Origin of the sequence: Microbacterium gorillae, assembly GCF_000826185.2 — a bacterium.
Taxonomy (GTDB): Bacteria; Actinomycetota; Actinomycetes; order Actinomycetales; family Microbacteriaceae; genus Microbacterium; species Microbacterium gorillae.
On sequence record NZ_LN648874.1, the window covers coordinates 505,309 to 620,651 of the forward strand.

At 69.7% G+C, this 115,343-nt stretch carries 99 protein-coding genes (2 of these 99 only partly in view); 41 read left to right on the top strand and 58 right to left on the bottom strand.

The window, feature by feature from the left end; translation table 11 throughout:
- The 3 genes in view from BN1193_RS08390 to mtrA are tightly spaced (at most 55 nt apart) and all read right to left on the bottom strand, a layout consistent with a single transcriptional unit that may run on beyond the window.
- Positions 1–1,230: the 5' portion of an LpqB family beta-propeller domain-containing protein gene (locus BN1193_RS08390; protein WP_040165415.1), read on the bottom strand. It extends 435 nt beyond the left edge of the window; only the first 1,230 of its 1,665 coding nucleotides appear in the window; the start codon lies at positions 1,228–1,230; its stop codon lies beyond the left edge, outside the window.
- Positions 1,227–2,831 carry an MtrAB system histidine kinase MtrB gene (gene mtrB, locus BN1193_RS08395; RefSeq protein ID WP_094770390.1) on the bottom strand — a complete coding sequence of 535 codons (1,605 nt, stop codon included), beginning with the start codon at positions 2,829–2,831 and terminating at the stop codon, positions 1,227–1,229. The genes BN1193_RS08390 and mtrB overlap by 4 nt, the downstream gene beginning before the upstream one ends.
- Before the next feature lie 55 nt (positions 2,832–2,886).
- On the bottom strand, positions 2,887–3,567 hold the full coding sequence (mtrA, locus tag BN1193_RS08400; RefSeq protein ID WP_040165416.1) for an MtrAB system response regulator MtrA: 681 nt from the start codon (positions 3,565–3,567) through the stop codon (positions 2,887–2,889).
- Positions 3,568–3,696: 129 nt separating this feature from the next.
- Between mtrA and BN1193_RS08405 the strand changes: the two genes are divergently transcribed.
- The 8 genes from BN1193_RS08405 (at position 3,697) to BN1193_RS08440 (ending at position 12,385) form a co-directional block, all read left to right on the top strand.
- Positions 3,697–5,238, top strand: coding sequence for a glycerophosphoryl diester phosphodiesterase membrane domain-containing protein (locus BN1193_RS08405; protein ID WP_052460565.1), 1,542 nt, complete (start codon positions 3,697–3,699; stop codon positions 5,236–5,238).
- 3 nt (positions 5,239–5,241) lie between these two features.
- Complete coding sequence (locus tag BN1193_RS08410; protein WP_052460566.1) at positions 5,242–5,898, top strand: DUF4129 domain-containing protein; 657 nt, start codon at positions 5,242–5,244, stop codon at positions 5,896–5,898.
- Positions 5,895–7,067: a DUF4350 domain-containing protein gene (locus tag BN1193_RS08415; protein ID WP_040165417.1), complete on the top strand. Its 1,173-nt coding sequence runs from the start codon at positions 5,895–5,897 to the stop codon at positions 7,065–7,067. The genes BN1193_RS08410 and BN1193_RS08415 overlap by 4 nt, the downstream gene beginning before the upstream one ends.
- A complete protein-coding gene (locus BN1193_RS08420) occupies positions 7,064–8,035 on the top strand; it encodes an AAA family ATPase (protein ID WP_040165418.1) in 972 nt (323 codons plus the stop codon). Before BN1193_RS08415 ends, BN1193_RS08420 begins: the two co-directional genes overlap by 4 nt.
- A gap of 1 nt (position 8,036) precedes the next feature.
- The gene (locus tag BN1193_RS08425) at positions 8,037–9,344 is read left to right on the top strand and encodes a DUF58 domain-containing protein (protein ID WP_040165419.1); all 1,308 of its coding nucleotides are present in this window, start codon (positions 8,037–8,039) and stop codon (positions 9,342–9,344) included.
- A 123-nt stretch (positions 9,345–9,467) separates the two neighbouring features.
- Positions 9,468–9,923 carry a Fur family transcriptional regulator gene (locus BN1193_RS08430; RefSeq protein ID WP_052460567.1) on the top strand — a complete coding sequence of 152 codons (456 nt, stop codon included), beginning with the start codon at positions 9,468–9,470 and terminating at the stop codon, positions 9,921–9,923.
- Positions 9,916–11,436 carry a catalase gene (locus BN1193_RS08435; RefSeq protein ID WP_052460568.1) on the top strand — a complete coding sequence of 507 codons (1,521 nt, stop codon included), beginning with the start codon at positions 9,916–9,918 and terminating at the stop codon, positions 11,434–11,436. The genes BN1193_RS08430 and BN1193_RS08435 overlap by 8 nt, the downstream gene beginning before the upstream one ends.
- A 139-nt stretch (positions 11,437–11,575) precedes the next feature.
- Entirely contained in the window at positions 11,576–12,385 is an 810-nt protein-coding gene (locus BN1193_RS08440) for an aquaporin (RefSeq protein ID WP_094770356.1), read from the top strand.
- Between the two features lie 58 nt (positions 12,386–12,443).
- On the opposite strand, the gene BN1193_RS08445 is transcribed toward BN1193_RS08440, so the two are convergent.
- On the bottom strand, positions 12,444–13,433 hold the full coding sequence (locus BN1193_RS08445) for a stage II sporulation protein M (RefSeq protein WP_040165420.1): 990 nt from the start codon (positions 13,431–13,433) through the stop codon (positions 12,444–12,446).
- A gap of 16 nt (positions 13,434–13,449) precedes the next feature.
- Here BN1193_RS08445 and BN1193_RS08450 point away from each other — a divergent pair, with 16 nt between their 5' ends.
- Complete coding sequence (locus BN1193_RS08450; RefSeq protein ID WP_040165421.1) at positions 13,450–14,259, top strand: RDD family protein; 810 nt, start codon at positions 13,450–13,452, stop codon at positions 14,257–14,259.
- A gap of 80 nt (positions 14,260–14,339) precedes the next feature.
- On the opposite strand, the gene BN1193_RS08455 is transcribed toward BN1193_RS08450, so the two are convergent.
- Complete coding sequence (locus BN1193_RS08455) at positions 14,340–14,546, bottom strand: DUF3499 family protein (protein ID WP_040165423.1); 207 nt, start codon at positions 14,544–14,546, stop codon at positions 14,340–14,342.
- 68 nt (positions 14,547–14,614) lie between these two features.
- Here BN1193_RS08455 and BN1193_RS08460 point away from each other — a divergent pair, with 68 nt between their 5' ends.
- On the top strand, positions 14,615–15,043 hold the full coding sequence (locus tag BN1193_RS08460; RefSeq protein ID WP_230206453.1) for a hypothetical protein: 429 nt from the start codon (positions 14,615–14,617) through the stop codon (positions 15,041–15,043).
- 9 nt (positions 15,044–15,052) lie between these two features.
- Here the strand turns inward: BN1193_RS08460 and BN1193_RS08465 are convergent, their stop codons facing one another.
- From BN1193_RS08465 to BN1193_RS08475, 3 genes are all read right to left on the bottom strand, one after another.
- A complete protein-coding gene (locus BN1193_RS08465; protein ID WP_040165424.1) occupies positions 15,053–16,864 on the bottom strand; it encodes a DUF5719 family protein in 1,812 nt (603 codons plus the stop codon).
- Complete coding sequence (locus tag BN1193_RS08470; protein ID WP_040165425.1) at positions 16,861–19,710, bottom strand: glycosyltransferase; 2,850 nt, start codon at positions 19,708–19,710, stop codon at positions 16,861–16,863. Before BN1193_RS08470 ends, BN1193_RS08465 begins: the two co-directional genes overlap by 4 nt.
- A gap of 65 nt (positions 19,711–19,775) precedes the next feature.
- The gene (locus tag BN1193_RS08475; protein WP_094770392.1) at positions 19,776–20,102 is read right to left on the bottom strand and encodes a WhiB family transcriptional regulator; all 327 of its coding nucleotides are present in this window, start codon (positions 20,100–20,102) and stop codon (positions 19,776–19,778) included.
- 308 nt (positions 20,103–20,410) lie between these two features.
- On the opposite strand from BN1193_RS08475, the gene BN1193_RS08480 reads away from it, so the two are divergent.
- The gene (locus BN1193_RS08480) at positions 20,411–21,001 is read left to right on the top strand and encodes an HAD-IA family hydrolase (RefSeq protein ID WP_040165760.1); all 591 of its coding nucleotides are present in this window, start codon (positions 20,411–20,413) and stop codon (positions 20,999–21,001) included.
- Positions 21,002–21,034: 33 nt separating this feature from the next.
- Here the strand turns inward: BN1193_RS08480 and manA are convergent, their stop codons facing one another.
- Complete coding sequence (manA, locus tag BN1193_RS08485) at positions 21,035–22,207, bottom strand: mannose-6-phosphate isomerase, class I (protein WP_040165427.1); 1,173 nt, start codon at positions 22,205–22,207, stop codon at positions 21,035–21,037.
- A gap of 37 nt (positions 22,208–22,244) precedes the next feature.
- Between manA and BN1193_RS08490 the strand changes: the two genes are divergently transcribed.
- Genes BN1193_RS08490 through BN1193_RS08505 form a run of 4 tightly spaced genes read left to right on the top strand, consistent with a single transcriptional unit; the run spans position 22,245 to position 26,619 of the window.
- Complete coding sequence (locus tag BN1193_RS08490) at positions 22,245–23,660, top strand: O-antigen ligase family protein (protein ID WP_040165429.1); 1,416 nt, start codon at positions 22,245–22,247, stop codon at positions 23,658–23,660.
- Positions 23,657–24,955, top strand: a complete 1,299-nt coding sequence (locus BN1193_RS08495; RefSeq protein WP_040165430.1) for an O-antigen ligase family protein — start codon at positions 23,657–23,659, stop codon at positions 24,953–24,955. The genes BN1193_RS08490 and BN1193_RS08495 overlap by 4 nt, the downstream gene beginning before the upstream one ends.
- Before the next feature lie 57 nt (positions 24,956–25,012).
- The gene (locus tag BN1193_RS08500) at positions 25,013–25,966 is read left to right on the top strand and encodes a glycosyltransferase family 2 protein (protein WP_040165431.1); all 954 of its coding nucleotides are present in this window, start codon (positions 25,013–25,015) and stop codon (positions 25,964–25,966) included.
- The gene (locus BN1193_RS08505; protein ID WP_040165432.1) at positions 25,966–26,619 is read left to right on the top strand and encodes a hypothetical protein; all 654 of its coding nucleotides are present in this window, start codon (positions 25,966–25,968) and stop codon (positions 26,617–26,619) included. Before BN1193_RS08500 ends, BN1193_RS08505 begins: the two co-directional genes overlap by 1 nt.
- 7 nt (positions 26,620–26,626) lie before the next feature.
- Here BN1193_RS08505 and BN1193_RS08510 read toward each other — a convergent pair whose 3' ends face one another.
- Together BN1193_RS08510 and BN1193_RS08515 are read right to left on the bottom strand one after the other, a co-directional pair.
- The gene (locus BN1193_RS08510) at positions 26,627–27,367 is read right to left on the bottom strand and encodes an ABC transporter ATP-binding protein (protein WP_040165434.1); all 741 of its coding nucleotides are present in this window, start codon (positions 27,365–27,367) and stop codon (positions 26,627–26,629) included.
- The gene (locus tag BN1193_RS08515) at positions 27,367–28,173 is read right to left on the bottom strand and encodes an ABC transporter permease (protein ID WP_040165436.1); all 807 of its coding nucleotides are present in this window, start codon (positions 28,171–28,173) and stop codon (positions 27,367–27,369) included. The genes BN1193_RS08510 and BN1193_RS08515 overlap by 1 nt, the downstream gene beginning before the upstream one ends.
- Positions 28,174–28,473: 300 nt before the next feature.
- On the opposite strand from BN1193_RS08515, the gene BN1193_RS08520 reads away from it, so the two are divergent.
- Complete coding sequence (locus tag BN1193_RS08520; protein ID WP_040165437.1) at positions 28,474–30,384, top strand: glycosyltransferase; 1,911 nt, start codon at positions 28,474–28,476, stop codon at positions 30,382–30,384.
- A 75-nt stretch (positions 30,385–30,459) separates the two neighbouring features.
- On the opposite strand, the gene glf is transcribed toward BN1193_RS08520, so the two are convergent.
- The gene (gene glf / locus BN1193_RS08525; protein WP_040165438.1) at positions 30,460–31,596 is read right to left on the bottom strand and encodes a UDP-galactopyranose mutase; all 1,137 of its coding nucleotides are present in this window, start codon (positions 31,594–31,596) and stop codon (positions 30,460–30,462) included.
- A gap of 129 nt (positions 31,597–31,725) precedes the next feature.
- On the opposite strand from glf, the gene BN1193_RS08530 reads away from it, so the two are divergent.
- Positions 31,726–32,628 (top strand): glycosyltransferase family 2 protein, encoded by a 903-nt coding sequence (locus tag BN1193_RS08530; RefSeq protein WP_230206454.1) that lies wholly within the window; start codon positions 31,726–31,728, stop codon positions 32,626–32,628.
- Here the strand turns inward: BN1193_RS08530 and BN1193_RS08535 are convergent.
- The 3 genes from BN1193_RS08535 to BN1193_RS08545 are packed head-to-tail and all read right to left on the bottom strand — an operon-like array spanning position 32,576 to position 35,223.
- Entirely contained in the window at positions 32,576–34,096 is a 1,521-nt protein-coding gene (locus tag BN1193_RS08535) for a hypothetical protein (protein WP_040165439.1), read from the bottom strand. The genes BN1193_RS08530 and BN1193_RS08535 overlap by 53 nt on opposite strands.
- Before the next feature lie 3 nt (positions 34,097–34,099).
- Positions 34,100–34,495: a DUF2304 family protein gene (locus BN1193_RS08540; protein WP_040165441.1), complete on the bottom strand. Its 396-nt coding sequence runs from the start codon at positions 34,493–34,495 to the stop codon at positions 34,100–34,102.
- Positions 34,492–35,223 carry a glycosyltransferase family 2 protein gene (locus BN1193_RS08545; protein WP_040165443.1) on the bottom strand — a complete coding sequence of 244 codons (732 nt, stop codon included), beginning with the start codon at positions 35,221–35,223 and terminating at the stop codon, positions 34,492–34,494. The genes BN1193_RS08540 and BN1193_RS08545 overlap by 4 nt, the downstream gene beginning before the upstream one ends.
- Positions 35,224–35,327: 104 nt before the next feature.
- On the opposite strand from BN1193_RS08545, the gene BN1193_RS08550 reads away from it, so the two are divergent.
- On the top strand, positions 35,328–37,277 hold the full coding sequence (locus BN1193_RS08550; RefSeq protein WP_052460569.1) for a DUF6541 family protein: 1,950 nt from the start codon (positions 35,328–35,330) through the stop codon (positions 37,275–37,277).
- A gap of 62 nt (positions 37,278–37,339) precedes the next feature.
- Here the strand turns inward: BN1193_RS08550 and BN1193_RS08555 are convergent, their stop codons facing one another.
- Together BN1193_RS08555 and BN1193_RS08560 are read right to left on the bottom strand one after the other, a co-directional pair.
- The gene (locus BN1193_RS08555; RefSeq protein ID WP_052460570.1) at positions 37,340–38,719 is read right to left on the bottom strand and encodes a cell wall-binding repeat-containing protein; all 1,380 of its coding nucleotides are present in this window, start codon (positions 38,717–38,719) and stop codon (positions 37,340–37,342) included.
- 172 nt (positions 38,720–38,891) lie between these two features.
- Positions 38,892–40,187, bottom strand: a complete 1,296-nt coding sequence (locus BN1193_RS08560; protein WP_040165447.1) for a nucleotide sugar dehydrogenase — start codon at positions 40,185–40,187, stop codon at positions 38,892–38,894.
- A gap of 139 nt (positions 40,188–40,326) precedes the next feature.
- Here BN1193_RS08560 and BN1193_RS08565 point away from each other — a divergent pair, with 139 nt between their 5' ends.
- Positions 40,327–42,318, top strand: a complete 1,992-nt coding sequence (locus BN1193_RS08565) for a cell wall-binding repeat-containing protein (RefSeq protein ID WP_040165448.1) — start codon at positions 40,327–40,329, stop codon at positions 42,316–42,318.
- Between the two features lie 2 nt (positions 42,319–42,320).
- Here BN1193_RS08565 and BN1193_RS08570 read toward each other — a convergent pair whose 3' ends face one another.
- Complete coding sequence (locus tag BN1193_RS08570; RefSeq protein WP_040165450.1) at positions 42,321–43,388, bottom strand: acyltransferase; 1,068 nt, start codon at positions 43,386–43,388, stop codon at positions 42,321–42,323.
- A 62-nt stretch (positions 43,389–43,450) separates the two neighbouring features.
- On the opposite strand from BN1193_RS08570, the gene BN1193_RS08575 reads away from it, so the two are divergent.
- Positions 43,451–44,548, top strand: a complete 1,098-nt coding sequence (locus tag BN1193_RS08575; protein WP_040165452.1) for a glycosyltransferase family 4 protein — start codon at positions 43,451–43,453, stop codon at positions 44,546–44,548.
- Entirely contained in the window at positions 44,545–45,615 is a 1,071-nt protein-coding gene (locus tag BN1193_RS08580) for a glycosyltransferase family 2 protein (RefSeq protein ID WP_040165453.1), read from the top strand. The genes BN1193_RS08575 and BN1193_RS08580 overlap by 4 nt, the downstream gene beginning before the upstream one ends.
- 48 nt (positions 45,616–45,663) lie before the next feature.
- Here BN1193_RS08580 and wecB read toward each other — a convergent pair whose 3' ends face one another.
- The 21 genes from wecB to BN1193_RS08690 all read right to left on the bottom strand — a co-directional run bounded on the left by wecB (position 45,664) and on the right by BN1193_RS08690 (position 70,409).
- Positions 45,664–46,725, bottom strand: coding sequence for a non-hydrolyzing UDP-N-acetylglucosamine 2-epimerase (gene wecB / locus BN1193_RS08585; protein WP_040165454.1), 1,062 nt, complete (start codon positions 46,723–46,725; stop codon positions 45,664–45,666).
- A gap of 41 nt (positions 46,726–46,766) precedes the next feature.
- Entirely contained in the window at positions 46,767–47,903 is a 1,137-nt protein-coding gene (locus tag BN1193_RS08590; protein WP_052460571.1) for a glycosyltransferase family protein, read from the bottom strand.
- Entirely contained in the window at positions 47,900–49,141 is a 1,242-nt protein-coding gene (locus BN1193_RS08595; RefSeq protein ID WP_040165455.1) for a glycosyltransferase, read from the bottom strand. Before BN1193_RS08595 ends, BN1193_RS08590 begins: the two co-directional genes overlap by 4 nt.
- Positions 49,142–49,153: 12 nt before the next feature.
- A complete protein-coding gene (locus tag BN1193_RS08600) occupies positions 49,154–50,293 on the bottom strand; it encodes a glycosyltransferase family protein (RefSeq protein WP_052460572.1) in 1,140 nt (379 codons plus the stop codon).
- Positions 50,290–51,384, bottom strand: coding sequence for a glycosyltransferase (locus tag BN1193_RS08605; RefSeq protein WP_040165457.1), 1,095 nt, complete (start codon positions 51,382–51,384; stop codon positions 50,290–50,292). The genes BN1193_RS08600 and BN1193_RS08605 overlap by 4 nt, the downstream gene beginning before the upstream one ends.
- A complete protein-coding gene (locus BN1193_RS08610; RefSeq protein WP_040165459.1) occupies positions 51,381–53,165 on the bottom strand; it encodes an ABC transporter ATP-binding protein in 1,785 nt (594 codons plus the stop codon). The genes BN1193_RS08605 and BN1193_RS08610 overlap by 4 nt, the downstream gene beginning before the upstream one ends.
- A 47-nt stretch (positions 53,166–53,212) precedes the next feature.
- Positions 53,213–54,406: a glycosyltransferase family protein gene (locus tag BN1193_RS08615; protein WP_052460573.1), complete on the bottom strand. Its 1,194-nt coding sequence runs from the start codon at positions 54,404–54,406 to the stop codon at positions 53,213–53,215.
- Positions 54,407–54,410: 4 nt separating this feature from the next.
- Positions 54,411–55,397, bottom strand: a complete 987-nt coding sequence (locus tag BN1193_RS08620; RefSeq protein ID WP_040165461.1) for a Gfo/Idh/MocA family protein — start codon at positions 55,395–55,397, stop codon at positions 54,411–54,413.
- Positions 55,397–56,494: a DegT/DnrJ/EryC1/StrS family aminotransferase gene (locus tag BN1193_RS08625; RefSeq protein ID WP_040165462.1), complete on the bottom strand. Its 1,098-nt coding sequence runs from the start codon at positions 56,492–56,494 to the stop codon at positions 55,397–55,399. Before BN1193_RS08625 ends, BN1193_RS08620 begins: the two co-directional genes overlap by 1 nt.
- Positions 56,491–57,102, bottom strand: coding sequence for an acyltransferase (locus BN1193_RS08630; protein ID WP_040165464.1), 612 nt, complete (start codon positions 57,100–57,102; stop codon positions 56,491–56,493). The genes BN1193_RS08625 and BN1193_RS08630 overlap by 4 nt, the downstream gene beginning before the upstream one ends.
- A gap of 33 nt (positions 57,103–57,135) precedes the next feature.
- Positions 57,136–58,347 carry a glycosyltransferase family 4 protein gene (locus tag BN1193_RS08635; protein ID WP_195907836.1) on the bottom strand — a complete coding sequence of 404 codons (1,212 nt, stop codon included), beginning with the start codon at positions 58,345–58,347 and terminating at the stop codon, positions 57,136–57,138.
- A 126-nt stretch (positions 58,348–58,473) separates the two neighbouring features.
- Complete coding sequence (locus BN1193_RS08640; protein WP_040165465.1) at positions 58,474–60,423, bottom strand: DUF6541 family protein; 1,950 nt, start codon at positions 60,421–60,423, stop codon at positions 58,474–58,476.
- Positions 60,420–61,157 carry an ABC transporter ATP-binding protein gene (locus BN1193_RS08645; protein WP_040165466.1) on the bottom strand — a complete coding sequence of 246 codons (738 nt, stop codon included), beginning with the start codon at positions 61,155–61,157 and terminating at the stop codon, positions 60,420–60,422. The genes BN1193_RS08640 and BN1193_RS08645 overlap by 4 nt, the downstream gene beginning before the upstream one ends.
- Positions 61,154–62,068: an ABC transporter permease gene (locus BN1193_RS08650; protein ID WP_230206455.1), complete on the bottom strand. Its 915-nt coding sequence runs from the start codon at positions 62,066–62,068 to the stop codon at positions 61,154–61,156. Before BN1193_RS08650 ends, BN1193_RS08645 begins: the two co-directional genes overlap by 4 nt.
- A gap of 123 nt (positions 62,069–62,191) precedes the next feature.
- Positions 62,192–64,549, bottom strand: a complete 2,358-nt coding sequence (locus tag BN1193_RS08655) for a cell wall-binding repeat-containing protein (RefSeq protein WP_052460575.1) — start codon at positions 64,547–64,549, stop codon at positions 62,192–62,194.
- Between the two features lie 81 nt (positions 64,550–64,630).
- A complete protein-coding gene (locus BN1193_RS08665; RefSeq protein WP_040165468.1) occupies positions 64,631–65,725 on the bottom strand; it encodes a glycosyltransferase in 1,095 nt (364 codons plus the stop codon).
- A 35-nt stretch (positions 65,726–65,760) separates the two neighbouring features.
- A complete protein-coding gene (locus BN1193_RS08670) occupies positions 65,761–67,236 on the bottom strand; it encodes an LCP family protein (RefSeq protein ID WP_040165470.1) in 1,476 nt (491 codons plus the stop codon).
- A complete protein-coding gene (gene purE, locus BN1193_RS08675; RefSeq protein WP_040165472.1) occupies positions 67,233–67,700 on the bottom strand; it encodes a 5-(carboxyamino)imidazole ribonucleotide mutase in 468 nt (155 codons plus the stop codon). The genes BN1193_RS08670 and purE overlap by 4 nt, the downstream gene beginning before the upstream one ends.
- 128 nt (positions 67,701–67,828) lie before the next feature.
- Complete coding sequence (locus BN1193_RS08680) at positions 67,829–68,953, bottom strand: 5-(carboxyamino)imidazole ribonucleotide synthase (RefSeq protein WP_040165474.1); 1,125 nt, start codon at positions 68,951–68,953, stop codon at positions 67,829–67,831.
- A 50-nt stretch (positions 68,954–69,003) separates the two neighbouring features.
- Positions 69,004–69,558 carry a PH domain-containing protein gene (locus BN1193_RS08685; RefSeq protein WP_040165476.1) on the bottom strand — a complete coding sequence of 185 codons (555 nt, stop codon included), beginning with the start codon at positions 69,556–69,558 and terminating at the stop codon, positions 69,004–69,006.
- Positions 69,559–69,620: 62 nt separating this feature from the next.
- The gene (locus tag BN1193_RS08690; RefSeq protein ID WP_040165478.1) at positions 69,621–70,409 is read right to left on the bottom strand and encodes a biotin--[acetyl-CoA-carboxylase] ligase; all 789 of its coding nucleotides are present in this window, start codon (positions 70,407–70,409) and stop codon (positions 69,621–69,623) included.
- A 266-nt stretch (positions 70,410–70,675) separates the two neighbouring features.
- Between BN1193_RS08690 and BN1193_RS08695 the strand changes: the two genes are divergently transcribed.
- Together BN1193_RS08695 and BN1193_RS08700 are read left to right on the top strand one after the other, a co-directional pair.
- On the top strand, positions 70,676–72,265 hold the full coding sequence (locus tag BN1193_RS08695) for an acyl-CoA carboxylase subunit beta (RefSeq protein ID WP_040165479.1): 1,590 nt from the start codon (positions 70,676–70,678) through the stop codon (positions 72,263–72,265).
- Entirely contained in the window at positions 72,262–72,486 is a 225-nt protein-coding gene (locus tag BN1193_RS08700; RefSeq protein ID WP_040165481.1) for an acyl-CoA carboxylase subunit epsilon, read from the top strand. Before BN1193_RS08695 ends, BN1193_RS08700 begins: the two co-directional genes overlap by 4 nt.
- A gap of 275 nt (positions 72,487–72,761) precedes the next feature.
- Here the strand turns inward: BN1193_RS08700 and BN1193_RS08705 are convergent, their stop codons facing one another.
- From BN1193_RS08705 to BN1193_RS08720, 4 genes are read right to left on the bottom strand one after another with little or no spacing between them, the layout of a single operon-like run.
- Positions 72,762–73,808: a hypothetical protein gene (locus tag BN1193_RS08705; protein ID WP_040165774.1), complete on the bottom strand. Its 1,047-nt coding sequence runs from the start codon at positions 73,806–73,808 to the stop codon at positions 72,762–72,764.
- Entirely contained in the window at positions 73,805–74,998 is a 1,194-nt protein-coding gene (locus BN1193_RS08710) for an ATP-binding protein (protein ID WP_040165483.1), read from the bottom strand. The genes BN1193_RS08705 and BN1193_RS08710 overlap by 4 nt, the downstream gene beginning before the upstream one ends.
- Positions 74,988–75,653 carry a response regulator transcription factor gene (locus BN1193_RS08715; RefSeq protein ID WP_040165484.1) on the bottom strand — a complete coding sequence of 222 codons (666 nt, stop codon included), beginning with the start codon at positions 75,651–75,653 and terminating at the stop codon, positions 74,988–74,990. The genes BN1193_RS08710 and BN1193_RS08715 overlap by 11 nt, the downstream gene beginning before the upstream one ends.
- A gap of 31 nt (positions 75,654–75,684) precedes the next feature.
- Positions 75,685–76,920 carry a class I SAM-dependent RNA methyltransferase gene (locus BN1193_RS08720; protein ID WP_040165485.1) on the bottom strand — a complete coding sequence of 412 codons (1,236 nt, stop codon included), beginning with the start codon at positions 76,918–76,920 and terminating at the stop codon, positions 75,685–75,687.
- Positions 76,921–77,301: 381 nt separating this feature from the next.
- Between BN1193_RS08720 and BN1193_RS08725 the strand changes: the two genes are divergently transcribed.
- Positions 77,302–78,621 carry an HNH endonuclease signature motif containing protein gene (locus tag BN1193_RS08725; RefSeq protein ID WP_195907837.1) on the top strand — a complete coding sequence of 440 codons (1,320 nt, stop codon included), beginning with the start codon at positions 77,302–77,304 and terminating at the stop codon, positions 78,619–78,621.
- Positions 78,622–78,642: 21 nt separating this feature from the next.
- A complete protein-coding gene (locus tag BN1193_RS08730; protein WP_040165486.1) occupies positions 78,643–79,287 on the top strand; it encodes a Maf family protein in 645 nt (214 codons plus the stop codon).
- A 1-nt stretch (position 79,288) separates the two neighbouring features.
- Here the strand turns inward: BN1193_RS08730 and BN1193_RS08735 are convergent, their stop codons facing one another.
- Positions 79,289–79,696 (bottom strand): RidA family protein, encoded by a 408-nt coding sequence (locus BN1193_RS08735; RefSeq protein ID WP_040165779.1) that lies wholly within the window; start codon positions 79,694–79,696, stop codon positions 79,289–79,291.
- A gap of 146 nt (positions 79,697–79,842) precedes the next feature.
- On the opposite strand from BN1193_RS08735, the gene BN1193_RS08740 reads away from it, so the two are divergent.
- Positions 79,843–81,606: an acetyl/propionyl/methylcrotonyl-CoA carboxylase subunit alpha gene (locus tag BN1193_RS08740; protein ID WP_040165487.1), complete on the top strand. Its 1,764-nt coding sequence runs from the start codon at positions 79,843–79,845 to the stop codon at positions 81,604–81,606.
- Positions 81,607–81,709: 103 nt separating this feature from the next.
- Here BN1193_RS08740 and BN1193_RS08745 read toward each other — a convergent pair whose 3' ends face one another.
- The gene (locus BN1193_RS08745; RefSeq protein WP_040165488.1) at positions 81,710–83,161 is read right to left on the bottom strand and encodes an NAD(P)H-quinone dehydrogenase; all 1,452 of its coding nucleotides are present in this window, start codon (positions 83,159–83,161) and stop codon (positions 81,710–81,712) included.
- Positions 83,162–83,270: 109 nt separating this feature from the next.
- Here BN1193_RS08745 and BN1193_RS08750 point away from each other — a divergent pair, with 109 nt between their 5' ends.
- The 4 genes from BN1193_RS08750 (at position 83,271) to BN1193_RS08765 (ending at position 86,834) form a co-directional block, all read left to right on the top strand.
- Positions 83,271–84,104 (top strand): purine-nucleoside phosphorylase, encoded by an 834-nt coding sequence (locus BN1193_RS08750; protein WP_040165489.1) that lies wholly within the window; start codon positions 83,271–83,273, stop codon positions 84,102–84,104.
- On the top strand, positions 84,104–85,777 hold the full coding sequence (locus BN1193_RS08755; protein WP_040165490.1) for a phospho-sugar mutase: 1,674 nt from the start codon (positions 84,104–84,106) through the stop codon (positions 85,775–85,777). Before BN1193_RS08750 ends, BN1193_RS08755 begins: the two co-directional genes overlap by 1 nt.
- 233 nt (positions 85,778–86,010) lie before the next feature.
- Complete coding sequence (locus tag BN1193_RS08760) at positions 86,011–86,595, top strand: GNAT family N-acetyltransferase (RefSeq protein WP_052460578.1); 585 nt, start codon at positions 86,011–86,013, stop codon at positions 86,593–86,595.
- Positions 86,592–86,834 carry an HPr family phosphocarrier protein gene (locus BN1193_RS08765; RefSeq protein WP_040165491.1) on the top strand — a complete coding sequence of 81 codons (243 nt, stop codon included), beginning with the start codon at positions 86,592–86,594 and terminating at the stop codon, positions 86,832–86,834. Before BN1193_RS08760 ends, BN1193_RS08765 begins: the two co-directional genes overlap by 4 nt.
- Before the next feature lie 69 nt (positions 86,835–86,903).
- Here BN1193_RS08765 and BN1193_RS08770 read toward each other — a convergent pair whose 3' ends face one another.
- The 5 genes from BN1193_RS08770 to BN1193_RS08790 all read right to left on the bottom strand — a co-directional run bounded on the left by BN1193_RS08770 (position 86,904) and on the right by BN1193_RS08790 (position 93,861).
- The gene (locus tag BN1193_RS08770) at positions 86,904–88,799 is read right to left on the bottom strand and encodes a BglG family transcription antiterminator (protein WP_230206457.1); all 1,896 of its coding nucleotides are present in this window, start codon (positions 88,797–88,799) and stop codon (positions 86,904–86,906) included.
- Positions 88,800–88,892: 93 nt separating this feature from the next.
- Positions 88,893–90,299: a DHA2 family efflux MFS transporter permease subunit gene (locus BN1193_RS08775; RefSeq protein ID WP_040165493.1), complete on the bottom strand. Its 1,407-nt coding sequence runs from the start codon at positions 90,297–90,299 to the stop codon at positions 88,893–88,895.
- A gap of 42 nt (positions 90,300–90,341) precedes the next feature.
- Entirely contained in the window at positions 90,342–91,304 is a 963-nt protein-coding gene (locus BN1193_RS08780) for a carbohydrate ABC transporter permease (RefSeq protein WP_040165494.1), read from the bottom strand.
- Positions 91,301–92,446: a carbohydrate ABC transporter permease gene (locus BN1193_RS08785; protein ID WP_040165495.1), complete on the bottom strand. Its 1,146-nt coding sequence runs from the start codon at positions 92,444–92,446 to the stop codon at positions 91,301–91,303. Before BN1193_RS08785 ends, BN1193_RS08780 begins: the two co-directional genes overlap by 4 nt.
- 74 nt (positions 92,447–92,520) lie before the next feature.
- Positions 92,521–93,861, bottom strand: a complete 1,341-nt coding sequence (locus BN1193_RS08790) for an ABC transporter substrate-binding protein (RefSeq protein WP_040165496.1) — start codon at positions 93,859–93,861, stop codon at positions 92,521–92,523.
- Positions 93,862–94,111: 250 nt separating this feature from the next.
- Here BN1193_RS08790 and BN1193_RS08795 point away from each other — a divergent pair, with 250 nt between their 5' ends.
- From BN1193_RS08795 to BN1193_RS08840, 10 genes are all read left to right on the top strand, one after another.
- Positions 94,112–94,441 carry a PTS sugar transporter subunit IIB gene (locus BN1193_RS08795; protein WP_040165497.1) on the top strand — a complete coding sequence of 110 codons (330 nt, stop codon included), beginning with the start codon at positions 94,112–94,114 and terminating at the stop codon, positions 94,439–94,441.
- A complete protein-coding gene (locus BN1193_RS08800) occupies positions 94,438–94,719 on the top strand; it encodes an HPr family phosphocarrier protein (protein WP_040165498.1) in 282 nt (93 codons plus the stop codon). Before BN1193_RS08795 ends, BN1193_RS08800 begins: the two co-directional genes overlap by 4 nt.
- A gap of 4 nt (positions 94,720–94,723) precedes the next feature.
- On the top strand, positions 94,724–96,394 hold the full coding sequence (ptsP, locus tag BN1193_RS08805; protein WP_040165499.1) for a phosphoenolpyruvate--protein phosphotransferase: 1,671 nt from the start codon (positions 94,724–94,726) through the stop codon (positions 96,392–96,394).
- Positions 96,391–98,010, top strand: coding sequence for a PTS mannitol transporter subunit IICB (locus BN1193_RS08810; RefSeq protein WP_040165501.1), 1,620 nt, complete (start codon positions 96,391–96,393; stop codon positions 98,008–98,010). Before ptsP ends, BN1193_RS08810 begins: the two co-directional genes overlap by 4 nt.
- Positions 98,011–98,080: 70 nt before the next feature.
- Entirely contained in the window at positions 98,081–98,521 is a 441-nt protein-coding gene (locus BN1193_RS08815; RefSeq protein ID WP_040165503.1) for a PTS sugar transporter subunit IIA, read from the top strand.
- Positions 98,518–99,672: a mannitol-1-phosphate 5-dehydrogenase gene (locus BN1193_RS08820; protein WP_040165505.1), complete on the top strand. Its 1,155-nt coding sequence runs from the start codon at positions 98,518–98,520 to the stop codon at positions 99,670–99,672. The genes BN1193_RS08815 and BN1193_RS08820 overlap by 4 nt, the downstream gene beginning before the upstream one ends.
- 103 nt (positions 99,673–99,775) lie before the next feature.
- Entirely contained in the window at positions 99,776–100,498 is a 723-nt protein-coding gene (locus BN1193_RS18145) for a sulfite exporter TauE/SafE family protein (protein WP_040165507.1), read from the top strand.
- Between the two features lie 61 nt (positions 100,499–100,559).
- Positions 100,560–101,870, top strand: a complete 1,311-nt coding sequence (locus tag BN1193_RS08830; protein ID WP_040165508.1) for a flavin-containing monooxygenase — start codon at positions 100,560–100,562, stop codon at positions 101,868–101,870.
- Positions 101,867–102,832: a bile acid:sodium symporter family protein gene (locus tag BN1193_RS08835; RefSeq protein WP_040165510.1), complete on the top strand. Its 966-nt coding sequence runs from the start codon at positions 101,867–101,869 to the stop codon at positions 102,830–102,832. The genes BN1193_RS08830 and BN1193_RS08835 overlap by 4 nt, the downstream gene beginning before the upstream one ends.
- Positions 102,829–103,782, top strand: coding sequence for an SDR family oxidoreductase (locus BN1193_RS08840; protein ID WP_040165512.1), 954 nt, complete (start codon positions 102,829–102,831; stop codon positions 103,780–103,782). Before BN1193_RS08835 ends, BN1193_RS08840 begins: the two co-directional genes overlap by 4 nt.
- A 261-nt stretch (positions 103,783–104,043) precedes the next feature.
- On the opposite strand, the gene BN1193_RS08845 is transcribed toward BN1193_RS08840, so the two are convergent.
- Complete coding sequence (locus BN1193_RS08845; RefSeq protein WP_094770363.1) at positions 104,044–105,669, bottom strand: DEAD/DEAH box helicase; 1,626 nt, start codon at positions 105,667–105,669, stop codon at positions 104,044–104,046.
- Between the two features lie 474 nt (positions 105,670–106,143).
- Here BN1193_RS08845 and BN1193_RS08850 point away from each other — a divergent pair, with 474 nt between their 5' ends.
- Positions 106,144–107,244, top strand: a complete 1,101-nt coding sequence (locus BN1193_RS08850) for an IS30 family transposase (protein WP_094770364.1) — start codon at positions 106,144–106,146, stop codon at positions 107,242–107,244.
- Between the two features lie 68 nt (positions 107,245–107,312).
- Here the strand turns inward: BN1193_RS08850 and BN1193_RS08855 are convergent, their stop codons facing one another.
- The 7 genes from BN1193_RS08855 to BN1193_RS08885 form a co-directional block, all read right to left on the bottom strand.
- On the bottom strand, positions 107,313–108,230 hold the full coding sequence (locus tag BN1193_RS08855; RefSeq protein ID WP_052460579.1) for an endonuclease domain-containing protein: 918 nt from the start codon (positions 108,228–108,230) through the stop codon (positions 107,313–107,315).
- Between the two features lie 233 nt (positions 108,231–108,463).
- Positions 108,464–109,579: an adenosine deaminase gene (locus BN1193_RS08860; RefSeq protein ID WP_040165513.1), complete on the bottom strand. Its 1,116-nt coding sequence runs from the start codon at positions 109,577–109,579 to the stop codon at positions 108,464–108,466.
- A gap of 41 nt (positions 109,580–109,620) precedes the next feature.
- Positions 109,621–110,913, bottom strand: a complete 1,293-nt coding sequence (locus tag BN1193_RS08865) for a thymidine phosphorylase (RefSeq protein ID WP_040165514.1) — start codon at positions 110,911–110,913, stop codon at positions 109,621–109,623.
- On the bottom strand, positions 110,910–111,308 hold the full coding sequence (locus BN1193_RS08870; protein ID WP_040165516.1) for a cytidine deaminase: 399 nt from the start codon (positions 111,306–111,308) through the stop codon (positions 110,910–110,912). The genes BN1193_RS08865 and BN1193_RS08870 overlap by 4 nt, the downstream gene beginning before the upstream one ends.
- Positions 111,309–111,348: 40 nt before the next feature.
- Positions 111,349–112,653 (bottom strand): ABC transporter permease, encoded by a 1,305-nt coding sequence (locus tag BN1193_RS08875; protein ID WP_040165517.1) that lies wholly within the window; start codon positions 112,651–112,653, stop codon positions 111,349–111,351.
- The gene (locus tag BN1193_RS08880; RefSeq protein WP_094770365.1) at positions 112,650–114,050 is read right to left on the bottom strand and encodes an ABC transporter permease; all 1,401 of its coding nucleotides are present in this window, start codon (positions 114,048–114,050) and stop codon (positions 112,650–112,652) included. Before BN1193_RS08880 ends, BN1193_RS08875 begins: the two co-directional genes overlap by 4 nt.
- A protein-coding gene (locus BN1193_RS08885) for an ABC transporter ATP-binding protein (RefSeq protein ID WP_040165518.1) crosses the window boundary here: on the bottom strand, positions 114,047–115,343 show its 3' portion. It continues 209 nt past the right edge of the window; 1,297 of the gene's 1,506 nt are visible here — the last part of the coding sequence; the start codon falls outside the window, past its right edge; the stop codon is at positions 114,047–114,049. Before BN1193_RS08885 ends, BN1193_RS08880 begins: the two co-directional genes overlap by 4 nt.

A 115,343-nucleotide genomic window follows, 5' to 3' on the forward strand; every position in this document is an offset into this window, starting at 1 on the left:
CGTCGGCGGGTTCTTCACCTCGACGTTCTTACCGTCCGTCCCGATCACGTGAAGCGCCCCGGGCTGGGCTCCGGGCAACGACCAGATGTAGCCCTCCGGGTCGATCGTGGGCGCGATGAGACCCGGCCGGTCATCGACCGTGACCGCATCCGCCCCGGTCGTCACGCTGCGCACGACACCGTCGGCCGAGCGGAACACCGCGAGTTGGCGACCGGACTCGTAGGCCAACGACTTCGGCGACATGGCCAGGATCGGCTTGCTCAACCCGGAAAGCGCCGTGACCTGCGATCCGACCAGTGTGCCGGCTTCATCAGCGGTCACCACCAGCGCGGACGTGGGCACGGCGGTGGACCGCGGACTGGCATCCGAGATCGTCAGGTCCGTCGAACCCAGCACCATGTCCACACTGCGCACCCCGGGGATGTAGAGGCTCCGCTGCAGCTGCTGGGAGATCCGGGACAGGGACGTGGCGTCGGTCTTCGGCAGTTCCGCGAACGTCACGACCGCCCGCGACGAATCCAGCCGCACCGCCGGCTCGCTCATGCGCGTGCCCGACGCGAACGCGTTGCGCACCGCTCCCTCCAACCCGGGGCTGGGCCCGGCGACGAGGGCGTTCACGATCCGCGACTCCGCCAGGGACGCCGGGAACCAGCGGATGTCCGGCACCAGGAAGGTCCACGTCGGATCGTAGAAGGCCACCTCGTACCAGTTGTAGACCTGGTTGAAGTTGAGGTCCTCGATCACGATGCCGGCGGGCGCGTCGACGATGCGCCACTCGCCGCTCTCCTGCACGAGGGTGTACTTCAGCGTGGTCGTCTCGCCCCGCGCGCTCTCCGAATACACACCGGAACCGTCCACCGTGCCCGTCAAGGTCGCCGTCAAGGTCACCGTGGCGGTTCCGTCACCGCCGGCCTTCATCGCGTAGTGCGCCGCGTCGTCGGTGTACACCGTGACCCCACCGTCAGGCGTCCACGGGGAGCCGGACGCCACGAACTCGTGCGCGATCTCATAGTTGTTCGCGGGGCTCGTGGACGCTTCCACGAAGTCCTGCACGATGCGCTCCGGATCGGAACCGGCCACCGGCGCCCCCGGCTTCAGCTCGATGGGCGGCTGGACGGCGTCCTCGGGCACATCCCCCGCGTACACCGACGACGAGGTCGGCATCGCCCCGCACCCGGCCAGGGCGAGCACCGCGACGAGGACGGCGGCGGCGAATCGGCGACGGATCACGAGGTGCCCTCCGCTCGCGGCAGACGAATGGGTTCGGTCATCCCGAGGGCGTCGAGCGCCGCCGTCGTCTCGGCGGGTTCCAGCGGCACCGGGGAATGCGTCGGCGACACCCCGGATCGCCGCGGCAGGGTCAGGACGAAGTTCGTCCCGACGCCCTGCTCGGACCACACCGTCAAGGTGCCGTGGTGCAGGCGCGCATCGCCGAGCGCGATGGACAGCCCGAGTCCGGTGCCGCCGATGGTCCGTTTCCGCGACGGATCGGCCCGCCAGAACCGGTCGAACACCCGCTGCGTGTCCTCGGCCCGCATGCCCAGGCCGAAATCGCGGACACCGATCGCGACCGCATCCTGGTCACTGTCCACGGTCACCACGATGGGACCGCCCTCACCGTGTTCGATGGCGTTGCCGACGAGGTTGCGCACCACGCGACGGACGCGACGCGGGTCCATGTCCACGGGCGAGTATCCGCCCGGCGCCACGAAGCGCAGATCGCTGTCGTGCTGCTGTGCGAGCGGGCGCATCTGCTCGACGACGTCCTCCGCCAGGTGTGCGAGGCTCGTCGCTTCCATGTCGAGCTGGACCGAGCCGGCGTCGTACCGACTGATCTCCAACAGGTCCGTCAGCAGCGTCTCGAACCGCTCGACCTGGTCGTGCAGCAGTTCCGCGGTGCGCGCCGTGGTGGGATCGAAGTCGTCGCGACTGTCGTTGAGCATGTCCGAGGCGAGCTTGATCGTGGTCAGCGGTGTGCGCAGCTCGTGCGAGACGTCGGAGACGAACCGCTGCTGCACCAGGGACAGTTCCGCGAGCTCCTTGATCTGTCCCTCCAGGCTGTCCGCCATGGCGTTGAAGGACCGACCCAGCGTCGCGATCTCACTTTCGCCGCGGACGTCCAACCGCACCCCGAGGTCGCCCTCGGCCAGGCGCTCACTGGTCTCGGCCGCCTGCTCGATCGGCACCGTCACCTGGCGCAGCACGAACCACGAGATCACGCCGATGATGCCGAGCAGCACGATGCCGGTCACCCACAGCGCGCCCTGCAGAAAGCTCAGCGTCGCCTGCGCCGCAGTCAGGTCGTACGTGATGTACAGCGCGAACTTGCCGGCCTCCGGCACCGTCAGCTGCTGGCCGATCAGCAGGCCGGGCGCGATCCCTCCGTCCGCGTCGGTCAACGCGACGGACTGCACCCACATCGTCCCGGGTTTGTCGCTGACGTTCTGCCGCATCGCGGGCGTGATGATGTCATCGGAGAAACCGGCGGTCTGGAACTCCTGCGCCGTGGTCGCGGTCGGTTGGTCCGTGCTGAGGCGGCGCAGGGCGAAACCGTCCGCGGCGGCGAGGCGGCTGATGCGAGATTGCACCTCGCTCATCAGGGCGAACATCTTCGACCGGTCCCCGCCGATGTCCGCGGCGTCCAGGGCGGCCTGCGCGTCCGAGGCCGCCGTGCGAGCGCTCACCAGCGCCTGGTCCTGCCGCGAGTTGAACAGGTTCGTCTGCACCAGGAAGGACATGGTCAAGAAGACCACCAGCAGCGACAGTGCCGTGAGGAAGACGGCGATGGCGGTCGTCCGGAAACGCAACGAGTGCCGCCAGGAGCGGGACATCGTGGCGGCCCAGGCACGGACGCCGCGGGCGGCGCCGACCGTTCGCACGGTCACCTCATTCCACGGCGCCGGCCCGGTACCCGACACCGCGCACCGTGGTGACGATCTTCGGGTTGTCCGGGTCCAGCTCCACCTTCGCCCGCAGCCGCTGCACATGCACGTTCACGAGCCGGGTGTCGGCCTTGTAATGATATCCCCACACCTGCTCCAGGAGCATCTCGCGGGAGAACACCTGCTGCGGCTTGGCGGCGAGGGCGACGAGCAGTTCGAACTCGAGCGGCGTCAGAGCGATCACATCATCGCCGCGGCGGACCTCGTGCGCGGCGACGTCGACGGTCAGGTCTCCGACGCGCAACGGCTCGTTGCCGCCGGACGATGTCGGACGCAGGCGCGTGCGGATGCGCGCGACCAGCTCCTTCGGGTTGAACGGCTTGACCATGTAGTCATCCGCGCCCGCCTCGAGCCCGGTGACGACATCCGCCGTGTCCGACCGCGCGGTCAGCATGATCACCGGAACACCGGATTCCAGCCGGATCCGCCGGCACACCTCGATGCCGTCCAAGCCCGGGAGCATGAGATCCAGGAGCACCAGGTCCGGTCGCCCGGTGCGGAACGCGTCGACGGCCTCGGCCCCGTCCGCGCAGAAGACGGTGTCGAAACCCTCTGTGCGCAGCACGATGCCGATCATCTCCGCGAGCGCGGTGTCGTCGTCGACGACGAGGATGCGTGACGTCATTGCGTCGTTCGTCCTTCGGTTCTGGCGGGCCGCACGGGCCCGGCGTGATTCCAGACTAATAGACCGCACCCACGATCCGGCAGAGCGGTATGACACGATGGGAACACCGCCGATCCAAAGGGGAAGACGTTGGCGCAGCAGACTTCGTGGACACCGGCCTCGCAGCCGGGCCTCATTCCGCTCTACCCGATGTCGTTCGGGCAGGTCTTCGGGCGGACCTTCGCCGCTCTCCGCCACAACCCCAAGGTGCTGCTCGCGTTCGCCGTGTGCGTGCAGGCGCTGGTCTCGGCGGCGTCCTCGCTGCTGATTCTCTACGTCGGCATGCCGCTGATGTTCCGCCTCGAGACGATCAACGTGAACACGGAGGACGGCCAGGCCGTCGCGGCCGGCACGACGGTGCTGTTCTTCCTGATGGCGATCGCGGCCGGCCTGGTCTCGCAGTGCCTCGCCGTCATCATCCAGGGCATCGTCGCCGTGGACGTCGCAGCCGGGGCGGTCGCGGAGAAGATCACCCTCGGCGAGGCGTTCCGGCGACTGAAGCCGTCGATCCTGCGCCTGATCGGGTACACCCTGCTGTTCAGCGCCGCGGTAACGGTCGCGGTCGCGATCGTGGTCGGCGTCGTGATCCTCCTGATGGCCACAGCCGGCAACACCGGCATCGTCCTCGGGGTGATCATCATCCTCCTCGGCGCGGCGGCGGCCGTCGCCGCCACCATCTGGCTGGGGACCAAGCTGCTGCTCGTGCCGAGCACCATCGTGCTCGAGCGCGTCGGCATCTTCGCCGCCATCCGTCGGTCCTGGACCCTCACGCGCGGCCGGTTCTGGCCGATCTTCGGCATCTCCGTCCTGATCTCCCTGGCCTTCTCCGCGATCGGCAGCGTGATCGGTTCGGTCTTCCAGCTCGCCGGCTCCTTCATCGCCAGCAGCGTCATGCCCAACGGTTCTGAGGCCTCCATCGAACAGGTCCTCACGCTGGTCACGGCGCAGGCGCCGGGCACGATCGTTCAGCTGGTCGTGTCCGCGGTCGGGTCCGTCGTGACCGCCACCGCGGCGACGATCCTCTACATCGACGCCCGCATGCGCAAGGAGGGCCTGGACATCGACCTGCTCACCTACGTCGAGCGCCGCGACGCCGGCGAGCCGACGGTCGCGGATCCGTACGCCTACGACCCCGCCACCGTCCACCGTCCGGCACCGGTCCCCGGCGCCTACGCCCCGCAGCAGGCGGGCTACCCGTACGCACAGGGATTCCCGCAGCAGCAGGGGTACCCGCAGCAGCGGCCCTACGCCGGCCAGCCCTATCCGCAGCAGCAGGCGTACCCACAGCAGCAGCCCTACCAGCAGCAGCCCTACCCGCAGCAGTCCTACCCGCAGCAGGGATATCCGCAGCAGCAGCAGTACCCCGGCCAGACGTACCCCGGACCGGCGTCGCCGCAGCAACCGCAGTCCTACCCGGGACAGGGGTACCCGCAGCAGCAACCGGCCTCTCCCCCGCCCGCTGCCCCGCAGCCGCCCGCGGGAACCGGCCCCGGACCGGCGTCGCCGCAGCAACCGCAGTCCTACCCGGGACAGGGGTACCCGCAGCAGCAACCGGCCTCTCCCCCGCCCGCTGCCCCGCAGCCGCCCGCGGGAACCGGCCCGTACACGCCCCCCTCCGGCGGAACAGCCTGACCCGTGCTCGTCGGCGAGATTCCGCTGCTTCCGGACCCCGATGACGCACGGCGGTTGCTGGAGTCGGAGCTGTCCGACCCCGCGTACGCCGAGGCCCGGCCCACCCTGCTCGATCGCATGGCGAAGGCCGTGTTCGATTTCATCGCCGACATCTTCAACGGGTCCGCCAACGGTGGCGGCAGCGCTCTGATCGTGATCATCGTGGCCGCGGTCGTGATCACCCTCGCCGTGCTCGCCGTGGTGTTCTGGGGCCGGCCGCGCCTGCGGGCGGCGTCGCGTGTCGATCCGGACGACCTGTTCGGCTCCGATGAGGGCCGCCCCGCCGCGGAGCTGCGCGCCGCTGCCGCCACGGCCGCCCGCGACGGGCGCTTCGACGACGCGATCGTGCTCGAGTTCCGCGCCCTCGCGCGGGGCCTCGCCGAGCGCGGCGCCGTCTCGCTCACCCCGGGTGCGACCGTGCACGCCTTCGCGAGCGAGGCGACCACGGCCTTCCCCACCGCCGCCACCGAGCTCGGCGCCGTCGCCGACGTGTTCGACGCCGTGCGCTACCTGCGCGCGCCGGGCACGCAGGAGGCGTATCAGCGGGTGTGCGCCCTGGATGCGACCCTGACTCGGACGCGACCGGCTGCGCTCGCCCCGCTGCCCGGAGGCGTGTCGTGACCGCGCCCGTCCTCGACGCGCAAGCGAGCACACCGGCCCGCCGCCGCCGGCCGCGCTGGCTGACCTGGGCCGGGCTCGTGGCCCTCATCATCATCCTCGGGCTCGTCAGCCTCGCCGTCACCGGAGCGCTGACCGGAACCGCGAAGGGGAAGTTCGACCCGGAGAGCCATGGCCCGGAGGGGTTCCGCGCACTCACCACCGTGCTCGCCGAGCAGGGGGTGGACGTCCAGATCATGCGCTCCCGCACGGACGCGGCGAACGCGCTGTCCGATGGCGGCACGCTGGTCACCACCGACCCGTCCCAACTGAGTGACGACGCTCTGAAGGCGCTCGCCGCGAACGCGGACACCGTCGTCCTGCTGCAGCCCCGCGGCCGCACCCTCGAACTCCTCATCGGCGCGACCGCGGCGGGATACGGTGGTGGCGCGGTCGCCGCCGACTGCGACCTGCCCTTCGCTCGTGATGTCGGCTCGATCGCTCCCGGCGCTCTCTACGCCGGTGCGGACGTGCACTGCTTCGGCGACGCCGATCATGCGGCCCTGGTGGGCCGAACCGACGGCGACCGCACGCTGTACGCCATCGACGGTGGAGCACTGTTCACGAACGACACCATCACCAAAGGCGGCAACGCGGCTCTCGGGCTCGGCCTGCTCGGCCAGCACCGGACGCTCGTCTGGTACGTGCCCACCGCAGCCGACTCGGACCTCGCCGCCGACGATGCGTCCCTCGCCGCCCTCACGCCCCGGTGGGTGACGCCCGTCCTCCTGCTGACCGCTCTGATCGCGGTCGCGGCCGGCATCTGGCGCGGGCGGCGGTTCGGGCCCCTGGTCGCCGAGCGGCTGCCGGTCACCGTCCGCGCGTCCGAGACGCTGGAGGGCCGCGCCCGTCTTTACGCCCGCTCCCGCGATGACGCTCACGTCGCCGGCATCCTCCGTCGCGGGACGACCAACCAGATCGCCCGTTCGCTCGGCCTCACTCGAGCAGCCGGAGCGGTCGGGATCGCCGATGCCGCGGCCGCGGTGATCGGAGCCCCGCGCGACCAGATCCGTGCGATCCTGGTCGGCCCGCCACCGGTCGGTGACGCCGCCCTGGTGGAACTCAGCGACCGCCTGACACAACTCGAGGCGGCGGTCCACGCCGCCGTCCGAACCGAAGGGACACCCTCGTGACCGACCCCGGATATCAGACTGACCCGCTGCGCGAGGCCGTCGGCCGCGTGCGGCACGAGGTGAGCAAGGCCGTGGTCGGCCAGGACGGTACGATCACGGGTCTGCTGATCGCCCTGCTCTCCCGCGGACATGTCCTGCTGGAGGGCGTCCCCGGCGTCGCCAAGACCCTGCTCGTGCGTTCCTTCGCGCGGGCGATCGGCTTGGACACGAAGCGCATCCAGTTCACGCCCGACCTGATGCCCGGCGACGTGTCCGGCTCTCTGATCTACGACGCGCGTTCCGGCGAGTTCGAGTTCCGCGAAGGTCCGGTTTTCACCAATATCCTCCTCGCGGATGAGATCAACCGCACTCCTCCGAAGACGCAGTCCGCGCTGCTGGAGGCGATGGAGGAACGCCAGGTCTCCAGCGACGGTGTCACCCGTCCCCTGCCGGAGCCGTTCCTGGTCGCCGCGACGCAGAACCCGATCGAGCAGGAGGGGACCTACACGCTGCCGGAGGCGCAACTGGACCGCTTCCTGCTCAAGCTCATCGTCGAGATCCCGGCGCGGGACGCGGAGATCGACGTGCTGCGCCGCCACGCCGCCGGGTTCACCCCGCGGTCGCTGGAGTCAGCCGGTGTCGAGGCCGTCATCACCGCGGAGGAGATCGCCGCGGCCCAGGACGCCGTCGCGCGCGTGGCCGTCACGGACGACGTGCTGGCCTACATCGTCGACCTCGCCCGCGCGACCCGCCAGAGCCCGTCCGTGCAGAACGGTGTGAGCCCGCGCGCCTCCGCCGCCCTGCTCGCCGCGGCGAAGGCCTGGGCCTGGCTCGGCGGATTCCCCGCCATCACGCCCGATCACGTGCAGACCATGGTCGTTCCGGTCTGGCGGCACCGGATCCAGCTGCGACCGGAGGCGCAGATCGAGGGCGTGTCGGCGGACGCGGTCCTCGTGAACGTCATGCAGCAGACCCGGGTTCCGATCTGACGTGTACCTGACCGGCCGCGCTCCCTTCCTCGTCGCCCTCGGCGTCGTGCCGCTCGTGCTGTCCGATGCCCTCGGATGGAACGCCTGGCTCGTCGGCGCGGTCTGGGTCGCGATCGTCCTGGTCGTGATCGGCGCGGACATCCTGGTGGCACCGGACCCGTCGGTCCTCGGCGTCGCACGATCGATCCCGGCGCGCACCCGCCTCGGCGAACCGGTGCAGACCGAGCTCTGGGTGACCAACCCGGGCACGCGGACCGTGCGTGGACGGGTGCGCGACGGCTGGCAGCCGACGGCGGGAGCGCCCGAGGCTCGCCTGCGCGTGAGCATTCCGGGCGGCGAGCGCCGCCGGCTCGTCGTCCCGCTGCGTCCGCGACGTCGCGGCGAGCTGCGCACCGCCTTCATCGCCGTCCGATCCGCGGGCCCGCTCGGATTCGCCGGGCGCCAGTCCGTCATCGCGGCCCCGGGCCGGATCCGAGTGCTCCCGCCGTTCACGGCCCGCAAGCACCTCGCTTCTCGCGTCGCCCGGCTGCGGGAGCTCGACGGCAACACCTCCGTGCAGGTGCGCGGGCAGGGCACCGAATTCGACTCCCTGCGCGAATACGTCCGCGGCGACGACGTGCGCTCCATCGATTGGCGCGCGACCGCCCGGGCCGGGCAGACGATGCTGCGCACGTGGCGTCCAGAGCGCGACCGGCACGTCGTGATCGTGATCGACACCGGACGCACCGCCGCCGCCCGCGTTGGCGACGGCACTCGCCTGGACGCGGCTATGGAGGCCGCGCTGCTCCTCGCCGCGCTCGCCCAGCGCGCCGGTGACCACGTGCACCTGCTGATGTTCGACCGGCTGGTCCGGGCGCAGGTCACCGGGGTGGACGGTCCGGGCCTCCTGCCGGCCCTCACCGACGCGATGGCTCCGGTCGATCCGCAGCTGATCGACACCGACTGGGACGCGGCGTTCGCGCAGGTGCGCACGTTCGGGGTCCGCCCCTCGCTGGTGGTGCTCCTGACCGCCCAGGATGAGCCGCAGTCCTCCCGCGCTTTCCTCGGCGCGCTGGGGCTGGTCAGCAAGGGCGCGCGCCTCGTGGTCGGGTCCGCGACGGACACCCTGCTCGGCGAGATCGCCGCGGACGGCGCCGACGCCGATGCCGTGTACCGCGCCGCCGCCGCCGAGCAGACCGCGCACGAGGCGTCCCTGGTCGCCGCGGCGGTTCAGCGGGCCGGGGGCGATGCGATCGCCGACACGCCCGAACTGCTGCCGCCGCGCATCGCCGACCGCTACCTCGAGCTCAAGGCCGCCGGCCGCCTCTGACCCGAGACACCCAAGCACGTCCGAGAAACCCCGCAACGCGGGGCGTCTCGGACGTGCATGGGTGTCTCGGGAATCGTGCGGATCGTTGTTGCTAGTGATTCAGAAGAAGGTAGAGTGGCGGACATGGGTCCGGGACATGTCGCGCCGACGGCGGAGCGCGTCGAAGCCGCGTTGCGCGGTGCCGGACTCCGCGTCACGGCGCAGCGCGCGGCGGTGTACTCCGCCCTCGCGACGCAACCGCACGCGCCTGTCGACGTGCTGCACGCCACCGTCCGCGAAAGCGTCCCGGGCATCGCCGTGCAGACCGTCCACGGTGTGGTGAACGACCTCACCACCGCCGCCCTGGTCCGTCGGATCAGCCTGCCCGGCAACGACCGTGCCCTCTACGAGCTGAACGACCCCGCCGACAACCACCACCACCTGCAGTGCATCCGCTGCGGACGGGTGGAGGATGTCGCGTGCGCGGTCGGTCAGGCCCCCTGCCTCACCCCCTCTGATGACCACGGAATGCGCGTTCTGGAAGCGACCGTCACATTCCGTGCCATCTGTTCCGACTGCGAAAGGAATGAACATGGCTGACGCCAACTTCACCACCACCGAGACCGGTACACCGGTCGCGAGCGACGAGTTCTCGCTGACCTCGGGAACCAACGGCACCACGGCGCTGCACGACCGCTACCTGGTCGAGAAGCTCGCCTCGTTCAACCGCGAGCGCGTGCCGGAGCGCAACCCGCACGCCAAGGGCGCCGGCGCGTTCGGTGAGCTCGTCATCACCGAGGACGTCTCGCAGTACACCCGCGCGGCCGTGTTCCAGAAGGGCGCCACGTCCGAGACGCTGATCCGCTTCTCGTCCGTCGCCGGTGAGCAGGGCTCGCCGGACACCTGGCGCGACGTGCGCGGCTTCTCGCTGCGCTTCTACACCACCGAGGGCAACCTCGACATCGTCGGCAACAACACCCCGACGTTCTTCATCCGCGACGGCATCAAGTTCCCGGACTTCATCCACTCGCAGAAGCGCCTCGGCCAGTCCGGCCTGCGTGATGCGGACATGCAGTGGGACTTCTGGACCCTCTCCCCCGAGTCGGCTCACCAGGTCACCTACCTCATGGGCGACCGCGGTCTGTCGAAGTCGTGGCGTCACCTGAACGGCTACGGCTCGCACACCTACCAGTGGGTCAACGCCGCCGGTGAGCGCTTCTGGGTGAAGTACCACTTCATCTCCCGTCAGGGCGTCGTGCCGATGTCCGGTGACGAGGCCGAGCGCATCGCCGGTGCGGACGCGGACTACTACCGTCGCGACCTGTTCGAGGCGATCGAGAACGGCGACTACCCGACGTGGGACGTCCAGGTTCAGGTCATGCCGTACGAGGACGCCAAGACCTACCGCTTCAACCCGTTCGACCTCACCAAGACCTGGTCGAAGAAGGACTACCCGCGCATCCCGGTCGGCCACTTCACGCTGAACCGCAACCCGGAGAACTTCTTCGCCGAGATCGAGCAGGCCGCCTTCTCGCCGGGCAACCAGGTTCCGGGTACCGGCATCTCGCCGGACAAGATGCTGATGGCCCGCGTGTTCTCCTACCCGGACGCGCAGCGCTACCGCATCGGTGCGAACTACAACCAGCTGCCGGTGAACCAGCCGCACGCCGCCGAGGTGCGCAACTACATGCACCAGGGCAACATGCAGTTCCTGTTCAACCCGGCCGACGCGCGCGTCTACGCGCCGAACTCCTACGGCGGACCGGCAGCGGACGCCGAGCGCGGTGTCGAGGCGACGTGGGAGGACGACGGCACCCTGGTGCGCTCGGCCTCCGCGCTGCACAGCGAGGACGATGACTTCGGTCAGGCCGGCACGCTCTACCGCGACGTCTTCGATGACGGCGAGAAGGCCCGTTTCCTGGACACCCTCGTCGGCCAGTTCGAATCGCTGACGGTGGACCGCATCAAGGACCGCTTCCTGCAGTACTGGGGCAACGTCGACGCCGACCTCGCGGACAAGATCCGCGCGCGGGTCTCGGCCGAGGCGTCCGTGTCCGATGACACGACCCCGGGCGCACCGTACTCGCCGAAGCCGGAGGCTGACGCGGAGTAAGACGCTCCTCGAACGGGGCGGGGCCGGATTCGTCCGGACCCGCCCCGTTCGCCGTTGCGGGAGCGCCTGACCCCCGCAGGTGTCGGCGGGCGCTACGCTCACGTCGTGGCCGGACCCGGCCACCGGAAACGGAGATGTCATGAGTACCAACGATCCCGACCCCGAAGCACCTGTTCCCGCAACCGAGCTCTCCCACACACCTCCCGCCGAACCGTCCACCGGTTCGAAGCTCGCCGCGGAAGGCATCGGCACGTTCCTGCTGGTGTTCGGACTGATCGGCACCGCGCTGTTCGCGTCACACCTGGCTCACGAGGCCGGTGCCTTCGCCCCCGGCGTCGTCTACGTCGCCGCCTCGTTCGCGGTCGGCCTCACGGTCGTGATGGGCGCGTACGCGTTCGGGCCGATCTCCGGCGGTCACTTCAACCCGGCGGTCACGCTGGGACTCGCCGCGGCCGGACGCTTTCCGTGGCGCGCGACGGTCGGCTACATCATCGCGCAGATCGTCGGTGGCGCCATCGCCACGACGTTCTTGGTGCTGATCGGCCTGTTCGGTCCGGATGGCTGGCTCAAGGCCGCGCAGGACAGCGGCTTCGCCAGCAACGGGTGGGACAAGCTCTCCCCCGGTGGCTTCGGCCTGCCGGCCGCGATCATCATCGAGATCGTGCTCACCGCTCTGTTCCTGTTCGTGATCCTCGGCACCACGCACCCGACGCGCGGAACGAAGTTCGCCGGACTGGTGATCGGTCTGTCCCTCACGCTGATCCACTTCGTGAGCATCCCGGTCGATAACACCTCGGTGAACCCGGCTCGTTCGATCGCCACCGCGATCTACGGCGGCGGGGACGCTCTGTCCATGCTGTGGGTGTTCATCGTGTTCCCCATCGTGGGCGCGCTGATCGCCGGTTTCAGCTACCGGGCACTGTTCGACAACGTGCGCCGCACGGTCTGACGGACACCGAAACGGGGGACGGAGCTTCGGCTCCGTCCCCCGTTTCGCGTCCCCGGGCTCAGCCGGCGAAAAGCGTCTGCGTGCCGGCCTCGTACTCCGTGAGGTCGCCGGTCTCGCCACGCTGCGTGGCGCGCCGACCCTGCCAGAGCATGTAGGTCAGGAACACGCCGAGCGCCACCACGCCGATGCCGATGCGCACCGCCCACGGCCAGGTTTCCTGGCCGGTGACGAAGCCCTCGACCAGGCCGCTGAGCCCCAGCGCGATGATCAGGCCGACCACGACGGTCGCGAGGGAACGGCCGGCGGCGGCGAGGGACTCCCCGCGGCTGCGGCGCCCGGGCGCAGCCCAGGACCAGAACACGTGCAGGCCGGCCGCCGCGGCGACGAACAGGCTGGTCAGCTCCAGCAGGCCGTGCGGGATGAGGTACACCAGCGCCTGCGGCGAGTCATAGGCGATCAGCACGCCGGCGGCCTGCCCGACCGAGATGGCGTTCATCATCATCGAGTAGATCGGGAAGATGCCGGTGATGCCGAACGCGACGTTCATCGCCGCGATGTAGGCGTTGTTCGTCCAGACCGTGCCGGCGAAGGACGCCGCCGGGTTGTAGTAGTCGGTGAAATCGTGCTCGACGTACGCGCGCAGGGCCGCATCGTCCCCGAGGACGGCGACGCGGGCCGGGTCGCCGGAGATCCAGAGCGCCTCCAACGTGCCGATCAGCAGGAACGCGACGGCGATCGCCAGGGTCGTCCAGCGGAGCCGATACAGCGCCGCCGGCAGTTGCCAGACGAAGAAGCGCGGGAGTTGCCGCAGCACGTTCTCGCCGGCACCGGTGAGCTTGCCGCGAGCGCGGGACAGGCTCGAGGACAGCGCGTCGCCGAGCGGCGTCCGGCCGGCGGAGGTCTTCACGTCGGCGAGGTCCGCCGACGCGCTCCGGTAGCGCACGACGAGTTCGTCGACCTCGGGTCCGGACAGCGACCGGGACCGCGTGAGCTCGTCGAGGCGATCCCACTCCCCCCGACGTGCGGCTCGCAACGCGTCCAGATCCATTTGATTTACTGTACCCATGTCAGTCGCCGTCGTCGCCGTGAAACAGGACGAGATCCTCACCGGCGAGGCGGTCGCGCTCGATGTCCAACCGCTCGGCCTGATCATGCGTTCGGTCGGCGCGGTGATCGACATGGTGATCGGCTACGTCCTGCTCCTGCTGCTCTCGCTCCTCGGCGCGTGGCTGGCCGGCGCGGGCATCCTCACCGAGGGTTCCTGGGGCATCTACCAGATCGCCGCGATCGTGTTCTGCTTCGTCGTCCTTCCCGTCGGGATGGAGACCGCGACGCGCGGACGCAGCCTCGGCAAGCTCGCGATGGGCGGCCGGATCGTGCGCGCGGACGGGGGTGCGACCGGTTTCCGGCACGCGTTCCTGCGGGGCCTGCTCGGCATCCTGGAGATCTACATGACCTTCGGCGGGCTCGCCTTCCTCGTCGGCGTGTTCACTCCGCGGGCGCAGCGGCTGGGCGATCTGGCCGCCGGGACGTACTGCGAGCGCACGCGCACCCCGGCGGTTCCGGAATCCACGCTCTTCCTCCCCCCGATGCTCGCCGAGTGGGCGAACACCGCCGACGTGGGGCGTCTGCCGGTGAGACTGGCGCGGCGCATGTCCCAGTTCGCCGCGGCCGCTGACGGACTCGCTCCGGGTGCGCGCCACCGCCTGGCGGGCGAGCTCGCCACCGAAGCCGCACCTTTCGTGTCCCCGGTCCCGCCGGTCGACCCGGAATCCTTCGTCCGCGGCGTCCTCGTCGTCCGCCGCGATCGGGAGTTCCGCGCCCTCGAGCTGCAGAACCGGCGCACCGCGACACTGCTGGCCGGCACGGACTGACCGGTCTCAGCGACGACGAGCGGCCGCGGCCATCCCCCCGTCGCGGTTGCCGGCGCCCTCAGGCACGGTCGCCATGGCGGCTAGGACTGGAGCGTCTCGTGGCGGATGATGACCCAGCCGCGCGGGACGGACAACCGCTCGGTGTGCTGGGCGCAGAGGTCGTGCGCGTGCGGGTCATTGACGCCCCCGAGGGGACCGATCGCCGCCATCTGGTCGGTGTAGTCATACGTGAGCGTCGCCACCGCCTCGCGGTTGCAGGCGACCTTGGAACAGATCCTCGTCAACATGTCCCCTCCACCCTATTCCTCACCGGGGACAGCGCAGTGCGTCCGCACCGCGCCCGTAGGATGGTGACATGATCTGGCGCCGTCCGACACCGCCGCGTCCCCGTCCGACGCGCCACGGTCGGCACGGGCGCCTCGGACGCAGCTCGGTGGTTCCCCCGCCGCTGCCGGCGCTGGAGAGTCGCGCGGATCGCTTCGACCTCATCGTCGGCGACACGGCGGAATATCTGCGCGATGCCTGGCCGGAGCTGCGGGAGGCGTCGTTCGAGATCGGGGCCATGCCGGCGTCCGCGGACGCCGAGGGCATCCCGCGGTGGAGCGTGGACCGCGAGGCCGGTCGGATCATCGTCTACCGTCTGCCGATCGAGCGGCTGGACCGGCAGCCGCGCAGCGACGACTTCCAGGACCGGTTCATCATCGAGGGCACCGTGTTCCGGGCCGCCGCGGAGTTCCTGGGGCGCGAGCCGTGGGACCTGGGTCCGGACCGCTGGCGCCGCTGACGGCTCCGCTCAGCGGGTGACGACGATCGGCGCCCGAGCGATGTCGGTGGGCCACACGGGCACCGCCGCGAGCCGCTTGGCCTGGGCGTAGGTGACCGATCCGTACACCTGCTCGGAGCCGTCGTCCGTGGTCAGACGCGCGCTGCCCGCGGACACCGGCACCGCGACCGCGCCGTGCGCGGGGACGGTCACGCTCTGCTCGCCGGCGGCGACGGCCACTTTCACCGCGGCATCGGTGTCGCCGACATTGGCGAGGTGAAGTGTCGCGGGAACGCCCGCGGCCACCTGGAACAGTGCGTCAGAACCCACCGCCGGAGCAGCCGGGAACCAGGCGCAATCGTCGCCCGAGGCGCGACCGGTCGCTTGCCACGTGGCCGCCACGAGGGGGGCGTCCGCCGTCACCGTGACGTCGTACGTTCCCGCGGCGAGATCGCTCAGTGGCAGCTCCCCGGGGATCCCGGCGACGAGTTCGATCGGCTGCTCGAGAACCGCTTGCGAGCCGCCCTCCGCACGCACCGAGACGGTGGCGGTCGTGGAGCGGTCCGGGGCGAGCAGACGAACCGACGTCGTCGGCACCCCACCCGCGGTCGCGGTCACGGGCACCCCGGGCATCACCTGCGTCGTCGCCGCCGCGCGCACCACGTCCTGCACGTCCACGCCGGTCGGGGCCAGGCCCTGCACCATCGTGGACTGCAGCTGAGCGGTGACGGGGGCACCCTCGGAGCGCACGTGGATCACGGGTGAGGTCTCCGAGCCCACGAGTCCCGCCAGGGACAGCGCCGTGCTGGTCCGAGCCGGCAGCGTCACGGAGGTCGTCCCCGGCTGCGGACCGGCCACGCCGTAGACGGTCAGGGTCACGGTGGCGGCCACGGCGGCGGGGTTGGCGAGGACGACGACACCGACCGATCCCGTACGGGTGTCCGCACCGACGAGCCAGGCCTCACTCAGGGCCGGTCGGCACGCGGCGGCGGCGAACCCGGTCATGTCCTCCTGCGTCGGGGAGGCGGTCGCGATCCCGGACAGGTCCGTCGTGCCCTCCGCCGTCGGCGCGGCCGCGACCGCGAGCACGTTCGCGTCCGGGACCGAGGAGATGGGCAGCTCGGTGCGTGCGGCATCGGCCGGCGAGACCGTGAGGGTCGTGGCGTCCGCGACCGTGATCTTGGACGCGTCGCGAATGTCGCGACCGAGCGCGAACAACGTGGGCGAGCAGGTCAGCGTCGTCTCCCCCACCGCGGGCGTCGCGGTGACGGCCGGAACCACCGCGACGACACCCGTCAGCGGGACCACGACGGCTGCACCGACGGCGAGCGCGGCGACGGCGGCGGCGGCGAGCACGCCGACCACGATGCGGCCTCCCATGCGGGCGGCACCCGAGGTGCGACCGGCGGTCGAGGCGCGGGGTGCCGGCTGAGAAGGTTCGGTCTTCGCGGGACGCTTCGTCTTCACCGGGCGTGCCGCCTTCGCCGGACGCTTCGTCTTCGCTGCGACGGCCGGGGCGGCGTCGACCGGCGTGGCCGACATCGGCGCTGACGCCTCGGTGGGCTCACCGCCCGACGCTTCAGCGTCCGGGGTGTCAGCGTCCGGGGTGTCAACGTCCGGGGTGTCAACGTCCGTGGTGTCAGCGTCCGTGGTGTCAACGTCCGGGGAGTCAACGTCCGGGGTGTCAACGTCCGTGGTCTCCGCGACCGCGGGCACCTCGTCCGAGGCCTCGGCCGGAGTGGAGTGGGGCGCGGCCGCCGGAACCGGAATCGCCGCGTCGGCGGCGTCGGCGGCGTCGGAGCGATCGCCCGGCCGGTTCACATCGTTCGTCTCGTCACTCATTCGTCGCCTCCTCGCACACCGATGCCTCGGGGCTTCGCACGCGACGCTCGAACGGATCCGCGGGTCGGGATGGCCAGCAGCACCGCGATGGCGAGAACCACCAGCAGCGCCAACGCGAGGCCGGTCGAGATCGTCCGGTCCGTGGCGCTCAGCTCGGCGCGTGGGGCGATCTTGCCCGAGACGGTCCACAGCGCGCCGCGGCCCGTCTCACCGATCGCCTGCAGGTCGCCGTTCTGATTCAGCGCGGAGATCGCCTGCGTGCGCAGCTCGGAGGCGGGTCCGGTCGCGGCTCCGACCGGTTCGAGCAGGATGAACCGCACGCCGGAGCGGGCGATCTGTGCGCCGGCCTGCGAGGACGGCGTCATCAGGTCCGCGATGACGGCGGCCAGCGCGGTGTCGTCCGCGGTCACGTCGGTGCGGGTGTTGAGCGCGGTGGATTGCGCGCCCTGGGTGTCCGAGGATCCCCAGACCACACGCTCGGCGACGGATCCGTCGGCCAGGATGGACAGCACCAGGGTGGACCCGGGCAGACCGTCGTTGAGTTCGGCCGCCACGTACGCGGGCAGCGTGGAACGCGGTCCGCTGGTCACCTTCGCCTCGCCGCGGGACACCGCGGTCAGCGATGGCACCGCAGCCGCGACGATCAGCAGGACGGACAGGCTCGCCGCCACCCCCACGACCGCGCGAGGCAGGCGCAGCCCGTCCAGGGCCAGCACGGCCGCGGCGATCAGAGCCAGCCAGCCCGCACCGGCGAGCGTGCCCGGCCACATCGTGACGGGAGAGCCCGCCACCACGGTGAGGCTGACGTGCGAGACGAGCAGAGCACCCACCAGAAGCGCCGCCCCGAGCAGCAGGAGCGAGGTCCCCACGCGCCAGCGCGGCGTGAACGGAGCGAGCAGAGCCAAGAGGGCGACCGGAGCGATGACGACCACGATCCACGGGGCGTACCCCGCGAACGCGTCCAGGCCCAGGCCGTGCAGGAAGGTCGGCCAGCCCCCGGCGGCGCCGTCGGAGAACCCGGTGACCGTCGCGAGCCGACCCATCAGGTCATCTCCGGCCCGCGCGCCCTGGTAGGGCAGCCCGGGGTCGGCGAACACCGTGAGCGGGCGGTGGTCGGCGACGGCTCGCCAGAGAATCGGCAGGAAGGCGACGGCGGTCGGCACGAGCATCCAGAGCAGGCGGCCGGCGGACGTGAAGCGGCGCCAACCCAACGCGAAGAGGATGCCGACCACGACCACGACGAACACGAGCGCACCGATCACCGGCGAGCAGGCGGCCACCGCGAGCAGCAGGATGGACGCGGCGCCGGAGGCGCCCCAGGAGCGGTGCGCGATCACGCCGGCGTAGAACAGCCACGGCAGCAGCAGGTGCGCGAGGACCGCGGCCGGCCGCGGGTCGATGAGCGCGGACAGGAACGACGGCGCAAGCGCGTACAGCGCGGCACCGACCAGGCGCAGCCCGCTGCGTTCGGTGACGCGCGCCACCGCGAACCAGCCCCCGAGGGCGGCCAGGGGCAGAGCGAGCACCCACGCGATCACGAGTGCGGTCGACGGCATCGCCGGCGTGACGCTGCCCAGCACGGCCAGCAGCGCCGCGAACGGATCGGCGGGCGCGATCTGATCAACGCCGTACCCACGGAGCCCGAACAGGGTGTCCCCCCACAGCTCACCGAGCCCGGAGCGCAGCGGCAGCGCCCCGCCGCCGCCCATCACGGGGGATGCGAGCAGCATCGGGAACGCCAGCGCACCCGCCACCGCGGCCACGAGAACGACCCAGAAACCGCCGCCGGAGAAGAATCTCATCTCGCCCCGGACGGCTCGCGTGGGTTCGCCGTCATCGGACTGCAGGATCTCGCGGCGCTGAGCTCTCGTCACGCGCAACGAGTCCACGCGCCACCATTCGCCGCGTTCGCCGCGCAGGTGCTTGCGGGACCGAGCGATCGCGCCCCAGCGGAAGGCCGCGAGGAACGTCGCGGCCCATTCCGGCAGGAGCTTGTCCGGGCGCTTGTTCAGGATGTCCACGAGCGCACGCCACAGCGCGATCGGGAGGAAGGAGAGGATGTGCAGCGGCACGACGACCGCGGGCGCGTACGTCAGGCGGCGGTGCAGCTGGGCCAGGCGCGTCGAGAAGGCGATCCGACGTCGGTCCGCGGCCCGTTCCGGGTCCGGCAGGCCGGCCACCCCGTCACCGCTGACCTGCACCCGAGCGTCCGGGGCCATCGCGACGCGGTGGCCGGCCAGACGGGCACGGACGCCCAGATCGAGTCCTTCATCGGCGCCACCGAGTGCGCGGTCCGGCAGCAGGTCGCCCCGCCGCTGCGCGCGCAGCAGGACGCCGCGGATGTCCGAGCCCAGGACGTCCTGATTGCGATCGTGCTGTCCCTGGTCGAACTGGCCGGCGGCGAGTTCGACGGCCTCACCGCCCCGGGACATGCTCACGCCGAGCGACGCGATCATCTCCGGAGCGTCACGGCGGACGAGCTTGGGCGCGACCAGCGCGACGGAGTCGGCCAGTTCCAGCACACCCGCGAGCCGGCCGAGGGCCTCCGGTTCGGGCAGCGTGTCCTGAGCGAGCAGCCAGAGGTCGCGGTCTCCGGCGACGCGCTTCGAGGCGAGTTCGATCGCCTCCGCGTAGCCGACAGACGCGTCGGCCTGGACGACGCCCTCGGCGCCGGAGGCGTTCGCGACCGCGGCGAACCGGGGATCACGGCCACACAGCACGATCGTGAGAGCGTCGACGGGATGACGCTGTGCCGCGATCGCGGCGAGCGTGGCTTGAAGGTGCGCAAGGCCGGCACCGCGCGTATCGGGGCGCGCGACAACGACGGCGTGGACAGGGGCTGGCATAGCGGAGTCAGCCTAGGCGTCGATCACGTCGGAACCGCGGCGCACGCGCCGTGTCGGTTCAGACGTCACACCGCGCGACGTTTGAGCTTGCGACGCTCGCGTTCGGACAATCCACCCCAGATGCCGAATCGCTCGTCGTTCTGCAACGCGTACTGCAGGCATTCGCCGCGCACATCGCACGTGCCGCAGATGCGCTTCGCGTCACGCGTCGATCCGCCCTTCTCCGGGAAGAAGGCCTCCGGATCAGTCTGTGCGCACAGCGCGTCGGCCTGCCAGGCCAGCGCATCGTCTTCCTCTTCCGAAATCGGCCGACGGACCCCCGGAACCCCGAGGTTCACCGGGTCGACGAACCAATTGTCGGGAACGCTGAAACGGTACTGTGATCCCGTCATGTGCTCTCCCATTGTGTGTGATCCCCTCGCGCCCTGACGGGCGCTCACCTAATTACAACGGTGTGATTCGCTCGGGTCAAGTCGGGGAGCATAATTCCTCAACCGCGGATCGAACGTTCACGACACACTTCGGGCGTGTCGCGGTTCCCTAACGGTCACTGTCGGACCCGAGTCAGGAGCTCGACGCGAACGGGCTGCCGCAGATGATCGTGGTCACCGCGAATCGGCGGGCGTCTGCGGCGGATGTCGAATTGATCGACAGGTCGGCACTGCCGGAGAACCTGCGCGATCAGTGGAAGAATCACCGCATGATCCGCGTCGTCCTGTTCGACCTCGACGGCGTCATCCGACACTTCGACCCGCAGTATGCGGCCGACGTGGAGAGCAGACACGGACTGCCCGGCGGGACGCTCGAAGGCATCGCCTTCGCAAGACCGTTGATCGATGCGGTGACGACCGGCCGGATTTCCCGAGCCGAGTGGATCCGCCAGGTCGGTGACCGTGCCGGTGATGTCCTCGCTGCCGAAGAGTGGGGATCCCAACCCGCATACCTCGACGTCGCCGTCCTGGAGCTGGCCGGCGAAGTGCGAAGCCTTGGCCTGCGGACGGCGGTGCTCACAAACGGTACGGACACCATCCCCGCGGAGGTCGCTGCGTTGGGCATCGCTGAGAGATTTGATGCGATCTTCAACTCCGCCGACATCGGCTTCGCAAAGCCTGATGTGCGTGCCTTCCGTCACGTCTGCGAAGCCCTTGATGCGGCACCGGATGAGGTCTTCTTCACCGATGACTCCGCGTCGAAACTCGTCGGTGCCGACAGCCTCTCGATGCACACCCATCTGTTCGAGGGAGTCGAGGGGCTTCGAGCTCGGCTCACCGCGACGGGTGTCAGGGTTTGAGCGACGCGGCGACCGCCCCAGCGGCGTGCAGGTTCACGCACTCCTCCCCCGCTGGGAACGGTCGCTGCCGGGAGTGGCGATGAAGACCTCGCCGGCACCGGCGATGCGGACCGCGCCGGGTTCGTCCAGAAGGATCGCCGCGCCCCCGGGGACGAGGTCCACGCGGTGATCGTCCGCGGCGATTGAAACCTTCCCCGCGGTCGCGAGGAAGATCGTCGGGCCGGCCCCGTCGAACGTGAGCGATCCGCCGTCCGGGCGGGCCACCGCGAGCGCGAAGTCCCCGACTCCCGGTCCGTAGGTGAGGACGCCGGGGGAAGTCGGATCGGGCACCGCCTCGCGGATCGCGACCGGTCCGGGCTCGCTGTCCAGGAGAGACAGCAGTTCGGCGACGTCGACGCGCTTCGGAGTCAGGCCGCCGCGCAGAACGTTGTCACTGGCGGCCATGATCTCGACGCCGAGGCCGGACAGGTACGCGTGCAGGAGGCCGGCTCGCAGATACACGGCCTGCCCGCGCGTGAGGACGACGTGGTTCATCAGCAGCGCCACGACGATGCCCGGATCCCCCGCGTACAGGGCCGCGATCCGCGCGCCGGCGGAGACCGTGCCGGCGTACTCCCCCTCCGCGTCGGCGGCCGCGAGGGCGGCGGAGACCTCCGCGACCGTGTCCGCGGCCGCTCCGGAGAGCAGCCACCCGATCGTCTGGGACAGGGCCTGCGCGTCATCGCTCCCGGACAGGTGCGCGCGCAGCTGCGCGAACGCGTCCGGTCCGCCGAGGACATCCAGCAGGCGCCGGGTGTCCGACACCGGACGCAGACCGCACAGGGCCTCGAAACGATCGCTCAGGGCGACGATCAGTTCCGGCTTGTGGTTCGCGTCGCGATAGTTGCGCTCCGGACTGTCGGCGGCGAGGTCCGCTTCCGCGGCGAACCCGACGCGAGCCTGCTCGAGCGTCGGGTGCACCTGGATCGACAGGGGCGTCTGCGCGGCCAGGAGCTTCAGCAGGTAGGGCAGGTGCGGCAGGCCGAGTCGGTCCTCCAGCTCGGGCAGCGTCTCACCGTCGGGGAGCACAGCGGGCGAGCCGGGGTGGTCGCCGAACCAGACCTCGGCCTCCGGCGCGTCGGATGCGGGTCGTCCCTCGAGCCCGGCCAGCAGCGTATGCGAGCCCCAGGCGTAGTCGCGCGGGGTGTTCGTGATCGTCTCCAGCACGGCCCACAGCCTAGTCCCGCGCTACCCTGAACTCACGATGGCCGAGTACACGCGACACCCGATCGCGGCGCCCCCACAGGCGCCCGCCCGCGAATCGTCGCGACGACTGCTGCTGCGCGCGCACGCCATCATCCTCACCTTCGCGTTCTTCTGCGCGCCGGCGCTCGATCACGCGCTGACCACCGCCGGCGCCGCGGTGGTCTTCATCCTGCTGACCCTGGGCACGCTGGGGTGGTGGATCCCGCGGATCGTCCGGCATCGCCTGGACGATCCGTTCCCGTGGCGGCGTCTGCCCTGGGCGGCGATCGGTTACGTCCTGCTGGCCGGACTCAGCCTGCTCTGGACCGCTTGGCCGGCGCTGACGCTGCTGACCTGGACGGGGCTGGTCGTCACCACCGTGAACGGCCTGTTCCTGGCCTCCATGCTGAGCTGGCGCGAGCTCGTCAAGACGATCGCCTCGGCACTGAAGTGGGCGCTGGGCCTGTCGCTGCTGTTCGAACTGTTCGTCAGCGTCGTGATCCGCACCCCGATCCTCCCGCCGTTCGTGACGGCTCCGTCCGGCAAGATCGACCCGCAGCTGTACTGGTCGCGCGACAACCTCCTGAGCGACGGCCGCATCCAGGGCATCGTCGGCAACGCCAACCTGCTGGCGATGATCTGCGTCATCGCGGTCCTCGTGTTCGCGGTCCGCCTCGCCGGAAAGACGAAGCGTCGCGGCTGGTTGGTCGCGTGGATCGTGCTGGCGCTGTTCCTGCTCTGGCGTTCCGGCTCGGCGACCGCGCTGCTCAGCCTCGCGGCGGCGGTGGTGGTTCTCCTCACGATCCTGATCATGCGCGCGACGCGGCGGCCCGGACAGCGCACGCTCGCCTATTCCTGCTTCACCCTGGTGGGCGTGGTGGCCGCACTGATCGCGGTGGTCTTCCGGGACGCCATCTTCGGCGCGCTCGGGCGCTCGGACAGCCTGACCGGGCGCGGACCGATCTGGGAACAGGTCCTCGCGCACGCGTGGCAGCGCCCCGTGCTCGGGTGGGGGTTCGCCAGCCCGTGGGTTCCCACGATGCCCGGGTTCGAGCCGCGGATCACCGATCACGATGAGCTCGTGATGCAGGCGCACGACATGTGGGTCGACGTGTTCTTCCAGCTCGGCTTCGTGGGCATCGTGGTGATCGCCGTGGTCTTCCTCGCCCTGCTCTGGCGCGCCTGGTTCTTCGCCGTGGACCGTCCCCGCTGGGACGCCGACGCGCACCGGCCCTACGCGCGGCTGAGCGTGCTGCCGACGCTGCTGCTGACCGTGCTGCTCGTCCAGGGCATCACCGAGTCCAATCCGGTGATGGTGTGGGGGTGGCTCCTGGTGGTGACCCTCTCCTTCAAGATCAAGCTCGCACCGATCATCGGCGTCGGCGCGGACGAGCAGACGATCGAGCGCGGCCTGGCGCCGCGTCCACCACGATGAGCGGCGTGCGTCACCGGCTGGTGACGCTGCTGGATTCCGCCGAGATGGCGCGTGCCTACGCGCTGGCGGCGTTCGGCGTGACGTTCGGCTCGTTCGCGATCGAGCACACCGCCGGACTGGTGACGCTCGCGACCATGGTGACCGCGCTCAGCCTGCTGGGCATCGCGATCCTCATCGTCCGGCGCGCCGAGCTCTCCCCCCTGCGCATCGTGCCGACGACCGTCGTGCTGCTGGTCGGCTGGGCCGGGGTGAGCCTGTTCTTCCCGACCGGCAACGGTCAGTCCCCGGCCAGTTGGCTGGCGCTGGTCGGCTACGGGCTCCTGGCGGTCGTGATCGCGCACGTACGCGACACGCTGCAGACGGTCCGTGCGCTCGGCGATGTGCTGCGCCTGCTGCTGGTCCTCTCGCTGGGCATGGAGATCCTCTCCGGCATCCTGCTGGACATGCCCTTCCCGTTCCTCGGCATCCAGGGCGACATCGCGTTCGGCGGTCCGATCCAGGGCCTGTTCGGCACCCGCAACCTGCTCGGCCTGGTGGCGGTGATCGCGCTGATCACGTTCGTGATCGAGTTGCGCACGCAGTCCATCGGGCGCGGGCTCGGTGTCGCGTCGCTGATCCTCGGGGGTGGGATGGCGGCCCTGTCCTCCTCTCCCACCGTGATCGTGCTCGCCGCCGCGGTGGCGCTGTCCACGGGCGCGCTCGCGCTCGTCCGACACGCCCCGGCCGCCCGCCGCGGCACGGTTCAGATCCTCCTCGGCACGACGGTCGTGATCGGCCTGGTCGCCCTCTGGGTGCTGCGCCGACCGATCACCGCGATCCTGGACGCCGGCAGCGACTTCGGCGTCCGGGCGGAACTGTGGCGCTCGATGCTGCCCTACATCGGCCCCCGCCTGTGGCAGGGGTGGGGCTGGCGCGGACCGTGGCGGCCGGAGGACCCCGCCTTCCCGTACAACGCCATCAACACCTCCGGCGAGAACCATGCGTCCGCGCTGAACGCCTACATGGACGTGCTGCTCCAGCTCGGCGCCGTGGGTCTGGCGCTGTTCCTCCTGATGTGCGGGGTGGCGCTGGTGCGCTCGTGGTTCGTCGCCACCGAGCGACGCTCGGTGCTGTACGCCTGGACGCCCCTGGTCCTGGTGACGCTTCTCGTGGACTCCCTGTTCGAGAGCTTCACCCTGGCCGGGCTCGGCTGGATGATGCTCGTCCTCGTCGCGGTGCGCGCGGGCCAGTCGCGGTCCTGGCGGGAGCGCGTGGACGCGGTGCGTACCCCGGGACCTCAGACCACGGCAGGGTAGGCTCTACCCTCGGCGGCGCACTCGCTCCGTCGTGTTCCACCCACAGGAGATCCGAGCATGCCCGACCCGTTCGATCCGGCATCAGCGACGATCGTGGTCGTCACCTACAACCGGTCCGGACTCCTGCGGCGGCTGCTCACCTCGATCGAGGCGATGGATCCGAAACCGGGCCACGTCGTCATCATCGACAACGCCTCCTCCGACGACACGGCGGAGGTGATCGACGCCTTCCGCGCGAGCATCGGCACCGAGATCGTCTATCGCCGCCTGGAGACCAACACCGGCGGCTCCGGTGGCTTCAGCGCCGGCATGGAAACCGCGTACGAACTGGGTTCGACCTGGCTGTGGGTCATGGACGACGACGTCGAGGTCGTTCCGGACGGCCTGGCGCGGATGGGCGCATGGAGCGGTCGATTCCGCAGCATCCAGGGGCGGCGCTACGACTTCGACGGCAGTGAGTTCTACTGGCAGTACCGGCAGTCCATCGCCCTGGGCATCCCGATCCCGTTCGCTCCGGCCGGCTTTGACGCGTCCGGCTTCAAGGAGATGAACTCGGGCTGCTTCGAGGGCATGTTCATCCACCGCGACATCGTGCGCCAGGTCGGACTGCCCGACCCGCGGTTCTTCATCTACTGGGACGACGCGGTCTACGGATGGCTCGCGTCCCGCAAGACCACCTCGGTGATCGTGAACGAGTTCGTCCTGCGCCGCACCCGCGAGATCAAGCAGTGGGACATGGGCGTGCGGCACCTCAATGCCTCCAGCGACATGTACCGGTACTACATCATGCGCAACCGGGCGATCATGCGGCACTACTTCGCTGCGCACGGCGCACTGAAGCCGGTGCGGTTCGCGCTCGGTTCCGCGCTGACGTTCGCCAAGGAGCTCATCCGCCTGACGTTCGTCGAGCGCACCGTCCGCGGCACGAGCAATCTGTTCCGTGGAATCCGTGACGGGCGCGCGATCGCCCGCGACAAGGCGTGGCAGCCGATGCCGCCGTTGGAGGACTGATGAGCCAGGACCCGCAGACGCCGCAGCAGGGGGCACCGCAGCCGCAGCCGCAGTGGGTCTTCCCGGAGAAGCGCAAGCCCAAGGTGGGGCGCGCGATCTTCGTCGTGGTGCTGATCCTCCTCGTCATCGGTGCCGTCGGGGGCGCCATCTGGTGGCTGTTCGTCCTCCCGAACCAGGACGCCGTCGATCCCACCCCGACGCCGACCACCTCGACGTCCTCCCCCGCCGCCACGGGGACCGCGTCCGCTTCGCCGTCCGCGACGCCGGGGGCCACCACTGACCCGACGCCGGCGCCCACCGCGACGACGGCGCCCACGACGGCGCCGACGCCGCCGGTCGACCTGCCGGATGTGGAGACCTTCCGTGCCACGGTAGGACCGTGGCTGGATGACGGTTCCCAGGGGTTGGACCTGATGACGGCGCAGCCGAGCGTGGCCGCGCAGATCGCCGAAGGCCTCATCATCGACGCCAACAATCTGCATGACGCGGCGTCCCCGGCTGATCTCACCGACCAGTGGCGGGCCGCGGCGAACGCCTACATCACTGCGCTGGAGCAGGTCAGTGCGACGGTGAAGGACGGCGGCGACACCACCGCGGCGATCGCGGACGCCCGCACGAAGCTGCTGGCCCTGCGCGACATCGCCGGGATCTGATCCGCGCTCAGGTGCCGTAGTCGGCGTTGTAGCGGTCCAGCACCTCGCCGATCGGCGCGTCCATCGCCAGCGCACCGCCGTCCAGGTACAGCCCGCGCGTGCAGAACCGTCGCAGGTGGCGCTCGTTGTGGCTGACGAAGAACAGCGTCCGCCCCTGTGCCAGCAGCTCATCGATCCGCGCGTAGCACTTGTCGCGGAACGCCTTGTCGCCGACGGCCAACACCTCGTCGACGATGAGGATCGGCTCGTCCAGCTGCGAGACGACGGAGAACGCCAGGCGCACCTTCATGCCCGTCGACAGGTGCTTGTACGGGGTCTCCCGGAACGCACCGATCTCGGCGAACGCGATGATGTCATCGAACCGCTCCGCGATCTGCTCGCGGCGCATCCCGTGCAGTCCGGCCATCAGGCGCACGTTCTCGGAGACGGTCAGATCAGCGGCGAAGCCCCCGGTGAGCTCGATCAGCGGAGCCACACCCTCATTGACATCGACCTGCCCCTCATCCGGCAGGAGCACACCGGCGACGAGCTTCAGAAGTGTCGACTTGCCCTGGCCGTTACGACCCACGACGCCGATGGCCTCACCCGGCTGCACGGTGAAGGACACCCCGCGCAAAGCCCAGAACTCCCCCGGCCGCGCGCGTCGCTTCGCGCCGCCGAAGAGGTCCTTGAGGCTGCGTCTGCCCCGTCGACTGCGGCGGAAGCGGATGCCGAGATCACGGACCTCGATGGCGGGAGTCGCGTCCATCACAGCTCCTTCCGCACGGTGCGCTCGAGCGCGCGGAAGACCCAGGCGCCGAAGACCAGCAGCACGAGAACTTCGATCACCGCGACGACGACGCTGAACGTGTTCCACTGGTCCGGGAACAGTGCCATCCGGTACAGGGTGAAGATCCCGGCCAGCGGATTGAACGCGGCGATGTGCCCGAACGCTCCGGGCAGGTCATTGACGCTGTAGATCACCGGCGTGGCGTAGAACGTGGCGCGCAGGATGAGTCGCGTCGTGCGCTGCAGGTCCGAATACAGCACGCACAGCGGTGCGATGAGCAGACCGAGGCCGACCAGCAGCAGCGCCTGCAGCACGATCGCGACCGGGAACAGCAGCGCGCCCCACCCGATGTGCACGCTGCCGGGCGAGACGACCGCGGCCACGATGATGAACGCGGCCAGCACCGGAAGGGAGAACAGGAATTCGACGCCCTTGCTCACGATCACCCGGTTCACCCAGATGGAGCGCGGAATGGCCGTGGACCGAACGAGCTTGGCGTCCTTCGTGAACGCGCGAGTGAAGTCCGTCACCGCGGTGTTGAACCACACCCACGGCAGCAGACCGATGATGAGGAAGACGATGTACGGGTCCTCGCCGACCCCGCGGCGGTGGAACACCTGGGTGAAGACGAACCAGTAGATCAGGGACATCACGAGCGGGTCGAGCACCGACCACACGTAACCGAGCGCACTCGTGGCGTACCGCACCCGCAGATCGCGGGCGGAGAGCAGCCACAGCGAGTGCAGGTACTCGCGGGGCGTCGTCCGGGCGGGGCCGAGCCGCATCAGGCGGCGGACCTTCGAGCGGCATCGCCCCGACTCGGACGCCGCAGAGGCGTCGGAGACGGCGTGCGAGACATGGCACCGAGTCTATGCGCTCGACACCGCGAACCCGCCTGCGTGAGCGCCCGTGTCCTCCCCGGCCTCGGGGACGGCGATCGCCCCGGCTTCGAGCCTCACCGGACGCGCTCAGCCGTCCCCCGGAGTGCGCCGGTAGGCTGGCCCTCGGCTCACGCGCTCCGGCGCCGCGCCCTGCCCGATCCGACCGGACCGGCGCTGACGCAACACCCCCACGGAGTCAGCAACGTGACGCACATCCTTCAGAACGTCGTGTTCCCGATCGACCGCGACCCGGACCTCCTCCCGCTCTACGCGGACGCCGAGACCTGGTCCTCGATCGACGAGGAATCCGTCCGGATGTCCGCCCGCGCGCACCTGGGCAACGTGCTCGGCCGCAACGCGGTTCGCGTGGTCGCCGGACGCCGCGTCTCGTTCGGGACCTACTTCAACGCGTTCCCGGCGTCGTACTGGCAGCACTGGACCGCCATTTCCGACGTGCGCCTGACGCTGCACACGGAGGGCGACGCCACCCTGCTGGTGTACCGCTCCAACGGCGCCGGCGTGCGCCAGCGGCTGCACACCGCGGAGGTCACGGGCACCGCGAGCACCACGTTCGATCTGAAGCTCGACCAGTACAGCGACGGCGGCTGGATCTGGTTCGACGTCGTCGCCGATCAGAGCGCGACCATCCTGCGCGGTGGCCAGTGGTCCACCGAGCAGGAGCCGGTGCGCTCCGGCAAGGCCTCGATCGGCACCACGACGTACAACAAGCCGGACTACTGCGTCGAGACGCTCACCGCTCTCGCGGACGCGCCCGAGGTGCTCGAGCTCATCGACCGCGTGTTCCTGATCGATCAGGGCACGCAGAAGGTCCGCGACGAAGACGGCTACGACGCCGTCGCCGCACGCCTCGGCGAGACCCTGCAGGTCATCGACCAGGGCAACCTGGGCGGCTCGGGCGGGTTCGCGCGTGCGATGACGGAGGCGCTGCAGCGGCCGGAGAGCGACTTCATCCAGCTGCTGGATGACGACGTCCGCATCGAACCGGAGTCCCTGCGCCGGTCCATCGTGTTCGGCCGGTACGCCACGAAGCCGACGATCGTCGGCGGTCACATGTTCGACCTGCTCGACCGGCCCAAGCTGCACGCCTGGGCCGAGGTGGTCGATGATTACCCCTTCATGTGGCGCAACCTCTTCCAGGAGGTCATGCCGCACGACTTCGGCACGCAGAACCTCCGTCAGACGCCCACCCTGCACATGCGCATGGACGCCGACTACAACGGCTGGTGGATGTGTCTGATCCCCCTCGAGATCATCCGTGAGGTCGGGTTGTCGCTGCCGCTGTTCCTGAAGTGGGATGACGCGGAGTTCTGCCTGCGGGCGGGCGACGCGGGGTACACCACGGTGTCCCTGCCCGGAGCCGCGCTGTGGCACGTGTCCTGGGTGGGCAAGGACGACTCGATCGACTGGCAGGCGTACTTCCACGCCCGCAACCGCTTCGTGGCGGCCCTGATGCACTCCCACGCACCCCACGGCGGCCACCTGATCCGGCACAGCCGTCGGGTGGACCTCAAGCACCTCATGATGATGCAGTACTACGCCGCGACGCTGCGCAACCGGGCGCTGCGGGACGTGCTGCGGGGCCCGGCTCACCTGTGGGAGACGCTGCCGACCGCGATGCCGGCCGCGCGCGCTCTCGCCGCCGAGTTCCCGGAGACCGTGACCCACCGCGACCGCAGCGTCGTGATGCGGTCCCGCTTCGGTCGGCAGGTGTTCAAGCGGAGCAAGCGCAACGAGTTCGACAGCCCCACCGGGATGCGCCTGCGCCTGTTCACCGCGACGACCCTGATCTCGCACTGGTTCCACCAGCCCAAGCCGGCCAACGTCGAGCAGGCCGAGGTCGAGTTCGGCAAGGGCGACGCGCAGTGGTGGCGCCTGCCACTGCATGACTCGGTCCTCGTCAGCGCCGCGGACGGGTCCGGGAAGAACGTCTTCACCCGCGACCGCGCGAAGTTCCGCTCGCTGCTGTGGGACAGCATCGTGCTGCACGCGAAGATCCGGCGCCGCTGGCCGAAGCTCGCCGCCGAGTACCGTCGCGCCATGCCGAACCTCACCGGCGCCGACGGCTGGCAGAAGATCTTCGACGCCAACTCCTGACGCCTCCGTCCGACGGCGGACGCGGGAACACGAAGGGGCGCATCCGATCGGATGCGCCCCTTCGTGTTCGCCGGATCAGGCCAGCTGGTTGTTCCACATCGACAGCGCCGAGCCGATGGCCATGTGCATGTCGAGGTACTGGTAGGTGCCCAGGCGCCCACCGAAGTGGACCTGCGGCTCGTCCTTGGTGAGGTCGCGGTAGGCCAGCACGCCGTCACGGTCGGCGGGCGTGTTCACCGGGTAGTAGGGCTCGTCCTCGCGGGTGGCGAAGCGGGAGTACTCACGGTGGATGACCGTGCGCTCCTGTTCGAAGATCTCCTTGCGCTCCGGGTGGAAGTGCTTGAACTCGTGGATGCGCGTGTACGGCGCGTCCGCGTCCGGGTAGTTCATCACCGAGGTGCCCTGGAAGTCCGCGATGTCCAGGACCTCCTCCTTGAGATCGATCGTGCGCCAGCTGAGCTCGCCGGCGGCGTAGTCGAAGTAGCGGTCCACCGGACCGGTGTAGACCACCGGCACCTGACCGACGACGGCCTTCTTGTTCAGCGGCTGCGACTCGTCGAAGAAGTCGGTGCTGAGCTTGACCTCGATGTTGTCGTGGTCGGCCATCCGCTCCAGCCACGCGGTGTAGCCGTCCACCGGCAGACCCTCGTGCGTGTCGTTGAAGTAGCGGTTGTCGTACGTGTACCGCACGGGCAGGCGGCTGATGATCGACGCCGGCAGGTCCTTCGCGTCGGTCTGCCACTGCTTGGCGGTGTAGTCGCGGATGAACGCTTCGAACAGCGGGCGACCGATCAGGCCGATGCCGCGCTCCTCGAGGTTCCGCGCCGAGTGGGCGTCGAACTCCCCCGCCTGCTCGGCGATGAGCGCGCGCGCCTCGTCCGGCGTGTAGGCGGCGTTGAAGAACTGGTTGATCGTGCCGAGGTTGATCGGCAGCGGGTAGACGACACCGCTGTGCGTCGAGTAGACGCGGTGGACGTAGTTCGTGAACTTCGTGAAGCGGTTGACGTACTCCCACACCGTCTCGTTCGATGTGTGGAACAGGTGCGCGCCGTACTGGTGCACCTCGATCCCGGTCGTCGGCTCCGCCTCGCTGTAGGCGTTGCCACCGACGTGGTGACGTCGATCGATGATGGTGACCTTGCGGCCGGCGGTCGCCGCGCGCTCCGCAATGGTGAGTCCGAACAGGCCGGAGCCTACGACGAGAAGATCCATGACCTCATCCTATCGAGGCGACGTTCGGACACCTGCGCAGGATGGCGAATCTTCGAGACGATCGGCACTTCGCTGACATAGGATCATGGGCGGCACTGTCGGTCGCCCCGGGAAGGAGCGGATGCCACTGTGGAAGAGCTCACCGAGCGCATCGATGTGATGCTCCCGTTCTACGGCGACGCCGCGCTGCTTCGAGCTTCAGTGGAGAGTGTCCTGCGACAGACCTACCCGCATTGGCGGCTGGTCTGCGTCGATGACGCTCATCCGTCCGACGAGGTCGGCGCATGGCTGGCCACCCTCGACGATCCACGTATCGAGTACCTGCGCAACCCCCACAACCTCGGGGTCGCCGGCAATTTCAACCGCTGCGTCGAGCTGGCCACGGCGTCACACTTCGTCATGATGGGCGGCGACGACCTCATGGCTCCCGGCTACTTGGCCGCCGTGGACCGCGTTCGCCGAGCCTACCCGGACGCCGCTGTGGTGCAGTGCGGCGTGGACGTGATCGACGCGGACGGGCGTCGCTACCTGCCGTTGCCCGACCGGGTGAAGGCGTGGTTGCGTCCACGCTCCCATGGGCAGGGTCAGGTGATCCTCACCGGCGAGCGGCTCGCGGAAAGCCTCGTGCGTGCCGACTGGGCCTACTTCCCCTCCCTGCTCTGGCGACGAGACGTCGTCGCGCCGCTCGGATTCGACCCTCGCTTCGCCGTCGCGCTCGATCTCGGGTTGCTGCTCGACATCGCTCTGCAGGACGGCTCGTTGGTGGTCTTCGACGACGTGGAGTTCAGCTATCGCCGCCACCGCCACTCGGTGTCACAGGTCACCATCCGCGACGGTGCCCGGTTCTTGCAGGAGCGAGACTTCTTCGACCACTACGCCGAGGTCCTCGCCGACGCCGGTTGGGCGCGCGCCGCGCGGATCTCGCGACGCCGGCTCTTCGCCCGCATGAACGCGGGAAGCGCCCTGCCGGGGGCCATCCTCAGTGGGAAGTGGCTCGCCGCATCACGACTCGCGCGGTTCGTCTTCGCCTGATCGGCGCAGTCCCAGCCCGTGAACGATGACGCCCGCGAGCGGACCCAGAACGAGCATGACGGCCACACGCGTCTCGAACGGCGACGGCACGAACGCCGCGACGACGACGACGACCGCCGTGACGATCCACCCCAGCGTGTATCGGCGGTGTTCGCCCCTCGCGCGCAGAGCGGCGCCGGGGGCGCCCCGCGCGGCGGCGAGCGCCGACGAGCCCGCCGCGACCCCCCGGAACAACCCCCCCCGCGCCCCCGAGGCGGGGACGGGCGCAGCCCCGCCCGTGAACGAGGCCGCCCGCGGGCGGCCCCAGAACGAGCAGGACGCCCACACGCGTCTCGAACGGCGACGGCACGAACGCCGCGACGACGACGACGACCGCCGTGACGATCCACCCCAGCGTGTATCGGCGGTGTTCGCCTCTCGCGAGCAGAGCGGCGCCGGTGACGCACTGCGCGGCGACGAGCGCTGACGAGCCGACGACGACCCCGATGAACATCGCCGACGGCACCCCGTAGTCGGGAACGAGCGCGGCCATCACGGGCGGTACGAGCCAGATCGCCAGAGCTGCCAGCACGACGCCGACGACGACGACGGCGAGCACGAGTCGTGGAACTCGGCCGCGCGATGCCGCGGTCCGCAGCGACACCGTGAGGTAGCTCTGCAGAGCGAGCGCCGGGCTCACCAGCGGCGCGCGTGCGAGCGTCACGACCAGCAGGGCGCCCGCGAGTGCGCTCGTCGAGATGTCCGAGGCCGCCAGGCGCACCAGCAGCGGGAGTCCGATCGACACCAGTCCCAGCGCGGCGGCCGCGACCACCGTGTGGGTGGTGTTGCGCCACAGCGTGCGAGGATCTGCCGTCAAAGAGAAGCCCGGCGCACGGACGGCGACCGCCCACAACGCCGCCGCGGCGATCACGAACGGCACCGCGGTCGCGGCGTAGAGCGCCGCCGTCGACGGAGCGAACGACCACACCCCGACGCCCACCGCGACCGCCGCGAAGATCACGGCGCGCACGAACGGGTCGGCGACCATCCCGGCGGCGGCACCGCGCCATCGCTCAGCGCCGAAGAGCGTTCCGACGGCCGTCGCCAGCACGACGTAAGCCGCGACCCCGACGATGACCCACACCGCGAAAGCGACGGCTGACTCCGGGAGTGCCACCAGGCACACCGTGACCGCCACCGCGGCCGCGACGACGACGGCCACCGCCGTCGTCCCGACGGCGAAGCGACCGAGCTCTCTGCGGGGCGTCACTCCGGAGCCGGAGCGGGCAGCGCGGCTGAGCTCCTGTTGCACCCCGGACCCGGCGGCGACGCAGAAGAAGAGCGTGCTCCAGAACAGGTTGAAATCGACGTAGTCCGCGGCGGGGCGCACGAGCGGCACGAGCACCTGGACCGCGAGACCGAGGATGCTCGCGAGGACGGTCGCCGGGAGCACCGACGACAGCGCGGAGCCGGGGCTCTGGCGGTTCACGTCTCAGCGAGCCGGTTCGTCGGGGGCGGCCGCGCTGCCGTCGTCGGCGGTCAGTCGTCGCTCGAGGGCATCCACCCGCGCACCGAGGATCGCGATCTGCTCCGCCGAACGGCGACCCTCCTCTTCGCTCTCGGAGAGCTCCCACGACAGGTGCAGCGCGATCCCCAACAGGGTGGCGATGGCGGCGGCGAAGAAGAGGTTGGCCGGAACCAGGACACCGAGGGCGCTGGTGAGACCGGGGAGGAGGCCGGGTACCAGGGCGAGGATGAGGAGCACGACGCCGAGCACCAGCCACAGCACGGCGTACTTCTCGCGCAGACGCCGCGTGAGCAGCATCATGGTGACGACCGCGATCACGACCACCGCGAGCACGACGCCCGCGATCATGTACGGACTCATGCCGATTCCTCCAGTCCACGTCGCGGCCGGATCAGGGCGAGCGAGAGCGCGAAGACGCTGCGCAGCAGGTAGACGGTCGCGCCCCAGGCCCCCTGGCTCGGCTGGCCGTGCTGACGTGGCCGCATCGCGACGGGAACCTGAGTCACGGTGAGTCCGGCGTGCAAGGCGGCGACGAGCGAGTCGACCGTGTCACCGAGGTATTCGGCCGGGTAGTAGTGCACGTACTGATCGATCGCGCGAGCGTTCGCCGCGCGGAATCCGCTGGTGACGTCGGTCAGGCGCGTGTGTGCGGTGCGGGAGACGACGGCGGCGAGGACGACCATCGCCCACCGTCGCGGGCCCTTGGCCTTGTAATCCCCGACGTCGGCGAATCGCGCACCGATGGCGATATCGGCGTTTTCGAGCCCGCCGATGACCGCGGCGATGTCCTCGGGGTTGTGCTGCCCGTCGGCATCGACCTGCACCGCGCGCCGGTAACCGAACCTCCTCGCGTAGGTGAACCCGGCCCGCATCGCGCCGCCCACGCCGAGGTTGAAGGGAAGAGCCAGCACGGTGGCCCCGGCCTCACGAGCGACGCGAGCGGTGGCGTCCGTGGATCCGTCATCGATCACGACGATGTCGTAGTCGGCGCTCGCCGCGCGCACTTCGCGCACGGTGTTGCCGACGTTGTGTTCCTCATTCCACGCCGGAACGAGGACGAGGATCTTCTGATCGGGTGCGCTGGCCATCGGAGCAAGTGTAATCGGCGGTCGGAGAGAATCCGGGCGAACCCACACCGGTTCGCGAGCGCGCGTTGATATGTTGACCGGGTACGTGCAACCGGAAGGATGCGATGGCTGGCTGGCTCACCGCGACCCCCGCCCTTATCGTCGCGACCATCGTGCTCTTCGTTCCCGGGCTCGCCATCCTGGCGTCGTCCGGGGTGCGGGGCCTGCGCCTGTGGGCACTCGCCGCCCCGGTCTCGGTGGCGCTGATCGGCGTGACCGCGATCGTTCTCGAGCCGCTGGGCATGAGGTTCACCCCGCTCTCCGCCGCGCTGGCCACCGCGATCGTCGCGGTCATCGCCTTCGGCGCACGGCGTCTGCTGGTGCGGCGGTGGCCGCGGCGGACCTTCGGCGAGGCCGCATCGGACCCCGCCCCCACCCGGTGGGGTCGTGTCGTCATGGTGCTCGGCCTCGTGCTGGGTGCCAGTGTGATGGCCGTCCGACTCATGCGGGCCTTCGGCTCACCCGAGGCCGTCGCGCAGCTCTTCGACAACATCTTCCATCTCAACGCCATCGCCATCATCGCCGCCACCGGTCACGGCTCTTCCCTGACGATCGGCAACCTCACTCCGGCTTCAGCCGGTTTCTACCCCGCCGGTTTCCACGATGCCGCGGCCCTCGTGCTCGCAAGCGGGCTGTCGGACACCCCCGCCGCACTCTCCGCCACCGCCCTGGTGCTCTGCTCGGTCGCTTGGCCGTTGGGCCTGGCCTACCTCGGTACCCGGCTCTTCGGAACGCGTCCGATGGTCTTCGTCGCCGTGGGTGTCCTGGCCCCGGGCCTGACGGCGTTCCCCTACCGGATGCTGTCCTTCGGGGTGCTGTACTCCTTCCTTGCGGCTCTGACGCTTCTCCCGGCCCTGTGGGCCGTGCTGCTGGAACTGTTCGGCACCACTCGGACGCCCCCGCTCCCGATCCTTTCGGCAGCCTCCCTCACCGCGGCCGTGGCCGTGGGCGTGGGCTTGTGCCACCCGAGCGTGATCGTCGCGACGTTGCTGCTCGCCGCGCCCTGGGCGATCGCCCGGTGGATTCGTGCCCTCCGCGACCGAACGGACGTCGGGATCATCACGGCGCTCGTGGCGGTGTATCTCGTCGGCACGGTGGTGGTGTTCCTCAAGGCTCGACCGCAGCTCACGGCCGCACCGTGGGATGCCTCCCAGTCGTGGAAACAGGCGGCGCGCTCCGTCGCTCTCCTGTCACCGACCACCATGACCACGTCCTGGGCGCTCGTGGGTCTGCTGGCCGTCGGCGCCGTCGCCGCCGTCGTGACGTGGCGACGCTCCTGGCCGATGCTCGCGGCGTACGTCGTGATGGCCGGGTTCTACGTTGCGGCGGCGACGGTCCCCGCCGGCCCCATCCGCGATTTCCTCGTCGGCGTCTGGTACCGCGACACCGAACGCCTCACCGCCCTGCTCATGATCGCCGCAGTGCCGCTGCTCATCGGAGGCGCCGTCGTCGTGGGGGACGGGGTGGCCGCTCTCGTTCGCAGACTCGGGCGAGAGCCGGTTCCCCTCATCGCGGCCGCGGTCGTCGTGACGCTGCTGGCGATTCCCGTGCAACTCTCCGGAGCGCGCGAGGGGGCGAGCTGGGTCGCGGTGGCCTTCGGTCAGACAGGTTCCACCGCGCTGCTGAGTCCGGATGAGCGCGTCGTCCTCGCGCGCGTGGCCGAAATCGTGCCGGCCGGGGACGTGGTGGTCGGCGATCCGATCACCGGCGCCTCCCTCACACCGGCCTTCTCGGGTCGCATGGCTCTCGCTCCCCACGTGTTCGGTACACGCACGCCGGACGAACAGTACCTGCTCGATCACTGGGACGAAGCGGGCACCAATCCCGAGGTCTGCCGCATCATTCGAGAGAAGAAGGCGTACTGGGCGCTGGAGTTCGGTCGCAAAGGCGTGCTCGGGGGCACGGCTGATCGCATCAGCGGCGCCGACGCGTTGACACCCAAGCCGCCGGTCGGCATCACCCTGGTCACACGCGTCGGTGAGGCCGCGCTCTTCGAGGCCACCGCCTGCCGCTGACTCGGACGCGAATGTGAACGGGCCGATCTCCCGGTGGGACGATCGGCCCGTTCTTTTCGCGATCAGCGCTTCGAGCGCGTGTAGCCCGCGGCGCGGGCCGCGGCCTCGGTGGCGAAGCATTCCTCGGGCTTGGTCCGGTCGTAGAACGCTCCCCCTGGCACGTGATAGAGCATCGAATCGGCGTTGCCCTTGATCGGAGCCCAGGACGGGCAGGACCAGTCCGGCAACGGCGACGTCCGGTCGGGGGTGCCGATCATCGCGGAGGGGCCGGAGGTGCGGGTCACGGAGACGTATCCGGGGTTCGAGCCACGCACGGTGACCGTCAGTCGCTTGCCGGCGGCCGAAGCGGGCACGGTCAGCGTCGCCCCCTTCGCACCCCCGATCGTCGCGCCGTCGGCGGCCCAGGAATACGTGAAGGTCGTGTCGGCCGTCCACCCGCGCGTGTTGGCGGTGACGGTCTCCCCGACGACGGGAGAGCCGCTGATGGACGGTGCTGCGGAGGTCAGGCAACGAAGACCGGAGGCTGCGGCATCACTCACCACGCCCGGGCCTCCGAGGACCGTCGTGGATGATCCGCCCAGGCGATGCATCGAGTCGCTGACCGACTCCGGCAGGCAGTCGGGGCGCGTGATGTACATCGCCGCCCCACGGGACCCCGCAAGTGCCGCACCCGCGAGGGCGTCCGGGAAGTTGGCGCCGGTGGCCAAGAACGTCGACGTCGCTCCCACGGCGCCGAAGAAGTGCTCGTTCAGCCGGACGGCCGTGTCGTAGCGATCGGGTCCGCCCTGGCGCGTGACGGCGAACGACGCGGAGAGCTGGTTCGCGATGGACGCCGACACCGCACCCTCGCCGCCGGCGATGGTGACGTCCCGAACACCGAGACTCTTCAGCGTCTGGATCACCCCGTTCGGCACCCGCGACTGCATTCCGTCCACCAGCACCACCGGCGCCTTCTGCAACGCCGCTCCGCCGGTCGCCGCGAGTGCGTCCGGGAAGGAACGGCCGGTGGCGATGACGGCCGAGGTCGGTGCGGAGTCGGCGAACGCGTTCTGCACGATCTTCAGCCCGGTCGCATAGCGATCCACGTCCCCCCAGCGGTCGGTGGGGGCGATGGCCTTCAGCTGGTTCACGGCCTTCGCGCTCACCGCTCCCGTGCCGCCGACGACGTGGATCCGCTGCGGCTGGAGGCGCCGCACTTCCGCCAGGACGTTGTCCGGGACGGCCGCCGTCGGGGTCAGCAGCAAGGGGCCACCGAGTGCGGACGCGGCCGCTGCCGCGCTCAACGCGTCCGGGAACTGCGTTCCCGTCGCGAGGAAGACCACGGGCACCGGAGCGGCGTACCGCTGGGACACCGCGACCGCCGTGGCGTAGCGATCGGCGCCCGCGAGCCGAGTGGTGCCCGCAGCCGCCGCGGGCTGAGCGGTGAGAAGAACGCCGGCCATGATGACCGTCGTCCAGAAAGCGATCCGTGATGTCCTCACGCCGACAGACCTCCAAAGATGAGTGAATTCTCACGTTATCGGTCCGTCGTCACCGCGATCAAACCGCGTCCGTCCTCGCACGGACGACGACGCCGCCCCGAATCGTCCGGAGCGGCGTCGAGAGCGCGTCAGATCAGACGGCGGCACCGACCACGATGCGCGAGGTGCCCACCCAGCGCTCGGCGGACGAGGCGTTGCGGCCATCCACGAGCAGCCTGACGCCGGGGAGATCGGCGGGACCGACCTCGCGGTAGTCGGCATGGTCGGTCTGCAGCACGGCGACATCGGCAGCCTCACCGAAGTGGTACGGCTCGAAGCCCAAGCGACGCAGCTCGTCGTCACTGTAGAGCGGGTCGTGGACGAAGACCTCCGCGCCGCGAGCGCGAAGCGCGTCGACGGCGGGGAAGACGCCGGAGAACGCGGTCTCCTTCACGCCGCCGCGATACGCGGCCCCCAGCACCACGGCGCGCAGGCCGGAGAGCGAACCGAGCAGGCTCTCGGCCTGGGCTACCAGGCGCTCGGGCATCGAGGCGTTCAGCAGGCGCGCGGTGCGCACGATGTCGGCGTCCGGGTCGGTTGAGAGGTACAGCCGCGGGTAGACCGGGATGCAGTGGCCGCCGACGGCGATGCCGGGACGGTGGATGTGGCTGTACGGCTGCGAGTTGCACGCGTCGATGACCTTGTACACGTCGATACCGTGCGAGGCGGCGAACAGGCCGAACTGATTGGCCAGACCGATGTTGACGTCGCGATACGTGGTCTCGGCGAGCTTGGCCATCTCGGAGGCCTCGGTCGAGCCGAGGTCCCACACGCCGTTCGGCCGGTCCAGGTCCGGGCGCTCATCGAACTGCAGCACGGCTTCGTAGAACTCGCGCGCACGACGAGTGCCCTCCGGGGAGAGCGCACCGATGAGCTTCGGGTACTTGCGGAGGTCCGCGAAGACGCGGCCGGTGAGGACGCGCTCGGGCGAGTAGACGACGTGGAAGTCCACACCCTCCGTCAGGCCAGAACCCTCCTCCAGCATCGGCTTCCAGCGATCGCGCGTGGTGCCGACCGGCAGCGTCGTCTCGTAGGAGACCAGCGTCCCGGCGGTGAGGTGTTCGGCGAGCGAACGCGTCGCGGAGTCCATGTACTGGAAGTCCGGCTCCCACGTCTCATCGTTGACGAAGACGGGCGCGACGAGAACGACGGCGTCAGCGCCCGGGATGGCCTCGGCGTAATCGGTGGTGGCACGAAGCTTGCCGGCCGGGACGAGCTCGGCGAGCTTCTCGGCCAGGTGCGCTTCGCCAGGGAACGGTTCCTGGCCGGCGTTGATCGTGTCGACGGCCCGCTGGTTGACGTCCACACCGATCACCTCATGACCGGAATCCGCGAACTGAACAGCAAGGGGCAAGCCGATTTTTCCAAGGGCCACAACGGCGATACGCATGAGGACCAGTCTATCGACTCGACCAGAACCGAAACTGACAGCGCCAACGGGCGGTCGGTGCGTGTGCCGCGTCCGCCCGGGACCGCTCGCCCCGATCCGGCCGCCCGGCGCGCGAGCGGCCGTGTGGTATCCATGACACATGCTTGCCAAGGGATCGATCCGGAGAGCCCGCCTGCGCCGCGCTGTCGTCGCGATCACCCTCGGCGCGGCTCTCGCGCTGTCCGGCACCGTCTCCCCCGCCCTCGCGAATGTCGGCCCTCCTCCCGTATCGACGGTGCAGAGCGCCGCGGGAACCATCACGCGCTTGGCCGGCGTCGACCGCTACGCCACCTCCGTCGCCGTCTCCCGGACGTTTCCGGCGAAGACCGACGCCGTCTTCGTCGCCACCGGTGCTGACTTCCCCGATGCGCTGTCCGGCGCCGCTGCTGCGGCCTCGAAGAAGTCGCCGGTCCTGCTCACTCCGCGCGACCAGCTCCCGGCCTCCGTCGCCGCCGAGATCAAGCGTCTGGCACCGAAACGGATCTACGTCCTCGGTGGGTCCGGCGTGGTGTCCGGTCGGGTGGTCTCCACGCTCGCCGGCATCGCACCCACGCAACGCATCTCGGGGGTGACCCGGTATGAGACCGCGAGTGCGATCGTGAAGAAGTTCTTCCCGTCCGCGCCCGAAGTCATCCTCGCCACCGGCCGCACTTCCGCCGATGCCCTCGTCGCCGGAGCGGCGGGCGGATCCCGTTCCGTGCCGACGCTGATGATCGACGGAACCCGGGACACCGTGGACAACGCGACCCTGCAGACCTTGAAGGAGCTGGGGACGACGACGATCCGCATCGCGGGTGGGCACGGCGCCATCAGCATCCGCATCGAGCAGCAACTCCGCACGGCGGGGTACGACGTCCACCGTTCCGGCGGCGCCAGCCGGTTCGAGACGGCCGTCGAGCTGATGGCGGCGATCGGGCCGGAGAACCCCACCGCCGTCTACCTGGCGACCGGCACCGACTTCCCGGACGCCCTCTCCGCAGCAGCCGTCACCGGCGGGCGCTCAGCCGCGCTCATCCTCGGCACGAGTGCCTGTCTGCCCACGGTCTCCGCACAGGCGCTGAACAAGCTCGCCGATGTTCCCCGGTTCGTCGTCGGTGGTACTGCCGTCCTCTCCGACGCCGCCGCGTCCGGACGATCCTGCGGCGACACCGTACCGAAGCAGGGCACCTGGCGAACGTCGGGTTTCACGTTCTCGACCGCGGTCGACGCGCCGTACGCCGATCGCCCTCCCGTCGATGTCCACGATCCGAGCATCCGCCTGGACTCCACCGGCCTGCGCATCTACAACCGCGTCGACAACGGGCAGCGCGCCGACCACCCCGTCGCGTACGCGCAGTACGGGATCTCCGCGCTCGCCGAGTACCAGCGCACCGGTGAAAGAGTGTGGCTGGACCGTGCCACCCGACACGCGCAGCGGCTGATAGAGATGCACACCGATCGGGGCGAGGCGTGGTTCTACCCGTACCTGTTCCCGTGGACCTATCCCGGCGTGCGGATGGGGTCCCAGTGGTGGTCGATGATGGCGCAGGGTGAAGCTCTGTCGCTGTTCACCCGCCTCTACGAGGAGACCGGGGACGAACAGTGGAAGGGCGCCGCGGATCACACGTGGCAGAGCTTCCTCTCCCCGCGCTCGACATCGGAACCGTGGGGCGTGATGACGGACGGAGGGCGACTGTGGCTTGAGGAGTACGCCGCCAACGTCCCTCCGTTGATGGCACTGAACGGCCACATCTTCGCGGTGTTCGGCCTCTACGACTACTACAAGCTCACCGGTGACGCGACGGTGCTGAAGTATCTCGACGGGGCGACCACAGCCGTTCTGGAGGTGATGCCCGCCATCCGCAAGCCCGGCGGCGTGTCCTACTACTGCGCGCGAGCGAACTTCTGCCAGACGAAGACCTGGCAGAACGCCGCCTATCATCCGATCCACATCTGGCAGCTGCGCACCCTCGCGCGACTGACGTCCGACGGCCGCTTCACCACCTGGGCGGACCGCCTGCGCTCGGACGTCCCGGGTTCGTCGACGATGACCGACCAGCTCGATGGAGCGTGGCCGATCATCGAAGCCGACCCCCTCGACGTCGGGGAATGACCTCAGAAGAGGCGTCGCACCATCGGCACGCGGCGGGCGAGCAGCACGATCGCGAATGAGATCAGGACGACGGCCACCCACTGCACCGTGGCGAGCACGGCCGAACCCGGCGCGGCGTGGAAGATCGGGAGGGCGCGGAGTCCGAGCATGACGGCGAAGTGCACCAGGAACACGCCGAAGGCCGCATCCGAGATCGCGGTGACGAACGCGGCGAGGCGTCCGGTGGGCGCGAACTCCGCGAATACGGAATTGCCGACCACGAAGCACCCCAGCGCGGCCAGCGCGACGGCCGGGCCGTAGTACGACACCGGGACGAGTGCGTTCAGGACCGGAGCCTGCGCACGCAGACCGAACTGCACGATCAACCCGGCGATGACGGCCAGCGTTCCGACCGTCGCGAACACGAGTCCTGGGCCCCGCAGCACGACGGCACGCAGCGCCCATCCGGCGAGGAAGTATCCGACGTACGGCAGCCACTGGGTGAGCGCCACGAGTGCGGTGCTCGTCGGCACCCCGAGCACCGTGAGCACTCCCGCGCTCGAGGTGGTCAGCACGGTGGCACCGAGCACGATGCCGGCGAACCACAGCGCTCGCCGTTCGCCTCCCTGCGTGAGGAAGGCGGACAGCACCGGCGCGACGGCATACAGCCCCACGATCAACCAGAGGAAGTACAGGTGCGTGTACGGACGCCCCTCGACGACGGACGCGATCGCCGCGCCCGCGCCGGTCGGTTTCTCCGTCAACCAGACGCGGAAGACCACGATGTAGAAGATCTGCCAGAACACGAACGCCGGCGCGAGGCGCACGAGGCGTCGCCGATAGAACGCGACCGGTCCCCCGGCGTGCTGGCGAGGAGCGAGGACGAGCGCTCCGGAGAGCATCACGAACACCGGGACGACCCAGATGAAGCCGATGTCCATCGCCACGGCGTACCACCAGCCGCCGTCATGCGGGCGAGCCGGGTCGCCGACGACCGCGCCGAAGACGTGGATCGCGATGACGCCGACGATGCTGATGACGCGGAGGAGATCGTACGACCAGCGCCGCGGGGAGGAGGTGGGTGAGGACATCGCCCCCGATCCTACCGAGGCGTTCCGGGAGTCCTCCGCGGCGCCGCTGATACGATCGACCGGTGCGGATCACCCTCTTGTCCACCTGGTATCCGTCGCCCGCAGCCCCCGGCTCCGGGGTGTTCGTGCAGAAGGACGCGGAAGTGCTGGCGACCGAGCACGACGTCCACGTGATCCACCTGGTTCCGCCCGCCGCCGCGGCCGAAGCGCGGGACTTCTCCGACGGCGGCGTCCGGGTGACGCGCGTGCCGATGTCGACACGGAATCCGATCGCGATCCTGCGCGCCGCAATCGCGATCCGACCGCACCTGCGTGACACCGACGTGCTCCACTCCCAGGCGATCAGCACGCTGCTGCCGCTGCTGTTCACCCGCGTGCGCGTGCCGTGGATTCACACTGAACACTGGTCGGCCCTATCGAACCCGTCCTCCCTCTCACCCCTGGTCCGGTCCGGGGTCGGCGTCATCGCGCGGTTGCTGCGCCGCCCGCCGATCGTGACGGCCGTGTGCGAGTACCTGGCCGCGCCGATCCGCCGAGTGCGCAGCCGCGAGACGCGCGTGGTGCCCTGCATCGTCGAACCTCCCGCCACACTCGTCGAACCCCGACGGGACAACGCGGCGCCGCGCCTCGTCGCCGTGGGCGGACTCGTGGACCGCAAGGACCCGCTGTGCGCGCTGCGCGCGGTGGCCCTGCTCCGGAAGGAGGGCTTCGCCGCCTCCCTCACCTGGGTCGGGGACGGACCGCTGCGCGCCGAGCTCACGGCGCTCGCGACGGACCTCGGGGTCGCCGACGCCCTCATCATCACCGGCGTTCTCGACGCCGACGGCGTTGCGCGCGCACTCGAGGAGGCCGACCTCTTCCTGCTTCCCACCCGTGCCGAGAACTTCTGCGTCTCGGCCGCAGAGGCGATCGTGCACGGCCGTCCGGTCGTCGTGGGCGCCAACGGCGGCCAGCGCGACTACGTGACCGCAAGCAACGGCGAGGTCGTCGCCGATCAGACGCCGCGCGCGTATGCCGACGCCGTGCGACGGGTCTGGGACGCGACCGCATCATCGTCGGCGGCAGAGGTCGCCGCGACGATCGGCGACGCGTTCTCGGCGACGACCGTGCTGCGCGGGTACACCGACGCGTACGCCGCAGCCGGGCGGGCGCAACGGTGAGCTGGGACGTCGACCTCTGCATCGCGGCGCACGACGACGCGCGTCCGATTCGCCGAGCCGTCGAGTCCGTGCTCGATCACACGTCGGCGCGGGTGCGGGTGAGCGTCGTCGCCCACAACATCGACCCGGCGCGGATCGCGGCGAGCATCGGCGATCTCGCCGACCACCCCGCGGTGCGGGTGCTGTCCCTGCAGGACGGCATCCGCTCCCCTGCCGGACCCTTCAACGCCGGTCTGGACGCCGCGGAGGCGGAGTTCACGGCAGTGATGGGATCGGACGACTCCCTCGCCCCCGGCGCGATCGACGCCTGGCTCGCTCGCGCCCGCCGGGAAGACGCGGACGTCGTGATCGCGCGCCTGCGGCACGCTGCGGGCGGTTTCATCGCCACGCCGCCGGTCCGGCCGCTGCGCACCCGCAGCCTCGACCCGGTCCGCGACCGCCTCAGCTACCGGTCAGCACCGCTGGGGCTCGTGCGCCGGCGCCGCTTCGGCGACGTCCGATTCGCTGAAGGCGTCGCGGTCGGCGAAGACGTCTCCTACGTCACGGCGCTGTGGTTCTCGGGCGCTCGGCTGTCCTACGCCCACGGCGATCCGGCCTACCTCGTGCACGACGACGCCGTCGAACGAACGACGCTGTCCACGCGGCCGGTGCGCGCCGAACTCGCGTTCATCACGCATCTGCTGGCATCCCCCACCGTCATCGCCCTGCCGGCGGCCGCGCGGACCGCGATCGCGGTGAAGCTCCTGCGCGTGCACGTCTTCGGTGTCATCGTGAACCGTCCCGACGCCGCGTGGTGGACCGTGGACGAGCGCGAGGCCCTGGCCGAGATCGCGAGCACCGTCCGTGGGACGGGAGACGTCGACGCGTCGCTCTCACGCAACGATCTGCGGCTGTGCGCCATCATCGCTGATCCCGCAACCGGCCCGAACGCCCTTTTCGACGCTTCCGCCGCCCGACGCCGCTTCGCCCACCCCGACAGCATCCGGACGGCGCGGCTGACCGACCTCCTCCGCCGCGACGCACCCCTGCGGTACGCGATCGCGACCGTGGTGCAGACGCGCGGCTGACCCAGGCACGAGCGCCCGGCCGAGGCCGAGGGCGCCCGCGCGCACGAGTCACATCCCCGCGAGCACCTGGACGACGCGCTCGGCCGCGTGGCCGTCGCCGTACGGGGTTTCGGTGGTCTCCGCCGGCCGCGGGCGGGTGACTCCCGACGCGATCTCCGCAGCGGAGTTGGCCAGTACGTTCCAGCCCAGCTGAACGGTCTCGACCCACTCGGTCTCGGTTCGGACGGTGGTGCAGGGCACCCGGAGCAGGAAAGCCTCCTTCTGCAGACCGCCGGAATCGGTGACGATGCCGGCGCTGCCGAGGGCGGCGGCGAGAAGTTGCGGATAGGCCAGCGGCGCGTGGGCGATGAGGTTGCCGGTGGTGAGGTTCACGCCCTGTTCTTCGGCCTTCGCCACGACGCGCGGGTGTGCGAGCAGCACCACGGGCTTGTCCAGCGCGCTGAGCGCCTCGATGATCATCGACAGGCGCTCGGGGGAATCGGTGTTCTCCGCGCGGTGGATGGTCGCGAGGTAGTACTGCCCCGCCGCGATGCCGAGTTCGGCCGTGATGGGCGACGGCGCATCGCCGAGCTCGTCCCGCACCCGGAAGAGCACGTCGGTCATCACATCACCGACCAGGGTGGTGCGCTCGCCGAGACCCTCGTGAGTGAGGTGGTCAACGGCGACCTGGGTGGGCGCCAGCAGCAGGTCGGCGGCGTGGTCGGTGAGGACGCGGTTGTGCTCCTCAGGCATCCGACGGTTGAAGCTGCGCAGTCCTGCCTCGAGGTGCGCGACCGGGATGTGCAGCTTCACGGCGCTGAGCGCGGCGGCCACGGTGGAGTTGGTGTCGCCGTAGACGAGCACCCAGTCCGGGGCGTGCTCGGTGAACACCGCGTCCAGGGCCGCCAGCATGGCCCCGGTCTGCACGCCGTGGGACCCGCTGCCGACGCCCAGGTGAACGTCGGGAGCGGAGATGCCGAGGTCCTCGAAGAAGACGTCGGAGAGCATGGGGTCGTAGTGCTGACCGGTGTGAACGATGATGTGCTCGACGCCGGCGGCGCGGGCCGCATGATCGATGGGGGCGAGCTTGACGAACTGGGGTCGGGCCCCCACGACGCTGATGATCTTCACCCATCGAGTCTAGGCGGTCACCGTCTCGCCGCCCTCCGCCGTCAGGCGCGGGCGGCGAGGGCGTCCACGGCCTTCTTCCAGACCAGTACCTGACTCTCGCTGGAGAGTTCGCGGGCGTGCGCGTGGGAGGCCTGCTTCGCCGCGTCCACCGTCTGCGGGGTCAGCGCATCGATGGTGCGGGTGAGCGCGGCCGCGGTGAAATCGTCCGTCACCAGTCCGATGCCGTGCCCGCGGACGTACTCGGCCATCTCGGGTGAGGGCCCCACGATCACACCGAGCCGGGCCTGGACGTAGTCGAAGATCTTGTTCGGCAACGCCCATCGATTGTTGAAGTTCACCGGCGGCAGGATGTGCACTCCCACGTCAAAGCCGCGCAACGTCCCGGCGAGCGCGGCGTACGGCACCGGGTCGTGCAGGGTGACGCGGCCCGCCGTGGACGCAGCCTGCGCACGCAGCTCGTCAAGATAGGCGGGATCGTTCGGAGTGAGATACAGGTCCAGGGTCGCGTCCCGCGAGGCCAGCGTGGCCTCGATGAGCATGTCGAGGTGACGGTTCCGCAGGGCTGCGCCGGAGTGCACGAGGCGCACCGGCGTGTGCGCGGGTGTCGGCTCGGCCGTGACGTACGGCGCCGCATTCGTGACGAGCTGCGGGGTGAATCCGAACTTCCGGGCGTACTCGCGAGCGAGCCCGTTACTCACCGTCGTCCAGGAATCGGCTTTCGCCACCTGTGTCCGGCACATCCACTCGTAGAACGGCTTCACGAACAGCCGGAACCGCAGTAGTTCCTCGTGCTGGCGCGGCGAGTACTCGTGCAGGTCCGCGTGCAGACCGCCACGCGCGGTCACCGTCTGCGCGACGCCGACCGCATCCACGTCGTTGGCGATGACGACGTCGAAGGATCGTCCGGTGAGGGCCGTCCGCGCTGCCGCCACCGCGGCGTTGCCGCGATACGCGCGACGGTACTGCCGAGCCATGACCAGCGGACGCGGGTAGCGCCAGATGGCGAGTTCGTCGGGGATCCGGATGTGCTCCACCGTGCCGTCGGGCTGCTCCCCGTGCCCGCAGGTGGTGATGTCGTAGTCGTCGCGGAACACCGCGATCTGCTTGAGCAGCCGCGCATCGGAGACGATCGGCGAGAACGAGACGATCAGCAGGGACGGGCGGACGGACTCGGTCATGATTTCGCCTTCTTCGGCAGCAGGTCGTGGACGATCGTCGCGGCGATCTGGCCGGTGCGTGCGACGTCATATTCGCGCTGCCACAGCTCACGAGGGTGATAGGCGTCCGGATTCGTCAGCACTCGTCCGATCACCTGGGCGAAGGTCGTCGCAGAGGCATCTGCGGCGACGAGCTCGCCGGACCCCAGCTCGACTCCGACGATCTCGGGGGTGCCACCGACGGCCGTGGCGACGACGGGAATGTCGTAGGCGATCGCCTCCATGATGCTCACCGGGATGCCCTCGGATGTGCTTGCGTTGACGAACGCGTCCACGCGCGTGGACGCGTAGAACGCTGCGATGTCGGCGTTCGGTGTCTGTCCGCGCAGGTCCACCGTGAGGCCGACGGGCAGGTCAGTGGCGGACGCGGCGAGCTCGGCGGCAAGCGGACCAGAACCGAAGTGCACCCATCGGACAGGGTGATCGGCGTCGAGGTCCGGCAAGGCGCGCAGCGCATCAAGGATCAGATCCACGCGTTTGATCGGCGTGATCGCCGAGCACGAGACGACCACGCGTTCGGTGCTGGGAACCGGTCGGTTCAGCTCGACGGGGCCGGGCACGCCCAGCCTGCTCACCACGGTCTTGGCGTCGAGCTTTCGATCGCGATAGTTCTGCGTCAGGGAGCGCGCCCCGTCATCCGAGATCGCCATCACCCGGTCGGCGCGAGCGAAGAGCTGGCGGCGGAACGGCAGGTAGCCGCCCGGCGCGCGGTCTTCGTACAGGTCATAACGGTGCAAACGGACCGCCCGCCCCCGCACTCCCGTCAGCCAGGCGAGCCCCAGGCCGCCGCCCATGCCCCAGAAGGCATACGCCACCGTGTCCCGGTCACCCGCGATCGCAGCGCGCACGGCGGGTCGGCGTGCCTGCGTGATGCCGACCCGCGCACCCATCAGGAACAACCGCACGTGCGACAGCAGGCGCCCGGCGATCAACTCGCGCCACGCAGCCTGCGCGAGCAGGCCGAGCATCCGCGGATGCAGGGGCGCGAACAGGGAGTCGTCGGCAGAACGCTCGAACAGATTGCCGCCGAGGGTGACGTTCGCGGGCATCGGAACGCGCCCCGCCGACGTGTCCCGAGCGTGGCAGAACACGACGACGTCATCGAAGCGCGCAGCCAGAGCGTCGATCTCCTTGTCGACGAACACCACGTCGCCGGTGGCGTATGGGTAGTCGTTCGTGAACAGCACCAGCCGCGTCATGGTCCTCCCCGGTCAGCGCCGACCGCGACGAGCCATCAGCGTGTCGATGACGCCCGCCCAGACGTCCACCTGACGCTCGCCGGCGAGCTCCTGCGCATGCGCGTCGGAGTTCGCCTTGAACCGCGTCACGCTCGCCGGAGTGAGCCGTTCGATCGCCGCAGTCGTCGCTTCGAGGGTGAAGTCGTCGGCGACCTCGCCGATGCCGTAGTTGTCGGTGTAGTAGACCATCTCTTCGGACGGACCGATCACGACACCGAGACGCGCCTGCACGTAGTCGAAGAGCTTGTTCGGCAGTGCGAGCTTGTTGTTGAAGTTGATCGGCGGCAGCACGTGGATGCCGATGTCGTAGCCGCGCAGTGTCTCGGCCAGCTCGGCGTAAGGCACTGGATCGTGCACGGTGACGCGCTTCGAGGTGGCCGCGAAGTCCTTGAGCTCCTGCAGATAGGGCGGGTCGTTCGCGGTGAGGTAGAAGTCGAGCGTGACATCGTTCGAGGCCGCCTCCACCGCTTCGGCCATCACGTGCAGCTGGCGATTGCGCAGGCACGCTCCGCTGTGCACGAGTCGGATCGTCTCGCCCACGGGCGAGGGCACGCCCTCCTGGTACGGCGCGGCGTTGGTTACGAGTTCGGCGTGGAAGCCGAACAGTCGCTCGTACTCGTCGACGATGCCGCGGCTCACGGTGGTCCACGCGTTGGCCTTGGTGACGTAGCGACGGACGACCCATTCGAACCAGGGCGTGATCCGCTGGTGCCACAGCGCGTGGTCGTCGTGCAGGCGGGGGCTGTACTCGTGCAGGTCGGCCAGGACGCCGTGTCGGGGGCGCAGCTTCACGGCGACGGGCACAGCCTCGACGTCGTTGGCGATCGCCACGTCGAAGGTGCGCCCCTTCAGCGCCTCGCGCGACCACGCGACCGCCGAGAGCCGCCAGTAAGCCGGACGGTAGCGCTTGAGGGTGATGAGCGAACCGTTCAGGTCGTTGTACTTGGCCGACTCCGGGATCTCGATGTGCTCCACGACACCGTCCGGGGCAGGACCGTAACCGCACGTGGTCACGTCGTAGTCGCGGGTGAACCGGACGACCTGCTTCAGCACCCGCGCGTCGCGGGCGATCGGCGAGTACGACAGGATCAGCATCGTGGGACGTGTCGTCATGACCGGGACTTCCGCTCTCTTTTCAGGACGTACAGGATGAATCGCCGCAGCGTCGACTCGCGTGACATCGCGAAGATCGGGTTCGGAGTGAGCCAGCGCTGCAGCCGGCCGGCACTCGCCGCGCGGGCCGACTCACGGACCAGCCGGCTGACGGTGGGTTCCGTGAGCAGGGCGTCCAGGACGCGACGGTCCTGGATATTGAAGGGACGCAGCACGCCAGGGGCCAACGCGATGAGACTGCGCAGCAGCCCCGCGACATGGGCGACCTCGGCATCCCCGATCCACGTGCCCGCGGCGGAGCGCGCACGCGCCTTGCCGATGACGCTGACCCGCACCAGCTTGATCGCGAGGCTCCGTCGCCACCGGCTGGGGAGCGCCCGGACAGCGGGAGAAGACACCAGTCGAACAACGGCGGCGAGATCGTCCTCGAGGCTCATCGTCGCTTCGGTCGTCCGCTCGCGCGCGTCGGTGCCGATGACGTAGCAGGGCAGGCCCTCAAGCAGGTCGATGCGCCGCCCCTCGGTGAACAGCCGAACGGTGAACTCGAAGTCCTCGCCGACCCGCACGCCCTCCGTCATCCGCAGGTCGAGCTCACGCATGGTGGCGGTGCGGATGAGTCCTAGTGGCGCGGTGCGATAGAAGAGCCGGTCGCGCTCGGCGTCCAGGTCATGGTGGCGGCCGAGCCGGACGAGCGGGTTCGGCATCACGGCCTGGCCCTGGATGCGGATGCGGGCGATGGCCATGTCCGGCCTGCGCTCTCGCACGGCCTCAGCCCAGGCCGCGACGGCGCCGGGCTCGAGGAAATCATCCGATCCCATCACCGCGCAGTAGTCGGTCTCGACGAGCGAGAGGCCGTGGTTGAAGGGACCGGCGGCGCTGCGGGCTCCGTCCGCGAACGGCACCACGCGCCAGTCACCCGCGATCCCCGCGAGTCGCTGGTCGAACGTCGTGGCGTCCAGCCCGTGGGCGATGACGGTCACTCGTGCCAGACTCCGAGCCGTGTCGTCGGCGAGCACCGAGCGGACGGCGCGTTCTATCGGACGGCTCGGATCATGACAGGCGATGACCACATCGATGAGCGGGTCGCTCATGCCAGCCCGGCCAGGTGGGCCTGCTCCGCGAAGTTCGGCACCTCGGCGACGAGTTCTTCGAACGTGCCCCGGGCGGCGATCGTGCCGTCCTGCATGAAGCAGATGAGGTCGCTGTCCTTGATCGTGGACAGACGGTGGGCGACCGAGACGATGGTGACTTCGCCCTTGAGACCGCGGATCGCCGCGGTGACGAGCGATTCCGTCTTGGTGTCCAGAGCGCTGGTGGCCTCGTCCATGACGAGGATCAACGGGTCGCCGTAGAGCGCGCGGGCGATGCCGAGGCGCTGGCGCTGGCCGCCGGAGAGCGCCAGTCCGCGCTCACCGATGCGTCCGCGCATGCCGCCCTCGCGGGAGTCCACGACGTCCCACAGCTGCGCGCGCTCCAGCGCGGAGCGCACCTGGTCGAAATCGATGTCCTCGTCGTCCCACGCCAACGCGACGTTCTGGGCGATCGTGCCGTCGAAGAGGGAGACATCCTGCGGAACATAGCCCACCCGCGACCGCCAGTCGGCGAGCACGTCGACGAGGTCCTGATCGCCGAGCTTCATCGTGCCCTCTTGGGGCACCAGGAGGCCGAGCAGCACATCGACCAGCGTCGACTTGCCGGCGCCGGACGTACCCACCAAGGCCAGAGACGACCCGATCGGAACATCGAGGTCGATTCCGTGCACGGCGGGAGTGTCCTCGTGGCCCGGGTAGCCGAACGACACCCCGCTCAGGCGCAGCGCGTCCGGGGTGCCGTCGATGGGCGCGCGGCCGAGCTTCTCCGCGTTGGCGATGTGGATCTGCGACGCCTTGATGTCGAAGATGACGCCCTGCACGTGCGGCACGTTGGCCGTCGTGGTGGTGATGATCGACTGGAAACCGGTCAGGGATGGGATCAGACGGAACCCGGCGACGGCGAACAGGGCGATCGCCGCGATGGCGTTGTTCACGCCCCCGGCGACGTATCCGATGGCACCGACGAGCACGAACCCACCGACGAGCGCCGAGTTCATCACGAACACCGGCAGCGAGCCGAGGAAGCTCATGTTCGCGCGGGCCTTCGTGGAGAAGGAGCGGTTGTACTGCACGATCTCGGCGACCTCGCCCGCCTTGTTGCGCAGCGTGATCTCCTTCAGCGCCTGCACCATCTCGGTCATCAGCGCGGCGACCTTGAGCGAGTAATCGCGCGAGACGCGTCCGGCCTGCACCGCACGCTTGGAGACCACCCGGTACAGGATGAACATGATCAGACCGAGATAGAGGACGGTGATGAGGGCCGTCAGCGGCTGCACCACGATCAGCACGACGAGGATCAGCACGAAGCTGACCACCAGAGCGGGCAACTGGATGATCGGCAGCAGGAAACCGGCCGTGGTGTTGGCGATGCCGACGTCCGCGATGCGGACGATCTGCGCGGTGTTGCGCGCCAGCCGGTGCGTCCACGGGGCCTTGATGTAACTGTCGAAGAGGAAACGACCGATCTCGAGTTCGAACGCGGCGAAGCGTCGCGTTGCGAACCACTGCTGCCCGAGGGCCAGCACCGACTTCAGCAGGATGAGACCGGCGACACCGGCGAACACCCAGAGGAACGAGTCCTGCCCGATCGTGCCGATGATCGGCAGATGGATCTCCGTGCCGCTGAGCATCGGAGCCAGAGTCACGGCCAGCAGGCCCACGGCCGCGATGTCGAGCACCGCGAGCAGGCTCGAGACGACGGCGTACCGGGTGAGGTAGGACCGCGCATCGCCCGGGAGCCAGGGCAGCAACTCTCGGAAGGTTCGAAAGACGAGCTTCACGAGAGAACCGGCGAGGTCAGGGCGGAGACGGGCATCCGGTTATTCTCTCACGCGGCCTTGAGCGGACGCCGTGCGCCGCGACCGGCGGCCAGGAACGACTCCAGCGCACGCGCGCTGCGTGCGCCATCGTGAACCTCGCCGGCGAAGCTGACTCCGGATGCGGCGATCTCGGCGAATCGATCGGGACGGGCGACGACCTCGCGCAGGACCCGCTCGAGATCCACGGCACGGGCCTCCACGATCGGCAGTTCGCGTCCACTCTCGTGCCGGACCGCTTCGCGGACGTCGTCGCCGACATGACTGATCACCAGGCGGCCGGCCGCCATCGCTTCGACCGCCGCGACGCCGTAGATTCCCAACCCGAACTGGTCCAGCACGATATCCGCCTCGCCGTAGATCCCGGGCATGTCGGCCGCCGCCACCCCGTGGATCTCGCGGTACTCGACGAGCCCTTCGGCATCCAGACGTCGCATCAGTTCGGTGATGAGCTCGGTGCCCTTGAGCCCGGCGTTGCTCGGGGCGTGAACCACGACGGGGCGGTTGGCAAGCCGTTGCGGCGGCGCGGGACGCGCCCACCGCTGCACGTCGACGACGACGGGCAGCCAGGTGGCGCCCGGCACGAACCGCAGCAGGTCCGGTGTGGAGACGAACACCGGGAGGGCGAGCTCGCGCATCAGCGCATGATTGACCGCGGTGATCTCCGTCAACCGCTCGGTGTCGGCGTATCGATCACCATGAAAGGGCGAGTCCGGCTCTGCAGCCGCGTGCGCGCCCGGCGAACGGATGTCGCTGCCGTGCCAGAGCAGGGCCACCTGCACCCCCCGGTCGATCAGCGGACGCACCTGATCGGAGACGGCACCATCCGAGCCGAAGAGGTGCCTTCCGGACTCGACGATGACGTGCGAGAAACGACGTCGAACGGCCCGGCGTTGCGCACGTTGCCAGTGCTTGTTCACGCGGAAGAAGACCGTGGGAACCTCATGGTCGGCCGGGAAGCCGAAGACATCGTCGGGATTTCGGTACATGAAGTCCGCGGCGGCGACCCCGGGGATTCGTTCGGCGGCTCGAGCCCAGGCGAATCCCTGACCGGCGGAGTTCACCGGACCGATGAACAGCGTCCGCTCGGCACGGGTGATCGGCGTCGTCCCCGCGTCCCGCGCGGCTCGACGATCCTGCCACTCGTGCCAGAGGCGCGCGACGACGGGATGATGAACGATGCGGGACCGCAGGGAGGGCGACATCCGATCAGAAGCGGACGGACTGGCCGGACTCCGCCGATTCGAGCGCTGCCTCGACGACAGCGAGCGTCCGCAGGCCCTGGGCCATCGTGACCACGTCGGACTCGAGCCCGAGCACGGCGTCGCGGAACGCCTCGTGCTCGACCTTCAGCGGCTCGCGCTTGGCGAACGAGAAGCGGGTCACGTCGCCCTCGGTGACACCGCGGAAGGCCATCACGGACTCCCATTCGGTCTCGATGGTGCCGTTGGCGAAGAAGGTCAGGTCCCCCGTCGAGGTGTCCGCGACGAACGCGCCCTTCTCACCAGTCACGACCGTCAGGCGCTCCTTCATCGGGCTCAACCAGTTCACGAGGTGGTTGGTGATGACGCCGGACTCCAGACGACCGGTGATCGCGATCATGTCCTCGTACTCGCGACCGCTCTTGAAGGCGGTCTGCCCGAACACGCTGGAGTACTCGCTCTGGGCGACCCAGGCGGTGAGATCGACGTCGTGCGAGGCGAGGTCCTTGGCGACGCCGACGTCGGCGATGCGGGCCGGGAACGTGCCCTGACGGCGCGTGGCGATCTGGTAGACCGCGCCGAGGTCGCCCGCTTCCAGTCGGCGACGCATCTGCTGCAGCGCCGGGTTGAAGCGCTCGATGTGGCCGACCGCGCCGACCAGACCGCGGGACTCGAACGCCTCGACCATATGAGCGCCCTGCTCGACGGTCTCCGCGATCGGCTTCTCCACGAGGGTGTGCACGCCTGCCTCGGCAAGTGCCATCGCGGCGTCGAGATGGAACCGGGTGGGCACCGCCACGACGGCGATGTCGATGCCGGCGCCGATCAGCGCGCCGACGTCGGACAGGACCTCAAGGTCACCGGCGACACCGTGCGGGTCCCCACCGGGGTCGGCGATGGCGACCAGTTCGACACCGCTCACCTCGCGCAGCACGCGCGCGTGGTGGCGGCCCATCATGCCGACGCCGAGGAGTCCGGCGCGCAGGGCGGCCATCAGGCGCCCGCCTGCGCGACGGTGTTCACCGCGGCGACGATGCGGTCCAGGTCATCCTGTGACAGCGACGGGTGCACCGGCAGCGAGACGACCTCGGCCGCGGCCTTCTCGGTCTCGGGCAGCTCCAGCCCGGGCGCGAAGTGCGTCAGGGACGGCAGACGGTGGTTCGGGATCGGGTAGTACACACCCGATCCGACGCCGTGCTCCTCCTTGAGTGCGCGGACGAAGCCGTCGCGGTCCTCGGGCACCCGCACGGTGTACTGGTGATACACGTGCACGGCGCCCTCGGCGACCGGCGGCACCACGACACCGGACAGGTTCGCGTCCAGGAACGCGGCGTTGCGGCGACGGGTCTCGGTCCAGCCGTCGACCTTGGTCAGCTGCACGCGACCGATCGCGGCGTGGATGTCGGTCATGCGGTTGTTGAAACCGACGACCTCGTTCTCGTACTGGCGCTCCATGCCCTGGCTGCGCAGCAGCTTGACCATGCGCTCGGTCGCGGCGTCGGCGACGGCGACCATGCCACCCTCACCGCTGGTCATGTTCTTGGTCGGGTAGAGCGAGAACATGCCGAACTGCCCGAACGTTCCGACGGCCTGGCCGTTCAGCGAGGCGCCGTGCGCTTGCGCGGCGTCCTCGTAGAGGGCGATGCCGTGCTTGTCGGCGATCGCCGCGAGCTCGCGCATGTGCGCCGGGTGGCCGTACAGGTGCACCGGCATGATGCCCTTGGTCTTCGGCGTGATGGCCGCCTCGACCGCGGCCGGGTCGAGCGTGAAGTTCTCCGCCTCGATGTCGGCGAACACCGGGGTGGCGCCGGTCAGGGCGACCGAGTTGCCGGTCGCGGCGAACGTGAAGGACGGCACGATGACCTCGTCGCCAGGGCCGACGCCGGAGGCGAGGAGTCCCAGGTGCAGGCCCGAGGTCCCGGAGTTGACCGCGACGGCGGCGCGGCCGCTGAGGAAGTGCGCGGAGAACTCCTGCTCGAACGCGGCGACCTCCGGTCCCTGTGCCACCATGCCGCTGCGCAGGACGCGATCGACGGCCTCGCGCTCCTCGTCGCCGATGATCGGCTTTGCCGGGGGAATGAACTCGGTCACTCTGACTCCTTCAGGATTCCATCGGTCTCGACGTAGCGGTCACCCGTGCTCGGGCACACCCACACGTCGGAAGTCTCGTTCTCGCGCTGCAGCGGGACGCCCGCCTTGCCGACCCAGGCCAGGCGCTTGGCCGGAACTCCGGCGACCAGCGCGAAGGCGGGGACGTCCTTGACGACGACCGCACCGGCGGCCACCGTCGCCCACTCGCCGACCGTCACAGGGGCGACGCAGGTCGCGCGCGCGCCGATCGACGCGCCTCGTTCGATCGTGACGCCGACCGGCTCCCAGTCGTGCGCGCTCTTGATCGTGCCGTCCGGGTTGATCGCCCGCGGGTAGGTGTCATTGGTCAGCACGACGGCCGGGCCGATGAACACGCCGTCGGCGAGCTTCGCGGGCTCGTACACCAGAGCGTAGTTCTGCACCTTGCAGTTGTCGCCCATCGTCACACCGGTGCCGATGTAGGCGCCACGGCCGACGATGCAGTCTTTCCCCATCACCACGTCCTCGCGCACCTGCGCGAGATGCCAGATCGACGAACCGGCTCCGATGACGGCGTTCTCGGCCACGTCTGCGGTGTCGGTGATGCGGACGGTGGGAATCTCAGTCACGGTGTTCTTCCTGTTCACGGGTGCAGCGCACGCTCATCGCGCGACGGAGGCACCAGATCCAAGCCTACCGCCGGATTCTGCGAGGACTTCGGACACCGCACCCGCCACGCGATGAGCGACCGCCGACGACGAGACGTTCTCGTTCGCCCAGGCCACGCGTTCCGGACGCAGGCGTTCGCTCGTGCCGTCGTCGGCCTCGGTGATCAGACGGCGCATGGCATCGGCGACGGCTGTCTCGGAGAAGGCCACGGCCAGGCCCAGGTCTCCCTCTCGCACCAGGGTCGCACCGCCGTCGGGCCCGGCGAAGATCACCGGAGTGCCGACGGCTGCGGCTGCGTACGTCTTGGTGGGTCGGGCGAAGTCATATCCGATGCCGGGAACGATGCTCACGAGGGAGCCGAGGGCACCGCGGATCCAGCTCGCCGATTCTGCCGGTGACACCACTCCCCCGAAATGCACCCGGCCGGGGATGAGCTCGTCGGCGAGCGCCCGCAGGTCGGCCTCGACGACACCCTGGCCGAAGAAGCGGAGAGAGATGTCCGGATGCTGCGAGGCGACTCGGGCGAACGCGCGGACGAACACGTCCGGCTGCTGCCATTCGCTCATGGTCCCGGTGTAGACGAAGTATCGCTCCCCGGGAGAGGCCACGCCCGCGTCGGGATTGAAGATCTGGGTGTCGACCCCGTTGCCCACGGTGACGACGCGAGCCGGATCGGCGCCGAGCGTCACGAGACGTTCGGTCACGCCGTCCGAGACCGAGATGATGCGGGTGGCACGGCGCAGCGCCCACCGCTCCATCGCGCGCATGATCGCGATGATCGGGCGAGCGGCGCCCATCGAGATCACGCCGTCGGTCCACACGTCCGCGGCGTAGTAGATGAACTTCTTCCGCCGCAGGATCGATGCCAGCCCGACCGCGATGCCGGTCGTCGGCGGGGATTCGGCCACGGCGACGTCGTACCGGGCGAACAGCATGCGAAGAATGAGCGGGCCGTCATAGCTGGCGTACTGCACGTACCCGCGCACGTTGCCGCCCCCATCGCGCAGCACCGGCCAGCGGCGGACCCGGATGCCGTCCGGATCCGGTGTCGACGGCGCCTGCTTCGGCGGCCGGGTGGTGAGCACGGACACGTCGAACCCGGCGCGAACGAGCGCGGTGCCCATCGCCGTCAATCGGAACGCGCCCGCGCCGACCTCGGGCGCGAACAGCCGAGACGCGATCACCGCGATCGGTCGCCTGGACAAGAGACTTCCTCCTCTACGGCGTCCGCGCGTTCGGCCGCGCGTCGCCACCTGGTCTGTGGGGGTGCGTTCGGGACGGTGACGGACCATCGACACACGAACTCCCCGGAGTCTACTGGTGGCCAGCGGTCAATCTCCGCAGGCCGTGATGCGCCAGAGCGATGCATCGCCGATGGCGTCGACCTCGGTGAAGCCCGGCTGACCTGCGAAATCTGTCATTCCGGGCATCAGCCAGCGACCGGGAGTGGTGTCACCCTCGCCGAAGTCAAGCACGTAGTCGACGTCGCCGTAGGCGTGCAGGGCTGGGCAGACGGCCGGGTCGGTCGCCGCGTCGCGGAGGCTCTCGGCGAGGACGGAGAACTGCGCGGTCTGCGGCGCTGACCACGTGCGCGGCACGACGTCACGACCGCTCAAAGCGAAGCCGAATCCCGCGCCCGTCGAAGGGTTGCCGATGATGACGGCGTCAGCCGGGACCAACTCGGGCAGTCGTTCGAGCAGTTCGCGCTCATCCGTGCTCAAATAGCTGTCCGCGCCCGCCCGATAGGTCGACACGTCGACATTGTTGTCTTTCAGGAAGGTGGGCGTTGCGACGGGAATGACGACGAGTGCCACGAGCGCGATCACCACCACGACCGCTCCGCCGACGCCGGCCGACACCAGGCGCGCGGGTACCCCGACGTCACTGCGGCGAACGACGACCCGACGCGCCAGACGGACGAGAGCGCCCACACCCATGGCTGCGAGCGGGATCACGATCACGGGGGCCACGGACGCGATACGGCTCGGATCGGCATACCAGGGCGCGAGGAGCACTTCGCGGAAGATGTGCCGGCCCGCCGAGGCCACGATGACGTACAGCGCCGACAGCGCCAGCCACGCCACGACCACCCAACGCGTCGCTGGTCGCACGGCACTGGCGACCAGACCCACGACGGCCAGGATGCTCACGGCCCAGGCGGCGGGGAGGGTGACCTGCGAGTTCAGCAGGACGTTGATCACCGCTTCGGCCTTGCCCTCGCTGGCACCCCAGTGGGCGCCGGACGTGCTGCGTGAGAACAGGAACCACACCACGGCGAGCACGATCCACCCGGCCACCGCGGCGAGCACCGGCATCAGACGCATGCCGCGCCCGGCGCGGATCACCCGAGCACTGAGGGCGATCATCGCGAGCAACCCCCAGATCAGGAACGCGGCAGGCTGCGAGAGGAGAATCGCCGAGGCCGCCACCGCGACGAACAGAGCCCCGAGGATCGCGCGCGCGACGGGGCGCCGGGCGATCGCGGCGAGGACGTGCGGAAGTTCGACGACGAGCGCGAGGGCTGCCGGGATGAGCGCGGTGGAAAGCGCGTTCGGGTACAGCACACCCCACTGGAACATCAGCACGGGGAAGGTCTGGAGGGTGCCGGCCAGGACGGCGGCGTATGCGGCGACCATCGTCGATGACGAAACCGCACGAGCGAGCCAGGCGATCCCCGTCGTCCAGATGATCGCGCCGATCACGATCGTGAACGCGTTCGCCGCGACGGGAATGCTCGCGCCCGTGATCAGGACGACGAGAGAGACCACGCCGTGCCACGCGGCGGGGTAGAAGCCCGTGCCCCCGACGAAACCGCTGACCTGCAGTGACGACGCCGACCCGATGTCTTCGATGTAGCGGATCGCATTGAGGTGGAAGACGGCGTCGTTGGTCTGTGAGATGTTCCCCGGTTCCTGAATGTAGGCGATGAGGCGGAAGGCGATCAGCGAGGCGCCGATGACCAACGCCACCACCAGAATCGGCCACCGCCGCACGATCTGACGCGGCGCGGGGATCCTGTCCGTCAGCAGCACCCTGACCCCGAAGCCGATCGCGACGGTGGCGGCCGCAGCGGCGGCGAAGGACAGCGGGGTCCATCGCACCCCGATGATGCCCAGGACCAAGGCGCTGATACCGACGATGGCGACACCGGCGACCGGCGCGAACGCGAGCAGCGCGAGGCCCCGGATGCGTGTGACCGCCAGAAGCGCCAACCCCGGCACGTAGACCACGGCGATCGCCGCGAGGATCGCGGGGACCGCCCCGATCCAGTCGGCGATCATTCGCTCACCAGCGCGATCGCGCCCTCGATCTCACCGTCGTAAATGAGTTCGCCCTTGTTGATCACGATGCCGCGTGTGCAGAGCTCGCGAATCATCTCCATGTCGTGGCTGACCACGACGAGGGTCTTGCGCGCCTCGATCAGCTCGATGAACTTGAGGCGGCACTTCTCGCGGAACGGCACGTCGCCGACGGAGAGGATCTCATCGACCAGCAGCACGTCCAGCTCGACGTGGATCGCGACCGAGAACGCCAGCCGCATGAACATTCCGGAGGAGTAGTGCTTGACCTCCTGATCGATGAACTCGCCGATCTCACTGAACGCGACGATCTCGTCGTAGCGGGCGTCGATCTCGTCCTTCTGCATGCCGAGGATGGCCGCGTTGAGGTAGACGTTCTCGCGGCCGGAGAGCTCCGGGTGGAACCCCGCCCCGACCTCGATCAGTCCGGCGACGCGCCCGCGCGTGTGCACGGTCCCGACATCGGGCTGCATGACGCCGGAGATGAGCTTGAGCAACGTGGACTTGCCGGAGCCGTTGAAGCCCATGATGGCGACGGACTCGCCCTCATTGATGGAGAAGTCCACACCCTTGAGCGCCTCGAAGACGCTGGTGGTCTTCCGTCGGCGGATCCAGGCGACGATGGTGTCCTTGAACGAGAACGCGTGGTTCAGGATGAAGTGCTTGCGGACGTGGTCGACGATGACGCTCGGCCGGTCGAGGGTTGAAGTGCTCATAGCTCCTGCGCGAACCTTCCCTCCATGCGGCGGAACACGATCTGGCCGAGGGCGAACACGACGGCGCAGATCAGGAACGCCCACAGCGTGTCGATCGCGAGATGCGGCTGCACGGGGTTCGCCGCGATGACCGGCGAATCGGACAGCGACTCGTCGGTGACCGTGTACCAGAAGCCGTAGTGGAACAGTTCGACGGCCTGCGTGATCGGGTTGAGCATGTACAGCCGCACGGCCCAGCTCGGCAGGTGTTCGGTCAGGACGGTCCAGTGGTACAGCACCGGGGATGCCCAGGTGGCCAGCATCAGCAGCAGCTCGACGATGTTCTCCGCGTCCCGGAACCGGACGTTCACAGCGCCGAACAGCAGACCGAGGCCGAGCGCGAGGAAGCTGATCAGGAGGATCGCCGCGAGGATGGCCAGGATCCCGAGGACCGTGATCTGGGTGAACCAGCCGAGGAAGGCGCAGACCACCAGCAGCAGCGCCAGCTGCGGCAGGAAGTGCACGAAAGCGACGATGACCGCGGACACCGCGAACAGCTGCCGCGGCAGGTACACCTTGCGCACGAGCGGGGCGTTGCCGACGATCGCGGTGGTGCCGTTCTTGTACGCCTCGCTGAACAGGTTGATGATCACGATGCCGCTGAACAGGTACACGGCGAAGTTCGGGATGCCTCGCTCCTGGTGCAGCAGCACGCCCAGCACGAGCCAGAACACGATGAACTGGGCCGCCGGACGGACATAGGACCACGTCCAGCCCAGCACGGAGTTGCGGTACCGCGTCGTGACGCCGGTGCGCACCAGCAGGGTCAGAAGGTAGTGCCAACGGATGACGTCCAGGAACCCCCGGCTGCGGCCGGGGATCTGGAAGTCGCTCGGCGACAGCGCGCCGAAGCGCGACGACGGTGGGGTCACGTGACTGCTCGTTCGATTCGGGGTGAGGTGAAGAACTCGGCTCCGATCCTATGTCATGAGCCTCGGCCGACCCTGGAAGGCGGATCCGTCGGACCGGACGCATCGTGCGCCGGTCCGACGCGATCAGCAGGCCGTCTGCCGAGCGACGGCGTCGGAGAGGACCGCCTCACCACCCATCAGCGTGAGCAGCTTCGTGCCGTGTGCGGATGTGTATTCGCGAGTGCTCTGCATCATGCAGCCCGTCTTGGACAGCAGGAGCGGCACATTCCGCGTCGTGGCCAGGGCCGAGCCGGCCAGTGCGTCCGGGAAGTCCATTCCGGTCGCGACGATGGCCTTCACGCGCGATCCGGTGAACACCCGGTCGTTGACCACGCGGTTCGTGTCGTATCGGTCCACGCCGGCCAGGCGCGAGACCGCGAAGCCCTGCTTCTTGAAGGCGACGGCGATGCCCGACGGGAGGACGCCCTCGCCACCGACGAGGATGATGTTGGCGGCCCCGACACTGCGCAGAGTCTTCACCAGGCTCGATCGGATGTCAGTCTGCGAGCCGTTGACCAGCACGACTGCGGATTTCGTCGCGCCCGCGGCGGCGGAGGCGCTGAGGGCGTCCGGGAAGTCCAGTCCGGTGACGACGTAGACGGTCGCGGTCTTTCCGGCGTAGGCGAGCACCTCCCGCGCGGTCTCATAGCGATCCGCACCCGACACGCGGCTGAGTTGCGCTTTCGGGAGCGCAGACCGGACCGCGGCGGTGGCGTTCGTGCTGATGACCCCCTCGCCGCCGATCACGACGACCCGACTGGGATTCAGGCGCTGGAGTTCTGCGCTGACGGTGGCCGAGACCCGGTCCGGTCCGGTCAGCAGCAGAGCGGCGCCGAGGCGCCCGGCCGTCGCGGCCGCGGCGAGCGCGTCCGGATAGTCTCCGGATGCGGCCAGGAAGACGGTGCTGTTGCCCTTCGGCCAGGCCGCCTTCGACGCCGCCACCGCAGTCGCCTCGCGGTCCACCCCGGCGATGCGGTCGATCAGGGACTTGACGGTCACCGTCCCCGAGGTCGCCGACGCGGACGTGTAGCCGGCCTTGGTGACGGTGATGCGCACGGAGACCTTCTTCTCGGCGTCACCCGCCGTCAGCGTGTAGGTCGCCTTCGTCGCACCGGAGATCGCGGCCCCGTCGCGCAGCCACTGGAACGCCGTGGCGTCCGGGGTCGGGGCAACGCCGGTGGAGGTCGCCGTCAGGGCCTTGCCCACCTGTGCCGTGCCGGAGATCGTCGGTACCGGCACGGAGGTGAACGCGCTCACCCGGGTGGAGCCGAACCAGTCGGTGAAGTAGTTGTAGAAGTTGCGGTTGCCGTAGGCCGAGCAGGAGTCGCCGGTCCCGTACCCGGCCCGCAGCGCGGCGGCGTTCGGCTGATACGGCGTGTAGTAGTACAGGTTCGCCGTCGCCTGGTTCTGGATGCCGACGCCCGAGGAGCCGCAGCTCGTGTTCGGGTTGTACAGCACGTTGGTGATCCGGCCCACCGGGTACCACGTGAAGTACTGCGATGTTCCGGACGGGTTGGCGTAGCGCTTCAGCTGCCACGCGCCGCCGTAGATCTGCGAGAAGAATCCGCGGTACGTCGCGCTGCAACCGGCCGGAGTGTCCGGGCAGTCCTGCCCGAGCGCGGCGTCATAGCGCCACAGACTCGGCCAGACGTGCGTCACCAGACCCTGCTCCTTCTGCAGCATCACCAGAATCACGCGCGGATTGATGCCGCACGACTGCGAGACCTTCGCGATGATGCGGGACGCGCGCTCGTTCGCTTCGCCGACGTACCCGCCCGGGCACATCACGTCCCCGGTGCGATTCGCGGTGGTCTGGCGGAAGTCCTTCAGGCAGGTGTAGCCGCTCACGCAGGTCGGCACCATCTTCTCCAGGAACGCCTGGATCTGCGCCTCCGTCATGGTGCTCTTGTCGAAGAAGACACCGTTTTCGATGATGTTGCCGGCCTGGAAACCGGCCAGCGTCAGCGGGTCCTGAGCGAGCGCTGCCATGGCGGCGACCGAGTCGTAGGCGATCGCGTCATTCGCCACGAGGAGTTCGCCGGCGAGATCTCCCTCCGCGGACTGGTCCTCAGCAGGCGCCTGCGGGATCGTCGCGTCGTCCGTCGGAGCCTCTTCCGCGGGCGTTTCCTCGACGGGCGGCGCCTCGGTCGACGTCGGTGTCGGCGTGGGAGTGGGTGTCAGCGTCGGGGTCGGAGTCGGCGTGGGGGTCGGGATCGCGGTAGGTGACGGAGACGGCTGCGCGGGTCCGGTCTCACCGGGCTCGTCGGTCACCAGCGACCCGTCACCGCCGGGCGATGCCGTGGCCGACGGTGTCGCGGCCGGCGTGCTCGTGTCGTCGGCGATGGCCGGAGCCGACATCCCGAGGACGACGGTGACCGCTGCCAGAGCGACCGCGAGCGCCGTTTTCGCACGCGGAATGGTCTTTCGGGAGCCGGGGCGCATGTGACCAGTGTTACTGAAGTGTCACCTGAGGTCAAACGATCGACAGTACCTCAGTGTTCGCGCGTTTCCGGTAACGCCACCTCACAGTTCGGCGTGAAGCTGCCAGACGCGCTCTGCGGCACCGTCCCAGGTGAACGCCCGCTCATGGTCCTGACCCAGCACGCGCAGCGCGGCGGCACGCTCGCCGAGCGCCTCTTCCAACGCCGGGCCGAGGGCCGCGGCGGGCGCGACGATGCCTCCGTCACCGACGACCTCGGTGAGCACCGGCGTGTCGGCTGCGACGACCGGGACACCCAGTCGCTGCGCCTCCAGCACGCGCCACGGCCATGCCGACCGGCTCACCGCCGTGACGAACGCCTCCGAGCCGGCGAGCACCGCGGCGCGGTCGGCGACATCCAGCACCGGACGCGCGTGCACCCGAGCTTCGGGAACGCCGGCCGCCGCGGCGAGCTCGGTGACCCGCGCCTCGTCCCCCACCGGCACGCCGAAGACCACGACCTGGCGATCCCCGACGAGGTTGGCGGCGACCGCACGGAAGGCCGCGGCGAGCCCGTCGGAGGGGGCAGGGGTGCCCTCCACGGCGATGTACCGCGCCGGCAGGATGAGATCGCGACGGCGCGCGTCGGCGTCCGGCGGCAGGCGGAATCCGTGCGGCAGCGCGCCGGGGATCACCCGGATCCGATCGCCGAGCGCGAACTCCTCCGCCAGGCGCTCCGCGATCGCGTAGGTGGGAACCACGACCGCGTCGGCGTGCCGGACGACCCGACGCATCATCCCTTTCTGCCAGGCGGAGGCGGACCGGTGCAGTTCGCCGGAGGTCTCCCAGGCCTGCAGATCCCACACCGTGACCGTGGTCTGATCGCCCGCGTTGATCCGGTCATGTCGAACGAGGGGCGCGGCGAGGCTCGCCGAGTGGATCAGTCCCCCACCGACCGGCGGTGCGACACCGAGCTGCCATCCGGCCAGGAGCTCCCGGCGCTGCAGCGGTGCGGTCCGAACGGACGACAGTCCGGGCACGACATGGGTGAGATCGTCCTGTCCGGCCGGAACGATCGCGTCGACCTCGCATCCGCCGGGGGCGGTGCGGATCAGCGCCCGCGCGAGCTCCACCGAGGCGACCGCGAGATCGGACCCGGAGCTCGTCTGATCGATCACGACGCGCAGAGTGGTGGGCATGCTCCGACGATACTCGGCGCACGCGCGAGGTCCGGTCAGTTCTGCCCGGAGCCGTCCTCGCTGTCCGGGTGAAGGGCGGCCTGCATCAGCGCGTGGATCTGATCGAAGTCCGGCTCGTCCGGGTTGATCGGGTACCCGTCCGGAGCCGGCGTGCCCTCGCTGTTCAACTCGATCGAGGTCACCGGCTGCGACTTGGCCTTCAGCGCCAGATCGAGGAAGGTCGGCAGCATCGCCTGCGGCACATCCGTCTCCATCACCGCGGTGCCGGCCTTGGCGAGTTCCTGGAACCGGGTCAGCACGGTCTGCGGCGTGAACTGGCTGAGCATCGCCTCCTGCAGCTCGCGCTGGCGGCGCATGCGGTCCCAGTCGCTGGTGGTGTAGCGCGACCGGGCGTACCACTGCGCGGTCTCGCCGTTCATGTGCTGCTTTCCCGGCTCGATCCAACCCGTGGCCCAGATCTCGGCGGACTGCTCGGGGTCATCCTCGGGCGGACCGCCGCCCTCGGGCAGCCGCTCCTTGACGTCGATGTCGACCCCACCGAGCGCGTCGATGAGCTGCGCGAAGTGGTCCATGTCGATGAACACGTAGTACGGGATCGTGATGCCCAGCGTGCCTTCGGCGGCGTCCTTGGTCGCCTCGATACCGGGCGTGGAGCCGTTCTTGATCGCGTCCGGATACAGCTTCTTGCCGTCGCGGCAGACCTCCAGCTCGGTGTTGAGCTGGTTGATCGCGCTCGTCCACCCGCACTCCGCGTCCGCATGACCCTGGTGGCCGTCCGGGTAGAGGTCGTGCATCGGACCGGGCGCGAACAGCGGGTTCTTCATGTCACGCGGGATGCCGGTGATCGTCGCCTTGCCGGTGTCGGCGTTGATGGAGACGACCGAGATGCTGTCGAAGCGCATCGAGTCCCGACCGTCGCCGCTGTCCGCACCCAGCAGCAGGATGTTGTAGTACCCGTCGGACGGCTCCACCGGTGCGGCGCTCGCGCCGAACACGGAACTGAACGTCTCACGGACCGCGGCGACCGAGTTCGCGGCGTAGGCGGCCGTCGATCCGGTCACGACCATCAGCAGGACGGACAGGCCGAGGATGCCGAAGCGCGCGTACTGGCCGGTGCGGACCAGCTTGACCAGGACGAGCGTGTTCAGCGCCAGCACGATCCACAGGATTGCGTAGCCGACGATCGCGACCTGCAGCAGGTAGGTCAGCATCGTGAACAGAAAACCCTGCCCGACGAGCCAGAGGAACACACCCTTGGCGAACATGGCGACGCCGGCACCGACGATCAGCAGCAGCCACATCGTCAGCGTCGAACCGAGACCGAAGCGACCGAGCTTGCGGTTGCCGGCCAGAACCTGAGCGGATCCCGGAATCAGGAAGCCGACGATCACGAGCCACCAGCCGCGGCGGGTCATCAGCGGACGAGAGGAGATATCGGGGTTGCGCAGCGGGCGGTTCTCGATCACCGCGCGACCGCGTGCCGTCGGACGCGGCCCGGCGATCGTCGTCACAGGGACTCCTTGAGGCGTCGGTTCTTCTCCTCCACCTGGCCCTCAAGGTCGCGGGCGTACGCCTCGACCCGGTCCGCCAGGGCTGCGTCGGACGTGCCCAGGATGCGGGCCGCGAGGAGTCCGGCGTTCTTCGCGCCGCCGATGGACACCGTGGCCACCGGAATACCGGCCGGCATCTGCACGATCGACAGCAGGGAGTCCATGCCGTCCAGGTACGCGAGCGGAACCGGCACCCCCACCACCGGGAGTGCGGTGACGGAGGCCAGCATGCCCGGCAGGTGTGCGGCGCCACCGGCGCCGGCGATGATCACGCGCAGCCCGCGCTCGCGTGCCTCCCGGCCGTAGCGGACGAGCTTGTCCACCGTCCGGTGCGCGGAGACGACCTCCACCTCGAAGGAGATGCCGAACTCGCTGAGGACGGTCGCCGCATCCTGCATCACGCGCCAGTCCGAGTCGGAGCCCATGACGACGCCGACGAGAGGGAGCGATGCGGAGGCAGGCTGGGGGGAACTCACCCGTACAGGCTAGGCGGCGCGGCCGCCAGCAACCTGAGCGGCGCGCGGATGAAAACGGGGAATCAGCCGAGTCCAGGTCAGTCGAAGGCTGCGGCCGCGGCGCGGGCGGTGGCCAGCACGGCGGTGAGGTCATCACCGACGGCGTTGACGTGCCCGACCTTGCGGCCCGGGCGCGGCTCCTTGCCGTACGTGTGCACCTTCGCCCGGGGGTCCGCGCCCAGGGCCGCGGCGAACCGATCCGGCAGGGTCGCGCCGACGGGTCCGCCGAGGATGTTGATCATCACGCTGACCGGCGCGATCGGTGATGGATCCCCGAGCGGCAGGTCCGCGACCGCGCGGAGGTGCTGTTCGAACTGCCCCGTCACGGCGCCGTCCTGGCTCCAGTGCCCGCTGTTGTGCGGGCGCATCGCCAGCTCATTCACCAGCAGCCGTCCGTCCGCGGTCTGGAACAGCTCGACGGCGAGCATCCCGGTCACTCCGAGCGCCGTCGCGATCTTCTCCCCCAGTTCCGCGGCGGCCGCGCTGATCGCGTCCGCGTCGGGGGCCGGCGCGATGACCTCCGCGCACACGCCGTCGCGCTGCAGCGTCTCCACGACCGGGTAGACGGCGACCTCTCCCCCGGGACGACGGGCCACCTGCTGGGCGAGCTCGCGCGTGAACGCGACGAGTTCCTCGACCAGCAGCGCACCGCCGTGCGCGTCCTCCGCCAGCGCGGCGAACCAGTCATCCGCCTGAGTGGCCGCGGACACCACCCGCACGCCCTTGCCGTCGTACCCTCCGCGGGCGGTCTTGACGACGGCACGACCGCCGTGCGCGTCCAGGAAGGATTGCAGCTCGGACGCGTCCGTCACCGCGGCCCAGTCCGGCTGCGGCGCGCCGATCTCGGCCATGCGTGCGCGCATCACGAGCTTGTCCTGCGCGACGGCGAGGGGTGCCGGACCGGGATGCACGGCGATGCCGGCACCGACGAGACCGGCCAGGACGTCCTGCGGCACGTGCTCGTGGTCGAAGGTGATCACATCGACGTCGCGCGCGAAGGAGAGCACGGTGTCCAGATCGCGGTAGTCCCCCACCGCGGTCGTGGCCAACTGCGCCGACATGCCCTCGGACTCGGCCAGCACGCGGATCTCCAGCCCCAACTCCACGGCCGGTGCGATCATCATCCGCGCCAGCTGTCCGCCACCGATCACTCCGATGCGCATGCACCCTCCTTCGTCCGTTCCATCCTCCCCCATCGGAGCGGACGCGCGCGTCAGTCGGTCGGCGGCGTCACGCCGGTCGCGTACGCGTCCCGATGCGCGAGGATCTGGTTGACCTCGACCTGGTCGACGAGCACCTCGTGGACCAGGCGGGCGTGACCGATGTTCACCATGCGCAACGGGGCATCGACCCCGTTCGACAGCGTCAGCGTCCCGGTGCCCCACAGCCTCTGCAACGGACCGCGACGGAGCGCGACGGTGTACCCGCGCGCATGGCTGAGCTCACGACGCCGACGGGCGAACACGCCGTCCGCCACGATGACGCGGCGCGTGGTGATCGTGTAGCGCCGGGACAGCCAGATCACCCACGGCGCCAGGACCAGAACCACCGCGACCAGCCCGGCGGCCAGGAAGAGCATGAGGTTGGTGAACGGCGCCGGCAGATGGTCGTAGAAGTAGCCGGTCGCTCCGGCGAGCGCGATCAGAACGAGCGCGGACCAGAACAGCCTGCGCGCGTGCGGACGCAGGCGCGCAACGAGCAGCTCCGGCGCGGGCGTACCCGGCGCCGGCATGTGGGGGCGGCCCCCGATGCCCGTCGGCTGCGTCATGCGTTCATTCTCACCCGGGTCGGAGCCGGAACCGGTCAGCCTCGCCGCAGGACGGTGCGCCGTCAGCGGCGGACGTGCGTCACATCGCCCGCGCCGACCGCGGTGATGCGTCCGGCGTCATCCACGAGCAGGCGACCGTCGGCGTCCAGCCCGGTGGCGACACCGCGCAGCTCCGATCCGTCCGGCATCGCGACCGCCACGGTCACGCCGATGGTCTCGCATGCGCGCACCACGGCCTCGCGCAGGCCGCTGGCATCGGCGTCGCCGCGCGCGGCGACCAGAGCCCGGACGTGCGCGTCCAGTGCGGTCAGGTAGTCGGCGATCAGTCGGTCCACGTCACAATCGGCTCCGAGCACCGCGAAGGATGTCGCGGTGGGCACCGGCAGCTGCCCGCTCGCCATGGCGGTGTTCACCCCGGTACCGACGACGATGGCCTCCAACGCGAGCGTGGCCTCGGCGAGGATGCCGCAGATCTTCCGGTCATCGACCAGCACGTCATTGGGCCACTTCACGCGCACGTCATGTCCGGGCAGCTGCGCGGCGATCGCGGCGGACATCGCCGCGCCCGCCGCGAGCGGAATCCAGCCCCGAGCGTGCACCGGCAGAGCCGCCACCCGCAGCAGGGTGCTGAGCGCCAGGGCCGAGCCGGCCGGCGCCTGCCAGTGCCGGTCGAGCCGCCCGCGCCCGGAGCGCTGATCGAACGTCAGCAGAACGGACAGATGCGGATACGCCGCCTCATCCGCGCTCGCGACGACGAGGTCCGCGTTGGTCGAACCGGTCTGCTCGACCACCTGCACCCGGGGGCTGATGGCGGCGGTGAGCGGGAATCCCTCGGCGGGTGTCGTGGTCATGCCCACACCCTACGACGCGGCTCGCGCGCACGGGCGGGAGCGAACAAATCCCCCGCCGAGCTTTGTCGAGTGCCACAGCGGAACGCGTCATTCCCGCCGCTAGGGTGGAGGGCGGGACGGACAGCAACGACCTCGCGACCACCGCCGGCAAGATCGCGGACCTGACGACGCGGCTCGCGCGCACGGGCGGGAGCGAACAAATCCCCCGCCGAGCTTTGTCGAGTGCCACAGCGGAACGCGTCATTCCCGCCGCTAGGGTGGAGGGCGTGACGGACAGCAACGACCTCGCGACCACCGCCGGCAAGATCGCGGACCTGAAGGCCCGCTTCGATGAAGCCGTCGTGCAGCCCGAGTTGACGGCCCAGGCCAAGCAGCACGCCAAAGGCAAGCAGACCGCCCGCGAGCGCATCGAACAGCTGCTCGATCAGGGCAGCTTCGTCGAGTTCGACGAGTACGTGCGCCACCGCACGACGGCGTTCGGCATGGACCGTTCCCGCCCCTACGGCGATTCGGTCGTGACCGGCATCGGAACGATCAACGGCCGCACGGTGGCGGTCTACTCGCAGGACTTCACCACGTTCGGCGGATCGCTCGGCGAGGTCTCCGGCGACAAGATCATCAAGATCATGGAGTTCGCCCTGCGCAGCGGCGTGCCCATCATCGGCATCCTCGACTCCGGCGGCGCTCGCATCCAGGAGGGCGTGCTGGCCCTCAGCAAGTACGGCGAGATCTTCCGGTTGAACACCCGCTCCTCCGGCGTCATCCCGCAGATCTCGATCATCATGGGTCCGGCCGCCGGCGGCGCCGTGTACGGCCCGGCGCTGACCGATTTCGTGATCATGGTCGACAAGACCAGTCAGATGTTCGTCACCGGTCCGGACGTGATCAAGACGGTCACCGGTGAGGACGTCGGCATGGAGGAGCTCGGTGGTGCGCTCACGCACAACACCCGCTCCGGCGTCGCGCACTACCTCGCCGCGGACGAGGAGGACGCGCTGGATTACGCGCGCACCCTGCTCGGCTTCCTCCCGGACAACAACATGACCGACGCCCCCGTCTATGACACGGCGTTCGAGTTCGAGACCAGCGACTCCGATCGTGCCCTGAACACCCTCATCCCGGACCTGCCGAACCAGCCGTACGACATGAAGGACGCCATCGGGCGCATCGTCGATGACGGCGACTTCCTCGAGGTGCAGCCGTTGTTCGCCCCGAACATCCTGATCGGCTTCGGCCGGGTCGAGGGCCGGACGGTGGGCATCATCGCGAACCAGCCTTCGCAGATGGCCGGCACGCTGAACATCGAAGCGGGCGAGAAGGCCAGCCGCTTCGTCCGCTTCTGCGACGCGTTCTCCGTTCCGATCGTCACCCTCGTGGACGTCCCGGGCTACCTGCCCGGCACCGACCAGGAATGGACCGGCGTCATCCGCCGCGGCGCGAAGCTCATCTACGCCTACGCCGAGGCGACCGTGCCGCTGGTCACCGTGATCATGCGCAAGGCCTACGGCGGTGCGTACATCGTGATGGGCTCGAAGCAGCTGGGCGCGGACGTCAACCTGGCCTGGCCGACGGCGGAGATCGCCGTGATGGGTGGCCAGGGCGCGGTGAACATCCTCTACCGCGGCGAGATCCGCAAGGCGGAGGAGGCCGGCGAGGACGTCGCGGCGGTTCGCACGCGCCTGGCGAACGAGTACACCTACAACGTCACCAGTCCGTTCCTGGCCGCCGAGCGCGGCGAGCTGGACGGGGTCATCGAGCCGGCCGCCACGCGCGTCGCGATCGCGAAGGCGCTGCGCTCGCTGCGCGGCAAGCGCGCCGAGCTGCCGCCGAAGAAGCACGGGAACATTCCACTGTGACCGAGCCCCAGGACGCTCCGGCGATGATCGAGATCCACCGCGGAAATCCGACCGCGGAGGAGCTCGCCGCCGTCATCGCGGTGGTCAGCGAGGTGTACGCGTCCGAGGTCGCGGCGCTCGAGGCTGACGACGGACCGCGCCCCTCGGCCTGGCAGCAGGGACGCCGCAACCTCCGTCGACCCCTGAACCGCGAGGTCGGCTGGGGCCGCTTCACCGGCTGACGCCGGCCCGGTGTCCCCCAAAGGTCCTACAGACCGGTCGGACCCCCGCATTCCATACTGGAACCGGCAACGCTGTGCGTGAGACCGGAGACGACACCAGGGGGTGGGTTCTCCGGGCCCCGCGGGCCGGTTTTCGGGTAACCGTTCCGCACCGGCGGGAGATGTGAGATCTGGTACTCCGTCTCCCGCCTCCCCGTTCAGCAGCCGCCGCTGGATTCGAGAGAGGAAAGAGGGGCCCCCTCTCGAGTCCAGCGCCTCTTCTTCGACACCGAGGCTCAGGGCTCGGCCGGACGCGAACGGGCGATCTCGTGCCAGAGGTCGATGTCATCGGATGACTCGGCGGGCCGTCCCACGACGGTCACCGCCGTCTTCGGGTCCCGCGCGGCGCGGATGATCAGCCGTTCCGTCGAAGCGGACGCGACGACGTCGGCGAGTTCGGCGCGGATCGCGTCCAGGCTGGCTTGATCCAGTCCGTCCAGACCGCCTTCGTCGAACACGTTCACCACGATGCCCCGCGCCCGGGCCGCGTCCAGCTCCGCACGCACCCGCTCATCCAACAGCCGCGCGCCGCGCAGCTCGTCGCGGAGACTTCCCTCGGCGATCTCGGCCTGCGCACGCTCGTCCTCGCTCAGATGGCCGTCGGTTTCAATGACACGAGACAGCACCGGGCCGGCCACCTGCAGCGCGAAGCGCACGCGGACACGACGTTCGCGTCGACGAGCGCCGTGCACGGTCTGCCAGGCGACCGCCGCGTGCTGCAGTTCGACCAGGCGCACCGTGTCGCGCGCCGCTCGGTCCATGGAGCGCAGCAGAAGCTGAGCGGCGAGAATCCACATGATCGACCCGGTCATACCCAGGCTGAACGCCGCCAGGGGCCCGAGCCACCCGACCGCGCCGACGGTGAGAGCCGCGGCGCCGATCCACGCCAGCAGTGCGCGGCGACGCACGGCGAGGACCGTGAGGAGGGCACCGATCGCGCCGATGTAGCTGGTGGCGTACGCCGCCTGACGGTGCGCTTCCTCGACCGAGAGCGCGACCACCGAGGGCACGACGACCGCGGTCGCCACGGCGAGGACCCCGGCCCAGACGGGCATGACCGTCGGGCCCCGACTGCCCGCGGTCAGTGGCGCGTCGGAGGCCACCGCCGGGTAGCGCGACTCCGCGAACAGGCACACGACGGTGACCACCACGATCAGGAGCGCGCAGGCGATCAGCAGAGCCGGGTTCACCACCGGACCGGTGAACAGCAGCCCGCGTGCGGTGAGATACAGCACGAAGGCGAGAGCGAGGACGACCAGGAGCCGCCGGGCGGAGACCCTCACGGCGTCCACTCCAGCGTGACGCGCGTGCCGGTGGCACGGCTGTCCAGAGAAGCCGTACCGCCGACAGCGCTCATGCGCGCGAAGATCGAGGCACGGATGCCCAGCCGGTCCTCCGGCACGTGGCCGAGGTCCACACCGGGTCCGGAATCGGAGATCACGACGCGGCAGCCGTCCCCCGGAGCGGTGACGGTCACCTCCAGCCCTCGACCGGCCGCGTGCTGGACCGCATTGGCGACGGCCTGCGCGGCCGCGAGCGTGATCGCGCGTGCCACTCGACCAGGGATGAAAGCGGTCTGCGGCGGGGCGATCACGAGGTGCACGCCCGTGGCGGCAGCGGATTCGCCGATCTCCGATGCGATCTCCACGGTGGTCATGGGCGCCGTGCTCGGCCCGTCCACGTCGCGTTCCGCGTCAGCGAGACCCGTCAACGCGTCCCGCGCCATCGCGACGGCGAGCTCTCGCTCTCGGGGAACCTGCGCCCGGGCGGCCGCGAGAAGCGCGGAGAGCACGCTGTCGTGCATCAGCGCGGCCAGCTCCATCCGCTCCTGCTCGCGCGCCTCGGCCGCCGACGCCTCCGCATAGGTGGCCAGCGCGTCGGCTCGAGCGCTGTCCACCTCGTCCGAGACCCGGCGGACCATCCACACGATGATCAGCAGGACGAACCCGAAGATCAACGAGAAGGACATGTCCGGCAGACCGTTCACCCAGTACACCGCGTCACCCCCGCCGAGCGCGATCCGCACCGCCGTGTAGAGCACGGGCACCGCGACCGTGTAGACGATCTGCCACGGCAGCGGGAAGACGAGGGCCGCACTGATCGTCGCGACGTTGATCAGGAACCAGGTCCACGGCTGCACGGTCGGATGGGACAGCGCCGGGTCCGCGACGACGAACCACACCACCAGGACGATCGGGAAGACGGCCGCGAACAGGGCGGCTCCCGTCGTGCGGAGCACCCCGGTGACCGAGGTGATGATCATCACGGTGAGCGCGGCGAACGTCGCCATCACCAGGGTGGCTCCCCAGCGGCCGGCCTCGGTGCTGCCGACGGAGGCGAGGAAGGCCTGCACGCCGAACACCACACAGGTGCCGCCGACGATCACGCCCAGGATGCGTTCCACGCGCGCCCGCGTGAACGAGCGCGTGCCGGTCAGGGGCAGAGTGAGTGCGGGCCCGGTCTCAGGCTCCACGCGGAGCCCCGGCGGCGGAGTCGTCGATGATCCCGTCCTCCATCGCCCGCATCAGCAGGTCCACCTTCGTCGGGGCGGGACGGCCGACCTCGATGTACTTCGTGCGCACGCGGGTGATGTTCTCCTTGGCGGTGGAGAACGCAATGCCGAGCCGGTCGGCGACGATCTTCAACGGCAGTCCGGTCGCGTACAGGCTCAGCACCTCGCGCTCACGCTGCGACAGCTGCGCGTCGGCGAACGCGACGTCGCCGTCCACGGCGCTCGCCCAATCGACGTTGTCCAAGGGCTCGCCACGGGCCACGGTCGCGATCGCCGCGATCACGTCGCCGGTCGGCGAGGACTTGCTGATGACGCCGGCCGCGCCGGCGGCGAGCGACTCGCGCACCGCTGCGGGGCGGTCCGCCACACTGTGGATCACGACCGGGGTGCCGGTGGCGACGACGCGCGCGACGTTCTCCGTCACGGTCGAACCGTCGCCGAGGCCCAGGTCGAGCACGACGACGTCCGCGAGCGGGTCGTTCGTCGAGCACGCCCAGGCGAGGTACTGCGCCACCGTCTCACCGGAGAACACCACGACACTGCCATCCCGGACGAGGGCGAGCTCCAGCCCCAGCCGCACGGATTCGTGGTCGTCGATGAGCGCTACGCGGGTCACGCGACCAGCCTAGTGCGCGCACAGACTCCGCTCAGCGAGTGATCAGCGCAATCGTCTCGAGGTGATGCGAGTGCGGGAACAGATCGAACGCGCGCAGACGCTGAGCCCGGTACCCGTGCTCGCCGAAGGTGCCGAGATCACGGGCGAGCGCGACCGGGTCGCACGCCACGTAGATGAGAGCCCGCGGCGCCAGCTCGACGAGGTCGCGCACCACCGCGGCACCCGCTCCCGAGCGGGGCGGATCCAGCACCACGATGCCGGCGTTCAAGCGCTCCCGTTCACCCGCGGAGGCGGTGGCCACGAGCTGACGGGTGAACCGGTCGACGCGGGCGGTCTCGGCGCGCGCACCGATCCATTCGGACAGGTTCTCGCCCGCGTGCTCGGTGGCGCGCGCATCCGCTTCCACGCTGGTCAGGCGCGTCGCACCGGATTCGGCCAGCGTCGTACCGAACAGCCCGACGCCGCCGTAGAGGTCGAGGTGCCAGGCGTCCGGGTCGACCTCGATGCCGGCGATGTACTCGCGGACCACACCGTCCAGCGTGTCGGCCGCGCTGTGGTGCACCTGCCAGAAGCCGTCGGCGTCGACGCGGAACTCGCGATCGCCGACCTTCTCGGTGATGACCTCGTGACGGGTGCGCTCGCTCCCCTCGGCCCGGTTGACGACGCGCACGTGGCCGTCGGATGCCTGGACCAGGTCGATCCGGTCCGCGCGACCGGCGGTGAGGCGCTCGGTGGCGCGCTCCACGGCGGCCGTCGCCAGCGGATGATCCGGCACCTCGATCACGGTGTGGCTGCGGGCGGCGAACGGCCCGATGCGACCGTCGTCATCCACGTGCAGGCTGACGCGCGTGCGCCAGCGCCTGCCGTCGGCGTCGCCCGCGACGGCCTCGACCGGCACGTCCGCCTCGATGCCGCCGAACCGCTGCAGGGCGTCGGCGAGAACGCGGCCCTTCAGGGCGCGCTGGTGGCCGAGCTCGATGTGACCGAAGTCAGCCCCACCGGGGCGCTGCGCCGGGGGCACGGACACGTCCGCGGCGGACCACACGTGCGGGCGACGGTGCTCGGAAGCTTCGAGGACCTCGACCGTCTCGGCCCGCCAGAACGACTTCTTGCGCGCGTCCGTGACCCGGGCACGGACCGTCTCGCCCGGAATGGCGTCGGTGACGAACACCACGCGCCCCTCGTGGCGGGCGACGAAGACGCCGCCGTGCGCGACATCGGTGACGGTCAGATCCAGGGTCTCGGGTGCGTTTTCCACACCTCCCATCCTCCCATGGGGCACGTGGGGGCTGGCTCTTATAAACATCTTACCCTGCCGCCGACGAGACAGGGGGGGGTCTTAGGATCTTGGGGGAGGTTGCAGTTCCCGATATGGCGCGTTCACAACGCTGATGACGGGAAGCCACGGGGACGGCCGACTTGGGTCCACCGGCTCACGTTATGGCGCGACATTACTTGAAAACGTGAAGTGCGTGAGGGAATATCGCCGGTTGCGTCGATGAGCGAATGCGGGTTGCATGCGCGTGGCGCGCAGCGCCGGCCCCGCGCGAAGCTGCCCGCTGGGGTTGCGTCCGGACTACTACGGAGGTTGCACTGCAATACGGTGAGATTCGTAGATTTGTTCCCCTCGTGTTGGGAGAATTGGGGCATGGCATTCGACGCACCACTCCCCAACCCGGGGCACCGGTGGCAGCACAGCGGCACCCGGTGCTCGCCGGGGTCTGATGCCCGCATGTCCGCACTGGTGTCCGACGCTCTGATGCTTCAGCGGCAGATCGCGTGTTTGCAGGCGCGGCAGGAGACGGTGTTCGCGGCCGTGGCTGATGTGGCCGAGCACCGTGCCGAGGGGGTGTCCGCGCGGGCGCAGGAGCACGAGCTGATCATCCGCGACGTCGCTGCGGAACTCGGGGCCGCGTTGCATGTCAGCGACCGGGTGATCCAGGGGCGGTTGGCGGACGCGGCGGTGCTGGTACACGAGTTCCCCCGCACGCATACGGCGCTCGAGGACGGGCGGATCACGATGAGTCATGCCCGGGTGATCGTGCACGCCGGGTCCCCGATCGAAGACCCGGGCCGGCGGGAGGCGTTCGAGGCTACGGCGGTGCCGGTCGCGGAGGGGACATCGGCGGGGCGGTTGCGGGCCAGGGTGAAGCGGGACGCGGACGCGTCCCGCACCGACAGTCTGGATGACCGGCACCGGAAGGCGCGGGAGGGCCGGTACGTGGTCGTCGAGGACGGGGACGACGGGATGAGCGAGATCCACGCCTGCATCCCCACCCTCCTCGCGCACGGCATCAGTGACCGTCTGCACGCCCACGCCCGCCGCATCAGACGACACCACAAGACTGGCCCGGGCGATGCGCGAACGATGTCGCAGATCACCGCGGACGTGTTCTGCGACCTCCTGCTCACCACAGACCCGGCCACCGCCGGGGACGCGCTGTCGTCGATCCGCGCGCAGGTGCAGATCACGATCCCCGCCACCGTCCTCACCGGCCAGTCAGGTTCGGGGGCGGAACTGGTTGGGGTCGGACCCATCGACCCCGACACCGCCCGAACCCTCGCCGGCATCGCGCCGGGGTGGGACCGATTGTTCCTGCATCCCGCCACGGGCATGGTGACATCAGTGGACCGGTACCGGCCGTCGGCGGGGCAGCGGCGGATACTGCGGGTGCGGGATGAGCATTGCCGATTCCCGGGGTGCCGGTACCCGGCGATCCGCTCTGACGCAGACCACACCATCGATGCCGCCCGAGGTGGTCCGACGGCGATCAGCAACCTCGGGCACTTCTGTCGCCGACATCACACGCTGAAGCACCACACTCGGTGGAGCGCGGAGAACCTGCCAGGCGGCGTCATCCGATGGACCAGCCCGCTCGGCACCATCTACACCGACCATCCACCCCGCACCGTCGTGTTCACACCCGGCGGAGGCGACGGCATGGACGAGACCATCCCTCCGTTCTGACGACGCCGGTAGGTTGGGCGCATGCGCGTGCTGTTGGCTTCCACCTCCCCCGCCCGTCTGATGCTGCTGCGGCAGGCCGGGATCGAACCACTGACGCACTCCCCCGGTGTGGATGAGGACGCCGCGGTCGCCGCCCGCGAGGCGACCGAGGGCCGGACCCTCGCCCCGGACGAGCACGTTCTGCTCCTCGCGCGACTGAAAGCCGGCGCGGTGGGCGACACGATCGCGAACACGCACCCCGGATTCACCGGCGTCGTCATCGGCGGGGACTCGATGTTCGAGCTGGACGGCGTCGTCTACGGCAAGCCTCACCTGCCCGAGATCGCGACCCGGCGGTGGGCCGCGATGCGCGGCCGCACCGGCATCCTGCACTCCGGACACAGCGTGCTGCGCGTGCAGGACGGCGTCGTCACCGGCGAGGTCCATGCCGTCGCGCAGGCGGCGGTGAGCTTCGCATCCGACATCACGGACGCAGAGATCGCGGCGTACGTCGCGACGGGCGAGCCACTCGAGGTGGCCGGCGCCTTCACCGTCGACAGTCTCGGCGGTGCGTTCATCGACCGCGTGGACGGCGACCCGTCCACGGTCGTCGGAATGTCCCTGTCGACGATCCGTCGCCTCGTGCGCGACCTCGGGGTCGCGTGGACGGACCTCTGGAACCGCTGACTCAGTCCATGACGGCCGCGACGGCCTCGATCTCCACCAGTTGGTCGGTGTAGCCGAGCACGGTCACACCCAGCAGCGTGCTCGGCACGTCGTGGTCCCCGAACGCCGCTGCCACGACGTCCCGCGCCGCAACGAGGTCGGCCTGGGCCGATGAGGCGACGAGCACCCGGGTGCTGATCACGTCGGTCAGCTCAGCGCCCGCCGCGGCGAGGGCCCGCGTGAGTGTCTGCACGCACACGGCGGCCTGCCCGGCATAGTCCCCGACCGCCAGTGTGGTGCCGTCCACATCGAGTGGGCACGCCCCGGCGAGGAAGATCAGGCGGGCCTCCCGCGGGGCGGTCGCGGCGTACGCGTACTGCGCGACATCGGACAGATCGGCGGCACGGATGAGCTGGACGGCACTGGTCATGAGCCCACCCTCGCCCGCGACCGGCGGCCGGCGCAAAACGGGCACGAACATGGGACGAACAATTGGTAGACATCGGAGAAGAAGTCGGCGAAACCTTGTGGAGTGTCCTCAAAGGTCGGAGGCCCGGCGTCGGTAGGCTGGCATCCATGCCTGAAATCGCGAAGGTCTTGATCGCCAACCGCGGAGAGATCGCCGTTCGTATCATCCGGGCGGCCCGTGACGCGGGAATCGCGTCCGTCGCCGTGTACGCCGACCAGGACCGCGATGCGATGCACGCGAAACTGGCTGACGAGGCTTACGCCCTCGACGGCACGACCAGCGCCGAGACGTACCTCGTCATCGACAAGCTGCTCTCCGTCGCCCGGCGCGCCGGGGCTGACGCGGTCCATCCCGGCTACGGCTTCCTCGCCGAGAACGCCGAGTTCGCCCGCGCCGTCATCGCGGCGGGGATGACCTGGATCGGCCCGTCACCGGAGGCCATCGAGGCCCTCGGCGACAAGGTCACCGCGCGCCACGTCGCCGAGAAGGTCGGCGCTCCGCTGGCTCCCGGCACGCAGGGCACGGTGGCCGGCGCCGATGAGGTCGTCGCGTTCGCCGAGGAGTACGGGCTCCCCGTCGCCATCAAGGCCGCCTACGGTGGCGGTGGACGGGGACTGAAGGTCGCCCGCACGATCGAGGAGATCCCGGACCTGTTCGAGTCCGCCACCCGTGAGGCCGTCGCCGCCTTCGGCCGTGGCGAGTGCTTCGTGGAGAAGTTCCTGGACAAGCCGCGCCACGTCGAGACGCAGTGCCTCGCCGACGCCAGCGGCAACGTCGTCGTGGTCTCCACGCGCGACTGCTCGCTGCAGCGCCGCAACCAGAAGCTCGTCGAGGAGGCGCCCGCGCCCTTCCTCACCGACGCGCAGATCGAGCTGCTCTACTCCGCGTCCAAGGCAATCCTGAAAGAGGTCGGCTATGTCGGTGCCGGTACCTGCGAGTTCCTCATCGGCGCGGACGGCACGGTCTCCTTCCTCGAGGTGAACACTCGGCTGCAGGTCGAGCACCCGGTTTCCGAAGAGGTCACCGGCCTCGACCTGGTCCGCGAGCAGTTCCGCATCGCGTCCGGCGGCACGCTGGACTACGGCGACCCGGAACCGCAGGGCCACTCCATCGAGTTCCGCATCAACGGTGAGGACCCGGGCCGCAACTTCCTGCCCCAGCCCGGACCGGTGAAGGTGTTCAAGACCTTCGGCGGCCCCGGCATCCGCCTGGACTCCGGTGTCACCGCGGGAGATTCCGTCTCCGGGGCGTTCGACTCCCTGCTGGCGAAGATCATCATCACCGGCACCGACCGCGCCGAGGCTCTCTCGCGCGCCCGCCGCGCCCTGGACGAATTCGAGGTCGCGGGGCTGCCGACGGTGCTGCCGTTCCACCGCAAGGTGGTGCGCGACCCCGCGTTCACCGCCGAGAACGGTGAGTTCGGCGTCTACACGCGCTGGATCGAGACGGAGTTCGTCAACGACATTCCCGCCTGGGACGGCGAACTGGACGCCCCGGAAGAGGCCGGCAAGCGCCACAGCGTGGTCGTCGAGGTCGGCGGCAAGCGCATCGAGGTCAGCCTGCCGGACCGCGTGGTCTCCACCGCCGGCGCCGGTCGTCCCGCGGCGGTTCCGCCGTCGCGCCGATCGCACGCGTCGTCCGCGTCCGCCGGTGCCTCCGGTGACGCGGTGAAGTCGCCGATGCAGGCCACGGTCGTCAAGGTCGCCGTCGCGGAGGGCCAGCCGGTCGTCAAGGGCGACCTGGTGCTCGTGCTCGAGGCGATGAAGATGGAGCAGCCGATCCAGGCTCACAAGGACGGCGTGATCGGCACGATCACCGCCAACCCGGGCGAGACGGTGCCCGCGGGACACCAGCTGCTCACCATCAACTGACACGACGCGAACGCGTGAGGCCGGTCCTTTTCGGACCGGCCTCACGCGTTTGCGGCGATAGGCTCGGGTGCCGCCGGTCGGCCGGCGAGGTCGGGCCCCGAACTCACAGAATCGCGTCGTCCCGGTTCACCAGGTGCATGGCGCGGGCGGCGTCCGTGATCGAGCCGGACAGCGACGGGTATACCGCGAACACGCGGGACACCTGGTCCACGGTCATGCGACGCTCGACCGCGATCGCGATCGGGTAGATCAGCTCGGATGCGCGCGGGGCGACGATGACGCCGCCGATGACGGTTCCGGACCCCTGCCGAGCGATGAGCTTGACGAAGCCGTCCTTCATGCCGATCATCTTCGCGCGCGGGTTCGACGCCAGCGGCAGCTTGTGCACGACGCCGTTGATCTTGCCGTCCAGAACGTCCTGCTCGCTGAAGCCGACCGACGCCACCTCGGGGGCGGTGAAGATGTTGGCCGTGATCCGGCGCTGCTCGAGCGGGATCACGATGTCCCCGAGCGCGTGGAAGACGGCGGTGCGGCCCTGCATCGAGGCGACCGAGGCCAGCGGCAGGAAGTCGGTGCAGTCGCCCGCGGCATAGATGTTGGGCACCGACGTGCGCGCGACGCGGTTGACGGCGATGTGACCGGAGTCGGTGAGCTGAACGCCCGCCTCCGCGAGGCCGATGCCGGCCGTGTTCGGGATGGAACCGACCGCGAGCAGGCAGTGGCTGCCCTCGACGGTGCGGCCGTCGGCGAGCGTCACCAGCACGCCGTCCGCGGTGCGCTCGACACCCTGGGCGCGCGACTTGTTCATGACGGACATGCCACCGCGCTTGAACACCTTCTCCAGGACGGCCGCGGCATCCCGGTCCTCACTCGGCAGGATCTGCTCGCGCGAGGAGATCAGCGTGACCTTCGCTCCGAGGTTCATGTAGGCGGACGCGAACTCGGCACCGGTGACACCGGACCCGACGACGATCAGGTGCTCGGGGAGCGCCTTCATGTCGTACAGCTGGGTCCAGGTGAGGATGCGCTCGCCGTCCGGCATCGCCGAGGGCAGCCGGCGTGGCGAGGCGCCGACCGAGACGACCAGGGTGTCCGCCTCGATGCGATCGAAGTCCGTGCCACCCTCGTCGGTCGAGACGATGACGGCGTGATCACCCTCGAGACGGCCATGGCCGGAGATGATCTTCACGCCGGCCTCGACCAGCGAGGTGCGCATGTCGTCGGACTGCTGGCGTGCGAGCGAGAGCAGGCGCTTGTTCACCGCGGCGAGATTGATGGCGACCTGCGGCTTGAGCGGACGACCGTGCTCGCCCTTGGCGTAGAACTGCACGCCGAGGTCCCCGGCCTCGGAGATCGCCACGGCGGCGTCGGCCGTCGCGATCAGCGATTTCGACGGAACGACGTCCGTCATCACGGCGGAGCCGCCGACGCCCGCGCGCTCGATGAGGGTGACGTCCGCGCCCAGCTGAGCCGCGGCGAGAGCCGCCTCATACCCGCCCGGGCCGCCGCCGACGATCGCGACGGACTGTGTGCGCTCGAACGAGAGAGAACTCATTGCTCCATCCTCCCAGATCCGGGCCGCCACCCGCGCCGGAGCGGCGCCGCGCGCGAATGAGCGTCGTGGCGCTCTGGCACCGGTGAGCGAGGGTTCCTATTCTGGGGGGATGCCAGAGAACGTTCTCAATCCCCTCGACGATCCGACCGCAGACCCGTTCGCCGTCGCCGCCGAGGCCGCCGCCGACATCGCGCGCCTCACCGGAGTCGACCACCACGACATCGCCCTCACGCTCGGCAGCGGCTGGGGCAAGGCCGCGGAGCTCATCGGCGAGACGATCGCCACGATTCCGGCGACCGAGGTCACCGGCTTCTCCAAGCCCGCGCTGGAGGGGCACGTCGGTACGCTCCGCAGCGTCCGGACGCCCGGGGGCAAGAACGTGCTCGTCATCGGCGCGCGCACCCACTACTACGAGGGCCACGGCGTTCGACGCACGGTGCACAGCGTGCGCACCGCCGCCGCGACCGGCGCGAAGATCATGGTGCTCACCAATGGTGCCGGCGGCATCAAGACGTCCTGGAAGCCCGGGCAGCCGGTGCTGATCAGCGACCACATCAACCTCACGATGGACTCTCCCATTGAGGGCGCGAACTTCGTCGACCTGACCGATCTGTACAGCGCACGGCTGCGCGCGGTCGCTCGCACAGTGGACTCCTCGCTCGATGACGGAGTGTACGTGCAGTTCCGAGGCCCCCACTACGAGACGCCCGCGGAGGTGCAGATGGCGAAGATCATCGGCGGCCACATCTGCGGGATGTCCACGGCCCTCGAAGCGATCGCCGCCCGCCAGTCCGGCATGGAGATCCTCGGCTTCTCGCTGATCACGAACCTGGCCGCCGGCATTCAGGACACCCCGCTCAGCCACCAGGAGGTCATCGAGGCCGGCCGGGAGGCCGAGCCGGTCATCTCCGACTTGCTCGCCCGCGTGATCGGAGAACTGTGATGACGATCGACACCACCGAGGCCGTCCGTCGCGCACGCGACTGGCGCGCGCAGGACCCGGACGAGGTCACCGCCGGCGAGCTGGACGGGCTCATCGACGCCGCCGAGGCCGGCGACGGCGACGCGGGCGCGGACCTCGTGGATCGCTTCGACGCGCGTCTGCAGTTCGGCACCGCGGGACTGCGCGGACGCCTCGCCGCCGGTTCGAACCGGATGAACCGGGTTCTCGTCTCGCAGGCGGCCGCGGGCTTCGCCGCGTACCTGAACGAGCGCGCCGACGGCACCCCGACGGTCGTCATCGGCTATGACGGGCGGCGCAACTCGCGCGTGTTCGCCGAGGACTCCGCCGCCCTGTTCGCCGGCGCCGGCCTCCGTGCCATCCTGCTGCCCCGCCTCCTGCCCACTCCGGTGCTGGCCTTCGCCGTCCGCGAGCTCGACGCCGACGCGGGCGTCATGGTCACCGCGAGCCACAATCCGCCGGATGACAACGGCTACAAGGTCTACCTCGGCGGCGCGGATCACGGCAGCCAGATCGTCTCGCCCGCCGACGCCGAGATCGCCGCGCACATCGAGCGCGTCGCCGAGACGCTCCGTGTGCCGGACCTGCCGCGTTCGGATGACTACGAGATCGCTGACGAGTCCATCGTGGACGCCTACGTCGCCGCGACCGCCGCCGTCGCCCCCGCGCCGCCCGGAGCCGAGGGCCTGCGCTGGGCGTACACGGCCATGCACGGTGTCGGCTACGAGACGATCGCGAAGATCGTCGAGCGCGCCGGCTATCCGGCCCCCGAGCTGGTCGCCGCACAGATCGAGCCGGACGGCCGGTTCCCGACGGTGTCCTTCCCCAACCCGGAGGAGCCCGGCGCGATGGATCTCGCGTTCGAGACCGCCCGTGCGTCCGGTGCCGAGCTGATCATCGCCAACGATCCGGACGCGGACCGTCTCGCCGTCGCCATCCCCGCCGACGTCGCCGGCGGCTGGCGACGGCTGTCCGGCAACGAGGTGGGACTGCTGCTGGGGTGGCGCAATGCGCGCCTCGCGCAGGGCACGCCCCGCGCATCGCTGGCTTGCTCGCTGGTGTCCTCCCCCGGACTCGGCGCGGTCGCCGAACACTACGGCCTCGACTTCCACGAGACCCTGACCGGCTTCAAGTGGATCTCGCGCGCGCCCGGCATCGCGTTCGGTTTCGAGGAGGCCCTCGGGTACCTGGTCAACCCGGACACGGTGCGCGACAAGGACGGCATCTCCGCCGCCGTCGCGTTCCTCGGTTTCGCTTCCGAGGCCCGCGGCGAAGGCCGCACGGTCGCGGATCTCCTCACCGAATTCGGTGACACGTTCGGTCACTTCGCATCCGGGCAGGTGTCGATCCGCGTCGAGGATCTGTCGATCATCAGCCGCGTGATGGCGTCTCTGCGCGCGGATGCCCCGACGTCGTTCGGCGACGATGCGGTCGGCTCCGCCGAGGACCTGCTGCAGGCACCCGCGGGCACCCCGTCCGGGGACGTGCTGCGCTACCGCCTCGCCTCCGGCTCGCGCATCGTCGTGCGTCCGAGCGGCACCGAGCCCAAGCTCAAGGTGTACCTGGACGCCCGCGCCGACTCCGCCGCAGCGTCCGCCGATCGGATCGCCACCCTGGAATCCGCCGTCCGCACCCTCCTCGCCGCCCGCAGCTGACCCCCGGGTTCTGCAGGATCCCCCGGGTTCCGCAGGACGCTTAGTAGTTGCGCAGGACGGGCTGCCCCGTCGTTTCGCGGTTCGGCTGTCGACCGGTCCTGCGCAACCGCGTGCTTCCTGCACAACCACGGGGCGCAGCCGCACCAAGCCGCCGGACTCGGGTCAAGCCGCCGGGCCCGGGCCGAGCCGCCGAAGTCGGGCGTTGCAGCGACCGCCGACCATAGACTCGGTTCGTGACCCTCGATGCACTCGTGACGCTGTCCGGAACCCATGTCCGCCTCGAGCCGTTGCGTCCGGACCACGTGTTCGAATTGCGTGAAGCGGTCGCCGAACCCCACGAAGACCTCTGGTTCACCACCGTTCCCACGCCGGTGACCCTCGCGGACGACGTCGCCGAGCGCCTGGCCAAGCGCGACGCCGGCACGATGAACCCGTTCGTCACTCGACGCCTGGACGACGGCCGGCTCGTCGGCGAGACCACGTTCTGCAACCTGGACCTCGCCAGCCCGCGCACCGAGATCGGGTACACCTGGCTCGCCCCGTCCGCGCAGCGCACGCCGATCAACACCGAGGCGAAGCTGCTGATGCTGACGTACGCGTTCGAGGAGTGCGAGGTCATCGCCGTCGAGTTCCGCTCGCACTTCCACAACCGGCGCTCCCGCGCCGCGATCGAGCGTCTCGGCGCGAAGCTCGACGGGATCCTGCGCAACCACCGCTACGGTCCGGACGGGACTCTGCGAGACACCGCGGCGTACTCGATCCTGCCGCACGAGTGGCCCACCGTTCGGCAGGGTCTGCTCGCCCGGTTGACGCGATGACCACGGTGTCGGTGACCCTCGGCGCGGACCTGCACGCACGTCCGGCGGCCGCCATCGCCGACCGTGCCCTCGCCGGACCCACCCCGGTGTCGCTCGCGACCCCCACCGGGACCATCGACGCGGCGAGCGTGCTCGCTCTCATGGCGGCGGATCTCCACGCCGGCGACGACGTGACGATCACCGCCGCCGACCCCGTCCTGTGCGACGACATCGCCGCACTCCTGCGCAGCCCGTCCTGAGCGACCGCCTTCGGAGAGCGGCGCGCGCCGTTTCGGTCCGCCGGCGCGAAGCCGAGGACCGATGCCGACTCAGCCCTCGATGACGGCGGCGAGCTGCTCCAGGAAGGAGGGGAAGTCGACGGCGCGGCGGACCAGGGTCTGCACCACGGCCGGGTCGGAGAAGACCTCGACGAACTGGTCGAACACGGTCTGGAACGCCTCACGATCGCTCTCGCTGAACGCGACCAGTGCGACGACCTGCACGCGACCGTCCCCCCACGGCACGCTGGATTCGGACACGGCGATCGCGATCGCCGTCCGCGTCGCCGTCATTCCGAGTCCGTGCGGCACCGCAAGGGTCTCGGTGAACGCCGTGGATGACGCCCGCTCGCGCCGCACCGCCGCTTCGATGTAGTCCGCATCGATCACGCCGTCCGCGATCAGCAGCGCGCCGAGGCGCCGGATCACGGTCTCCTCGTCCTCATGCGGGTCGAGCCCACGGACGAACGCCGACGGCACGAACCAGTGCCCGAGTTCGGCGCGCAGGTGGGACAGCCGCCGCCCGCGCCGGATGCGCGCCACCGCGCCCATCACGCGCTCCGCGTCGAGGTCGGTGAAGAACGGGGAGATGTGCACGACCTCGCCGGCGGAGGCGTCCTTCTCGATCGTGGTCAGCACCATGTCCGTGCCGGGCGTCTCCACCGGGTCCATGCCGGTCCGGACATCCGTGATCGTGAGAACCGAACCGAGGGTCTGCTCGATGTTCGAGCGCAGCAACTCATGCATCTCGTAGTAGCCGGGGCAGACGAGCGTCGCGGTCAGGCGGTTCTCCAACGAGCGTTCCCGCTCCCACTGTCCGCCGATGTGCATCGCGAGGTACGCCACCTCGTCATCGTGGACAGGTATGCCGAAGCGTTCATATAGGCCTGTCGCGAGCGAAACGGCGACGTCGAACAGCAGCGGATACGACGTCTTCAGCGTGCGGGTGAGCGGGTTGCGGGACCACTCCCCACCCCCGGCGCGCGAGCGCAGGTGGTGCACGTGGGCCACCAGGCGCACCAGGACGCTGTCCGCGACCCGCGGCACACCGAAGCGCGTCGTCGTGCGGTCCAGGATCTCGCGCAGCTGCGCGGTGAGCTCGGCGTCGCCGTCGATCTCCGTCTCCTCGGCGGTCCCGGCGATCGCGGCCGCACCGCGCACACGCAGCACCTCGGCCAGGAACGCGGCCTCCACGGCGGGCAGGTCGGCATCCAGTACGTCGGTCGCGGTGCGCGTCACGATCGCCGCGAGCGGGTCCGGCTCGAGGGGGGCCGCGGTCTCGACGAGGTGCCCGTCGCGACTGCGCCACACCGCGACGGCGACCGCGTGCGCGACCCCGACGAGGGCGAACTCATTGACGAGGTAGCCCGCGGACCCCAGGCGGGCGCTGAGTTCGCGGCGGACCACACGGATCTGCTCGATCGCGTTGGAGCCGAAAAGCGCCGCCACCGCCTCCTGGTCATAGCCGGTCTCATCGTCCTGCAGCAGCACGCGCAGCAGTGCGCGCCGAGCGGACTCCGAACCGGTCAGCGCCACGACCGACCCCCGCCGGCTCCAGCCGAGCTGGCGTTCGGCGGCCTGAGCGCGAACCCACCCGAGGTCGGCCTCGATCGTGGCGTCTCCGACGTAGTGGGTCGCGGCCAGGTCGTACACGTCCGCGCCCCCATCGGCGAGCACGAGGGCGCGTCCGATCGCCCGGCGTCGCTGCCGGGGGGTCTGTTCGCCGTCCTCGGATCGAAGCGCGGCGATCGCCTCCGCCCGCGCCCGATAGCCCTGTGGTCCGGACTCGATCGCGACGGAACCCGGAAGACGGTCGTTCACGGCCGCGACGTACGAGCGCACCGAGCGCGGCGTCACACCGAGTCGCTCGGCCAGTTCGGTCGCGGTGCGCCATCCGCCGTCCCGGGCGAGCAGGTCCACAAGTCGATCCTGCCTCTGTCTGGTCACCGCCACTCTCCTCGCACCGATGCTAGTCCGCTTCTGCCGCGCCGGCCCGTCGGACGACCCGAAGCGGCGCGACCCGGGGCGCAAGAGCCGGAATCATCCCGTCGGCACGGGAGCGCGGCGAGGGAGCCACACGGTCGCCGCGGCCGCGCAGATTCCGAGGATCACGAAACCGCCGAAGGCGAGGCGGAACGCCGCCGGAGCGCCGAGCGCGACCGTCGCTCCCTGCAGCAGCACGGCCGCGCTCGCCGTCCCGAACGCTCCGCCGAGCTGCTGCAGCAGTCGCGTCTGCATGGCGACCTGCGCGATGTCCGTCCGTTCGAGCGTCTCGTAGGCGTTCGAGGTGAGCGGCACCATCAGCATCCCGATGCCGAGGCCGCGCACCAGCAGGGTCGCGGCCAGCAGGATCGGCGAGGTGTCCGGCCCGGCGAACGCGAACGGCACGGTTGCGACGGCCACCACCACGAAGGCCACCATCGCCGTGTTGCGCGAGCCGAAGCGGAGCACCGTCCGCGCCACGAGGAACCGTGCCACCAGTGACCCGATGCCCTGCGGCATGAGCAGCAGGGCGGCGGTGAGAACCGACTGCCCGCGCTCGATCTGCCAGTACAGCGGCAGCAGGAAGATGCCGCCGAACATGAAGGCGCCGAGCAGGAACATCAGGCCCGCGGACGCGGCGATCCGCCGACGGGTGAGGAGGCGCACACGGATCAGCGCGCGGCCGTCGCGCCGCACCGCCCAGATCACGAACCCGACCAGCAGCACCGTCCCGAGCACGAGCGCTCCCCCGACCAACGCGGACGGCACGACGCTGTCGACGGTCTGCGTGAGACCGAACACCAGCAGCGAGACCCCCGGGACCAGCATCGCCAGCCCGGCGAGATCCAGCGGGCCGGACGACCCGCCGTCCGGCCGCCCGGGTGGCAGCACCCGCCACGCCGCGACGAACCCGATCAGACAGATCGGCACATTGATCAGGAACACCCACCGCCAGTCGGCGATCGCGAGGATCAGGCCGCCCAGCACCGGTCCGAGCACCGGCGCGATCCCGAGCGGGAGGCTGATCGAGGCCATCACCCGCGCCGTCGACCGTCCGGCCGCAGCCTGCACCGCGATGGTCTGCATCAGTGTGCTGAGCAGTCCGGCGCCGAGCCCCTGGAGGACCCGGAAGGCGATGAGACTGCCCGGGTTCCACGCCGCCGCGCACAGCGCCGACCCGACGACGAACACCCCCAGCGCGATCAGCCAGATCCGCCTGCCCCCGAGCCGGACCTCCAGCCATCCGGCCAGCGGGATCACGGCGACGAGCGCGAGCAGATACGCCGTCGACACCCACTGGATCTCATGGATCGGGCTGTGCAGATCGACCGAGAGTGAGTGCAACGCGATCGTGACGACGGTGGTGTCCAGGATCCCGGCGATTCCGCCGAACACGAGCACGGCGATGATCCGCCGGGTCTGGGGATCCAGGGCGTCATCCGCAGCACGATCGGTGGGCGACATGGATCCACTCTCGTCCTCGGACGAGAATCACGACACCCCGGCTCAGCCCTTCGTCGCCCCGGCGAGCAGACCGCGGACGAAGAACCGCTGCAGCAGGAAGAACACGATCAGCGGCACGATGATCGCCAGGAACGTGCCGGCTGAGAGCAGATACCACTGCTGGCCGTAGGTGCCGGACAGGTCGGTGAGCAGCTTCGTGATCGGCGCGTTCGCTCCGGGGGCGAAGATCGTCGCGACGAGCAGATCGTTCCACACCCAGAGGAACTGGAAGATCGCGAAGGACGCGATGGCGGGGGTGGACAGAGGAAGCACGATCCGCAGGAACATCTGCGCGTGACCGGCGCCGTCCATCGTGGCGGCCTCGATGACGTCGTTCGGGATGGCGGAGATCGAGTTGTGCAGGATGAAGATGGCCAACGGCAGCGCGAAGATGCTGTGCGAGATCCAGACCTCGGCGTAGCTCGAGGTCGCATAGCCGAGATTGAGTCCGGTGAAAACCTGCTGCCCGAAGGCGCTCACCCCGTTCGTGTAGAGGCTGAGCAGGGGCACAAGCGCCATCTGCAATGGCACCACCTGAAGCGCGAACACGAGGATGAACAGGGTGTCCCGCCCCCGGAACCGCATCCAGGTGAACGCGTAGGCCGCCAGCAACGCGAGCACGATCGGGAAGATCGTCGCCGGGATCGAGATGGTCAGCGAATTCAGGAACGACTGCCCGACGGTGATGGTGTCGTTGAAGTTCAGCGTGTCGATGTAGTTCTGCACGGTGAAGACCGGCTGCACGAACGCCGTCCACCAGCCGCTGGTGGTGATGTCCGCGGCCGGTCGGAACGACGACACGAACAGCCCGAACGTCGGGATGGTCCAGATGACGGCGATGATGATCGCCGCGATCGTCGCCCACGGACTGGTCAGCCGCCGCTTCGTGCGGTGCATGATGCCGTGGCGGGTGTCGTCAGCGGAGGACGGGGAGCGCCGGCCCTCCGGATGCGTCGCGACGGTCATGATGGCTGCTCCTGCCTCCGCATGTTGCGCGCGTTGTAGATGATGAACGGCGTCACCAGCACGAAGATCAGCACGGCCAGAGCCGCGGAGTGCCCGGACTGGGGCGGCAGGATCTGGAACTGGCGGACCATCTCGTAGCCGAGCACCGTCGTGTCGTTCTGTCCGCCCGTGGTGGCCGCGATGATGTCGTACACCTTCAGGGCGACGATCGAGATGGTCACCCAGACCACGATGAGCGTGGGCCGGATGGTCGGCACGGTCACCGACCAGAACCGCTGCCAGGCGTTCGCTCCGTCCAGTTCGGCGGCCTCGACCTGCTCCACGGGGACGCCCTTGATGGCCGCCGACAGCAGGACCATAGCGAAGCCGGCCTGGGTCCACACCAGGATGACGATGAGCAGGAGCATGTTCAGCGGATAGCTCTGCAGCCAGCTCACCGGTTGTCCGCCGAACATCACCACGAGCTGGTTCAGCAGTCCGATCTGCTGTCCCTGGGTGTAGTCGAAGAAGAACTTGAAGATGATCGAGGCGCCCACCAGGGAGATCGCCATCGGCATGAAGATGAACACCTTGAGCACCCGCTCGCCGCGGCTGCGGTCCACGAACGCCGCGTAAGCCAGGCCGATCACGGTCGCCGCGATCGGTGCCAGCACGACCCAGACGATGGTGTTCACGAACGCGACCAGGCCACTGGAGCCGCCGGAGAACACCCAGAAGAAGTTCTCCAGGCCGACGAAGTGCGTCCCGTCGTTGCTCACGAACGCGTTCACCACCGTCTGCAGCGCCGGGTACACCAGCCCGATCGCCAGCAGCAGAGCCGCGGGGGCGAGGAAGGCCAGCAGCTGCAGGATGAACCCGCCCCCGTGCCCAGAGCGGACATCCAGCAGGAAGAGTCCGCCCCCGAGCAGCACGCTGACGATGGCGATCCACCACCCTGCCGGTTGCAGTCCGAACACGAGCACGAGCACGAGGGGAACCAGCAGAGCAACCGCCAGACGGACCACGGTGTAGCCGCGACCGGGTCGTGGTGCGACATCGATGAAGAACAGCAGCAGCGCCACCACGACGGCGAACGCGATGATCACGATGGGCACCTGGAGGAGGGCGGGCAACCCGGCGAGCCACCCGAAGAACAGAGCCATCAGGAATCCTTTCGATCGCACTCCACATCGGCCCTACGCCGATCCGTGGTGCGCCCGCGGATCGGTGAGGAGGCTCATCCGGTCGGCCACGACGCCTGGATCTCCTTCTCCACGTCGCCCTGCTTCATCCCGTTGACCCAATCGACCATGCCCTTCCAGAACGCCGTCTCCACGACGTTCGGCATCGCGTCGTCCGCGCCGAAGCGGAACGTGGTGTTCGGGTCCTGCAGCACCTTGATCGCACCGGCCAGCAGCGGGTCCTTCTCACCGTCGACCTTCAGCCCGGTGTTGGCGCTGATGAAGCTCGCGCCGTTCACCCCGATCAGGCTGTTCGCCCAGTCGGCGCTGGAGAGGTACTGCATCACCTTCTGCGTCGCGGCGTTGGTGTCGAACGCGGCCGCGAAATCGCCGCCACCCACGACGGCCGTGGCGCCCGCCTTCGGGCCCGGCAGCGGGAACGCCCAGATGTCCCCGTCCGGTCCGACCACCGGCGTCTTCCCGGCGGCCGTCTTCACGGTCGCGAAGCTGGCCTCGAGGAAGGTGGCCTGGTTCGTCATCGCGCACTTGCCGTTCGCGAGCGGTGTCGCCACGTCGCCGAACGCCGTCGCGTTCATCGACGCCACGTTCCCGATCCCGGCGTTGACGTTGTCCGGGTTGGTCAGGATCTTCCCGAGTTGGGTGAAGGCGTCGTCGATGGCCGGGTCGGTGAACTTCGTCTTGCCTGCGACCCAGGCGTCGTACGTCTGCGGGCCGGCATCGGCGAGGACCATCTCGGCGAGCTGGTCCGCTCCCGGCCAGCCGGACGAGGTGCCCGAGTTGAATCCCGCGCACCAGGCCGGCTGTCCGGTCTTGGCCCGGATGGCGGAAGTCAACGTGAGCAGTTCGTCGTAGGTCGTCGGCACCTGCACGCCCCACTGCTTGAACTGCTTCGGCGAGTACCAGATGTAGCCCTTGACGGAGGCATCCAGGGGCGTGCCGTACAGCTTGCCGTTCGAGGTCACGTACTGCTGCCAGTCAGCGGAGAAGTTCTGCTTGACGTTCGCCTCCGTCGCGGAGTCCAGCTCTTTGACCTTGCCGGTCTGCACGGCACTGGCCAGCAGCCCCGGCTGCGGGAACATGGCGATGTCCGGCAGCGCGCTGCTCTGGATCTTCGTGGCGATGTTCGCGGTGAAGTCCTTGTCGCCGGTGTACTGGATCGTGATGCCCTCCTGCTTCGCCCATCCGCTCCAGGACGCCTCGAGCTCCGTGGCCTCGGTCCCGGTGTCCGCCGCGTAGATCGTCACGGTCTGACCGCCGCCGCTTCCCGCCGTGCCGCTTCCCGAGCTGCCGGCCGGACCGCATCCGGCCAGCACTGCCACACCCACCCCCAGAGTGGCCGTTGCGGTGAGAATCCTGCGCGTGGTCGAAACGTCCATGTCATCTCCTTGCGAGTTCGCGCCTGCGCAGGAGGTCGGCGTCGCGGCCCGGAATGGAGCGAGTCAGGCGGACGGCCAGGTGCGCATCCAAGGGAGCGCACCTGCAGGTTACGTCCCGAAGTGTGACAACGGACTGGGAATTGTGGACACCGCACACCGCCCGTCCGGCATCGATTTTCCGCAGGGGCGGAAAGGAACCTGGTTGTTCCCTGAGCGTGAGCCGAGCACGATGGGCGAAGGAGGTGGATCGATGAGGATCCTGATCGTGTGCGGCGCGGGAGCGTCCAGCACGTTCGTCGCGAAGCGGCTGCAGCGTGCTGCGGACGCGGCCGACGTCGATCTCAGTGCCCGTCCCGGCACCTGGGGAAGCATCTCGGCCCACGCCGACGTCGCCGACCTCGTGCTGCTCGGGCCCCACCTCGCCGACCACCTCGACGAGGTTCGCCAGAACCTCACCCCGACCCCGGTCGCACTCCTCCCCGAGGGGTGCATCCGCGATCTCACCGGACGCGACACGCTCGCGTTCGTCCTCGAGACGTCCGACCCGGACGCCTCGCCCGCCCTGGAAGGAAGATCATGACCACCATCGACCGTTCCGTCACCGTCGGCTCCTCGCACGGGTTGCACGCCCGCCCCGCGAAGCTGTTCACCCAGGCCGCCAAGGACACCGGCGTGCCCATCACGATCCGCAAGGGCGAGGGCAAGCCGGCCAACGCCGCCAGTATCCTCGCGGTGATCGCGCTCGGCGCCGAGCAGGGCGATGAGGTCACGCTGTCCACCGACGCGGACGCTCCCAACGCGGCGGAGGCCCTGGACGCGCTCGCCGCCCTGCTGGCGAGCGACATCGACGCGGAGTGACCCGATGACGACTCTCACCGGATCGGGTATCGGCCTGGGCATCGCCCAGGGCCCGGTCGCCCGTGTCTCCGATCCGCTGCCGAAGCCGGAGAACACCCCGTCCACGGCGGGCGCCGAGGCCGAGAAGGCGCGCTTCCGCACGAGCGTCGCCGTGGTCGCCCGCGAGCTCGAGGACCGAGGAGCCCGCGCGGGCGGAACCGCGCAGGACGTCCTCGAAGCCCAGGCGATGATCGCCGAGGACCCGACGCTCGCCGAGGAGGTCGACGCTCGCCTGGATGACGGCGCGACCGCCGAATGGGCCGTCGTGGATGCGTTCGCCGCGTTCCGCGAGATGCTCACCCAGGCCGGCGGGTACCTCGGTGAACGCGCCGCGGACCTGGACGACGTCGCCCAGCGGGTGCTCGCCGACCTTCGCGGGGTGGCCGCACCGGGGCTTCCGCAGCCCGGACACCCGTACGTCCTGGTCGCTCGCGATCTCGCCCCCGCCGACACGGCGCTGCTGGATCTCGATCAGGTGCTCGCCGTCGTGACCTCGGATGGCGGCCCCACCTCGCACACCGCGATCCTCGCGCGCGAGAAGGGCATCGTCGCGGTCGTCGGCGTCACCGGCGCGCGGGATCTGACCGACGGTGAGACCGTCATCGTCGACGCCGAGAACGGTGCGGTGGTCACCGACCCGACGGAAGCGGAACTCACCGCCGCGTCCGACCGTGCCGAGGCGCGCAAGGCCGCGGCGGCGGCGCCGCTGAAGCCGGGTGCCCTCGCCGACGGCACCGCGGTGATGCTGCTGGCGAACCTCGGCTCTCCGGACGGTGCGGCCGGTGCGGTGGAGCTCGGCGCGGAGGGTGTGGGCCTGTTCCGCACCGAGTTCCTGTTCCTGTCCGCCGACGAGGCTCCGACGGTCGAAGACCAACAGGCCGCGTACACGAAGCTGCTGCAGGCGTTCCCCGGTCAGAAGGTCGTCGTCCGAGCGTTGGACGCCGGAGCGGACAAGCCGCTGAAGTTCCTGAACGACGACGACGAGGACAACCCCGCCCTCGGCATGCGCGGCATCCGCATCCTGCGCGAGCGCGAGCAGATCCTGCGCGATCAGCTCACCGCTCTCGCGAACGCGGACGCGGCCACCGACGCGGACCTGTGGGTCATGGCGCCGATGGTGGCCACCGTGGATGAGACCCGGTACTTCACCGACCTCGCCCACGAGCTCGGCATCCGCACGGCCGGGGTGATGGTCGAAGTCCCCTCCGCCGCGCTCATCGCCGATCGGATCCTGGCGCACACCGAGTTCGCCTCGATCGGCACGAACGACCTCACGCAGTACACGATGGCGGCGGATCGCCTGCTCGGATCCGTCGCCGCCCTGCAGAGTCCGTGGCACCCCGCGGTGCTGCAGCTCGTGCGCTCCGTCGGCACCGCCGGTGCCGACGCCGGCAAACCGGTCGGCATCTGCGGCGAAGCGGCCGCGGACCCGCTGCTGGCCGTCGTGCTGGTCGGCCTCGGGGCGACCAGCTTGTCCATGGCGCCGGCGGCCCTCGCCGACGTCCGCCTGTCCCTGTCCCAGTACACGCTCGAGGACGCCCAGCGCATCGCTCGAGCAGCCCTCGCCGCGGACGACGCGGCATCAGCCCGAACCGCGGCGCGTGACGCCGCGGAGAAGAAGGAGAAGGAAGCATGACATCGGCGTCCGCAACGAGCTCCGCCAGCACTGGCGGAGCGAAGAAGGCGCAGGTCGCAGTCCAGCGATTCGGCACCTTCCTGTCCGGCATGATCATGCCCAACATCGCCGCGTTCATCGCGTGGGGCCTGATCACGACTCTGTTCATCGCAACCGGATGGTTGGGGTGGTGGCACCCCGTCGCAGACATGCTCGGCGGCTTCGGCAACGCCGACCAGATCGGCTGGAGCCACGCTCTGACCACCCTGGCCGTCGGCGACGACGGCAAGACGTTCCCGCAGTACGTCGGTCTGGTCGGCTCCATGCTGACCTACCTGCTGCCGCTGCTGATCGCGAACACCGGCGGCCGCATGGTCTACGGTGAGCGCGGTGGCGTGGTCGCGACGATCGCCACCATGGGTGTCATCGTCGGCACGACGATCCCGATGTTCCTCGGCGCGATGGTGATGGGCCCGCTCGCGGCGTGGATCACCAAGCAGATGGACAAGCTGTGGGAGGGCAAGCTCAAGCCCGGCTTCGAGATGCTGGTGAACAACTTCTCCGCCGGAATCCTCGGCCTGATCCTGGCCGTGCTGGGCTTCTTCGCGTTCGGTCCGGTCTTCACCGCGGTCAGCGACTTCCTCGGCATGATCGTCGGTTGGCTGGTCAGCGCCGGCCTGCTGCCGCTGCTGTCGATCATCGTGGAGCCCGCGAAGATCCTCTTCTTGAACAATGCGATCAACCACGGCGTCTTCACGCCTCTCGGCATCCAGCAGGCCGCGGACACGGGCAAGTCGATCCTCTTCCTCATCGAGGCGAACCCCGGCCCGGGTGTCGGCGTGCTGCTGGCCTTCTCGTTCTTCGGCGTCGGCATGGCCAAGGCCTCCGCTCCGGGCGCGATCATCATCCAGTTCCTCGGTGGTATCCACGAGATCTACTTCCCGTACGTGCTGATGAAGCCGATCCTGCTGATCTCGGTCATCGCCGGCGGCGCCACCGGTGTCGCGACGAACGCTCTGCTCGGCGGTGGTCTGGCCTTCCCGGCCGCCCCGGGATCGATCATCGCGGTGGCCCTCTCGGCCGCCCCGGCGGGCATCCCGAACCTCCTGGTCGTCCTGCTCTCGGTCGTCCTGGCTGCGGCGGTCTCGTTCCTGCTGTCGATGGTGTTCCTGCTCCGCAGTCGCAAGCGCGACCTCGCCACGGAGGGCGCCGGCGACCTGTCCGCCGCGATCGCGCAGACCGAGGCGAACAAGGGCAAGAAGTCCTCGGTGCTCGGCGGCCTCGGCGAGGCCGGTGCGGCGACGGCCGGTGCCGCCGCCGCCACGGCCACGGCGGATCACCCGCTCGAGAACATCGTGTTCGCGTGCGATGCCGGCATGGGCTCCTCCGCGATGGGCGCCAGCGTCCTGCGCAACAAGTTCAAGAAGGCGGGTGTCGGCGGTGTCACCGTCACGAACAAGGCCATCGCGAACCTGGACGGCACGGAGGACCTCGTCATCACGCAGAACCAGCTCACCCAGCGGGCCACGGAGAAGAACCCGAACGCGATGCACGTGTCGGTGGACAACTTCATGAACTCGCCGAAGTACGACGAGGTCGTGGACCTCGTCCGCAAGCAGCAGGAGGATGGAGCCTGACGGCTCCCGGGGCGGCGTCGGACATCCGGCGCCGCCCCGCCTTCATTCCGCGTCAGTGAAAGGACAGAACATGTCAGAGAACATCCTGCGGTCCGGATCGGTCCGCATCCACTCCGGAAGCGTCTCGCAGCACGAGGCGATGAAAGAGGCCGCGGACATCCTCGTCGCGGCCGGATCCGTCACGGACGGCTACTACGACGCCATGCTGCAGCGCGAGGCGACCGTGTCCACCTACATGGGCAATGAGCTCGCGATCCCCCACGGCACCAACGAGACAAAGGACGAGATCCTGAACTCGGGGCTGTCCCTGGTCCGCTACGACGGCGGCGTGGACTGGGACGGCGAGCCGGTCTCATTCGTGGTCGGCATCGCCGGCAAGGGGGACGAGCACCTGGAGATCCTCAGCCGCATCGCCCTGCTGTTCTCGGACGAGGACGACCTCGCCCGCCTCAAGGCCGCGGCCACTGCCGATGACCTGTACGCGCTGGTCGAGTCGGTGAACGAGGAATGAAGGCCGTCCACTTCGGCGCCGGAAACATCGGCCGCGGCTTCGTCGGCCTGCTGCTGCACGAGGGCGGGTATGAGCTCGTCTTCAGCGACGTCGCCGCCCCGCTGGTCGATGCGATCAACGCCGCCGATCGGTACACCGTCCACGAGGCCGGCCCCGGTGGCGTCGACCACGTCGTCACCGGATTCCGCGCCGTCAACAGCGCGACGGACCCGGAGCGACTGACCGAGGAGATCGCCACGGCGGACGTGGTCACCACGGCCGTCGGACCGACCGTGCTGCGTTTCGTCGCGGACAACATCCTGGCCGGCATCCGCGCCCGCGAGGCGGGACGCCCGCCCCTCCAGGTGATGGCCTGCGAGAACGCCATCGACGCGACCGACACCCTGCGTGCGGAGATCGTGACGAAGGCGGGCCCGGAGTGGGAGCACCTCGCGAACCGCGCGGTGTTCGCCAACACCGCCGTGGACCGCATCGTCCCGGCCCAGCCGCCGGGCGAGGGCATCGACGTGACCGTCGAGCCGTTCTTCGAGTGGGCGATCGAACAGGAGCCGTTCCAGGGCGAGCCGCCGCACATCCCCGGCGCGCACTTCGTGGACGACCTCGCGCCGTACATCGAGCGGAAGCTGTTCACGGTGAACACCGGTCACGCGGCCACCGCATACCTCGGTGCACGCGCCGGGGCGACCACGATCGCCGAGGCGCTGGCGCTGCCGGAGGTGGAGTCCGTGGTCCGCGAAGCCCTCGAAGAGACCAGCGCACTCCTGCATTCCGTGCACGGATTGTCGGAAGAGGACCTGGCCTCCTACCGTGCCACGATCCTGGACCGGTTCCGCAACCCGGAGCTGCCGGACACGGTGTGGCGCGTCGGACGTCAACCCCTGCGCAAGCTGTCCCGCCACGAGCGGTTCGTCGGCCCCGCCGCCGCCTCCGCGGAGCGGGGTCTGCCGACCACCGCCCTCGTTTCGGCGATGGCGGCCGCCCTGGAATTCACGGACGTCGACGACGAGCAGTCCCGGGAACTGCAGGCCCGCCTGGCCGGCACCGAGGAGCCGGAGGACCTCGCAGCGGACGTCACGGGCCTCGCGCCCGAGGACGCCCTGTTCCCCGCCGTCCGCGCGATCTTCGAGGCTCGCACAGCCGCCGTGCGCTGAGACGCATCCCGTACGCCGACCGCGTCCGGACCCTGCCACAGGACGGCGGGATCCGGGCGCGGTTCGCATTTCGCCCGGAGCGGTCACCGGAATAATCGACAGCGTGACCCTCGCCCTCGCCACCCTCGCCACGTTCGTGGCAGCCGTCATTCAGCGCATCACGGGGCTGGGATTCGTGCTCGTCCTTCTCGGGCCGCTCGTGCTGCTGTACGGCGCCGGAGCGGGTGTCACCCTGGCCGTGCTGCTGTCGCTCGTCGCGTCCGGGTCAGCGGTTCCGCTCGTCTGGCGTGAGGTCGACTGGCGGCACGCGCTCTGGCTCATCGTGCCCGGGCTCCTCGCCGCTCCGCTCGGGGCGTGGGTGGTCGCCCGGCTGCCGGAACCCGCCCTGCTGCTGATGATCGCGGCGATGGCCTTCTTCGCCCTCGTCGCCGGCTGGATCCCTGCTCTCGCGCGGGGTCTGCGCGGTCGCGGCGGTGCTGTGGCGGCCGGTGCCACCGCCGGGTTCATGCACGTGGCCAGCGGACTGTCCGGCCCCGCTCTGGCCGCGCACGCCGTCGGCGACCGGTGGCCGCAACGATCCTTCGCCGCGAGCGCGCAGGTGATCTTCGTGGCGTTCAGCGCCGTGTCCGTCGCCCTGCGCGGGCTGCCCACCCTGCCGATGGCCGACGTCGTCACCGGCATGGTCGTCACCGTGGCGGGCATCGTGGTCGGGTCGCTGCTGATGCGCTGGGTCCGCCCCGTCTGGGCTCGCCGCGCTATGCTCGCCATCGCCTGGATCGGGGCGTTCGTGGTCCTGATCCGGGGCATCATCGCGCTGCTGCCCTGACCCACGGGCGACCCGGCACCCCACGGCCGGTCCCGGCGCACGACGACGTGCGAGGAGACACATGCACCCCCACACCTACGCCATCATCGGCGCCGGCCCCTCCGGCCTCGCCGCCGCGCGCGCCCTCGATGTCGCGGGCATCCCGTTCGTCGGCTACGAAGCCTCCACCGGAGTCGGCGGCCTCTGGGACATCGAGAACCCTCGCTCGACGATGTACGAATCGGCGCACCTGATCTCCTCGCGCACCACGACCGAGTTCACCGAGTTCCCGATGCGCTCACGCGCCGACTATCCCGGCCACGCCGTGATGAAGGAGTACTTCGGCCAGTACGCGGACGCGTTCGGCCTGACCGAACACTTCCGCTTCAACACGCGCGTGACCGACGTCGTCCGGGACGGTGCGGTCTGGTCGGTCACCGCCGGCGGTCCGGACGGCGAGCGGACGGACACCTACGCCGGCGTGATCCTCGCCAACGGCACCCTCGCCGAGCCGAACGTGCCGACGTTCCCCGGCTCATTCGATGGCGAGATCATGCACACGAGCGCGTACAAGTCGGCTCGGCAGCTCGAGGGCAAGCGGGTGCTCATCATCGGGGCGGGCAACTCCGGCTGCGACATCGCGGTCGATGCGGTGCACCACGCCGCGTCCGTCGACATGAGCGTGCGACGCGGGTACTACTTCGTGCCGCGCTACCTCCTCGGCAAGCCCTCGGACACCCTCAACCAGGGCAAGCCGCTGCCGGCGCCGATCAAGCAGTTCATCGACTCCCGTGTCCTGAAGCTGTTCACCGGCGATCCGGTGCGCTTCGGCTTCCCGAAGCCGGACTACAAGATCTACGAGTCCCACCCCATCGTCAACACCATGGTGCTGAACCACCTCGGGCAGGGCGATCTGGACGTGCGCGCCGACGTCGACCGGTTCGACGGGAACACCGTGCACTTCCGGGACGGGTCGTCCGGTGACTACGACCTGATCCTGCTCGCCACGGGCTACACGCTGGACTACCCGATGGTGGACCGCGCCGAGCTGAATTGGACCGGGGCCGCACCCAGCCTGTTCCTGAACATCTTCCCGCCCACGTTCACCGGACTGTACGTGATGGGCATGATCGAGGCGTCCGGGATCGGCTGGCAGGGCCGGTACGAGCAGGCGGCGCTCATCGCCGCGTACCTGCGCGCTCTGGACCGCTCCCCCGCACAGGCGGCGGCGTTCCGCGATCGGGTGCGCGATGAGCCGTGGCCCGACCTCACCGGCGGCTACAAGTACCTCGGGCTCGACCGGATGTCGTACTACGTCAACAAGGACGCCTACCGCGGTGCGGTCCGCGCCGCCACCGAGGCCCTCGTCGCGCCGGCGAAGGTCCGCGCATGACCGGCGATCAGATCGACGCGATCTCGATCACCCCCGGCTCCCTCGTGGCGCTGAACATCGTCCTCGGCCTGATCATGTTCGGCATCGCGCTGGATGTCGCGCCGCGCGACTTCCGGGTCGTGGTGCGCCACCCGAAGCCGTTCATCATCGCGATCCTGGCCCAGGTGCTGATCCTGCCGCTGGTCACGTTCGGGCTGACGTTCGTGCTCCCGGTGACCCCATCCATGGCGCTCGGCATGATCCTCGTCGCCTGCTGCCCGCCCGGCAACATCTCCCAGGTCCTGACGCACCGCTCCGGCGGCAACGTGGCGCTGTCCGTGTCCATGACCGCCGTCGGCAATCTGCTCTACATCTTCGTGATGCCCCTGTCGATCGCGTTCTGGGGCGCGCTCAATCCGGCCACGCGGGAGATCCTGCACGCGGTCACCCTGAACCCCTGGCAGATGCTGCTGGAGATCCTGCTGATCGTCGGCCTGCCGTTCGCGCTCGGCCTGCTGATCCGGGCGCGGTTCGCCCGGTTCGCGGCGAAGATGCAGCCGATCGTGAAGTGGTTCTCCCTCCTCGCCCTGGTCGCGTTCATCGCCGTCGCCCTGATCGGCAACTGGGCGGTCTTCGTCTCCGTCCTCGGCCTCATCGTGATCGTGGTGACGCTGCATGACGCGTTCGCCCTGGCGGTCGGCTACGGCACGGCCGTGGTCGGACGCCTCGGCACCCGCGAACGCAAGGCGATGACGTTCGAGGTCGGCATCCGCAACGCGGGCCTCGGCCTGGGGCTGGTGTTCACGTTCTTCGGCGGCCTCGGCGGTATGGCGATCGTCGCCGGCTGGTGGGGCATCTGGGACATCATCGCGGGACTCATCCTCGCCTCGCTCTGGGCGCTGCACACGCGCCGTCGGACGGGGTCCGCGCAGGGCGATCCGACCGGCCGCGGTCCGGTGCTGGCTGCCGAGGCTGCAGCGTGACCCGGGTGCTCGTCACCGGGGGCGCGGGGTTCCTCGGTTCGCACGTGGTGACGGCACTGGCCGGGCACCCGTCCGTCGACATCGTGGTGGCGGCGGACCTGCGTCCGCCCACCGTTCCGCGGGACGGCGTGCTCGAGGCCCGATGCGACGTCACCGAGCCGGGCGCCCTGGAGCCACTGCTGCGCGAGCACGACATCGACACGGTGGTTCACCTCGCCGCGATCGTGAACCCCGGAGTCGACGAGGACCTCGAGTACCGCGTCGACGTCACCGGGTCACGCAACGTGTTCGACGCCTGCGTGGCGGCCGGGGTGCGTCGCGTGGTGGTGTCCTCGTCCGGTGCGGCTTACGGCTATCACCCGGACAATCCGGCCTGGATCACCGAGTCCGACCCGGTCCGTGGCAATGACGAGTTCTCCTACTCCCGGCACAAGCGCCTGGTCGAGGGGATGCTCGCGGAGCTGCGCGTGTCGCATCCCGAGCTCGAACAGGTGATCTTCCGCATCGGCACGATCCTCGGCCCGACCGTCCACAACCAGATCACGGCGCTGTGGGACGGCCCGCGGATCCTCCGCATCGCGGGGTCCGACTCCCCCTTCGTCTTCGTCTGGGTCACGGACGTCGCGGCCGCCATGGTCCGCGCGGCCACCGACGGCCCCGCCGGCATCTACAACGTCGCCGGCGACGGCGCCCTGACCGTGACGGAGATCGCCGGACGCCTGGGTAAGAAGCTGCTCACCGTCCCCGCCGGCACGCTCGCCCTCGGTCTGCGTGTGGCGCACGCGCTGCGTCTCACTCCGCACGGCCCCGCACACGTCGGGTTCCTCCGCTACCGCCCGGTGCTCGCGAACGCGTCGCTGAAGCACGACTTCGGTTTCACCCCCACGCGCACGTCGGCCGAGGCATTCGAGGAGTACCTGGCCACCCATCCCGACGTCGCCCACTCCTGACTCATCGCTCCCACCTCCGGCACTTCCGGCGCCCCCGAAGTGGCGCTACCGAGAGCAAGCCCCACGACGCTCCCGCTTTCGACACTTCCGTGCGCGTGGAGGTGTCGTTCCTGGGAGCGTCCGGACGAGGCTCGGGGAGCGAGCGCAGGCGAGTCTCCGCCGTCGCTCTCGACTCCGGCAAAAGAACCTCGCTCGACATGTCGTGAGTGAGAGCAAAGGAGGCCGTCGCGAATTCGCGACGGCCTCCGTTCTGCTGCTGTGTCAGTCCTCGGCGGACCAGGACGCGCGGCGCGAGGTGCGCGGGCGCGGGGCCGGAGACGAGGTGCTGTGCACCGGACGGGAGCCGGCCTCGCGAGCGGGCGCGGCCTGGCCGTTGCGACGGCCGCCGTTGCGCGACTGTCCGGAACGCTGCTGCTCACCCGAACGACGCTGCTCACCGGAGCGAGCCACATCCGTGCTCTGACCGGCGCCACCACGGCCACCGCGGCGACGGTTGCGGCCGCCGCCGGCACCATCGGAGGCGGACTTGCCCTCACTCGAACGCTGACCGCCCGAACGCTGACCCTGCTTGGGGGCACCGCCGGCACGGGCCTCCCGCTTGCGGCGGGCGTTCGCGCCCTGCGAGGTTCCGGCGGGCGTCTCGGCGGGCTTGTTGCCCGCACCCGGCGCACCCGCGGACGGTGCGACGTAGGGCGCGATCTCGCCGACGAGCTCCGCCACGGCGGGGCTGTCCGCGGTCACGGTCTGCGGCGTGACGGAGATCTTCGCCTTGCGCAGCAGGTCCGCGGTCTCGCGACGCTGCTCCGGCAGCACGATCGTCGCGACGTCGCCCTCGTTGCCGGCACGCGCGGTGCGACCGGAACGGTGCAGATACGCCTTGTGCTCGGCCGGCGGATCGACGTGCACGACGAGCTCGACATCGTCCACGTGCACGCCGCGCGCGGCGACGTCCGTCGCGACGAGCACCCGGACATCGCCCGAGGAGAACGCGGCGAGGTTGCGATCGCGCGCGTTCTGGGAGAGGTTGCCGTGCAGGTCCACGGCCGGAATGCCGGCGGCGGTGAGCTGCTTGGCCAGCTTCTTGGCCTGGTGCTTGGTGCGCATGAACAGCACGCGACGTCCGGTGCCCGACGCGAGCTTGCGCACCAGCGCGGTCTTGTCCTCGGCGGCGGCGACGTGGAAGACGTGGTGCGTCATCGCGGCGACCGGCGAGTTCGCCTCGTCCACGGAGTGGCGCACCGGGTCATGCAGGAAGCGGTTGACGAGCTTGTCAACGCCGTTGTCCAGCGTCGCGGAGAACAGCATGCGCTGCGCGTCGCGGCGGGTGGCGTTGAGGATCCGAGTGACGACCGGCAGGAAGCCGAGGTCGGCCATGTGGTCGGCCTCGTCGAGGACGGTGATGTCAACGTCCGCCATCGAGGCGACGCCCTGCTTCATCAGGTCGTCCAAGCGCCCGGGGCACGCGATGACGATGTCGACACCGGCGCGCAGGGCGTTCTCCTGCGGCTTCTGTGAGACGCCGCCGAAGATCGTGGTGACCTTCAGGCCCACCGCGTCGGCGAGCGGCGTGACGACGGCCGCGATCTGGGTGGCGAGCTCGCGCGTCGGCGCCAGGACGAGACCGAGCGGACGGCGGCCCTTCGGCAACGATCCGGCACGCTTCTCAGCCACACGGGCCACGAGTGGGATGGCGAACGCCAGGGTCTTGCCGGAGCCGGTGCGGCCGCGGCCGAGAACGTCACGGCCCTGGAGGGTCGACGGGAGCGTCGCGGCCTGGATCGGGAACGGGGACGTGCGGTCGGCGCGCGCGAGCACGGCGATGAGGGGTGCGGGGACGCCGAGATCGGCGAACGAGGGCACGGTGGACTGCGCGGTGGCAGCGGTCATGAGACAACTTTCGAGAGTTCCGAGGCGCGGGGCATCAGGAAGATCGGGACGGGAAGACGGTCGTCATCCGGTCGTCGCGCCGGGCGAAGGAGTAGGCCGGTAGACAATGCCGGCGTCGCACCCGCGACGATGCACGCTCTCGCGCGCGTGTCCATTCTACCGCGTACCGCCTGTGTGCCTCCGCAGGCTCCCTGCCACGCTCCGGATGCGCTGCCGCACGCTCTCCCTTTCCGCACTTCCCGCTCGCAAACCTGCCGCGGCTCAGAGCATCCCGACGTCGCTCCCGACTTCGGCAACTCGAGCCGGGCCGTCTCAGGTGGTCAGCGCAACACCTCGTTTGAGGAGGTTGCTGTGGAGTGGGGTGTGTGGTCGGTGGCTTTGTCTCGATTGGCGCGTGGCGCATCGACGATCGAGGCGGCGGAGGGTCTCGGGGTATCGCGCTACGGGGTGTCGTTGTGGGCCAGACTCGCGGGCATGGAGTTGGTCAGGGGACGCGGTGGTGGTGTTCGAGGACCTCGTGTGGACGCGGAGCGCGTCGCGCCGCCGGTGGGGCGTTCGTATCGGCGATTGACGCTCGCTGATCGTGCCTTCGTGCAGGCCGCGCGGGGGCTGAGACCACCGGTGTCGATTCGGAAGATCGCGGGCGAGCTGGGGGTGGCGCCCTCGACGATCTCGCGAGAGTTGCGCGCTCACCGTGTGAAATTCCATGCCGGTCAGTGGCGGTATCACGCGGAAGCCGCTCATCAGGTCGCGCTGCGAGACCGGGAACGAGTCCGACCCCGACGGCTGGACGATCCCGTGCTCCGAGACGCGGTCGTGGCACGCTTGAACGACAAGCTCTCTCCGCAGCAGGTCGCGGCCGAGCTGAAGACGCAGTTCCCCGACAGGCCGGAGATGCACGTGTCTCACGAAACGATCTACCAAGCCCTCTACGTTCAGGGCTACGGGACGTTGCGGCATGAGCTCACCGTTGCCAAGGCCCTTCGTTCCGGACGCGCCGGCAGGAAACCGCAATCCAAGCTTCCCCGTCGCGACAGCCGGCCGTGGCTCGACGGAGCACGGATCAGTGAACGGCCCGCGGAGGCCGCTGATCGGGCCGTTCCGGGGCACTGGGAAGGGGATCTCGTCGTCGGGCCGAACAACTCTGGCATCATCACCCTGATCGAGCGACGCTCCCGCTACGTCATGCTCGGCCGGCTCCCCGGCAGCCACGATTCCACGACCGTGATCGATGTTCTGCAACAGATGATCGAACGCCTCCCGGAGACGTTGTTCGCCTCGATCACGTGGGACCAAGGCACCGAAATGGCCCGCCACGCAGACTTCACCATCGCGACGGGATGCCCCGTATTCTTCGCCGACCCGCACTCGCCCTGGCAACGCCCCACCAACGAGAACGTCAACGGCTTGATCCGCGACTTCTACCCCAAAGGCACCGACTTCAACCACGTCACCGACGCCGATCTCACCGAAGCAGAACGCCTCCTCAACCGCCGCCCCCGACACATCCTGGACTGGCGCAAACCCCGCGAAGTACTCTTCGAGAACATCACCGGTGTTGCACTAGCCGCTTGAGACCGCCCCGTCCAGAACTGTCGGCAGTGGGAGCATCCGCTTTGGGAGCAACGGCAGCGCGGCGAACGTCAGGCGGTGTCTCCGGGGCGCCATCCCGCGGCCCAGAGCGCGCGGGACACGCGCGCCACGACGCCTGGACCGTCGCCGGTGAGGTGATGATTCAGCACCCGAACCAGGACCCACCCCGCATCGCGGATGTCATCCCACCGGTCCGCATCCCGTTGGAACTGAGCTGCATCGTCGGCATGCTGCCGGCCGTCGAACTCGACGCCGACGCGCCACCGCGGAAAGGCGAGGTCAAGGCGAGCGATGAAGGTCCCGTGCGCGTCGAACACATCCGGATTCAACTCGGGTTCCGGAAGACCGGCCCGGCAAAGGAGCAGACGCAGGTCGGTCTCCTTGGGTGACTCGGCCCCGTCTCGCACCTCGGCGAGCAACGGACGGAACCGCCCGCGGTGACTGGCGCTGAGTTCCACCGCGAGATCATCGAGCGTCACCAGCCGCCGCGAGCGATGGATCAGATGATCGGCGGCCGCGATCATCGCGTCGCCACTCCACAATCCGCAGGACTGCGCCCAGGCCCGGGCGGGCTGCTCCACGGGCAGAGCGCCGTCGTGCGGCAGCCCGCTCTCCCGGGGCCGCAGCCGGTGGCCGATCACGCCGCGGGTGCGGGGCGGCTGGGCGGGCATCATCGCGGCGACGTGCAGAACCTCGGTGGCCCCGGGCGGCGACGGCGCACCCCAGAGTCGGAGCGCGGTGGTGTGGCTGAAGAACTGCCCGGGCAACAACCGGGGCACATAGCGGCGGCACAGGGCCTCCGTCCGTTCCCGCTCACCGTCCGGAAGCTCCGCGTCGGCCCACTGTCTGACGCCACGGTACGGCCGCGCGAACCGCGGCCCGCGCAAGGACCCGGGCGGGATCCCGGCGACGCTCCCCTCCGCGAGCGAGAACGCCTCGTGGCCGAACGGACTGGAACGAATCGTCATCCCCTGACAGTGCTCCGCAGCGAGCCCTGCCAGACGTGCGCGCGGCGCATCCGGAGCACCCGACACGCGCCCCGTCCTGGGGAGGACCCGCGCCATCGCTCTCAATCGCGACAGTTCCCAGCGCCCGGAAGTGTCGCAGGAGTGAGCGACAGCGGGGATGCTCCCGATCGCGGCAGCTCCACTCGCGCGAAAGTGTCACGAGTGGGAGCGACCCGGGGTGGGGTCGCAGCGGGTCAGACGTCGAAGCCTTCGCCGATGATCTCGATGAGCTCCTCGCGCTCCTCGACGGAGAGGAAGGCGGCCGCGGCGGCGTTGAGCTGGAAGGCCTCGATGTCCTCGAGGTCGTAGCCGAACGCCTCGACCAGCAGAGCCAGCTCACGCGTCAGCGAGGTACGGCTCATCGTCCGATTGTCGGTGTTCACGGTCACCGCGAAGCCGAGCTGGTAGAGCAGGTCGAACGGGTGGTCGGCGATCTGGTCGCCCCACTCCGCGATCGCACCGGTCTGCACGTTCGAGGACGGCGACAGCTCCAGCGGGATCTCCCGGTCCCGGACCCAGCGGGCCACGTCACCGAACTGGACGCGCACCTCCTCGGCGTCCCGGTCCACGATGGTGAGGTCCTCGGCCAGGCGCACGCCGTGGCCGAGGCGCATGGCACGGCCGTCCACGAGTGCGCTGCGGATGGACTCGACGCCGTCCCCCTCGCCGGCGTGCACCGTGGTGGGGAAGAAGTTTTCCGCGAGGTAGTCGAACGCCTCGCGGTGGCCGGACGCGGGATACCCGGCCTCCGGACCGGCGATGTCGAACCCGACCACGCCCTCGCCGCGGTTCGCGACCGCGAGCCGAGCGACGCTCACCGCGTCGTCCTGGTTGCGCATGGCGGACAGCAGCTGGTTCACCCGGATGTCGTGACCCCGCGCCGACGCGGCGTCCTCCCCCGCTTCGAGCCCCTCGCGCACGGCGTCCACCGCGTCCTCGAGGGAGAGGCCACCGGCGACGTGCAGCTGCGGGGCCCAGCGGACCTCGCCGTACACGACGCCGTCCGCGGCCAGGTCCTCGACGTACTCCCGCGCCACCCGGACCAGCGCCTCGCGCGTCTGCGTGACGTCGGTGGTGAGGCGGAAGACCTCGAGGTAGGACTCCAGCGAGCCACCGGAGGTCTGCTGCAGCATCCACGCGACGAGCCCATCGGCGTCGGCGGCGGGTGCGTCGACGCCCGCATCCCGCGCCAGCTCGATGATCGTGGCCGGACGGATCGCACCGTCGAGGTGGTCGTGCAACGACACCTTCGGCAGGGAGCGCAGGGAGACGCCGTCGATGCTGACGTCGCCGGAGGCATCGATGGTCATGCCGGGTCCTTCCGGAGCAGTGAGAGGGGGTCAGCCGCAGACTACGCGGTGATTCGCTCGCGCACGAGGGGGTGCGTTTCGGGCGCGTCGTCGGCGATCTCCCACGCGCCCTCGACGGCCTCCAGCGCACGCTCGAAGCGCGCCGCGTCGTCCGCGAGCAGCGTGAACAACGGAGCACCGGCCTCGATGCGGTCCCCCGGCTTGGCGTGCAGGTCGATGCCCGCGGCGTGCACGACGGCGTCGGTGGCCCGAGCGCGTCCGGCTCCCAGGCGCCACGCGCCGATGCCGAACGGCAGGGCCTCCATGCGGGTGACGTACCCGGACCGCGATGCGGTCACGGTGTGGGTCTCGCGCGCCTCGGGAAGCGCACCGTCCGGATCTCCACCCTGAGCGGCGATCATGCCGCGCCAGGAATCCATCGCGCGACCGTCGGCCAGTGCGGCCTCCACGTCGGCGTCCGGACGACCGGCGAGCGTCAGCATCTCGCGGGCGAGCGCCACCGTCAGTTCCACGACGTCGGCGGGTCCGCCGCCGGCGAGCACCTCGACGGACTCACGGACCTCGTTCGCGTTGCCGATGGTCAGCCCCAGCGGGGTGCCCATGTCGGTCAGCAGCGCGGTGGTGTGCACGCCCGAGTCGGTACCGAGCTGGACCATCGTCCGCGCGAGCTCCCGCGCCTTGTCGATGTCCTGCATGAACGCACCGGAACCGAACTTCACGTCCAGAACGAGCGCGTCCGTACCCTCGGCGATCTTCTTGGACATGATGCTCGAGGAGATCAGCGGGATGGCCTGGACCGTGCCGGTCACGTCCCGCAGGGCGTAGAGCTTCTTGTCCGCAGGGGCGAGACCGGAACCGGCGGCGCAGATCACCGCGCCGACCTCGGAACGCATCTGCTCGAACATCTCCTCGTTGCTCAGCGACGCGCGCCAGCCGGGGATGGATTCGAGCTTGTCCAGCGTGCCGCCGGTGTGGCCGAGACCACGGCCGGACAGCTGCGGCACGGCGACCCCGAAGCACGCCACCAGCGGTGCCAGCGGCAGGGTGATCTTGTCCCCGACGCCGCCGGTGGAGTGCTTGTCCACGGTCGGCTTGCCGAGGCCGTCGAAGCTCATCCGCTCGCCGGACGCGATCATCGCGTCGGTCATGACACGGATCTCTTCCCGGCTCATGCCGTTCAGCAGGATCGCCATGGCGAAGGAGGACATCTGCGCGTCCGAGACGTAGCCGCGGGTGAAGGCGTCCACCATCCAGCGCAGGGCGTCATCCGGAACCGGGTGCTTGTCGCGCTTGGCGCTGATCACGTCGACGGCGTCGAACGGCTCAACGCTCATCGCGCGGCCTCCTCGAGGTTGCGGGGACCGAACGCGTCCGGCAGCACCTCATCGATCGTGCGGATCCCGGACACCGTCTCCAGCAGCATGCCGTCGATGGCGTGCTCGAACAGCAGCTGGCGACAGCGACCGCACGGCATCAGGGTCTGGCCGTCGCCATCCACGCACACGAACGCGACGAGCTTGCCGCCGCCGGACAGGTGCAGGGCCGAAACCAGCCCGCACTCGGCGCACAGCGTCACACCGTAGGAGGCGTTCTCCACGTTGCAGCCGGACACGATGCGTCCGTCGCTGACCAGAGCGGCGGCACCGACCCGGTAGTGCGAGTACGGCACGTAGGCCTTGCCCATCGCCTCGGTGGCTGCGGTGCGCAGCTCATCCCAATCGATGTCCATGGTGAGTTCCTCCTCGGCGGCTCGTGGCCGCGCTCGAATGTCAGGACTTGATGTAGGGCTTGCCGGATGCGGCCGGCCCCTGGATGCGACCGACGAAACCGGCGACCGCGATCAGCGTGACGATGTACGGCAGCATCAGCAGGAACTCCTTCGGCACCGGCGAGCTGAGCGCCGTGAAGGTGTTCTGCAGGTTCTGCGCGAAGCCGAACAGCAGCGCCGCGAACGTCGCGCGCACCGGGTCCCAGCGGCCGAAGATGACGGCGGCGAGGGCGATGAAGCCGAGGCCGTTGGTCATGTTCTGGGTGAACGTCGGCACGGACGCGAGCGTGAAGTACGCGCCACCGATGCCGGCCAGCGCACCCGCCAGCAGCACGTTCCAGAACCGGGTCGGGTTGACCTTGATGCCGACCGTGTCGGCGGCCTTCGGATACTCACCCACGGCCCGCACGCGCAGACCCCAGCGAGTGCGGTACAGGCTGAAGGCGACCAGCGGCACGACGATGTACATCAGGTACACGATGAAGGGCTGGTTGAACAGGATCGGCCCGATGATCGGGATGTCACCCAGCAGCGGGATCTTGATGCTCTCGAACGACACCGGCGAGTTCAGCGCCGCCGTGTTCGGGACCAGGACGATCTGGTACAGGAAGCTCGTCAGACCCAGCACCAGGACGTTCAGCACGACACCGATGATCACCTGCTCGACGAGGTACTTGATCGCGAAGGCGGCCAGGACGAAGGCGACCAGAACACCGCCGATCATGGCACCGATGAGCCCGACGTAGGGGTTCTTGGTGATGGTCGAGGCGATCGCGGCGGAGAACGCGCCGAGCAGGAACTGCGCCTCGATGGCGACGTTGACGACGCCGACGCGCTCACCGATGATGCCGCCCAGGGCGCCGAAGACCAGGGGCACGGCGAGCGAGAGCGCTCCACCGAGCAGGCCGACCACGGGCACCCGGCCGGACGCACCGGCGGCGGCCCAGGTGATGAAGGCGAACACCGCGAGCACGGCGAACACCGTCGGCGCCCAGGTTCCGGCCGAACGCCGGGTCAGCGCTGCGAACCAGCACCAGGCCGTGATCAGCACCAGGATGACCATCACGACGGCGATCGTGGCATCCGCGGGGACCGGCAGGTCGCCCAGCGTGATGTCGATCCGCTGCGCCTTCTTGGTGGGATCCAGGGCGTACACCGCGGTTCCGGACCGGGGCGCGAGCGTCAGCAGCAGGCCGAGCAGCACCAGCACCACGGTGAGCGCGATCGGCACCTTCAGCTTCAGCGGGGCCCGGACGACCGCGCCCTCGGGGGGCGGGGCGGACACGGTCGTCTGCGCGGCGGTCATGCGGACACCACCTTCTCGTTCTGCTTGGAGGCCTTCTTCGCGGCTCGCTCCGACTTGGCGCGGGCGATCGCGGCGAGTTCGACGTCCGTCTTCGGGAGGAAGAAGATCGAACGCACCAGCGGCGGCGCCGCGATGAAGAGCACGATGATCGACTGCACCACCGTGACGATCTCGGCGGGAATGCCTTGCCCGGCCATGCCGAACGAACCGGCCTTCAGCGCGCCGAACAGGAGCCCGGCGGCGAACACGCCGCCGGCCCGCGAGCGTCCGAGCAGCGCGACCGTGATCGCGGAGAAGCCGATGCCGGCGTCGAACGCGTTGTTGAATCCGGACGTGGTCACCACGGTCACCTGGTAGGAGCCGGCCACACCGGCGAGGGCGCCGGCGAACACCATGGCGTAGACGTACATGCGCGGCACGCTGATTCCTGCGGCACGCGCGGCGAGCGGGTTCTGTCCCACCGCCCGCATCCGGAAGCCGAGGGCCGAACGCTCCATCAGCCACCACACGATGATCGTGATGATGATGACGACGACCAGGCCGACGTTCAGGCCCGGCAGCTGCGGTCCGAACAGCGGCGGCAGCTGCGCGCTCTCCGGCGTCGGGACCGACTGCGACTGATTCGAGCCGGGCTTCTGCAGACCGGGGGTGCGAACCAGGAAGCCCACGAGGTTCAGGGCGATCCAGTTCAACATGATCGTCAGGATCACCTCGTGCGCGCCCGTGCGCGCCTTCAGGAACCCGGCGATGAAGCCCCAGAGCGCTCCGCCGAGCGCGGCCACGATGATGGTGAGCGGGATGTGCAGCCACATCGGCAGGTCCATCTGGAAGGACAGGAAACCGGCGAAGACGCCGGCGATGAGCATCTGCCCCTGCGCACCGATGTTGAACAGACCGACGCGGAAGGCCAGACCGACGCCGAGACCGGCGAGGATCAGGGGCACCGCGAAGCTGAGCGTGTTCGTGAACGGCCGGATGAACCGGATGAAGTTCTGTGCCTGCGGGTCGACGATGGAGCCGCGGAACAGCGCGTAGTAGCCGTTGGAGACCGCGTGCCAGACGGCGGCGAGCATGTCACCGGGGCGGGCGAAGAAGTAGCCCGCCGTCTTCTGCACGTTGTCATCGGTGACCGCGATCAGGATGCCGCCGATGATGAAGGCCGCCACGATCGCGAGGATCGTCGTGACGACGCTGCCGCGCAGGATCTCCCGGATCACGGTGTTCGAGACGTTCGGAATCCGCTCCGGACGCTCGCCGGGAGGCGTCTCGGCAGCCAGCGCCGCACGGGTGTCGGCGATGCCCCCGGGCACGTTCCGGTCCCCCGCGACGGCTTCCGCCGCGGCGGTGGGGCCGTCGGCGAGCGGGTCCGAGCGTCCGGTCAGCTTGTCGTCGCTCATGCTGCGTCCTTCTCTCCGGCCATGAGGAGGCCGAGCACGTCGCGCGGCGTGTCCGCCGGCACGATGGCCATGATGCGTCCGCGGTACATCACCGCGATCTTGTCCGCGAGCTGCGTGACCTCGTCGAGCTCGGTGGAGACCACCACCACCGGGACACCGGCGTCGCGGGTCTCGATGATGCGCTTGTGGATGAACTCGATGGAACCGACGTCGACACCGCGGGTGGGCTGCGAGGCGATCAGCAGTCTCAGTTCGCGGCTGAGCTCCCGGGCGATGACGACCTTCTGCTGGTTACCACCGGACAGCGCGGCCGCGGCCTGGTCCGGCCCCTGCGTGCGGATGTCGTACTCCGAGATGCGGTCGCGGGCGAACTCGTCCAGCGATCCGCGGCGGATCGTTCCGGCGGAGATGAAGGCCGGATCGCTGGAGCGATCGAGCATGAGGTTCTCGGCGATCGAGAACGTGCCGACCAGGCCGTCCTCATTGCGATCCTCCGGGACGAAGCCGACGCCGGCGTCCAGCACGGCGCGCACGCTCTTGCCGACGAGGGTCACGCCGTCCAGGTCCGCGGTTCCGGTGACGCGCTGCTGCATGCCGACCAGGGCCTCAACGAGCTCGGTCTGACCGTTGCCCTGGACACCGGCGATCGCGAGCACCTCGCCCGGGTGGACGTCGAAGCTGACGTGGTCGACCACGAGCGCCCCGGTGGGGGTCTGCACCGACAGGTCGGCGACGCGCAGACCGCCCGAGCGCACGTTCGGTGCTCCCTTGTGCACGGTCAGCTCGACGGCGCGACCGACCATTGCGGACGCCAGTTCGGCGTTGCTCGCGGTGGGCTCTGCCTGTCCGACGACCTTGCCCAGGCGGATGATCGTGATGCGGTCCGCCACTTCGCGGACCTCACGGAGCTTGTGGGTGATGAAGACGATGGCGGTGCCCTCGTCGCGCAGCTGACGCATGATCGCCATCAGCTCGTCCGTCTCCTGAGGCGTCAGCACCGCGGTCGGCTCGTCGAAGACCAGGACTCGGGCGTCGCGGGAGAGGGCCTTGATGATCTCCACGCGCTGCTGCACACCGACCGGCAGATCGCCGACGATGGCGTCCGGGTCGATCTCGAAACCGAACCGTGCGGCGACGGAGCGGACGTGCTCGCGCGCGGCCGCCAGGTCGAGGATGCCGCCGGCCTTGGTCTCCTCGTGGCCGAGCATCACGTTCTCGGCGACGGTGAAGACGGGGATCAGCATGAAGTGCTGGTGGACCATCCCGATGCCGGCCGCCATCGCGTCCCCGGGG

Coding starts and splice junctions, on each gene's coding strand:
- BN1193_RS08470 (WP_040165425.1), bottom strand. CDS start 19,710: ATGCCAGCCCCTGTCCACGCCGTCGTTGTCGCGCGCCCCGATACGCGC.
- BN1193_RS08680 (WP_040165474.1), bottom strand. CDS start 68,953: ATGCGCATCGGAGTGATCGGTGGCGGACAGCTGGCGCGGATGATGATC.
- BN1193_RS08430 (WP_052460567.1), top strand. CDS start 9,468: ATGGGTCCGGGACATGTCGCGCCGACGGCGGAGCGCGTCGAAGCCGCG.
- BN1193_RS08645 (WP_040165466.1), bottom strand. CDS start 61,157: ATGAGCACTTCAACCCTCGACCGGCCGAGCGTCATCGTCGACCACGTC.
- BN1193_RS08510 (WP_040165434.1), bottom strand. CDS start 27,367: ATGGACGCGACTCCCGCCATCGAGGTCCGTGATCTCGGCATCCGCTTC.
- BN1193_RS08735 (WP_040165779.1), bottom strand. CDS start 79,696: ATGACCAGTGCCGTCCAGCTCATCCGTGCCGCCGATCTGTCCGATGTC.
- BN1193_RS08505 (WP_040165432.1), top strand. CDS start 25,966: ATGAGCCAGGACCCGCAGACGCCGCAGCAGGGGGCACCGCAGCCGCAG.
- BN1193_RS08495 (WP_040165430.1), top strand. CDS start 23,657: ATGAGCGGCGTGCGTCACCGGCTGGTGACGCTGCTGGATTCCGCCGAG.
- BN1193_RS08750 (WP_040165489.1), top strand. CDS start 83,271: ATGCCAGAGAACGTTCTCAATCCCCTCGACGATCCGACCGCAGACCCG.
- BN1193_RS08560 (WP_040165447.1), bottom strand. CDS start 40,187: ATGCGTATCGCCGTTGTGGCCCTTGGAAAAATCGGCTTGCCCCTTGCT.
- BN1193_RS08620 (WP_040165461.1), bottom strand. CDS start 55,397: ATGGCCGCCCTGCGCGCCGGACTCCTCGGCGTCGGCATGATGGGCCGC.
- BN1193_RS08540 (WP_040165441.1), bottom strand. CDS start 34,495: ATGAGTCCGTACATGATCGCGGGCGTCGTGCTCGCGGTGGTCGTGATC.
- BN1193_RS08850 (WP_094770364.1), top strand. CDS start 106,144: ATGGAGTTGGTCAGGGGACGCGGTGGTGGTGTTCGAGGACCTCGTGTG.
- purE (WP_040165472.1), bottom strand. CDS start 67,700: ATGGGCTCCGACTCGGACTGGCGCGTGATGCAGGATGCGGCGACCGTC.
- BN1193_RS08475 (WP_094770392.1), bottom strand. CDS start 20,102: ATGACGGGATCACAGTACCGTTTCAGCGTTCCCGACAATTGGTTCGTC.
- BN1193_RS08615 (WP_052460573.1), bottom strand. CDS start 54,406: ATGTCGCCCTCCCTGCGGTCCCGCATCGTTCATCATCCCGTCGTCGCG.
- BN1193_RS08570 (WP_040165450.1), bottom strand. CDS start 43,388: ATGTCCTCACCCACCTCCTCCCCGCGGCGCTGGTCGTACGATCTCCTC.
- BN1193_RS08835 (WP_040165510.1), top strand. CDS start 101,867: ATGACCGGCGATCAGATCGACGCGATCTCGATCACCCCCGGCTCCCTC.
- BN1193_RS08435 (WP_052460568.1), top strand. CDS start 9,916: ATGGCTGACGCCAACTTCACCACCACCGAGACCGGTACACCGGTCGCG.
- BN1193_RS08690 (WP_040165478.1), bottom strand. CDS start 70,409: ATGACCACGACACCCGCCGAGGGATTCCCGCTCACCGCCGCCATCAGC.
- BN1193_RS08460 (WP_230206453.1), top strand. CDS start 14,615: ATGATCTGGCGCCGTCCGACACCGCCGCGTCCCCGTCCGACGCGCCAC.
- BN1193_RS08745 (WP_040165488.1), bottom strand. CDS start 83,161: ATGAGTTCTCTCTCGTTCGAGCGCACACAGTCCGTCGCGATCGTCGGC.
- BN1193_RS08740 (WP_040165487.1), top strand. CDS start 79,843: ATGCCTGAAATCGCGAAGGTCTTGATCGCCAACCGCGGAGAGATCGCC.
- BN1193_RS08605 (WP_040165457.1), bottom strand. CDS start 51,384: ATGAGCGACCCGCTCATCGATGTGGTCATCGCCTGTCATGATCCGAGC.
- BN1193_RS08785 (WP_040165495.1), bottom strand. CDS start 92,446: ATGGCTCTGTTCTTCGGGTGGCTCGCCGGGTTGCCCGCCCTCCTCCAG.
- BN1193_RS08685 (WP_040165476.1), bottom strand. CDS start 69,558: ATGACGCAGCCGACGGGCATCGGGGGCCGCCCCCACATGCCGGCGCCG.
- BN1193_RS08655 (WP_052460575.1), bottom strand. CDS start 64,549: ATGCGCCCCGGCTCCCGAAAGACCATTCCGCGTGCGAAAACGGCGCTC.
- BN1193_RS08780 (WP_040165494.1), bottom strand. CDS start 91,304: ATGACCGTCGCGACGCATCCGGAGGGCCGGCGCTCCCCGTCCTCCGCT.
- BN1193_RS08855 (WP_052460579.1), bottom strand. CDS start 108,230: ATGACGATTCGTTCCAGTCCGTTCGGCCACGAGGCGTTCTCGCTCGCG.
- BN1193_RS08590 (WP_052460571.1), bottom strand. CDS start 47,903: ATGACCGAGTCCGTCCGCCCGTCCCTGCTGATCGTCTCGTTCTCGCCG.
- BN1193_RS08800 (WP_040165498.1), top strand. CDS start 94,438: ATGACCACCATCGACCGTTCCGTCACCGTCGGCTCCTCGCACGGGTTG.
- BN1193_RS08830 (WP_040165508.1), top strand. CDS start 100,560: ATGCACCCCCACACCTACGCCATCATCGGCGCCGGCCCCTCCGGCCTC.
- BN1193_RS08515 (WP_040165436.1), bottom strand. CDS start 28,173: ATGCGGCTCGGCCCCGCCCGGACGACGCCCCGCGAGTACCTGCACTCG.
- BN1193_RS08845 (WP_094770363.1), bottom strand. CDS start 105,669: ATGACCGCTGCCACCGCGCAGTCCACCGTGCCCTCGTTCGCCGATCTC.
- BN1193_RS08600 (WP_052460572.1), bottom strand. CDS start 50,293: ATGACGACACGTCCCACGATGCTGATCCTGTCGTACTCGCCGATCGCC.
- BN1193_RS08445 (WP_040165420.1), bottom strand. CDS start 13,433: ATGGATCTGGACGCGTTGCGAGCCGCACGTCGGGGGGAGTGGGATCGC.
- BN1193_RS08565 (WP_040165448.1), top strand. CDS start 40,327: ATGCTTGCCAAGGGATCGATCCGGAGAGCCCGCCTGCGCCGCGCTGTC.
- BN1193_RS08440 (WP_094770356.1), top strand. CDS start 11,576: ATGAGTACCAACGATCCCGACCCCGAAGCACCTGTTCCCGCAACCGAG.
- BN1193_RS08665 (WP_040165468.1), bottom strand. CDS start 65,725: ATGCCCACCACTCTGCGCGTCGTGATCGATCAGACGAGCTCCGGGTCC.
- BN1193_RS08860 (WP_040165513.1), bottom strand. CDS start 109,579: ATGACCATCGATGCCTCCGGCGACGTCAGCATCGACGGCGTCTCCCTG.
- BN1193_RS08790 (WP_040165496.1), bottom strand. CDS start 93,861: ATGGACGTTTCGACCACGCGCAGGATTCTCACCGCAACGGCCACTCTG.
- BN1193_RS08555 (WP_052460570.1), bottom strand. CDS start 38,719: ATGGCCGGCGTTCTTCTCACCGCTCAGCCCGCGGCGGCTGCGGGCACC.
- glf (WP_040165438.1), bottom strand. CDS start 31,596: ATGGATCTTCTCGTCGTAGGCTCCGGCCTGTTCGGACTCACCATTGCG.
- BN1193_RS08640 (WP_040165465.1), bottom strand. CDS start 60,423: ATGATCGCCGACTGGATCGGGGCGGTCCCCGCGATCCTCGCGGCGATC.
- BN1193_RS08720 (WP_040165485.1), bottom strand. CDS start 76,920: ATGGGAGGTGTGGAAAACGCACCCGAGACCCTGGATCTGACCGTCACC.
- BN1193_RS08875 (WP_040165517.1), bottom strand. CDS start 112,653: ATGACCGCCGCGCAGACGACCGTGTCCGCCCCGCCCCCCGAGGGCGCG.
- BN1193_RS08730 (WP_040165486.1), top strand. CDS start 78,643: ATGCGCGTGCTGTTGGCTTCCACCTCCCCCGCCCGTCTGATGCTGCTG.
- BN1193_RS08550 (WP_052460569.1), top strand. CDS start 35,328: ATGGCTGGCTGGCTCACCGCGACCCCCGCCCTTATCGTCGCGACCATC.
- BN1193_RS08500 (WP_040165431.1), top strand. CDS start 25,013: ATGCCCGACCCGTTCGATCCGGCATCAGCGACGATCGTGGTCGTCACC.
- BN1193_RS08545 (WP_040165443.1), bottom strand. CDS start 35,223: ATGGCCAGCGCACCCGATCAGAAGATCCTCGTCCTCGTTCCGGCGTGG.
- BN1193_RS08820 (WP_040165505.1), top strand. CDS start 98,518: ATGAAGGCCGTCCACTTCGGCGCCGGAAACATCGGCCGCGGCTTCGTC.
- BN1193_RS08480 (WP_040165760.1), top strand. CDS start 20,411: ATGATCCGCGTCGTCCTGTTCGACCTCGACGGCGTCATCCGACACTTC.
- BN1193_RS08450 (WP_040165421.1), top strand. CDS start 13,450: ATGTCAGTCGCCGTCGTCGCCGTGAAACAGGACGAGATCCTCACCGGC.
- BN1193_RS08880 (WP_094770365.1), bottom strand. CDS start 114,050: ATGAGCGACGACAAGCTGACCGGACGCTCGGACCCGCTCGCCGACGGC.
- BN1193_RS08775 (WP_040165493.1), bottom strand. CDS start 90,299: ATGTCGCCCACCGATCGTGCTGCGGATGACGCCCTGGATCCCCAGACC.
- BN1193_RS08755 (WP_040165490.1), top strand. CDS start 84,104: ATGACGATCGACACCACCGAGGCCGTCCGTCGCGCACGCGACTGGCGC.
- mtrB (WP_094770390.1), bottom strand. CDS start 2,831: ATGTCCCGCTCCTGGCGGCACTCGTTGCGTTTCCGGACGACCGCCATC.
- BN1193_RS08815 (WP_040165503.1), top strand. CDS start 98,081: ATGTCAGAGAACATCCTGCGGTCCGGATCGGTCCGCATCCACTCCGGA.
- BN1193_RS08795 (WP_040165497.1), top strand. CDS start 94,112: ATGAGGATCCTGATCGTGTGCGGCGCGGGAGCGTCCAGCACGTTCGTC.
- mtrA (WP_040165416.1), bottom strand. CDS start 3,567: ATGACGTCACGCATCCTCGTCGTCGACGACGACACCGCGCTCGCGGAG.
- BN1193_RS08595 (WP_040165455.1), bottom strand. CDS start 49,141: ATGACGCGGCTGGTGCTGTTCACGAACGACTACCCATACGCCACCGGC.
- BN1193_RS08865 (WP_040165514.1), bottom strand. CDS start 110,913: ATGAGCGTTGAGCCGTTCGACGCCGTCGACGTGATCAGCGCCAAGCGC.
- ptsP (WP_040165499.1), top strand. CDS start 94,724: ATGACGACTCTCACCGGATCGGGTATCGGCCTGGGCATCGCCCAGGGC.
- BN1193_RS08455 (WP_040165423.1), bottom strand. CDS start 14,546: ATGTTGACGAGGATCTGTTCCAAGGTCGCCTGCAACCGCGAGGCGGTG.
- BN1193_RS08765 (WP_040165491.1), top strand. CDS start 86,592: ATGACCACGGTGTCGGTGACCCTCGGCGCGGACCTGCACGCACGTCCG.
- BN1193_RS08490 (WP_040165429.1), top strand. CDS start 22,245: ATGGCCGAGTACACGCGACACCCGATCGCGGCGCCCCCACAGGCGCCC.
- BN1193_RS08810 (WP_040165501.1), top strand. CDS start 96,391: ATGACATCGGCGTCCGCAACGAGCTCCGCCAGCACTGGCGGAGCGAAG.
- BN1193_RS08465 (WP_040165424.1), bottom strand. CDS start 16,864: ATGAGTGACGAGACGAACGATGTGAACCGGCCGGGCGATCGCTCCGAC.
- BN1193_RS08870 (WP_040165516.1), bottom strand. CDS start 111,308: ATGGACATCGATTGGGATGAGCTGCGCACCGCAGCCACCGAGGCGATG.
- BN1193_RS08725 (WP_195907837.1), top strand. CDS start 77,302: ATGGCATTCGACGCACCACTCCCCAACCCGGGGCACCGGTGGCAGCAC.